The sequence below is a fragment of the Pantoea septica genome, from assembly GCF_002095575.1.
In the GTDB taxonomy this organism is placed as follows: domain Bacteria; phylum Pseudomonadota; class Gammaproteobacteria; order Enterobacterales; family Enterobacteriaceae; genus Pantoea; species Pantoea septica.
This window is the reverse complement of sequence record NZ_MLJJ01000001.1, coordinates 1-115,343: the sequence shown is the minus strand read 5'-3', so window position 1 is coordinate 115,343 and position 115,343 is coordinate 1. Positions and strand designations below refer to the sequence as shown.

Sequence of the window (115,343 nt, the reverse complement as noted above, 5' to 3'; positions counted from 1 at the left end):
CCGCGATGCTATCGGCCGCGAGAATGCTGCGCTCGGCCATATCGGTGGCGGTTTGCACCGTATTGGTGGCCACGTCGCGAATGCGTGAAATGGTGCTCACCGCATCGTCGATATTGCTCGCCGTGGCTTCCGCCTGCTCTTTAGACGAGTGGGCCAGACGACGCACCTCTCCCGCCACCACGGCGAATCCCCTGCCCGCTTCGCCCGCGCGCGCCGCCTCCACCGCCGCGTTAAGCGCCAGAATATTGGTCTGGAAAGCGATATTGCTGATGCCATGCGTAATGACATTGATGCCGTTTGATATCTCCTCCAGATCGTCCAGCCCCTCGCCTAAACGGCTCTGCGCCTGCTGGCTTTCTCTGGCGATATCGCTGATGCCGCGGATAGCGCTTTCAGCCATCGTAAGCGCTTCGCTCTGGCTCTGGGTCGCCGCTTCCAGCACCGGCAGCGCCTGCACGATAGGAGCCAGCTCCTGCTGATAATTCACCACGCGCGCCAGCACGCCCGACTGCACGCGGTTCAGCGCCTCCCAGCGGCGCAGCGCGCGCTGGGCGTAATGCGCCGCATAGCTGGCATACTCCACGGGAAATTGCGCCATCGCATTGGCGTCGTGATTGAAAAACACCAGCGCAGAGAGCGTCTGGTTAATCGGCACGCCCAGGATTTCGCCGAAGCTGGAGAAGCCGGCGGCGGGAATGCCTTTGAAAAAGTGGGCGTCGTGCAGCCGATCGGCGTTGCCTGCGCGGCGCAGTATGCAGTCGTTCATCAGGATCGCCGCCGGTTTGCCGTGGCGCCCGGTAAACGCCTGCCAGTCGCGCAGCGTCGCCTGTTTAAAATCGGTTTCGCGCATCAGATAGAGCCGGTCGCCGAACTCCAGGTCGCAAAAAAATTGCACGCTGCGGCTCTCCATTTTCGCCACGGAGCGAATAAAGAACGCCTCGCCCACCTTAACGGCGAAGGTCAACCCTTTCAGCCGCTCGGTAAGCTGCTGTTCATTGCACGCCAGATGCTCCGCCAGCGCCTGGGTAAAGGGCTGCTGCTGCCCCTGCTGATTGAACACCGAAGTCAGGGTGCGCGTAACGGGATCCGCTTCCGCGATTAACCAGCTCTTATTCAACGGCTCAAAGTTCTGGCTTTTAAAAGGAGCAAAAGATTTGCCCGCCGCCATGCGGCAGAAAACGATCACCGCTTTCCCCTGCAGCACGCGACCGCCTACGCCGATCCAGGTGCCGTCGAAGGTGACGCGCCCGCCCGCCGAGCCGCCGATCGCCAGGCAGGGAAAACGGCCGCTGTTGTACCAGGCCTGCATCAAAAATCCCTCCGACGCCGACAGCCCGTCGCAGTAGATCATGGCAAAGGTGCGATCGGCAGAGAGCGGCATGCGCAGCTTGAGCGCGGCCAGCTCCTGCTCGATCGCGCTGATGCGATCGGTCGCCGTGTGGGTGTCGCTGAGATGGAGGTCAACGATATGGGTTTCATGTTCCGCAACCAGGCTACGGGGCAGCCAGAGCCAGCTCCCCTCCTGGCCGTCTCCTTTGCAGTAGGTCGTCTGCCTGCCGCTGGCGCTGAGCGCGCCGTTAGAGGAGAGCGTAATCACGGTTAAATCCGCCGAGGAAAAGCGCTGCCAGGCCTGGCTGACCTTCTGGAAATCGGCCTCGGGCGGCACGAACGTCAGCAATACCCCCGCCGCGCGCGGTCTGAGACCTGCCGCAGAGAGCGAGGCCGGCAGGCTCTCGCAGTTGAAAATGCCGTTGGCGGGCTGAGACGCGCCTGCGAAACCTGAACCGAAAAGGCGTTTACCCATTGTCTTGAGAGCAGACATATTATTATTTCCACTGTAATTAAAAGGCGTGCATAGGCTGGTGTTGTAAAAAAAAGGAGGGCTAAAAGCAGGTCCGTTCGCAATCAGTACTCATGATCCCTACTCAGCGTTAAAAGAGGCGCTGAGCATGGGTTATCGACTCGTATTGTCAGAGCTTCAGCGATTACTGTGACTGGCATCACTGATAAGAGGAGTTAGGTATGTATTGAAAAGCGCCGGCCACAGGTTATTTCAGTACTTACTTCCGCATTTAATTATCTGTTTCGCGCTTTACCTTATATTTCTCTGCTACCACCCGCCTTCACATCATAAGCTGACGAATTAAACAGTTTAATAACATTTATCTTGCCGCAGCCTGATAATAATCTTATTAATATTTAATTAGTTATATTCATCAGCATTCCAGCGTGTTAATAAAAACCATTACAGGGATAAAGTATGCCGACGAAACACGCCGCTGCCGCGAGCGCGGAACCGGGTCTGTTCCAGACGTTAAAATCCTTCCCGGCGACTGTCCATGCGCTGCTCTTTTTTACGCTCGTTATACGGTTTAGCTATTTTATGGCGTGGCCATTTATCGCCGTCATCATGACGCAAAATTATCACCTGTCGCCGATCGCCATTGGCATGGCGATGACCAGCAGCGCGCTGTTCTCAGTGGCGCTGGGTATGTACGGCGGACAACTATCGGACCGACTGGGCAGACGCGTGATCCTGCTGCTGGGCTGCGCCTTTTCCGCGCTGGGATATGTCACCCTGGCGCAGGCCACCGGGCTGGGGCTGTTTATCGTCGGCCTGATGATTATTGGCGTCTCCTTCGCGTGGGTCGATCCCCCTTTGCGCGCGCTGATGAGCGATTTGCTGGGCGATCGTCGTCGCCGTGCGCTTGCGCTGCAAATGCGCTACTACCTGATTAACGTCGCGGCGGTGTTTGGCCCGCTGGTGGGGATCGTTTTTGGCCTGACCTCTCAAAAGGGAACCTTTCTGATAACCGGACTGAGCTATCTGCCTTTTTTCGCTTACGTGCTGCTGTTTATCCCGGCGGGTAAACTGCTGAGCGAGCCGCAGACTGGCAGCGAGCCGCCGGTGAAGCTGAACCAGATGGTGGGTATTATCGCCAGGGATAAAACCTATATTGCGGCGCTGCTGTGCAGCATTTTATGCAGCGTGGTGTTTATCCATTACGAAGCCATACTGCCCCAGTACCTGCTGTCGCTTGACGGCGGCGCGGCAGTGAAGTTGATCACCCTGATACTGGTCACCAATGCCTGTACCGTGCTGCTGTTTCAGACATTTATTGTGCGGTTTATGGCGCAGATAAACCTGCCGAAACGCATTCTGCTGGGCGGACTCATTTTCGCCCTGTCGCAGATATGCTTTTTTTCCGTGCGCTCAACGGAAATCTGGCTGTGGCTGGCGGTCACCGGCGTCTTTAGCCTGGGAGAAGCGATTCTTATGCCGAACCTGAACATCCTGCTCGATCAGCTGGCGCCGGCAAAGCATCGCGGTGCCTACCTGGGCGCCTCTATGTTGTCGACGCTGGGGATCGCTGCCGGCCCCTTGATCGGCGGCGTCATGCTGGCGCTGACCGGTGCCGGCGTTTTTATCTGCACCGCCTTGCTCAGCCTGATGCTGTGCGCCCTTATTTACCTCTTCAGGATCCGCATCCTGACCCGGCTGCAGGATGCATAATAAGGCGCTGATCACAGCGACGCGGCACCCCCGGGCGGCCAGAAAATAACGGCGATCCCAACGCATCGCCGTGCAATCAACCCTCGCTATGGCGCGCAACGACCGGGCGATCGCCACTTTTGAGCAGTCGAGGAGTCAGGGTGACAGCGGAATGAAGCGACTGTACGCAGGGGTGTTAGTCGCGGCTATGAAGACGGCGGGCGTGATTAAAGGACGCGAGCAGCCTGGCGACGTTAAAAAGCAAAGCAGGCCTGAACGAAAGATAAATTTGCGACTCATTCACCTGCATTTTGCGCGGCAAACAAGCTGACTAAAAGCTGAAACGATTTACCTAAAACACCTTTCCCTTGCTCTTTGCTTCTGTTTATCGCTCTGATCGCTTGTTCTGCGAGCAAAAACCTGTGACGCAGATCTGAATTATCTCATCCTTTCGACGGAAAATCGTGTCAGGTGAACCTCATCACGTTTTCCTGGGGCAGCTATTTATACTCTGACCCGACTTAAGCTAAATCAATTCAGCAACGGGATGCGGAAAAATGAAAAAGGCACTTTTAGCAGGCATGGTTATGGCAGCAATCAGTGGTCAGGCAGCAGCACAGACGTGGGTGCTGACGGATGCTGAAGCCGGCACGGACAAGGGAAACTGGCAGGTTGACAGTAAAGAGCTGAAGCTCTCCGGCGACGCTTTCAGCTTACAGCAGAAAGTCCTGCACGGCGGCAAGCAGGAAGGTTCTAAGGTGCTGACCATCACCAGTAAAAATGGCCTGACTATCGCCCTGAGCCCGACGCGCGGCATGGATTTGCTGCATGTAAATGGCGATGGCGTCCGGCTGGGCTGGGATTCGCCGGTCAACGAGGTGGTGAATCCAGCCTATATCAATCTCGAAAGCCGCAACGGGTTAGGCTGGCTGGAAGGATTCAACGAAATGATGGTGCGCTGCGGCTACGAGTGGACCGGGCATCCGGTGACCAAAGACGGCAGGATTTATACCCTGCACGGTAAAGCGGGCAATACGCCAGCGTCCCGCGTTGAGGTCACGGTCGATGAGAAGGCGCCGCATGAAATTCGCGTGCGCGGTCTGCTAAAAGAGAACACCTTTAAAAAGGCGAATCTGGAGACCTGGACCGAGCTGCGTTACGTGCCCGGCGCTAAATCCTTTACCCTGCATGACGTGCTGACCAACCGCGGCGACTATCCGCACGACTATCAAATTATTTATCACAGCAACTTCGGCACGCCGATTCTGGAAAAAGATGCGCGCTTTATCGCCCCGCTGAAGTCGGTTTCGCCTTTTAACGACTATGCGAAAACCGGCCTGAAAGCGTGGAACACCTACGACGCGCCGACCAAAGACTTTGATGAGATGGTGTTTAACCTGGTGCCAAAAGCGGACAGCAGCGGCAAAACGCTGGCGGCGGTGATCAACAGCAAAGGCGACAAAGGCGCATCTATTGAGTTCGACACCCACCAGCTGCCCCTGCTGACGATGTGGAAGAACACGGACACGCTGAAACAGGGCTATGTTACCGGCATTGAGCCGGGCACCAACTACGCCTATCCGGTCACCATTGAAAAAGAGCAGGGTCGCGTGAAGCAGTTAGCGCCCGGTCAAAGCACCACCTTTGAGCTGACCTACACCCTGCTGAGCAGCGCCAGCGCGGTTAACGCAACCGAACAGCGCATTAAGCAGATTCAGGGCGATGAACAGCCCACGGTGAATGAGAAACCCATCGCCGTAGAGTAATGTCGGCGGGCAGATCGCCACTGCTGCGGTTTGCCCTTTCTCGAACCTGCGGAACATTGAGGTCATGCTCATCCGGTATGTTGTTTAGCCTGGTCGCTTTTTTTCGCTTTCTCTGCCCCCGCCTGTGTAACAAAAAGGTCCCCTGCTCAATAAAGTCCTCCTATTATTAGGTTAATTAACCGGTTATTTGATAAACCCACGCTTTTACAGGAGATCACGATGAAAGCAGTTACGCTCAAGGCGCCCGGCGGTCTGGAAAACATCACCCTGACTGATATTGCCGACCCCGGCAGGCCCGGCAAAGGCGAAATTCGGGTGGCGATTAAAGCCAGCTCGCTAAACTTTCATGATTTGGTCGTGGCCAGCGGACAGTTCCCTACCCAGGATGGGCGTGTCTTACTGTCAGACGGCGCAGGCATTGTGGAAGAAGTGGGAGAAGGCGTTGAAGCATTCAAAGCCGGCGATCGCGTCGTCTCTACCTTTTTCCCCATCTGGCCGGCAGGCAAGCCGGTGCCCGCGGCAGGCAACTTTGCCCATACCCCCGGCGACGGCATCGATGGCATGGCGAGCGAATATGTCGTCCGCCCGGAAAGCGCCTTTACCCATGCGCCGCAAGGCTGGAGCCATGCCGAGTCTGCCACCATCACCACTTCAGCCCTGACGGCCTGGCGCGCGCTGGTTACAGATGGTCAGCTTAAAGCGGGTGAAACGGTGCTGGTGCAGGGAACCGGCGGCGTCTCTGTCGCGGCGCTGCAAATCGCTAAAGCGATGGGCGCCAGGGTGATTGCCACCTCCTCCTCCGATGAAAAGCTCGCCGCCGTACGAGCGATGGGCGCCGATGAAACCATCAACTACAAAACCACGCCGCAATGGGGCGACAAAGCGCTCGAGCTGACGCAGGGGTTCGGCGTCGACCACGTTGTGGAGGTAGGCGGTCCGGCCACCCTCAATGAATCCCTGAAGGCGGTCAAAGTCGGCGGCCATATTGCGCAGATCGGCATTCTCTCCGGCGATAAAGCAGACATCTCCGTGCTCTCCCTGCTGGCGAAGCAGGTGCAGCTGAAAGGCCTGATTGTGGCCAGCCGACAGGACCAGGTCGATTTTGTGAAGGCGCTGGAGACCATGGGCAAGAAGCCGGTGATTGACCGCACCTTCAAATACGCCGAGCTCGGCGACGCTTTTCGTTACCAGCAGAGCGGCGCCCATCTGGGTAAAATTTGCGTCGAGTGGTGATGGCGTGGGCGATAAGGGCGCCCTCCCTTATCGCCCTCCCGTCATGGCGCCAGCACGCGGCTCTTGTCGGACCGTGCCGGCGCCTGAAGATATCCGCCTTATCCCGCAGCATTAACCCGCTTTGCCATGATCCACGTCAGTTGGCAGATCGTCAGCGCCGAGAAAAGCCGGAATAGTAAACAGGACATAAGATGACCGACTTCGATTTTCATAAGTTTCTTATTAACGACCTGCCTTATACCTTTCTTTTTGAAGTCGTCATTCGCGTTTTTATTGCCTACAGCGTGGTTTTTATTTTTCTTAAAATTTCGGGCAGGCGAGGCGTTCAGCAGCTGTCGCTTTTCGAGGTGGTGATTATATTGACGCTGGGTTCAGCCTCCGGCGACGTGACCTTTTATGACGATGTGCCGGTGCTGCCCGTCATCATGGTTTTTATCGTTCTGCTTGCTCTTTACCGTCTGACGACCTGGGCTATGTCGCGATCGACCACGCTGTCGACCTTAATTGAAGGAGAAGTCGTTACCCTTATTTCGCAAGGAAAGTACGTATCCAGTAATCTCGACAAACTCAATATTTCTGAAGATGAGTTTTTAATGGAGCTGCGGCATGCGGGCGCAGAGCATCTTGGTCAGATTCGCCTGGGACTGGTTGAAGTCGATGGTCAGCTCAGCCTCTATTTTTATAAAGATGAAGATGTCGTTCCCGGCCTCTCCGTTCTGCCCGCTGAGCATCGCCCCTGCTTCACCCTCATCCCCCAGGACGGCTTATATGCCTGTAAGCGCTGCGGTCTGACACAAGAGATGCGTACCGGCGACAAAGGCAGCTGCCCCGAATGTGGTCGTGATATATGGTCGCTGGCGCTGCATTCGCATCGAACATAAATAGCGGGCCGGTTACTCTCCGCCGCCTCGTTTGCCCGCCGGCTATTCACCCGCCACGCTTTTAGCCGCTCTTTTTTTAGCCAAAAGAAGCCTGTGAAACAGCTGGTAATGATTTTTTTACTCGGGCTCGGCGCGTGCGCCGTTACGGCCTGCGCGCCGCGTCCGTACGACGCGCCAGCGCCGCCACATGCGCCCGGCGGGCAACACCCCCCTGGCGCGCCGGGCGGCAGCGGCCCCGTCGGTCAGCCTCAGTCATAGGATGAAAAAAGCGTAAGCATCCAGCATAACCGCCGGGCTTTGCTACGCTTTTAGTGAACGCCAACTCAAAGGAGACGAACTATGTCAGGAAAAATCGAAGATACCGTTAAAGAAGTTGCTGGTGCCGCTGAGCAGCAATGGGGCGAAGCCACTGATTCACCGCGTCATCGCGTTCGCGGTGCAGCGCGTCGTTATTCCAATCAGGCGACCTACGCTGCGCGTGACGCAGCAGACACCATCAAAGACCAGGTTCAGTCCAACCCGCTGGCCGGTCTGGCGGTCGCTGCTGGCGTTGGCGTCTTTATCGGCTTCCTGCTGGGTCGTAAATAATCCAGCGCGCCTTCCCGCATAATGCGGGAAGAACGGGAAGGGACGCCTGTCCCTTCCCGTCAGTTACTTCTGCCGCGACACGCCGTTCTTCTCTTCCACGCTGCTGCCAGCGCCAACCCGCTCTATGCGGGTGCCACCCCGGATTTTTAGCACGCCCGGCTACAGCCGCTGCTGAGCATCACTGCTTTTCAGCGTCATCAGCGCCGGAATAGAGACCAGCGCGGTGGCCATCACGTACCAGGCCGGGATATCAAGATTGCCGGTCTGCTTCATCAGGCCAGTGATAATCAGGCCAGCGCAGCCGGAAAAGATGGCGTTCGACAGCGAATAGGCGAGGCCCAGCCCGGTGTAGCGCACATGGGTGGGAAACATCTCCGCCAGCATCGCCGGACCTGGCCCCGCCAGCATGCCGACAATGCCGCCGGCGATAAACACCACCAGCGCGCGCAGCGCGGTCGAGGTGCTGTCAGCCTGCAACAGGTTGAGCAGCGGAAACACGAGCAGCAGCAGCAAGACGCTGGCCGTAACCATCACGCGGCGGCGGCCGATTTTATCGCTGAGCCAGCCGGCCGGCAAAATGGCGGCCGCAAAGCCCAGGTTAGAAACCACCGCGCTCAGCAGCGCCTGATTGAAGCCAGCGTGCAGCGCCGCCTGCAGATAGCTGGGCATAATCACCAGCCAGGTATAGCCCGCCGCCGACCAGAGCATCACCCGCGCAATCGCCAGCAGGGTAATTTTCAGCGTCTGCGCGGCGCTCGCCTGCGGACGGGGCTGCTGGTGCTGGCGAATAAAGCTCGGCGTCTCCTCCATGCTCAGCCGCAGCCACAGCGCAATCAGCCCGAGCGGCAGCGCCAGCAGGAAAGGCACGCGCCAGCCCCAGGCCAGCATCGCATCGCTGCTGAGCAGCCCCGAAAGCAGCGCTACGACCCCCGCGCCCGCCAGCAGGCCCAGCGCCACGGTAAAAGATTGCCACGCGCCGTAGAGCCCGCGCTTGCCCGGCGGCGCAAATTCGGTCATCAGCGCCACCGCGCCGCCATACTCGCCGCCCGCGAACAGCCCCTGCAGGATACGCAATCCGGTGAGGATCAGCGGCGCGGCGATGCCCAGCGTGGCGCTGGTTGGCGCCAGGCCAATCAGCGTGGTCGCCAGCGTCATCAGCAGCAGCACCGCGATCAGCGTTGGCTTACGGCCGATCCGGTCACCGATGCGGCCGAAGATGACCGCGCCCAGCGGACGAAAGAAAAAGGCGATGGCGAAGGAGGCGTAGGTCAGGATCAGGCTGCTGAGCGCCGATGCGCCGTGCAGCTGAAAGAAATTCTGCGCGATGAGCGTCGCGAGAAAGCCGTAAACGGCGAACTCATACCATTCGATAAAGTTGCCGACCGAACCGGCTATCAACGCGCGTCGCTGACGCTGCGCCAGCAGTTGAGGGTTTTCCACAGGCGTATCCTGGTGACGGACCTTTTAATGGGTCAAGTATAGGATTGCGACGCGCGTTCGGCCTCAGCGCGCCGCAAAGCGGCGCGGTTTTTCCATGCGAAACCCCATGCCGAGCAGCCGTCCAAAGACAAAGCGCAGGAACGGCCATTTGCGCAGCATGCCCGGCATCGGGTTTTTCCCGCCGCCGCCCGGCCGTTTACGGCTCATTTTGATCTGCAAAAACTGGGTGGCGACGGTGGGAAACTGGCGGCGTTTCTGCACCCGGGCCAGATCGCGCAGCGTGACCCTGCCGCGCTGCAGCGGCCGGGTCAGCAGGTTGGCGGCGGCCACCGCATCCTGGATCGCCAGGTTGACGCCGACCCCGCCGATAGGCGACATGGCGTGCGCCGCATCGCCGATGCAGAGCAGTCCCGGCCTCATCCACTTATCCAGCCGGTCGATACGAATCGACAGCAGCCGGACCTGCGACCAGTCGTCGAGGGTCTCCAGCCGGCCGGCGTGGAACGGCGACACCGCGGCGATGCGCTGCTTCAGCGCCGCCAGCCCGTCGCGCTGCAGCGCCTCAAACTCCCCTTTCTCGATAGTGAAGCCGCACTGCCAGTAGTCGCCGCGATCGATAACGATAAAGTTGTTGCGCGGGCCGCTGTGGCCGGTGCCCATCTCAGGATCTTCAGGCTGCTTGTCGAGCCGAAACCAGATCACGTCGCGCGGCGTGCCGAAGGCGCGGCTGGTCAGCCCCGCCTGCGCCCTGACCGCCGAATGCCGCCCGTCGGCGCCGATTACCAGCTGCGCGCGGATGGTCAGCGGCTGGCCGTCGCGCAGCGCGGTGACGCCGCACACCCGCTCCTGCTCGACGATCAGCTCGCTGAGCCTGGTCGAGGTCAACAGCCTGAAGCCGGGAAAGGCGGCGCACTGGTCGGCGAGAAAGTTAAGAAAATCCCACTGCGGCATAAAGGCGATAAAGCGGCAGCGCACCGGCAGGCGCGAGAAATCGGCCATCGTCACCTCCTCTCCGCCCATTTCCGCCTGCAGCTTTTCGGCGCGCTGATGCGGCAGCGCCAGCAGCTTATCCAGCAGGCCCAGATGGTGCATCACCTCCAGCGTGGAGGGATGAATGGTGTCGCCGCGAAAATCACGCAGAAAATCGGCGTGTTTTTCAATAACGACGACCTGCAGGCCCGCGCGCGCCAGCAGGTAGCCGGTCATCAGGCCCGCCGGACCGCCGCCGACGATGCAGCAGTCAGCGGAAAGCGTCTGTGATGGCATGGTCACTCCTCGGTTAGTGCCTGACAGTGTAGGCCAGCTGTCAGCCATAAAATACAGACTTATTGCAGGGATATTGCCGTCTGGCTTGAACGATCCCATCTGGCTGCCAGGCTTAAAGGTAATGTCTGTCATCCCACCATAAGGAGAAAACATGTCGAGATTTACAGGAAAAGTAGTCGTTGTCACCGGGGCGGGATCGGGTATTGGTCAGGCTACGGCGAAACAGTTTTCCCGTGAAGGCGCCGCCGTGGTGCTGGTCGGCCGAACCGAAGAGAAGCTGCAGAAGACGCTGGCGATGCTGACGTCAGGCGATCATCTGGTGGCGCCGTGCGACGTCGCGGAGGTCGATCAGGTCAAAGCGCTGCGCGATCGCGTGGCGGAGAAGTACGGGCGCGTCGACGTGCTCGTCAACAACGCGGGCAGCGTGGTGCAGGGCCGCATTCACGAAGTGCAGCCGGACGACTGGCATAAGCTGATGAAGGTCGATCTTGACGGCGTTTACTACTGTATTCACCACTTTATGCCCGACCTGCTGAAAACCCAGGGCAACGTGGTCAATATCTCTTCGGTTTCCGGCCTTGGCGGCGACTGGGGCATGAGCGTCTATAACGCGGCGAAAGGCGCGGTGACCAACTTTACCCGTTCGCTGGCGATGGATTACGGCGCCGACGGCGTGCGCGTCAACGCCATCTGTCCCGGCCTGACCTTCACCGACCTGACTGAAGAGATGAAAGACGACGAGGCGCTGATGGAACGCTTCTATGACCGCATCGCGCTGCGTCGCGCCGGCGAGCCGGACGATATCGCCAGCGCGGTGCTGTTTATCGCCAGCGACGACGCGCGCTATATCACCGGCGTCAACCTGCCGGTCGACGGCGGCATTACCGCCTCGAACGGACAGCCGAAACAGGCATAACGCGCCACCGACGGCATCGCGCTGTGCGATGCCGCTCACCCTCAGGAGAGACTATGAACCAGGATTATCTGATTTTCGGCGCCGGCTATCACGGCGAAGTCAAAAGCTTTGCAGCGGGCCAGGTAGAGGTCGAGGTTGAGATCAAAGCGCCTGAAGAGACCGAGAGCAGCACTTCGCCGAATCGCGAGGAGCTGCAGCGCTATGTGCTGCCGGTCACGGTGGTCGCGGTGGACGGCAAACGCTACAACGTGGCGACGGAAGAGAACCCCAGCGAGGATGAGGTCAAACAGGCGGTCGAGCGCTGGCATGCGCAGCCGATTCAGGCCGACGAACTGCTGTAACCGCCCGAGGCGCGGCGTCAGTGTCGATTAGACGCCTGCCTCGGCCTTTTGCATCTCCACCAGCACCAGCGGACATTTCCTCACTTTGCAGGCGTGGCTATAGGCCAGCGCGCACACCGAACAGAGATCGCCCTCCGACTCATATTCATACTCCGTGAAATAACGGACGCCGGCGCGCTGTGACTGCGCGGCGCGGAATGACGCTTCAGCCAGAATCACATCCAGCTCCCGGAAGGTCAGCGCGGAGGGATTATGAAATCCCACTTTGATTCGATAAGTAGCCATGCTGAGATTATTCCCGGACGGCGCATCGGCCGCCAGACGGTAATAGTATTTGGTGTGATAGCTGCGGATTATCAGCGGGATAATCCGCAGCCTGCGCTTATGCAGCGTCGCTGGCGGCGGCTTTATCCGTTTCGCCGAAACGCTCGCGCATCAGGGTTTCGATCTGCTCCAGCGATTTGCCGCGCGTCTCCGGCAGCATCAGCGCCACAAACGCCAGCGACGCTACGTTAATCGCCGCGAAAATAAAGAAGGTGCTGTTGCCCGCCAGCGCCAGCAGCGGCGGAAAGGCGAAGGCGACGGCCGCGTTGCAGATCCACTGGAAAGAGACGGCGGTGCCGGTCAGCACGCCGCGCACTTTCATCGGGAACAGCTCCGACATCAGCAGCCAGTAGACTGGCGAGATGCACATCTGCATAAAGAACAGGAACAGCATGATGCAGGCGAGCGCCAGCAGGCTCTGCGTCATGTTCTGCGGCATAAAGACCAGCACCGCGCCCAGCGCCAGCTGCGCCGCGATCACCACGCACAGCCCGGTCATCAGCATCGGACGGCGGCCGAAGCGCCCTACCGCGCGGATCCCGGCCATTACCGCCAGCACCGACACCACGCCGTTGCCGATGGTGGCAGCGATAGAGGCGCTGGTGCCCATGCCGGTGGTTTTCAGAATAATCGGCGTGTAGTACATAAAGGCGTTAACGCCGGTGAACTGAATAACGATGCCCATGCCGGCGCCGAGCAGCAGCAGACGCACCACCCATTTCTCGCGCAGCAGCTCGCCAGCCGACGGGCCGCGCTCCGCTGCGCGCGCCTGTTTGCGCATCTCCGCCATCTCTTTGCGCACCTCGCGCGGCGTTTCGCGCAGCTTCTTCATCACGCGCATCGCCTCTTTGATGCGCCCTTCCGCCACCAGCCAGTGCGGCGAGGCGGGAACGAAGAAGGTGCCGATAAACAGCAGCGTGCCGGGGATCATCGCCAGCGCCAGCATATAGCGCCACATTTTCGGATCGTGCAGCAGGTAGCTCATCAGCGCGCTGACCACATAGGCGAGCAGCTGGCCGGAGACGATCATGAGCTCGTTGCGGCTCACCAGCGGCGCGCGATGGCGCGGCCCCGCGATCTCGGCGATAAACACCGGTACGGTAGAGGAGCCGCCGCCGACTGCGATGCCGAGCAGCAGTCGCATCGCGACCATGATCTCGACGTTAGGCGCAATGGCGGTGCCGATAGCGCCGGCGACGAAGACCAGCGCCAGGCTGCGCAGGGTGATGCGGCGGCCGAAGCGATCCGAGACATAGCCGCTGAGAAACGCGCCGGCCGCGGCGCCGAAAATCAAAGAGGAAGTCACCAGCCCTTCGGTGAACGGGGTGAGGTCGAGACCGCCCTGCGCGGGCGGCAGCGTCATATAGGGCAGCGCGCCGGAAATAATGCCGGTGTCGTAGCCAAAGGCGAGCGCGCCCATGGTCGCCACCAGCACCACAAAAAAGAGCCGCTGGCGCACGGTATCGGCCGACGGCGCGCTGCTGTCGTTTGATTCAGGTTTATTCTGCTCCACATTCACTCCATGAGTTTTAACACCCTGAATTTGCGTATAATTTCACCAACCCAGGCAAGATTAACAAGTATAGATGCACTTTTTGATTTGTGACGGACATCACCTAATTTTCCCGCCATGCGCCGCCATAGCCGCTTCCGCGCTGCGCCCCGCTCCGGCAACTCTTCCAGCGTGGACTATGATTGATTTTCGTATGGCGTCGTAGAGAGCCGGTTGCGCCACCCCCCGCATCCCGTGGCGGCTGGCGCGCGCTCTCCGCCAACGACGTGTCAGATACGTTTCCGTCTTACCTTTTGTTGCCTGCATCGCCGGACCTGGGCCGCGCGGTGTGGTTTATCGATCACATTTGATTCAGACGAGGTTATTGAATGGAGTCAGCATCATTTACCAAAAGCTGGGGCGCTGAATATGTCGCCAACGATGCGGTCCGCTTTCGTCTCTGGGCCCCCGGTCAACACAGCGTAAGCCTGCGCCTTGACGGCAAAGATACGCCAATGCGCCCCGCCGAAGATGGCTGGTTTGAACTGCGCTCGACCGGCGTCGCGCCCGGCAGCGAATATAATTTTGTGCTGGCCGACGGCACCGTCGTGCCCGATCCCGCCTCGCGCGCGCAAAAAGATGAGGTTAACGGCCCGTCGCTGGTGGTGGATCCCACGCGCTACGCCTGGCAGCATCAGGCGTGGCAAGGTCGCCCCTGGGAAGAGAGCGTGGTCTATGAGTTGCATATCGGCACCTTTACCCCGGAAGGCACCTTCCAGGCGGCGATTGAAAAGCTGCCCTGGCTGGCGGAGCTCGGCATTACCATGATTGAGGTGCTGCCGGTATCGCAGTTCGGCGGCAACCGCGGCTGGGGCTACGACGGCGTGCTGCTCTATGCGCCGCACGCCGCCTACGGCACGCCTGACGACTTTAAAGCCTTTATCGACGCCGCGCACGGTCACGGCCTTTCGGTGGTGCTGGATATCGTGCTGAACCACTTCGGTCCGGAAGGCAACTACCTGCCGCTGCTGGCGCCGGACTTTTTCCACAAAGAGCGCGTGACGCCCTGGGGCGCAGGCATCGCCTACGACGTCGACGCGGCGCGCCGCTATATCGTCGAGGCGCCGCTCTACTGGCTGCAGGAGTACCGCCTCGACGGCCTGCGCTTCGACGCCATCGACCAGATCGAAGATACGTCGGAGAAGCATGCGCTGATCGAGATCGCCGAGCGCATCCGCGCGGAGATTTCCGACCGCCCGATCCATCTCACCACCGAAGACAGCCGCAACGTGGTGTTCCTGCATCCGCGCGATGAGCAAGGCAACGCGCCGCTGTTCAGCGGCGAATGGAACGACGACTTCCACAACGCGGTTCACGTCTTCGCCACTGGCGAAACCCATGCCTATTACCAGGACTTCACGCCGCATCCGGAAAAATATGTCGCCCGCGTGCTGGCGGAAGGTTTCGCTTATCAGGGCGAAGTCTCGCCCCACAGCGGCGAGGCGCGCGGCGTCGACAGCCGCGGCCAGCCGCCTGCGGCTTTCGTCGATTTTATCCAGAACCATGACCAGGTCGGCAACCGCGCGCTGGGAGAAAGGCTAATTAGCCTTATCGGCGCCGATCGCAATAAAGTGCTGCTCGCCACGCTGCTGCTCTCGCCGCATATTCCGCTGCTGTTTATGGGCGAAGAGTATGGCGAAACTAACCCCTTCCTCTTCTTTACCGATTTTCACGGCGATCTGGCCAAAGCGGTGCGCGAAGGCCGCGCGAAGGAGTTCGCCGGTCACGCCGGACATGAAGGCGAAAGCGTGCCCGATCCCAACGCCGAAGAGACCTTTACCCGCTCGAAGCTCGACTGGCGCAAGCCGCAGAGCGACGAGGGCAAGGCCTGGCTGACGCTGTCGCGCCGCCTGCTGGCGCTGCGCCAGCAGCATATCGTGCCGCTGCTCGCCACCGCAGGCGGCCACGCCGGCCGCGTGGAGCACAGCGAGGAAGGCTTTATTCAGGTGAGCTGGCGCTTCCCTGCCGGCACGCTGTCGCTGGCGCTGAATATCGGCGAGAGCAGACAGCCGCTGCCTGAGCAGCCAGGCGAAACGATTTTCGCCTGGCCGGAGAACAGCCGCGACCTGCCGCAAAACGCCATCGTCGTGCGCCTGGCCAAAGGAGACGCCCAATGACCATTCCAGCCTCCACCTACCGTATTCAGTTTCGCAACGGCATGACCTTCGATCGCGCGGCGGCGCTGGTGCCCTATATTAAACGGCTCGGCATCACCCACCTCTACGCCTCGCCGATCTTTACCGCCACCAGCGGCTCGACCCACGGCTACGACGTGACCGACGCCAACGCCATCGATCCCGCCATCGGCGGCCGCGCCGGTTTCGACCGGCTGGTGGAGACGCTGAAGCAGGCGGGCCTCGAGCTGATCATCGATATCGTGCCGAACCATATGGCCGCCTCGCTGGAGAACGCCTGGTGGCGCGATGTGATTGAGCACGGCGAGCAGAGCCGCTATGCGCGCTATTTCGACATCGACTGGTCGCGCCGCCTGACGCTGCCCTTCCTGGGCGACAGCTTCGAAGCGGCGCTGGAAAACGGCGACATCGCGATAAAAGCCGATCCTGACAGCGGCAAACCCGCGTTCGCCTATTACGAAAGCTTTTATCCGCTCTCGCCGGCGAGCTGGCAGGGGCGCGAAGCCGACGTGCTGGCGCTGACCGATAAGGCGCAGATCGCTGCGCTGCACGACAGCCAGCCCTACCGGCTGATGTCGTGGCGCGACGCGCCGCGCGACCTCTCCTACCGCCGCTTTTTCGAAATCACCGGGCTGGCGGGCGTCCGGGTGGAAGATCCGCAGGTGTTCGACGACAGCCACCGGCTGATTCTGGAGCTGGTACATTCGGGCGCGGTCAGCGGGCTGCGCGTCGATCACGTCGACGGGCTGGCCGATCCCAAAGGCTATCTGGAGCAGCTGCGCCAGCATGCGGGAGCGGAGTGCTATATCACGGTGGAGAAAATCCTCGGCGAAGGCGAGCAGCTTCCGGCGGACTGGCCGGTTTCCGGCACCACCGGCTATGAGTTTATCGCCTCGCTCTCCGACGCGCTGGTGGATGGCCGCCAGATCGCCGCGCTGCGCCAGGCCTACGATCAGGCGGTGGGCGAGCCAGTAGATATGCGCGCCCAGCTGCGCGCCGCCAAGCTGCTGATGGCGGATAAAAACTTCGAAGGCGAATTCACTACCCTGCTGAAGCTGGCGGGCGCCATCGCCAGCGCCTCCGGCGTCACGCTGCCGGAGAGCGATCTGCGCGCCGCGCTGCGCGAGCTGCTGGTGGCCTTTCCGGTCTATCGCAGCTACGGTACGCCGGAAGGCATGCCGCCGGAAGGCGCGGCGCTGCTGCGGCGCGTGGCGGAAACGGTGCGCCGCGATGCGCCCGGCCTCTCGCCTGCGGCGCTTGACCACCTGCTGCGCATTATGAACAACGAACTCGACGCCGCCGTCGCGCAGGACGCCGCCACCTTCCGCACCCGCTTCCAGCAGCTGACCGGCCCGCTGATGGCGAAGTCGGTCGAGGATACGCTCTTTTTCCGCCAGCATATGGCGCTGGCGCTTAACGAAGTCGGCGCAGAGCCGCTGCCGCGCGCCTTCTCGCTGGCGCGCTTTCACGACGAGATGCAGATCCGCCGCGAGCGCCAGCCGGACGGTCTGACCGGCACCTCGACGCACGATACCAAGCGCGGCGAAGACGCGCGCGCGCGCCTCTATACCCTCACGGAGTCGCCGCAGCGCTGGGCGCAGCATGTGGCGCGCTGGCGCCAGATGAACCGCAGCGCGGTGGTGGCGCTCGACGGCGGACCGGCGCCGGAACCGGCGGTGGAGTGGATGCTTTACCAGGCGCTGGCGGGCGTCTGGCCCGCCTCCGGCGCGGCGGACGCCGAGCAGCTCGCGGCTATCGAACCGCGCTTTACCGCCTTTGTCGAAAAAGCGCTGCGCGAAGCCAAGCTGCGCACCAACTGGGCGGACGGCGATGAGGCTTATGAAACGGCGGTGCTGGACTATGCCCGCCGCCTGCTTTCGCCGGATAACGCCGAGTTCCTCGCCGACTTCAGCCAGGCGCTGCTGCCCTTTATCGCCGCCGGCCTGATCAACTCTCTCAGCCAGACGGTGATTAAGCTTACCGCGCCCGGCGTGCCCGATATCTATCAGGGCAGTGAAGCGCTTAACTTCAGCCTGGTCGATCCCGATAACCGCCTGGAGCCCGACTTCGAGGCGCTGCAGCGTATGCTGGGCGAACGTGGCGATTTCTCCGCGCCGGAGGGGTGGCAAAGCGGCCAGCTCAAACAGCAGACCATCGCCACGCTGCTGCCGCTGCGTCAGCAGTATCACGCGCTGTTCCGCCACGGCGACTATTTGCCGCTGGTGGTCAACGGCACCGAAGCTTCGCATGCGGTCGCCTTCGCCCGCGCCGACGATCAGCACGCGCTGATCGTCGTGGTGCCGCGCCTGGCTTTCGCCCGTCAGCGCTACAGCGACGCCACCTCGATTACCCTGAAGGAGCCCCTGGCGCTGCGCCGTTACCGCAACATTTTTACTGGAGAAGAGTGTGAGCTGACCGACCGGCTTAGCCTTGACGCGCTCAACAGCGGTGCGCCGCTGGTGCTGATCGGCGTCTGACCGGATGAAAAAAACAGGTGATTCAACGCGGTTGTTGTGGATAGCATTTTACTGAATGGAGAGGGATAAATGTCTGAAGCTACAGAATTTACTATTACATCGGGATCGGGCCAGCAGCTAGGCGCCAACTACGACGGCGAAGGGGTGAATTTCGCCATTTTTTCCGCCCACGCCGAGCGTATCGAGCTCTGCCTGTTTGATGAGAGCGGCAAGAATGAGATCGCCCGCCTGGCGCTGCCGGAGTACACCCACGAGGTGTGGCACGGCTATGTGCCGGGCCTGAAGCCCGGCGCGCTTTACGGCTATCGCGTTTACGGTCCTTACGATCCAGAGAACGGACATCGCTTTAACCCCAATAAGCTGCTGATCGATCCCTACGCGCGCGAACTGGCGGGCGACATCGAGTGGAACGAGGCGCACTTCGCCTACGAGCTGCTGCATGAAGATAAGGATCTGACGTTCGACACGCGCGACAGCGCCCCTTTTATGCCCAAGTGCCGGGTCATCGATCCCAACGAGTTCGACTGGCAGGACGATAACCGTCCGAGCATCGCCTGGCCGAACACGGTGATCTACGAGACGCACGTGAAGGGCTTCACCCAGCTTAATCCAGCGCTGCCGGAGGTGCTGCGCGGCACCTATGAGGGCATGGGACATCAGGCCACGGTCGACTATATCAAAAGCCTGGGCATCACTTCGGTCGAGCTGTTGCCGGTGCACTGGTTCCCGGACGATCAGCATCTGCTGGACCGCGGACTGAAAAACTTCTGGGGCTATAACTCCATCGGCTTTTTCGCCCCCGCGCCGCGCTACTACGGCCCGCGCGGCATTCAGGGCTTCCGCGACATGGTGCGCGCCTTCCATGACGCCGGCGTCGAAGTGATCCTCGACGTGGTCTACAACCACACGGCGGAAGGCAACGAGCTTGGGCCGACGCTCTCCTTTAAGGGCATCGACAACTTCTCCTACTACCGCACCCTGCCTGACCAGCATCGCTACTACATTAACGATACCGGCACCGGCAACACGGTGAATACCTCTCATCCGCGCGTGCTGCAGATGGTGATGGATTCGCTGCGCTACTGGGCGGAGTCGATGCATATCGACGGTTTTCGTTTCGACCTTGGCACTATTCTCGGACGCGAGCCGGAAGGCTTCGACCAGCGCGGCGGCTTCTTCGACGCCATTATGCAGGATCCTGTGCTGTCGAAGCTGAAGCTGATCGGCGAGCCCTGGGATATCGGCCCCGGCGGTTATCAGGTCGGCGGCTTCCCGCCCGGCTGGGCTGAGTGGAACGATAAATACCGCGATACGGTGCGCGAATACTGGAAAGGCGATAACGTCTCGACCGACTTCGCCGCCCGCCTGCTCGGCTCCGGCGATCTCTACGATCAGCGCGGCCGCCGTCCCTGGGCGAGCGTCAACTTTATCACTGCCCACGACGGTTTCACGCTGAACGACCTGGTGTCCTACAACGAGAAGCACAACGACGAGAACGGCGAGGATAACAACGACGGCCACAACGACAACCGCTCCTACAACTACGGCGCGGAAGGCGCGACCGAAGATGAAGGCATTAACGCGGTGCGCGAGCGCCAGAAGCGCAACTTCCTCGCTACGCTCTTCTTCTCTCACGGCACGCCGATGCTGCTGGCAGGCGACGAGTTTGGCCGCAGCCAGCTGGGCAACAACAACGGCTACTGCCAGGACAGCGAGATCTCCTGGGTGCACTGGGAAAACCTCCCCGCCAGTGCGGAGGCGCTGCGCGAGTTTACGCGCCACGTTATCCGCCTGCGCGCCGAGCAGCCGCTGCTGCGCCGCGAGAACTGGCGCGACGGCATGGAGATCAAGTGGTTCAACGCTGGCGGCGGCTTCCAGCAGGCGGAACAGTGGGAAGAAGGCTCGACGCTGGGCGTCTATATCGGCCGCCCCGATCTGCAAACCGAGGAAGGCATCTGGCACGACGTGCTGATGCTCATTAACCCGTTTGAGGGCGCGGTGCCGTTCCGCATTCCGCAGTTTGGCGAAGGCGGCTGGGTGCTGGAGCTGACCACCTCCGATAACGATAACCGCGGACTGGTGATTACCAAAGAGAAGGATTTCGAGCTGGAGGGTCGCAGCCTGGCGCTATTCCGTCGGCCCTAAACCGAGATGATGAATGCACGCAGCGTCCCGCCCGTCGGGCCGCTGCGCTTTATCCCGTCCGCACGCAAACCCGCAAAATTAAAAGTGATCATCATCACAAATTAGCACTAACGGTTAAACTGTACAGCTATATTAATAGTTGTACAAATTTAGCTTTTTTTTCTTTACCTGGTATGTAATTAGGCTTCGCTTTTTCCTTGTCGATTATTTCCGCCGTTGAAAACGGCAAATATTCATCTCAAATGTCACATTGCTAAATTGCCATTCTGCTTACATAGTTAAAGCGCATTGAAACTCTTTTAATTATTATTATTTTATACAGAGAGGAATTGATATGACTCAGCGACGTGGCGGAGCAGGTAATTTTGCCGAAAATCCCGACAGAGCACGTGAAGCGGGTAAAAAAGGCGGGCAGATGAGCAGCGGTAACTTTAAATATAACCGCGAGCGCGCGGTCGAGGCAGGACGCGTCGGCGGCAAGCTCAGCCGCCGCTCTGCCGCAGATAAAAGCGCCAGTTAAAAATAAAGTTTCGCCGGGAAACTTTTTCCCGGCTTTTATTCAATTTATATTTTTAAAAGCCCCTTTTATTCTGCGCAACCCCTTCTCCCTTAAATAACACCGGCCTCACCCGCCAGATAATTAACCGCGCGCTGTGTAACAGCCGCTGTTATTTTTCTGCGCGTTCGGGAAATAAGTATTTGCTGCCGCAGCCGTTCGGCTGCAATGCCAGCACCCGGCGCAGCACCTGCACGTAATCCATTACCAAACCCGGCGTCCAGGTCATGCCCTCCGCCCGGCTGCGGATCAGGCTCAACAGCCAGAAGTCGGGATCGAGCAGCGCCGCGTAGCCGCGCACGCCGCGCAGCCCCAACAGCCCCTCGGTGGCGACGTCCAGCGCCTGCATCACGCTGGTAGAGCAGTTGCGCGACGTCAGGTTGTAGCGGCAATCCTGGCCGTGGCGCGCCCAGTAGTTGATCAGCGCCTGCTGGTTGTAATGGGGCAGCGAGAGGCGCTTGTCGGGCAGGCACCACTCTTTAATCTCCCGCTCAAGGGAGCGCTGGTGAAAGCCGGCGACGTCATTCTCTTCGCGCGCGTGCAGCATTTGCAGCACGCCGCTCAGGGTGCCGGTCATATCCTCGACAGGATAGAGGCTGACGTAGAGGGCGTCGCCCATCGCCAGCGAGGTGTGGCCGGTGGAAACCTGTCCGCGGTGATCGATAGCGGCCACCCAGCGGTCGAACCAGGGACGCCGTCCGGCGACGCTGCCCGACCCCAGCGGCGTCCAGATATAGATGGTAAGCGGCTCGCTGGCGGGTGCGGCGTCGCAGGCAACGTGGCGATAATCGAGCCCGTGCGGTTTACGCACCCCTTTGCGGGTAAAGAGCGGCAGCGCCGCGACGCTGGTCTCCGGCGGCAGCGCGCGGATTTGCCAGACCATCTGCAACAGCGAGAAGGCCCAGCCCAGCAGCACCAGGGCAAATCCCATCGGGATCAGCACGCGATGGGGCAGCGGCCAGTCGGTGACGATCATCAGGCTGAGCAGCCATTCGCCGCCGCCGATCGCCAGCTTGCTGTGCCAGCGGCGACAGCGCATCAGCGCGCAGGCGATGACGCGAAATCCGCCGTCCAGCAAAAAGGCGAGCGCGAACAGCCAGGCGACGCAGCTGCCCTTCTCGTGCGGCGCGGCCAGCAAAGCCGTGCCGAGCAGCAGCAGCGTCAGCGCTTTGCTCTGCGCCGCCCAGCCGCTGTCGAACCCGGTTCGCGCGCGCCAGGCCTGTATCACGCCTTCGGAGAGGAGGAAAACGCTCAGCAAACAGAGCGGAACGGAGAGCGTGCCGTGGTAAAGGCTCTCCAGCACGATGCCTGCGCTGGCAGCGAGGCAGAGCGTGCCGGCCATCAGCAGACCTGGCCAGCTGGCGCGCAGCATTGGCCCGCCCATTAATAAAAAAAGCAATCGCAGCAAAGAGGGTGGCTCCCGTCAAAACAATCAACGTCTGGTTTGCCGGATGAAATGCGCGACGGCATCGGGCGTTCCTTCTCCCCTGGGCGGGATCCTGACCTGGCGTTAGCAGTGGGTGCAGCCTACGGTATAAAGATTAGTTTTCGCTTAATTTCGCCGCGCCGTTTCGCGACTCGCCTTTGCGCGAGCTAAAAAAGGCCTGAGGCGGCATTGCGCGTCAGGCCTGGGTATTTATATTTCGCCGCTTAGTTGCCGCGATAGGTGGAGTAGCCGTAAGGGCTAAGCAGCAGCGGAATATGGTAGTGCTGGCTGGTGTTCTCGATCGTGAAGATCACCGGGATCTCCGGGAAGAAGGTCTTTTGCTTCACGCCGGCATAGTAGTCGCCGGTTTTGAACACCACTTTATAGGTGCCCTGCTCCGCCTGTTTGCCCTCAGGATAGAGCGCGCTGATGCGGCCGTTGGCGTCGGTGACGCCGGTAGCGAGCTTGACCCAGTCGCCGTTGCGGTTTTGATCCAGCTCTACCGTTACGCCAGCGGTAGGAATGCCGGTTTGTAAATTGAGCACGTGAACGCTGATCGGGTTTTTCATCGCGGCAGGTTCCGCAGCCGTGGCGGAGAACGCGAAAGCCGCCAGCGCTGCGGCACCAAACATTGAGAGAGATTTCATAAGTCGTCCTTTTTTATGTTGAGGAGCACAGGTTAAGCCAGCATGCGGCGCGACGTACCGCTTTTCGTTGCATATCTGAAATTTCCGAGAAGCGCAGTGCGGCATATTCCTCTCTTGTTGTGGTTAATAAAAATTATTATTTAGCCTGCTTATTTCCCGGCTCGCGCTTTTCTGGCCTGTTTGATTTCAGACGGCCGCTGCGCCGCTGACGTTTTTATTTTTCCTGCCGTTCGCCGTTATGGTAATTTGGTAGCAAATATTCCCTTAAGTTGAGCGATGACCACATCCCGCATTCCCCCCGCGCCCCCCAGGGAGCGTGGCAGGCCAAGAGCTTTCGATACCGATACCGCGCTGGATAACGCCATGATCGTCTTCCGTCAAAAAGGTTTTCACGCCTCGTCGGTAGCCGATCTCAGCGAAGCCATGAATCTGACGGCGGGCAGTATCTACAAGGCTTTTAAAGACAAGCGCACCCTTTTTCTGCGCGTATTCGAACGCTATATCAGCGTGCGCGGCGCCGACCTGCGTGCGCGCCTGCAGCAGTATCCTACCGGCAGAGCGCGCATCGCTGAGCTGCTGCAGTTTTATCTCGACTCCGCCCGTGAAATCGAGGGGCGGCGCGGCTGCCTGGTCGTCGGCAGCACCGTCGAGCTGCAGAGCCTGGACGAGGAGCTTTCCGAGCTGGTGCGTCAGGCGGTACTGCGCAACCGTCATTTTCTGATCGCGCTGGTTCGCGAAGGCCAGGAGGACGGATCGATCTCTGCGTCGCTGGATGCGGAGACGGCGGCGGGCCTGCTGCTGTGCGTGGCGTTCGGCATGCGCGTGGTGGGTAAAGTCCAGGATGTGACTAATGGCGCAGAAACGATTAATATGCTGCTTGGCATTCTGGATTAATTGATTCGCCCTATTAGGAAATAAGCATTTCCTAAATATATTCCGTACAGCGCTTTTCTCAGGCGATCGTTCTTGCTGTGCTTTTTCCGTTTAAACAGTAAAAGAGATAATGCATTCAAAATTACCCGTTCGTCGTTACCTTTCAGGAGACAGAGTGAACCACAATGAAACTGCTGATAATCAGGAAGTTTACGCTCTGCTAGGTCGCGTTGTGGCGCAGCTCCTGCAGCCTGGCGAAGCCCTTCCCATACAGGAAATCATTGGCGCGCTCTATCGCGCTGGCGCATGCGCGGACGATCCGGAAATCGAGGCCGCCTGCGAGCGCGCCATTCGGCTGCTGGCCAGTAAATTAAACTGACGCACGACCGTTGTCCGCTTGTCCTGGCTTTAGGCTAACGCGTTGTTAAGGCTGATAATGTGGTAAAGTTCAAAAAATAAACGCCAGCCTGTACAGGTAATCCTGTACAACCTCGTGGAAATTGTATAAGTTTAGGCCTGACTTAACTGATTATGTTTTAATCACACGGACTTTAAGGGTTGTTTATGCGTCAAATCGGAGACAGGCCAACCACAGGCAGTGATATCGCCCACTATTTCAAGAAGGCGACGCTGCCGTGCGAGCAGGAAACCTTAGGTCAGATTGTGGTCGAGATCCTGCGCGCCGGTAAACAGCTCAACAGGAAAGCGCTCTGCACCAAACTGCTTGCCCGCCTGGAGCTGGCAGCCAGCCCGGAAGAAGAGCAACATTATCAAAAACTTATCGGCTTGCTATTTAAGCGTTGATGATAATTTGCAGGCTGACCATTGCGTTCACCCCCTGCCCGCAGCATGATTCACAGTGGAACGTGTCAGGAAGAGTATTTTGACGGACATAGGCCGTGAAAGGAACGTCTCTCACAGCCGGCTTGCTTCCAGTCACTCTGTCCAGTCAACGGGCAAACACTGTAATAAGAGATGCTGGTATGCAAAGAAGTAAGATTGAAAAACTCACCGATTACCTGATTGGCGAAGCCGTCGCCGCGCTGCTTGAGCAAAATGCGTCGATTTCGGGCGCCTCGCTGGCGAATCGCCTGAAGGCGATGGCGATGACGGAGCGCGACAGCGAAAGGAAACAGGCGCTGGCGCTGGCGCTGGCGGAGATACGCCAGGAGTTTCCTTCGGCACGCGCCGTCAACGATCCGCCGCGCGGCTATAGCGAACCGCTTTCGTCCAGCGCAAAGAAACACTGAGGCCCCAGGCCGATCGCTTATCTGACGATCGGCAAATCTGAAAAGCGGGTGGTATAAGCTGGCGACAGCATATCGCGCTTCATCGCCCAGCTCTTTTCAATACCCTGTCCGGCAAACCAGAGCGTTCCCCTGCCCGCCTTATTGATCTTATCCACTACCTGCATCAGCGCTTCGCTGTTGGCTCGCGGCCCACAGGCGTCAAACAGATGCAGCTGCGCCACGCCCTGGCTGAAAAAATCTCCCAGCATGACGCCCGCCTTCATATAGCGGTAGCCGTCCAGCCAGATGCGGTCCAGCGCCTCTGTGGCGATGCGGACGATATCGCGCGTGTCGTTTGAAGGAGTCAGCAGCTGCCCCATCGCCTGATTGCCATAGTAGGCTTCGTTTGCCGCGTGCGGGCTGGTTTTCAAAAACACCGCGACTTGCCGACAATACTGATTCTCCTGCCGCAGCTTTTCCGCCGCCCGCTCGGCATACTGACAAACCGCCTGCCGCACCGCCCCGTAATCGGTGAGACGCGTGCCAAACGAGCGCGAGCAGACGATTTGCTGCTTCGTCGGCACCATCTCTTCCAGATCCAGGCAGGCTTCGCCGCGCAGTTCGCGCACCGTGCGCTCCAGCACCACGTTAAAGTGCTTGCGGATGACCCAGGTAGAGCTCTCTGCCAGCTGCAGCGCGCTCTCAATGCCCATCTGTTGCAGCTTCTTAGCGATGCGCGCGCCGACGCCCCACACCTCTTCTACCGGCACCAGCGCCATCAGCTTACGCTGCCGCTCGGCGTGTGACAGGTCGACCACCCCTTGCGTACCACGATATTTTTTCGCGGCGAAGTTGGCCAGCTTCGCCAGCGTCTTGGTGGGCGCAATCCCGACGCCCACCTGCAGATGCAGTTCCTGCTTCACGCGCGCCTGCACGGCGCGGCCAAACGCCTCAAGCGGCTGGCAGAAGCTGACGCCGCTCAGATCCAGGAAGGCCTCATCAATGCTGTACATTTCCACCGCTGGCGCCATCTCCTCCAGCGTGGTCATGACCCGCAGGCTCATATCGGCATAGAGCGCATAGTTAGAGCTAAAAACCTGCACCCTGTGCTGGCGCAGCGTCTCTTTCAGCTTAAAAAAAGGTGCGCCCATCTTAATGCCGAGCGCCTTAGCCTCTGCGCTGCGGGCGATTACGCAGCCGTCGTTATTAGAGAGCACCACGACGGGCACCCCGCGTAAGTCGGGGCGAAAGACGATTTCACAGCTGGCGTAGAAGCTGTTCACGTCGACCAGCGCGTACATATCAGTGCGTCGATTTAATAACGTAGGTTACGACGCCGAAGACCTGGAGTCCTTCGGGGGCATTGACGGGAATTGGGCTGTGTTTGCTGTTGGCCGGCATCAGTAGCACCGAGGGGTGAATGCGAAGCTGCTTAATAGTAAATTCGCCATCAATGGCGGCGACGATAATATCGCCATGCTTCGCAGTAAGAGAGGAGTCGACGACAATCATATCCCCTTCGCATATGCCCGCGTCGATCATCGAATCGCCGCTGACGCGAAGAAAATAGGTTGCGCTGGGGTGCTGCACCATCAGGTCATTCAGGTCGATGCGTTTTTCGATGTAATCCTGTGCCGGCGACGGAAAACCGCAGGGCACGCGCTCAATGTAAAGCGGCAAAGGCAGCAGATCGCGGACTTCTGCGGGGCGATATAACTTCATGAGAAAGACTCCTTCTTCTGGACACTGTATATAAATACAGTAATATCAAACTCATGATTTAATCAAGGCGCAGCGGTGGTAAAAGTGGTGAAACCACTGACGCTGAAGGGATTATTTTTTGTAAGGCCGGGCGGTTCATCTGTCTTATGAACAAAATATCGACTTAATTCAAACTGATATGGTGATAATGTGAGCGCTGAAGCCTGGATGAAACGGGTTTTCGCCCGACCTGTATTTTTCACCGTCTCGACGACTTTTCACCTTGTCATTTGCTTTACCTGCAGTGACGCCGCGAGGCGGTTTCTCCCTTATTTGCCGCATCGCTTTCCATGCCCTGATAGTTAAATTTTCATCGCCCGGTCAAAACTGATTCGGGCTTTTTTTGCCCTGAAGAGTCGCAGGACCTCTCTTTGAGAAAGATAAATCAGCGTATCTCTTTCTTAAAAAAGAATGATTAAGAAACGCTATATTAACAGCGATTAAATAACAGAGAATGCGTAAAAGGTAGAGATCTAACCGTTAGGGATTAAGGTATTTATTTATTTTTAAATGAGTGGCGCCGCTTATTAACTATGTTATGCTTAAAATGAATTCTGAGCCCAAGCCTCCACCAGAGATATTGCTCTACGAGTCCGTTTTATATCTAATATGACTCTCCCCTGCACTGCGGGGGAATTTTTTATTTCGCTTTGTCAGGTATCAATGCCACTCTTCCTTGCCTCTGTTCCCTGGCCGCGCGCGGCATGACCGCTGCAGGCGCCGCTCAACAGGAAATAACGGCCCATCCAGAGCAGCTTAGTTATCGCGCCCGTCAGATATGAGTTGCAGACCATTCTTAGTAATCGGTTTCAGAAATAAAAAACCGCTATAATTCAATCACTCCGCCTCCTAAGAAATCTAATAATTAGAACTCTAAATGTATAATATTGCCCTTCAGACAGGTATTAATCGCTGGCGTTAGCTATATTTAAGCGGCTCGGTAATGAAATCCACAATGCTTACTGAGCGGCTGTTACTCCAACCCCTTGCCCCCTTTTGGGGGCTTTTTTTCGCCGCAGCAAGGCCATGACGCGATCGGGCATGCCGGCTACTGCGTCGGCATGTGTCTGAGGGGCGCAGCCAGCTCAGGGCTGGCTGCGCAGAGAGGCGGCATCGGCGTCTGGCGATCTGCTTTCACGCATAGCGAAGCCGTCGCCGCTACTCTTGCTGCAGCAGCGCGCCCCTCATTGCCTGTTCGCTGCTGAGACGTTTACGCGCAAGACTGTTGAACTTCGCCAGCCATACGGAATACTGGTCAACCTTTTTTTGCGCGTCCGCTTCATTTTCGGCATAGCAGAGAAAAATGCGGCTTTTAGTATTGCTGTGTTCATCAATGGCATACACTTCAAAATCCGCGCCATATTGGCTGTATATAATGGCGGTAAAAGAGATTTTCTCCCAGGACTCAAGTTTGCTTTCAAACTGCTTATAGTTCACGTTATTCACCTGATAATAATTAATACTGATGCCCGGCTATTAGCCGGCCACCAGCATTTTAACGCCAGCAGATAAATAATGAGTGTTAAAAAAAGTCATTTCGCACTTCGTCCCTCATAAGAGATGCGTGACTTTGTTTTAAATCAAATAACGCAAATTTATTGAAGACATTTACATTATCTCCGCTGCAATGTGACAGACGCAGCGGCCTGTTTACCGCTTCGTTTTTACCGCTTCGCTTTAGAAGATCACGACATCGTATTTATCGCGTCCAGAGGTGAAGGCGGCAATAATCGGTTGCCGATTATTTCGAATTCCATTTGGCGAAAATAAATCGCCGTCATCGGAATGGCGCTTTGTGGCCGGTACCAGCCGAACTGAGATAAGTAGTACCAGACCTGCAGCGGTTCGTTCCTCGATTTAATCCAGTAGAAACCCTCTTTCATAAGTGACTCGCTCAGCGAATGCTGTTTTAAAGACACTCATGCATGTCTAATCGTGAGCGACGCATCCGGCGTTGCAGCGGGTTTTCCTTCGTTCATGACAACGTACCCAGAACCTAAGAGTAGCAGCCTTTATGCTGGATTACCGATTAATATGGCAAGGATAATATTTTCTGCCGCGAACCTGCCGTTTATTCTGCTAATCAACGGCGCTTAATTATTGCATTTATCTCGCTTTTCATCAGACATCATTGGTGCCCCGCCTGGCTTAATTTACCTGATAATAACCTCGCCAGATAGCGAGTTTTGACTGACCGCAAGGCCGAAAATAATTAATTTTTACTCTGCAACGCAGCAGGAAGCGGTAAATAAGCCCGCCGATACAGCCGCCGGCAATCGGCCCCCGCCAGAACAGCCAGAGCTGCTGCAGCGCCCAGGTTCCCTGAAAAAACGCAACCGCCGTACTGCGCGTCGGGTTGACCGACGCATTAGTTACCGGAATAGTGATGAGATGGATTAGCGTCAGCGCCAGACCAATAGCGACTGGCGCAAAGCCCGCGGGCGCTTTTTTTGTCAACTGCGCCCTGACTAACGATCAGCAAGAATGCGGTCGGCACCCGTTCGATCATAACGGCTGACTGCAGAGAATAGCCGCCTGGCGAATGCTCGCCAATGCCATTTGAGGCGAAGCCGCTGGTGATAAGATAAAGCACCCCGGTCGCCGCCATTACCCCTGGTTTCTTGCAACCTTGTCGCGGACGTAAATAGCCAGCCTGCCGCCATAAACAAAAAGGATTAACAATCGCCGGCCCTGGCGTTTAAATAACGTATTTCGGTCTGCGCTCATCCGCGCTTTCTCGCCAGGCTAAAAATCGGCAAAAAAATACCCTGAATAAACAGGGTAAGTTTTAAAAAGCCAAAAACACAAAGACTACATTTTGAAGAGGTTGTTTGAGCCGGGTCACTTAACAACACACGCCGCTAATAATAATCATTCCTGCGTTTTATTTTATGATCCTGGTCAATTTTAACCGGCCAGGCCTTTCGTCATCTTTCTCAAATGAGAAGATTTGTTGCGAGTGCATAATTAATTATTCCTTACGCGGTAAGAAAGCGAGTTAACGCTGACAATAAAGCGAGCTATTCCACGATTAACCGGCCATGCAAAGGCTGCAGCGGTCGGTTATTACTCGACTTCAGCGCCTGGCGGAAAGCGTCCAGCTGCGCCTGCGACAGGGTAACGGGCTGTTTCATTACCAGCCAGCGCAGCCCTTCGCTGCACGGCGGCGTCGTCAGGGAGCCGCTAAAGCGATAATAGTGCAGGTCGTCGGGAAAGAGCGGACGGAGATCTACCCGCTTGTCGACGGCCACGGGGTGATTAAGCTGCGTCGGAATCACGGCCAGAATCGGGTTAAGCGCCGGGTTCTCTTCCCCGACCTCAAACATGACGGCCACTACCGCCAGCTCGCCCGCCGCATTGCTGTGGACGAAATGCGCCTCCAGCGGAAAGCTGCGTCCCTCTATCTGGTTCTCGCTTGGGGTATGGAAGTGATACTGCTTCAGCTGAAAGATTTCGCCGTCGAGCCTGAAATCATCTTCATCATCCACGCTGACCTGAATAGTGTGTCCATTGTTCACCAGCGTTTCGGCAGAGGTGTGGAACTCCAGACCCAGCGGCGGCAGCTTGCCGTCGATGGCGTTTTTAATATCGATCGGCGACTGGAACTGACCATTGTGGCAGGTCTGATAATCCGCCGCCAGCTCGCCCCAGTGCGCCGGTCCCGCTTTGCCCTCGTAGCTCCAGTGCGGCGTCGACGCGCAGGCGGCGCCGATAGCGCTCAGCACCATTAGCAGCGCCGCCAGTCTGGTTATTTTCATCGATTGTCTCCCTTTATCATTAAATATCATTGTCGCCCGGCTATTTTATTCCCCTCCGGTTTGCCGCAACAAGGCGCTTATATACGCGGCCGCGTTAAAGAGAGTCCAGAATGACGATAGCGCGGCGGCATATTAATCAGCATAAAAAAGGCTCACGTCAGTGAGCCTGTCTCGATGACGACTGATTATTAATTGAGGCGCGCCGCATCAGCCTGCGCCTGGGACAACTCTCTTTTTGCCGACTCCACCTTTAATTTTTTCTCTTCTACCTTGTGCGTTTTTTTAGAAATCTTATCCAGCCGCCCGTCTGCTTTCGCCTCTTCCAGCTCCTGCTGCGCTTCCTGCAGTTCAAGCTCCGCCTTTTTCACCTTTAGCTGCTGTTTGCCGACATCCTGATTCGCTCGCCGCGCCTGACGATCCTCGGTGCAATAAGTTTTCACCTTATCTCTGGCGATATTAAGTCGGGAGAGTTCTGCTCTGTTGTCATATTTTTTAGCCTGCTCAATTTTAGCGTTCAGCGCGGAAAGTTGATCGCTGCAGGAATCAGCAGCCGCAAAAGCGAACAGCGGCGCGGCCGCAAGAAATAATACAGCCATTTCCTTTTTCATATATAGGTTAACTCCTTGTTAAAAAAGCATATATGGATTTATCCGCCGCCACTATAACCTGGTTTTGATGGTAAAAAGCAGAGTCGGACGTGAATAAAAAAGAGGGGAAAGTAAAAAAGATTCATTTCTGGCTGACGCTATTTATTCCCGGCGCGCAGGAAATCGCGCATGGCTTTACAGAGCGGCAGACGCAAGAAAAAGAGAGGTTTAGTTAACAGCAGGGAAAGGCATCGGGGAAAAGCGCGGTGGGGAAAAACTCCGATCGCCACAGGGGCGATCGGAGAGAGGCAGATTACATATTTTCGATGATAGCGTCGCCAAACTCTGAACATTTCAGCAGTTTAGCGCCTTCCATCAGACGTTCGAAGTCATAGGTCACGGTTTTGTTAGCGATTGCGCCTTCCACACCTTTAACAATCAGGTCGGCCGCTTCGAACCACTGCAGGTGACGCAGCATCATCTCTGCGGAAAGAATAACGGAACCTGGGTTCACTTTATCCTGACCGGCATATTTCGGCGCGGTGCCGTGGGTCGCTTCGAACAGCGCGCATTCGTCGCCGATGTTCGCGCCCGGTGCGATACCGATGCCGCCAACCTGCGCTGCCAGGGCGTCGGAGATGTAGTCGCCGTTCAGGTTCATACAGGCGATAACGTCATACTCCGCCGGACGCAGCAGGATCTGCTGCAGGAACGCATCGGCAATCACATCTTTCACGATGATATCTTTACCGGTGTTCGGGTTCTTAATCTTCATCCACGGGCCGCCGTCCACCAGCTCAGCGCCGAACTCTTCTTTCGCCAGCTGGTAGCCCCAGTCTTTGAACGCGCCTTCGGTGAACTTCATGATGTTGCCTTTGTGCACCAGCGTCAGCGAGTCGCGGTCGTTAGTGATCGCATACTCAATCGCTGCGCGCACCAGACGTTTGGTGCCCTCTTCCGAACACGGCTTCACGCCGATGCCGCAATCCTGCGGGAAGCGGATTTTCTTCACGCCCATTTCGTCGCGCAGGAACTTGATCACTTTGTCCGCTTCGGCAGAACCGGCTTTCCACTCGATACCGGCGTAGATATCTTCTGAGTTCTCACGGAAGATCACCATGTCGGTATCTTCAGGACGTTTAACCGGGCTCGGCGTGCCTTTGTAGTAGCGAACCGGACGCAGGCAAACGTAGAGGTCGAGCTCCTGACGCAGCGCCACGTTCAGAGAACGGATGCCGCCGCCGACCGGCGTCGTCAGTGGGCCTTTAATGGCGACGCGATACTCTTTGATCAGGTCGAGGGTTTCCTGCGGCAGCCAGACGTCCTGGCCGTAAAGCTCTACCGATTTCTCGCCGGTGTAGATCTCCATCCAGGAGATTTTGCGCTCGCCGTTGTAGGCTTTTTTCACCGCAGCGTCGACGACCTTCAGCATCACCGGAGAAACGTCAACGCCGATGCCGTCACCTTCAATGTAAGGAATGATCGGGTTATTCGGCACATTGAGCTTGCCCTGATCCAGGGTGATTTTCTGACCTTCCGCCGGAACAACTACTTTGCTTTCCATTAACCTCTCCTGGGCGTTTTGTTAATAAATTGTAAGATGTGTAGCCATGATACTTGAATATTTACGCCGCGCCAATCGTCACTGTTTCGCGTTATAATGCGCCGATTGTCACCGACTGCAAAGCTCATGCGAAAAAGTTCTCAGCAAATTCACCAGCATAAACGCCCTGACCGCGCGCCACGCGGCGCTCAGCGCAAACCGCCGCGCGCGCGCGGACCGCGACGCGTCATATTATTTAACAAACCATTCGATGTTCTGCCACAGTTTAGCGACGAAGCCGGCCGCCAGACGCTGAAGGATTTTATCCCGGTCGCCGACGTCTATGCCGCCGGTCGTCTGGACCGCGACAGCGAAGGCCTGATGGTGCTGACCAACGACGGCGCGCTGCAGGCCGCGCTCACCCAGCCCGGCAAGCGCACCGGCAAAATTTACTATGTTCAGGTCGAAGGCGAGCCGCAGGAAGCGGATCTGGCGGCGCTGCGCAGTGGCGTTAATCTGAAAGATGGCCCTACGCTGCCTGCAGGCGTCGAAAAGGTCGACGCGCCCCTCTGGCTATGGCCGCGCCAGCCGCCGATCCGCGAACGTAAAGCGATTCCCACCAGCTGGCTGAAGGTGACGCTCTACGAGGGCCGCAACCGCCAGGTACGCCGTATGACGGCGCATATCGGCTTTCCGACTCTGCGCCTGATCCGCTATGCGATGGGCGACTATCGGCTCGACGCCTTAGCGCCGGGCGAGTGGCGTGAAATCACCGATACGGCGTAGGCATCGACGCGCTTTTCGATAACGTCAGGTTAACAATCCCGGAGGATCGATGTTTAAACCTCATGTCACCGTCGCCTGCATCGTGCAGGCCGAAGGCGAACTGTTAGTGGTGGAGGAGCGGGTGCAAGGCCGCGCCACCTGGAACCAGCCCGCCGGTCATCTTGAAGCGGACGAAACGCTGCTGGAGGCGGCGCGGCGCGAACTGCGCGAAGAGACCGGCCTTGAGTGCGCGCTCGGCTATTTCCTCGGCGTCCAGCAGTGGATCGCGCCGGACAATACGCCTTTCGTGCGTTTTCTGTTTGGCGTCGACCTGCCGGAAAAGCGCGCGACCGCGCCGCAGGACAGCGATATCGACCGCTGCTGGTGGCTTACGCCCGAGCAGATTATCGCTGCAGATAACCTGCGTTCGCCGCTGGTCGCCGAAAGCGTCAGGCTGTGGCAACAGGGCGCGCGCTATCCGCTGCATCTGATCGCGCCGTTCCAGTGGCCGTTTCGCGAGGGTGCGCGCCACGCCGACGCGTGATAGAATATGCCGCCTGTTTTTTTATCGTAATCAAGAGTGCGTCATGTCTGACAACAGCCAGAAAAAAGTGATCGTCGGTATGTCCGGCGGCGTCGATTCTTCCGTTTCCGCCTGGCTCCTGCAGCAGCAGGGCTATCAGGTAGAAGGCCTGTTCATGAAGAACTGGGAGGAAGACGACGGCGAGGAGTATTGCACTGCCGCGGACGATCTGGCGGACGCGCAGGCGGTATGCGACAAACTCGGCATCAAGCTGCATAAAATCAACTTTGCCGCAGAGTACTGGGACAACGTCTTCGAGCACTTCCTCGAAGAGTACAAAGCGGGCCGCACGCCCAATCCCGACATTCTCTGCAACAAAGAGATCAAATTCAAAGCCTTCCTTGAGTTCGCTGCGGACGATCTTGGCGCGGACTACATCGCCACCGGCCACTACGTGCGCCGCGCGGACGTCGACGGCAAAAGCCAGCTGCTGCGCGGCCTCGACGGCAACAAAGATCAGAGCTACTTCCTCTATACGCTGAGCCACGAACAGATCGCCCAGAGCCTGTTCCCGGTAGGCGAGCTGGAGAAGCCGGAGGTGCGCCGCATCGCCGAAGAGCTCGATCTCGTCACCGCGAAGAAAAAAGACTCCACTGGCATCTGCTTTATCGGCGAACGCAAGTTCCGCGGCTTCCTCGGCCGCTATCTGCCGGCGCAGCCGGGCGCGATTGAAACCGTAGACGGCCAGGTGGTCGGCGAGCATCAGGGGCTGATGTATCACACGCTGGGCCAGCGCAAAGGGCTGGGCATCGGCGGGCTGAAAGAGAGCAACGACGATCCCTGGTACGTGGTGGATAAAGACGTGGCGCGCAACCGCCTGATCGTGGCGCAGGGTGCCGACCATCCGCGTCTGATGTCGGTGGGCCTTATTGCCCAGCAGCTGCACTGGGTCGATCGCCAGCCGATCGCCGCTCCGCTGCGCTGCACGGTGAAAACCCGCTATCGCCAGACGGATATTCCCTGCGAAATCGTGCCGCGCGGCGACGATCGCATCGAAGTGCGCTTCGACGCGCCGGTCGCGGCGGTGACCCCCGGCCAGTCCGCCGTGTTCTATCTCGGCGACGTATGCCTCGGCGGCGGCATTATCGAAGAGCGCCTGCCGCTTAGCGCTGACTAAGTCGGCGTGGCTGACGCGTAGACAGGAGTAACCGTGGCTAAAAATTATTACGATATTACGCTGGCGCTGGCGGGCATCTGCCAGGCGGCGCATCTGGTTCAGCAGCTGGCGCATCAGGGCCAGTGCCAGCCGGACGCGCTTAACGTCTCGCTGCGCAGCGTAATCGATCTCAACCCCGGCTCGACGCTGGCGGTGTTCGGCAATGACGAAGCTAACCTGCGCCTCGGGCTGGAAACGCTGATGGCGGTGCTCAACAGCAGCAGCCGTCAGGGCATGGGCGCGGAGCTGACGCGCTACACGCTGAGCCTGATGGTGCTGGAGCGTAAGCTGAGCGGCAACAAAAGCGCGCTTGACACCCTGGCGCAGCGCATCGGCCAGCTCGATCGCCAGCTGGCGCACTATGAACTCGGCTCGGAAACCATCACCAGCGCCATGGCGGCGATCTACGTCGACGTCGTCAGCCCGCTCGGCCCACGCATTCAGGTTACCGGCTCGCCCGCCGTGCTGCAGAATCCGCTGCTGCAGAGCAAAGTGCGCGCCACGCTGCTGGCGGGCATTCGCGCCGCCGTGCTGTGGCAGCAGGTCGGCGGCGGCCGCTTTCAGCTGATGTTGTCGCGCCAGCGTTTGCTGCGCGAGGCGAAAACCATTTTATCCCGGCTCTCTCCGGCTTATTAAGCCGGCGAAGTCCATACTGTTAACGATTCAGGAGTTGCACTGATGGAATTATCCTCTCTGACCGCCGTCTCACCCGTCGATGGTCGTTACGGCGATAAAGTCAGCCCGCTGCGCGCGATTTTCAGCGAATACGGTTTGCTGAAGTTCCGCGTCGAGGTTGAAGTACGCTGGTTACAGAAACTGGCGTCCACCGCAGAGATCAAGGAAGTTCCTGCATTTGACGCTGACGCAAACGCTTTCCTCGATGCAATCGTCGCTAATTTTAGCGAAGAGGATGCGGCGCGCATCAAAACCATTGAGCGCACGACCAACCATGACGTAAAAGCGGTCGAATATTTTCTCAAAGAGAAAGTCGAAAGCATACCGGCGCTGCACGCGGTGTCGGAATTCATCCACTTCGCCTGCACCTCCGAAGATATCAACAACCTGTCGCACGCGCTGATGCTGGAAAGCGCGCGCCGGGACGTGATCCTGCCCTACTGGCAGCAGATTATCGACGCGGTTAAGCGCCTGGCGCACGAATACCGCGATATTCCCCTGCTGTCGCGCACGCACGGCCAGCCGGCTACGCCCTCTACCATGGGCAAAGAGATGGCGAACGTCGCCTACCGCATGGAGCGTCAGCAGCGCCAGCTGAGCAAAATCGAGATTCTGGGCAAGATCAACGGCGCGGTGGGCAACTACAACGCCCATATCGCCGCCTATCCGGAAGTGGACTGGCACCAGCTGAGCGAGCAGTTCGTCACCTCGCTGGGCATAACCTGGAACCCCTACACCACCCAGATCGAGCCGCACGACTATATCGCCGAGCTGTTCGACTGCATGGCGCGCTTCAACACCATCCTGATCGACTTCGATCGCGATATCTGGGGCTACGTCGCGCTCAACCACTTCAAACAAAAAACCATCGCGGGCGAAATCGGCTCCTCCACCATGCCGCACAAGGTCAACCCGATCGATTTCGAAAACTCCGAAGGCAATCTGGGCCTGGCGAACGCGGTGATGCAGCATCTGGCGAGCAAGCTGCCGGTTTCGCGCTGGCAGCGCGACCTCACCGACTCAACGGTGCTGCGCAATCTCGGCGTCGGCGTCGGCTACGCGCTGATCGCCTATCAGGCGACGCTGAAAGGCATTTCCAAGCTGGAAGTGAACCGCGAGCGTCTGCTGGACGAGCTGGATCATAACTGGGAAGTGCTGGCGGAGCCGATCCAGACCGTGATGCGCCGCTACGGCATCGAGAAGCCTTACGAGAAGCTGAAAGAGCTGACGCGCGGCAAACGCGTCGACGCGGCGGGCATGCAGACCTTTATCGACAGCCTCGCGCTGCCGGAAGAGGAAAAGACGCGCCTGAAGCAGATGACGCCGGCTAACTATCTCGGCCGCGCCGTGCAGATGGTCGACGACCTGAAATAAGCGCAGACGCAGGCGGGCCGGATCCGCCTGCGTTAAGCTGTTGTTTAAATGTTTTTGCGTATACTTTATCTTTACTTAAATGCTCTGGGAGTAAGGAAAATCCATGCGTGTTTTGGTTGTGGAAGATAATGCTCTGCTGCGCCATCATCTTGCGGTTCAGCTGCGCGAGATGGGCCATCAGGTAGACGCCGCAGAGGACGCTAAGGAAGCCGACTATTTTTTACAGGAGCATCTGCCCGATATTGCGCTGGTCGATCTGGGCCTGCCGGATGAAGACGGCATGTCGCTGATCCGCCGCTGGCGCGGTCAGTCGGTGCGGCAGCCGATTCTGGTGCTTACCGCGCGCGAAGGCTGGCAGGCCAAAGTCGAAGCGCTGGAAGCAGGCGCCGACGACTACGTTACCAAACCTTTCCATATTGAAGAAGTGGCCGCGCGCCTGCAGGCGCTGATGCGCCGCAACAGCGGACACGCCTCGCAAATCATCGATATGGCGCCCTTTCAAATCGATCTCTCGAGTCGCGAGCTGACTATCCACGGCCAGCCGGTGAAGCTGACCGCCTTTGAATACACCATCGTCGAAACGCTGATCCGTAACGCGGGCAAAGTGGTGAGCAAAGACTCCCTGATGCTGCAGCTCTATCCCGATGCCGAACTGCGCGAAAGCCATACCATCGACGTGCTGATGGGCCGCCTGCGTAAAAAAATTCAGGCGCTGCATGCGGATGAAGTGATCACTACCGTACGCGGCCAAGGATACCGCTTCGATCTCTGATGAGCTGGTTTCAACGTTACCGTCCTCTGTCGCTGCGCGCCCGCTTTTTGCTGGCCTGTTCCGCTATCGTGCTGTTTCTCTCGCTCTCCTACGGTATGGTGGCGGTGCTCGGCTACGTGGTCAGCTTCGATAAGAATACCTATCGCGTGATGCGGGGCGAAAGCAATCTCTTCTTTACCCTGGCGCAGTGGCAAAATAACCGCCTGACCATCGCGCAGCCGGAGCGCATGACGCTTAACTTCCCGACGCTGGTGTTCATCTACGACGAACAGGGCAAGCTGCTGTGGCAGCAGCGCGACGTGCCGGAGATCCGCGCCAAAATCCAGCACCAGTGGCTGCTGAAGCCCGACTTCTACGAAATCGACACCAGCAATCGCACCAGCGCCATGGCGATTGGCAACGATCTGTCGGCGCAGAAGCGGCTGCACGCCATCGATAACGACAGTAACGACACCTTTACCCACTCCGTCGCGGTCAACCGCTATGACGCCACCACTAACCTGCCTGCGCTGACCATCGTGGTGGTGGACTCGATTCCGCAGGAGCTGCAGCATTCGGACGTGGTCTGGTCCTGGTTCAGCTACGTGCTGGCCGCCAACCTGATTCTGGTAATCCCGCTGCTGTGGCTGGCCGCGCACTGGAGCCTGCGCCCGATCGGTCATCTCGCCACGCAGATACGAGAACTGGAAACCAGCCAGCGCGAGAATCTCGACGATGCGCCGCCGCAGGAGCTGCGCAGTCTGGTGCGCAATCTCAATCTGCTGCTGAGCAACGAGCGCCAGCGCTATACGCGCTACCGCACCACCCTTTCCGATCTGACGCACAGCCTGAAAACGCCGCTGGCGGTGCTGCAAAGCACGCTGCGCTCGCTGCGTAACGGCAAGGATCTCACCATCGAGCAGGCCGAGCCGGTGATGCTGGAGCAGATCAGCCGTATTTCGCAGCAGATCGGCTACTACCTGCACCGCGCCAGCATGCAGGCGGACCACAACCCGCTGCTGCGCGACCTGCATCCGGTGTCGGCGCTGCTCGACAGCCTCTGTTCGGCGCTCAATAAAGTCTATCAGCACAAAGGCGTGGAGATTACGCTGGACGTGTCGCCCGAGGTGACCTTTATCGGCGATAAAAACGATTTTATGGAAGTGCTGGGCAACGTGCTGGACAACGCCTGCAAGTATTGCCTGGAGTTTATCGAGGTGAGCGCGCGGCAGACCGACCAGGCGCTGCATCTGTTTATCGACGACGATGGCCCCGGCATTCCCGAAAGCAAGCGCGATCTCGTCTTCGTGCGCGGCCAGCGCGCCGATACGCTGCGCCCCGGCCAGGGGCTGGGCCTGGCGGTAGCGCTCGATATTCTGGAGCAGTATAAGGGCCAGATTATCGCCACATCCAGCTCGCTGGGCGGCGCGCGTATGGAAGTGATCTTCCGCCAACAGGAAGTCGAACATCGCCGCGAGTAGAAAGGCGCGCAGGCTGTTATACTTGGCTGCATTTACAGCCCTGCATGGAACGACCCTATGGACTATCAGCTCGATCTTAACTGGCCCGACTTTATTCAGCGCTACTGGCAAAAACGCCCGGTGCTGCTTAAGCGCGGTTTTAAAAACTTTGTCGATCCCATCTCTCCTGACGAGCTGGCCGGACTGGCGATGGAAAATGAGGTGGACAGCCGTCTGGTCAGCCATAACGACGGCAAGTGGCAGGTGAGCCACGGTCCTTTCGAAAGCTACGATCACCTGGGCGAAAACAACTGGTCGCTGCTGGTGCAGGCGGTGAACCACTGGCATGAGCCCTCTGCGGCGCTGATGCGCCCGTTCCGCTTTTTGCCTGACTGGCGCATCGACGATCTGATGATTTCGTTCGCCGTGCCGGGCGGCGGCGTCGGCCCGCACTTCGATCAGTACGACGTGTTTATTATTCAGGGCACCGGCCGTCGGCGCTGGCGCGTCGGCGAGAAAGTGCCGATGAAGCAGCACTGCCCGCATCCCGATTTGCTGCAGGTGGAGCCGTTCGACGCCATTATCGATGAAGAGATGGAGCCTGGCGATATTCTCTATATTCCGCCGGGATTCCCGCATGAAGGCTATTCGCTGGAGAACGCCATCAACTACTCTGTCGGCTTCCGCGCACCGAGCGGCCGCGAGCTGATCAGCGGCTTCGCCGACTACGTGCTGGCGCGCGAGCTGGGCAGCTATCGCTACAGCGATCCTGACGTGCCGGCGCGCGACTGCCCGTCGCAGATTCTGCCGCAGGAGATCGAAGGCATTCGCAAGGTGATGCTCGACGTGATCGACCAGCCGGAGCATTTCGCCAGCTGGTTCGGGGAGTTCATCTCCCAGTCGCGTCATGAGCTGGACGTCGCGCCGCCGGAGCCGCCCTATCAGCCCGATGAGATTTACGATGCGCTGCAGCAGGGCGATACGCTGTCGCGTCTTGGCGGCCTGCGCGTGCTGACTATTGGCGACGCGGTATTTGTCAACGGCGAGCGCGTCGAGTGTTCGCAGCCGGAAGTGCTGAAGGCGCTGGCGCGTCGTCAGACGCTGAGCCTGGAGGATTTCGGCGAGACGCTGGATGACCCGTCGCTGCTGGCGCAGCTTGCCGCGCTGGTTAACGCCGGGTACTGGTACTTTGGCGACGCTGAGTAGAACCACCAGACGACTCAAAAGCTAAAACGCGGGTGGCGTGGAGCGAAGAGCAAAGCGTCCCGCGCCAGGGATAAAAACGCCGGGAGCGTTTTTAAACAACGCAGCGCGTTGGCCCGGTAACGGGCGCACCTCAGGGATGAGGTGCGTCGCTACGCGGGCCGAGCGAGCAGGGATGCGTTTAGCGACTTTGCGAGCGCTCCACGCCACCCGCGTAAGCGCTGCGCCTACTGACGGAGACGTTTTTTACCCTTTTCTCTCCGCCGCCAGCTCCGCCAGCCGTACAATCACATCCACCGACTGCGCCATAATATTGAGCGAGGCGAACTCGTGCTTGCCGTGGTAGTTATAGCCGCCGGTAAAGATATTCGGGCACGGCAGTCCTTTCCACGACAGCGCGGAACCGTCGGTGCCGCCGCGAATCGGCTTCACCTTCGGCTCGATGCCGCAGTCGCGCATCGCCTGCAGCGCCAGCTCGATAATATGCGGGTGCGGCTCCACCTTCTCGCGCATGTTGCGGTAGCTGTTGGTGATCTCCACCGTGACGGTGCAGTCTTTATGCAGCCCGGCGTTAATGCGCTCGGCAATCGCCGTCAGCACCTGTTTGCGCTGTTCAAACGCGTCGGTGTCGAAATCGCGGATAATGTACTGCAGCTCGGCGTGCTCTACCGTGCCCTTGATCTGATGCAGATGGTAAAAGCCCTCGTAGCCGTCGGTAAACTGCGGGCGCTCTTTCGCCGGCACTTCGGCATGAAACGCCGTCGCCACATCGAGCGCGTTCACCATCACCCCTTTCGCCGAGCCGGGGTGCACGTTATTGCCGACGATCTTCACCACCGCTGAGGCCGCGTTGAAGTTCTCATATTCGAACTCGCCGAGATCGCTGCCGTCGATGGTATAGGCCCAGTCGGCGGCGAAACCCTCGACGTCGAAGTGCGAAGTGCCGCGGCCAATCTCTTCATCCGGAGTAAAGGCGACGCGAATGGCGCCGTGCGGAATATCGCTTTTAGCGAGGCGCGCCATCGCCGTCATGATCTCGGCGATGCCCGCCTTATCGTCGGCGCCAAGCAGCGTCTTACCGTCGGTGGTGATCAGGGTATGGCCGATCAGCTTATGCAGGATCGGGAACATCACCGGCGACAGCACCTCTTCGCCCGTGCCGAGCGCGATATCGCCGCCGCGATAGTTCTCAATAATCTGCGGGTTCACATTCTTCGCGGTAAAATCGGGCGACGTATCCATATGCGAGATAAACCCGATCACCGGCGTCGGCCAGTCGACGTTGGCAGGCAGCGTGCCCATCACGCAGCAGTGATCGCTGAGCGAGACGTCGATAAAACCAAGCGCAATCAGCTCTTCCTGCAGCTTGCGCGCCAGCGTCCACTGCCCTTCGCTGCTGGGCACCTGACGCGCCTGCGGTTTTGCCTGCGTCTCTATCGCCACGTAACTTAAAAAACGTTCAAGTAACTGATCCATATGCCATCCTTCAAGAGAAGCCGACCATCATTATCAATAGTCGCGTCCGACGCATGTTGCGTCATATCATTATCTGACAGGTTAACCCGCCCCGCGCGTTTGCAGAAGAAACTTTTAACACAGCTGGTAACATCAGTGGTCAGGTTGGCGGATAACGGCCCGATCGCCTCTTTTCACCGCTAAAACATGGCATTGCCCTGTTTTTCAGGTATCATCGCGCCCTCTCGCTGGCTGGCCGACGTAAACGGCTATGCTGTAACCTGTTCGACCCTATTACCGACTGAGTGACTAAAATGACGCAAACACGCGCGCAGCAGGCGCTGGTTACGCTTTCTGGCATCAGTAAAGCTTTCGACGGCAAGTCGATTATCAGCGACTTCAACCTGACCATCGACCACGGCGAATTCATCACCCTGCTCGGTCCGTCGGGCTGCGGCAAAACCACTATTCTGCGGCTGATCGCCGGGCTGGAAGAGGTCGACAGCGGCCGCGTGATGCTGGATGACAGCGATATCACCGATACGCCCGCCGAGCATCGCCACGTCAACACCGTCTTTCAGAGCTATGCGCTCTTCCCGCACATGTCGGTCTTTGAAAACGTCGCCTTCGGCCTGCGCATGCAGAAAACGCCGAATGCGGAGATCGCCGCGCGCGTCAGCGAAGCGCTGGCGATGGTACAGCTGGAAAGCTTCGCCGATCGCCGTCCGCATCAGCTTTCCGGCGGCCAGCAGCAGCGCGTCGCCATCGCGCGCGCGGTGGTGAATCGCCCCAAAGTGCTGCTGCTCGACGAGTCGCTCTCGGCGCTCGACTACAAGCTGCGCAAGCAGATGCAGAACGAGCTGAAGGCGCTGCAGCGCAAGCTCGGCATCACCTTCGTGTTCGTGACGCACGACCAGGAAGAGGCGCTGACCATGTCCGATCGCATCGTGGTGATGCGCGACGGCAAGATCGAGCAGGACGGCACGCCGCGCGAAATCTACGAAGAGCCGAAGAATCTGTTCGTGGCGCGCTTTATCGGCGAGATCAACGTGTTTGACGCCGACGTCCTCGACGCCAGCGCCGCGCCGCGCGTGCGCGCCCGCGTGGAAGGCCGCGAATGCGATATTCACTGCGCCTTCCCGGTCAGCGTCGGCGATCGCCTGCATGTGCTGCTGCGTCCGGAGGATCTGCGCGTCGACGAGGTGCACAGCGACCAGGCGGTGGAAGGCCTGATCGGCTACGTGCGCGAGCGCAACTACAAAGGCATGACGCTGGAATCGACCGTCGAGCTGGAAAACGGCAAGCTGGTGACCGTCAGCGAATTCTTTAACGAGGACGATCCCGACTTCGATCACTCTCTGAATCAAAAGATGGCGGTGAACTGGGTTCCCAGCTGGGAGGTGGTGCTGCCCTATGAAGCTGATGCGTAACCGTTTCCAGAAAGGCGTCACGGCGCTGATCGTCGGCTGGCTGGCGCTGTTCGTGCTGCTGCCGAACCTGATGATCTTCGTCACCAGCTTTCTGACGCGCGACGACGCGCACTTCGTTCGCATGGCGTTTACCCTCAGCAACTATACGCGGCTGCTCGATCCGCTCTATGCCGAGGTGCTGCTCCACTCGCTCAATATGGCGGTTATCGCCACGCTCTGCTGCCTGCTGCTGGGCTATCCCTTTGCATGGTGCCTGACGAAGCTGCCGGCGCGCCTGCGGCCGCTGATGCTGTTCCTGCTGATTGTGCCCTTCTGGACCAATTCCCTGATCCGCATTTACGGGCTGAAAATCTTTCTCAGCACGCGCGGCTGGCTGAACGACTTTCTGCTGTGGCTCGGCGTTATCGAGACGCCGTTTCGCATCATGTATACGCCGCAGGCGGTGGTCCTCGGCCTGATCTACATTCTGCTGCCCTTTATGGTGCTGCCGCTCTACTCCAGCCTGGAAAAGCTGGATCGTACCTGCCTGGAAGCCGCGCGCGACCTCGGCGCCAGCAAAACGCAGACCTTTTTCCGCATTATTCTGCCGCTGACCATGCCGGGCATCGTCGCGGGCTGTTTGCTGGTGCTTATCCCGGCGATGGGGCTGTTCTACGTGGCGGACCTGATGGGCGGCGCGAAAAATCTGCTGATCGGCAACGTCATCAAGAGCCAGTTCCTCAACATCCGCGACTGGCCGTTCGGCGCGGCGACCAGCATCGTGATGACGCTGCTGATGGGGCTAATGCTGCTGTTTTACTGGCGCGCCGCGCGCCTGCTGAATAAAAAGGTGGAGCTGGAATGATCGCACGCCTGCTACGCGGCGGCTTTATGGCCGCGATTTACGCCTGGTTTTATATCCCTATCGCTATTCTGATCGTTAACTCGTTCAACGCCTCGCGCTTCGGCATCAACTGGCAGGGCTTCAGCACTCAGTGGTACAGCCTGCTGGTGAATAACGATAGCCTGATTCAGGCGGCGCAGCATTCGCTGATGATGGGGGTGCTTTCTGCCAGCTGCGCGACGCTGATCGGCTCGCTCACCGCCGTGGCGCTCTACCGCTATCGCTTTCGCGGCAAGCCCTTTGTCAGCGGCATGCTGTTCGTGGTGATGATGTCGCCGGATATCGTGATGGCGATCTCCCTGCTGGTGCTGTTTATGCTGCTCGGCATTTCGCTCGGCTTCTGGTCGCTGCTCTTTTCGCACATTACTTTCTGTCTGCCTTTCGTGGTGATTACCGTCTACTCGCGGCTGAAGGGTTTTGACGTGCGCATGCTGGAAGCGGCGAAGGATCTGGGTGCCAGCGAAACCACGATTCTGCGTAAAATTATTCTGCCGCTGGCGATGCCGGCGGTGGCGGCGGGCTGGCTGCTGAGCTTTACCCTGTCGATGGACGACGTGGTGGTCTCCTCGTTCGTCACCGGGCCGACCTTTGAGATCCTGCCGCTGAAGATCTATTCGATGGTGAAAGTCGGCGTCTCGCCAGAGGTGAATGCGCTGGCGACGATTTTGCTGCTGCTGTCGCTGCTGCTGGTCGGCGTCAGCCAGCTGTTGCTCCGAGATAAAACCAAATAGAGGATTGATGATGAAGAGATGGTCTCACTGGCTGGCGGCTGGGGCGCTGGCGTTGGGCATGCAGGGCGCGCAGGCGGACGACGGCAACACGCTCTACTTCTATAACTGGACTGAATATGTGCCGCCGGGGCTGCTGGAGCAGTTCACCAAAGAGACCGGCATCAAGGTGATTTACTCGACCTACGAGTCCAACGAGAGCATGTACGCCAAGCTGAAGACCTGGAAAGACGGCGCCTACGATCTGGTGGTGCCCTCGACCTACTTCGTGGCGAAGATGCGCAATGAAGGCATGCTGCAGAAGATTGACAAGGCGCAGCTCAGCAACTTTAAAAACCTCGATCCAAACCTGCTGAACAAGCCGTTCGATCCCAATAACGACTATTCGATCCCCTATATCTGGGGCGCAACGGCGATCGGCGTCAATACCGACGCGGTCGACGCGAAGTCGGTGCAGAGCTGGGCCGACCTGTGGAAGCCGGAGTATAAGCAGAGCCTGCTGCTGACCGACGACGCGCGCGAGGTGTTCCAGATGGCGCTGCGCAAGCTGGGTCTCTCCGGCAACACGCGCGATCCAAAAGAGATCAACGCCGCCTATGAAGAGCTGAAGAAGCTGATGCCGAACGTGCTCGCCTTTAACTCCGACAATCCCGGCAACCCCTATATGGAAGGGGAAGTGAATCTCGGCATGATCTGGAACGGTTCCGCTTACGTGGCGCGTCAGGCGGGCACGCCGCTGGAGGTGGTCTGGCCGAAAGAGGGCGGGATTTTCTGGATGGATAACCTGGCCATCCCGGCCAACGCGAAAAACAAGGCGGGCGCGCTGAAGCTGATTAACTTCCTGCTGCGTCCCGACGTGGCGGCGAAGGTGGCGGAAACCATCGGCTACCCGACGCCGAACCTCGCTGCGAAGGCGCTGCTGCCGAAAGCGGTGGCAGGCGATCCGTCGCTCTACCCTTCCGCCGAGGTGATCCAGAATGGCGAATGGCAGAACGATGTTGGCGACGCCAGCGTACAGTATGAGACGCTGTTCCAGAAGCTAAAGGCGGGTCGATAACAAAAAGGCAGGGAGCAGGGATTGTCGCCTGACAGCCACGCCAGAGCTTAACAGCGGGTGACTGGGACCGAAGAGCAAAGCGTCCCGCGACAAGGACAAAAACGCCGGGAGCGTTTTTGAACAACGCAGCGCGTTGGCCCGTTTACGGGCGCCCCTCAAGGATGAGGGGCGTAACCGCGCGGGCCGAGCCGGCAGGGATGCCGCTTTTGCGTCTTTGCGATCGGGCCCAGTCACCCGTAGTGAGCGCCTGTCCCACAGCAGCTTTTTACTGCACTTACTTATACAAACTCCGCAAAAAACCATCCACAAACTGCGGCACTTCCTGGCTCGCCAGCCCATAGTGACGCTCGGCGAACTCATTGCCCACCAGGCTCGGCTCCAGGTTCAGCTCCACGGTATGCGCGCCCTGCAATTTGGCTTCATGCACGAAGCCCGCCGCCGGATAGACATGCCCGGAGGTGCCGATAGCGATAAAAAGATCCGCCTGCTCCAGCGCATGATAAATCTCCTCCATGCCGATGGGCATCTCCCCAAACCACACCACATGCGGGCGCAGCGCCGCAGGAAACTGGCAGCAGGTGCAGCGATCGTCGGTGGTGAGATCGCCGCTCCACTCAATCACCTGCCCGCTGCCGGTGCAGCGCGCCTTCAGCAGCTCACCGTGCATATGCAGCACGCGACTGTTGCCTGCGCGCTCGTGCAGATTGTCGATATTCTGCGTGACCAGCAAAAAGTTATCGCCCAGCACCTGCTCCAGCTCGGCCAGCGCCTTGTGCGCGGCGTTGGGCTGGATCTCGCTGGACTGCAGCGCGCGACGGCGCGCGTTATAAAAACGCTGCACCAGCTCAGGATCGCGGCGATAGCCCTCCGGCGTCGCCACATCCTCTACGCGATGCTCTTCCCACAGGCCGTCGGCGGCGCGAAACGTCTGGATGCCCGACTCGGCCGAAATGCCCGCGCCGGTCAAAACCACCACGAACGGCTGCGGATGGGACGCCAGCTCCGCCTGGCGATCGCGCTCGAAAATACGCTGGCGAAAACGCTGGTGCACCTTGCGGCGGGTCTTCTTATAGCGGGCGAGGCGCAAGCGTCGACGCGGTGTGCGCATAAAAACTCCTTATGGGCGGCGTCGGGTCGCCGCCAGAAACCTCAAGTGTAGCGGCCGCGTATGACAGCGCGATGCCGCCGTTTTCGCCGGGTTACTGCCCGCTCAGCACGCGCGCCGGATCGATGCGGCTGGCGCGCCGCGCCGGATACCAGCTCGCCAGCAGGCTCAGCACGATGGCCGTCAGCAGCACGGAGCCGACGTCGAGCCAGTGCAGCTCCGATGGCAGAAAATCGATAAAGTAGATATCCCCCGCCAGCAAATGATGGCCGGTCAGCGATTCCAGCCCGCGCACCAGGGGGGTAAGATTAAGCGCCACCAGCACGCCGATGACCACGCCGCTGACGCTGCCGAGCAGCCCGGCCAGCAGGCCGTACCAGATAAAGATGGCGCGGATCAGCCCATCTTTCGCGCCCAGGGTGCGCAGCACCGCAATATCGCTGCTTTTATCCTTCACCGCCATGACCAGCGTCGAAACGATATTAAAACAGGCTACGCCAATCACCAGCACCATCGCCAGATACATAATGGCGCGGATCATCTGAATATCGCGGTACATATAGCCGAAGGTGCCGATCCAGCTGCGAATATAGACGTAGCCGTGGGTCGCCTCGCCCGCATCGCGCACCAGCTTCACCGCCTGGAAGGGATCCTGCATCTTCAGGGCGATGCCCGTGACACTGTCACCCATATCGAGGTAATTTTGCGCGTCCGCCAGCGGCACCAGCGCCAGACTGTGGTCCAGCATGCCGCTCAGCTGCAGAATGCCGCTCACCTGAAGACGAATGCGCTTCGGCTGCAGCAGCTTCGTGCCGCCGTCATTGTTGGGGATCAGGATAGTAATCCAGCTGCCCTGCTTGACGTTCAGCGTACGGGCGATGCCGCCGCCTAAAATAATCTGCTGTTTGCCGGCGGCGAAGGTTTTCCAGCCGTCGCCCTCAACGAACTGCGGCAGCGCGCTAAGGCGCGGCTCCTGCGCCGGATCGACTCCTTTCACCTGCAACGCCTGCAGCTTTGCGCCGCTCTCGATCAGCCCGGTGAAGTTAACATAGGGCGCGGCAGCGGCGATGCCGGGCACCTGTTCTACGGGCGCAATCAGCGACTGCCAGTTGCGGAACGGCTGATTAACCGCTTCGATCTCGCCGTGCGGCACTACCGCCAGAATGCGGTTGTTCAGCTCGCGCTCGAAGCCGTTCATGGCGCTCAGGCCGATGATCAGCACCGCCACGCCCAGCGCGATGCCGAGGGTGGAAATGATCGAAATCAGCGACACCATGCCGCCGCCGCGGCGGCCGCGGCTAAAACGCAGCCCTAACAGCAGGGATAACGACGAACCCATCAGAGCGCTCCTGCTAAGGTCACCTGCTCGCTTAACTGACCGTCGCGCATCTCCATCTGGCGCGACAGGCGTTTCGCCAGATGCAGATCGTGCGTCACCACCAGAAAGGCGGTGCCCTGACGGACATTCAGCTCGCCCAGCAGCTCAAAAATGGCGTCGGCGTTGCGCGCGTCGAGGTTGCCGGTCGGCTCATCCGCCATCACCAGGCGCGGGCGGTTCACCAGCGCGCGGGCGATAGAGACGCGCTGACGCTCGCCGCCCGACAGCTCTGACGGACGATGATGCGCGCGCTTCTCCAGCCCCACCGCCGCCAGCATTTCGCGCGCGCGCTGCTGCGCCTCCGCCTTGCCGGTTTTGCCGATCAGCAGCGGCATCGCCACGTTCTCCAGCGCGTTGAAGTCGGGCAGCAGATGATGGAACTGGTAGATAAAGCCCAGCTCGCGGTTGCGCAGCGACGCTTTGGCGGAAGAGGACATGGCGTTCAGCGACTGGCCGTCAAACACCACATCGCCGGCGGTCGGCGCGTCCAGGCCGCCCAGCAGATGCAGCAGCGTACTTTTGCCGGAGCCGGAGCTGCCGACAATCGCCACCAGCTCGCCGGGCTGCAGGCTAAAGGTGACGTTGCGCAGCACGTCAGTCTGCACGCTGCCTTCCTGATAGCGTTTGCACAGCTCGCGGCACTGCAACAAAGGGGTGTTACTCATAACGTAAAGCCTCAGCGGGTTGAACGGCGGCGGCGCGCCAGGAGGGATAGAGCGTCGACAGCAGCGCGACGGCCATCGCCGTGACGGCGATGGTCACGACCTGCCAGAAATTGATGTCGACCGGCAGCGCCGCGCCATCTAAAAACAGGCCGATGACCGGCATCAGATTATTGAGCTGGCTGGCCAGCAGCACGCCCAGCAGCGTGCCGAGCAGCGCGCCGATAATCCCGGCGCTGGCGCCCTGCACCATAAAGACCGCGACAATCTGCCGGCGCGTCAGCCCCTGGGTTTGCAGGATCGCCACCTCGCCCTGCTTCTCCATGATCAGCAGGCCGAGCGAGGTAATAATATTAAAGGCGGCGACGGCGACGATCAGGCTCAGCAGCAGGCCCATCATGTTCTTCTCCATGCGCACCGCCTGGAAAAGATCGCCTTTGCGCTCGCGCCAGTCTTTCCACACCAGTCCGGCAGGCAGCGCCTGCTGGCTCAGCGCATCCACCGCCAGCGGTTTATCCAGCCACAGTCGCCAGCCGGTGACGTTGCCTGCCGGATAGCGCATCAGGCGCGAGGCGTCCTGCTGGTTGACCAGAATCTGGTAGCCGTCCACCTCGCTGTTGGCGGCGTAAGTGCCCGCCACGGTGAAGAGACGCTGGCTCGGCACGCGCCCCATCGGGGTAAACTGGCTGACGGACGGCACCATCAGGCGCAGCTCGTCGCCGCGCTTGACGCCAAGCTGCGTCGCCAGCTGTTCGCCGAGGATAACGTTGTACTGGCCCGACTGCAGCACGCTTTGCGGCGTGTTGACCAGATAGGGCGTAAGCGGATCTTTTTCGTCGGGCTGAATGCCGAGCATGACGCCGACCGAGACGTTATGCGCGCTCTGTAACACCACGTCGGCGGTGGTGAGCGGCGCCATGCGGCTGACGCCCGCCAGCTTAAGGCTCTCTGCGGGCTGCTGCTGCGGGTTGATGCTGCCCTTCTCGCTGGTGACCAGCGCCTGCGGCATCAGGCCGAGAATATTGCCCTCCAGCTCGCGCTCAAAGCCGTTCATCACCGACAGCACGGTGACCAGGGCCAGCACGCCGAGCGTGATGCCGATAGTGGAGAGCCAGGAAACGAAGCGACCAAAGCGATCCGATGCTCGCCCGCGCATATAGCGCAGGCCGATAAATAGCGCGACAGGTTGATACATGTATTCCGTCTTGGCAGTTGCCTGAAAGTAGACCAGTGATGATAAAGGAGGCGTTCGGTTTATGAAACCTCTAACCCTCTGAGTACGCGGCAAAGTGTGGCCGATTTTCGTCAAAAAGAAATCCCGGCGCGCCCGTCTGTACGTTTAATCGCCTGCCGCCCGGTTAGGCTACACTATAAGATGGAGTCAGCAACGTGCTCCTGAGGCGCTGGAGGAAACACCATGTTCAAATATCCCAAAGGCAGCATTGTGAAACACAAATCGGGAGAGATAAAAGGCGAGATTGTTAACGTTTTTGAACAGGGAGACGCGCCCACCGGCTACTACGTCAAGTGGGACGACGGCAACCACAGCTACCATCTGGAAATGGAGTTGAGCTGGGCGAACGTCGATCGTCCGCGCATGCACTATGCCCAACCATCCGCTAAATAACTCGGCCACCGCGCAAAGGAAAAACCGTCGCAGCAGGTGATCGCCAGGGCGTAATGTGGAATCATGACGCCCTGGAAAAAATGGAGAGAACCACAAGATCCCATGTCCGAACAGACCCGCTATGCCCTGCCCGTAAAACCCGGCGATCGTCGCCAGCTCGGTCAGCTGATCGGCGCCGCGCACGCGGTGGAGTGCGCCAGCATTACCGAGCGCCACGCCGGTCCGGTGCTGATGATTACCCCCGATATGCAAACCGCGCTGCGCCTGCTGGACGAGATCCGCCAGTTCACCGATCTCCCCGTCAGCCATCTCGCCGACTGGGAAACGCTGCCCTACGACAGCTTCTCGCCTCATCAGGACATTATTTCGGCGCGTCTGTCGACGCTTTACCAGCTGCCGACCATGACGCGCGGCATGCTGATTATGCCGGTGAACACCCTGATGCAGCGCGTCTGTCCGCACCCTTTTTTACACGGCCACGCGCTGGTGATGAAACAGGGACAGAAGCTGTCGCGCGATCGCCTGCGCGACCAGCTGGAACAGGCGGGCTATCGCCACGTCGACCAGGTGATGGAGCATGGTGAATACGCTACGCGCGGCGCGCTGCTCGATCTCTTTCCAATGGGCAGCGAGCAGCCCTACCGCATCGACTTTTTCGACGACGAGATCGACAGCCTGCGGCTGTTCGACGTCGACAGCCAGCGCACGCTGGAAGCGGTGCCGGCGATTAATCTGCTGCCGGCTCACGAGTTCCCTACCGACAAAGCGGCGATCGAGCTGTTCCGCACTCGCTGGCGCGAGCTGTTCGACGTGCGCCGCGAGCCGGAGCATATCTATCAGCAGGTGAGCAAAGGGACCCTGCCCGCCGGCATTGAATACTGGCAGCCGCTCTTCTTCGAGCAGGAGCTGCCGACGCTGTTCAGCTATCTGCCCGACAATACGCTGGTGGTGAACTGCGGCGATCTTAACGGCAGCGCGGAGCGCTTCTGGCAGGACGTAGAGGCGCGCTATGAAAACCGCCGCGTCGATCCCATGCGGCCGCTGCTGACGCCGACCGCGCTCTGGCTGCGGCCGGATGCGCTGCTGGGCGAGCTGAACCGCTGGCCGCGCATGCAGATGACCAACGAGGCGCTGCCTGAGAAAGCGGGCAACACCAGTCTCGGCTACCAGCCGCTGCCCGATATCGCCGTGCAGGCGCAGGCCAAAGCGCCGCTCGATCCGCTCCGCCAGTTCCTCGACGACTTCAGCGGTCAGGTGACCTTCTCGGTCGAGAGCGAAGGCCGCCGCGAAAGCCTGCAGGAGCTGCTGGCGCGCATTAAGCTGCGTCCGCAGACGGTAAGGCGCTTCGATGAGACGAACGGCGAGCGCTATACCCTGATGATCGGCGCCAGCGAGCGCGGCTTTATCGATACGCAGCGCGACCGCGCCCTGATCTGCGAAAGCGATCTGCTGGGCGAACGCGTCAGCCGCCGCCGCCAGGATACGCGCCGCACCATCAACCCCGATATTCTGATCCGCAACCTGGCCGAGCTGACGCCCGGACAGCCGGTGGTGCATCTGGAGCACGGTGTCGGACGCTATATCGGCCTGACCACGCTGGAAGCGGGCGGCATCATGGCGGAGTATCTGATGCTCTCTTACGCTAACGACGCCAAACTCTACGTGCCGGTCTCCTCGCTGCATCTCATCAGCCGCTACGCCGGCGGCGCGGATGAAAACGCCCCGCTGCACAAGCTGGGCAGCGACGCCTGGACGCGCGCGCGGCAGAAAGCGGCGGAGAAAGTGCGCGACGTCGCCGCCGAACTGCTGGATATCTACGCCCAGCGCGCGGCGAAAGCGGGCTACGCCTTTAAGCACGATCGCGAGCAGTATCAGCTTTTCTGCGAGAGCTTCCCGTTTGAAACCACGCCGGATCAGGCGCAGGCGATCAACGCGGTGCTGAGCGACATGTGCCAGCCGCTGGCAATGGATCGTCTGGTGTGTGGCGACGTCGGCTTCGGCAAAACCGAAGTGGCGATGCGCGCCGCTTTCCTGGCGGTAGAGAACCATAAACAGGTGGCGGTGCTGGTGCCGACCACGCTGCTGGCGCAGCAGCACTACGACAACTTCCGCGACCGCTTCGCCAACTGGCCGGTGCGCATCGAAATGCTGTCGCGCTTCCGCAGCGCCAAAGAGCAGACGCAGGTGCTGCAGGCAGCGAGCGAAGGCAAGATCGATATCCTGATCGGCACCCACAAGCTGCTGATGAGCGATCTGAAGTGGCACGACTTAGGGCTGCTGATCGTCGATGAAGAGCACCGCTTCGGCGTGCGCCATAAAGAGCGCATCAAGGCGATGCGCGCCGACGTCGATATTCTGACGCTCACCGCGACGCCGATCCCGCGCACCCTGAACATGGCGATGAGCGGCATGCGCGACCTGTCAATTATCGCCACACCGCCGGCGCGCCGCCTGGCGGTGAAGACTTTCGTGCGCGAGTACGACGCGCTGGTGGTGCGCGAGGCGATCCTGCGCGAAGTGCTGCGCGGCGGTCAGGTTTACTACCTCTATAACGACGTCGAGAATATCGAAAAGGCGGCGCAGCGACTGACGGAACTGGTGCCGGAGGCGCGTGTCGCCATCGGCCACGGCCAGATGCGCGAGCGCGACCTTGAGCGGGTGATGAACGACTTCCACCATCAGCGTTTCAACGTGCTGGTCTGCACCACCATTATTGAGACCGGCATCGATATTCCGACCGCCAACACCATCATCATCGAGCGCGCCGACCACTTCGGCCTGGCGCAGCTGCATCAGCTGCGCGGCCGCGTCGGGCGGTCGCACCATCAGGCCTACGCCTGGCTGCTAACGCCGCATCCCAAGGCGATGACCAGCGACGCGCAGAAGCGCCTGGAGGCGATCGCCTCACTGGAGGATCTCGGCGCGGGCTTCGCGCTGGCCACGCACGATCTAGAGATCCGCGGTGCGGGCGAGCTGCTGGGCGAAGAGCAGAGCGGCCAGATGGAAACGCTGGGCTTTTCGCTCTATATGGAGCTGCTGGAGAATGCGGTAGAGGCGCTGAAGGCGGGGCGCGAGCCGTCGCTGGAGGATCTCACCAGCAATCAGACCGAAATCGAGCTGCGCATGCCCGCGCTGCTGCCGGAGGAGTTTATCCCCGACGTTAATACCCGATTGTCGCTCTACAAGCGCATCGCCAGCGCCGACAGCGAAGAGGAGCTGCAGGAGCTGAAGGTGGAGATGATCGACCGCTTCGGCGTGCTGCCGGACGCGGCGCGCAATCTGCTGGATATCGCCACGCTGCGGCTGGTGGCGCGCACCCTCGGCATTCGCAAGATAGAGGTCAGCGACAAAGGCGGCTTCTTCGACTTTGCGCCGCAGAACAGCGTCGATCCCGGCTGGTTGATTAGCCTGTTACAGAAAGATCCGCAGCAGTGGAAGCTCGATGGCCCGACCCGACTGCGCTTTACGCGCGATCTGGCCGAGCGCAAGTTGCGTATGGAGTGGGTGCAGAACTTTATGGCGCAGCTGCGAGAAAACCGCATTTAACGATGCGACAACGTCTCCCGCGAGCGGGAGACGTTCCTTTTCTTACTTCAGCGCCATCGCATCGCGCAGCGTAAAGAAGAGATCGGTCTGATCGGTCAGCCCCACCACGTTAGCCGCCCAGGGGCCGTAGGCCGCGACGCGCAGCTGCGTGCCGGTGTGGCCCTGCGAATCGGTATCGGAGTTGCCGTAGCTGATGGTCATCACCGCGCCGTCTTTGGTGTTTAGCGCCTGCGTCAGGCCGGGCGCCTTCGTCCCATTGGCGATGATCTGGCTGCTGTGCGCATGATCTGCCGTCACTACCACCAGCGTATTGCCCTCTGCACGCGCAAACGCGAGCGCCTGCTGCACCGCTTCGTCGAGATCCACGGTTTCACCGATTTGGCCGCACGGGTTCGCCGCGTGATCCTCTTTATCTATCGACGCGCCTTCGACCTGCAGGAAGAATCCGTTCGGATTGCTCTTGAGCAGATCGATCGCTTTGGCGGTCATCTGCGACAGCGTCGGGGTGGCGACCGGGCGATCTTTATTCACCTCGCAGGTCACCGCCGCTTGATCAATATTGCCATAGTGACTCGCCTTCGGCCCTTTCCAGCGCACCGGCATATTGCCCTCAGCAAACAGGCCGAGCAGCGGTTTGTCCTGGTCGGCTACGGTAACGGCGCTCAGTCCCTGCCAGTCGCTCACCAGCTGATACCCCAGCGCCTGCGCCTGCTCGCGCAGGGTTTTCCCCTGATAGTCGCCCGCTTTCGCCACCTCGTTAAAGGATTTCGCGCCGCCGCCCAGTACCACGTCGGCGCGGGTTTTCAGTATCTGTTCGCTAATCGAGCCTTTACCGCCCTGCTCCAGCGCGTTGCCGGCGCATAGCTCGCTGGTTTTTTCCGGGCCGTAGCATTTACGGCTGGTGACGTGCGCCATCAGCGCGGCGGGCGTGGCGTCCTGCAGCTCTGCGGTGGAGACGTTGCCGGTCGCTTTGCCTGCCGCTTTGGCGATCTCAAGCAGGGTTTGCTGATCCTTGCCGTTGACGTCAACGCCGATGGCGCCGTTATAGCTTTTGGTGCCGGTGGCCCAGGCGGTGGCGGATGCGGCGGAATCGGTCACGTAATCCGGCTTATGGGTTTTCTTGTCCAGCGAGTAATGGGTGTACTGGCCGGTAAGCGGCAGCGCATCAATGCCTTTAAAGAAGCCGCCTGCGCCCTCCGCCAGGTTACGCGCCGCGGTGATTTCCGAGTCGCCCATGCCGTCGCCAATCAGCAGAATGACGTTTTTCGCCGTAGTGTTGCGCAGCGACGCTTTCAGCGCCTCGGTCTGATCGCCGGTCAGGCGACGCGCCCCGCCATGCTGGGTAATGTCGCCCGCGGCGGCACGCGAGTAGCCTGCGTCTGCAGGCGCGCCGGCGGTTTCAGCGTGCACGGATAAGCTAACCAGCGAGGCGAGCAGCGAAAAGGTAAAAAGGCGCATCGGTTTCATCTTGTATTCCTTTATGAGAAAAATTTACCAGAAGTTTCAGGGGTTAAGTCTGTGATGCTTTGGTGACATTTTTGTGGCTGCAAGATTTCTTTTTGATGACAATCTGGCCGTAATGCGCAGGGATAAATCGATTCGAACAGAGCTTAAGCGGATAGAAAAAAAGAGAAAAATAGTGCTTGACCCTTTTGGGCCGACTCCCTATAGTAGCGCCCCGTTGACCCAGCAAGGTCAGCGGAAAATGTGGTGAGGTGTCCGAGTGGCTGAAGGAGCACGCCTGGAAAGTGTGTATACGGCAACGTATCGGGGGTTCGAATCCCCCTCTCACCGCCACAAATTCAAGGAAATGCCTGAACTGATGTTCAGGCATTTTTTTGCATATTCCTCGATGAGAGGGGTATGAGCACCCCCGCCGGGGTTCGACAACGGGCGCAGCCCGTTGGACAGCGGAGCCTGCGACGCTGCCCGCAGGGCGAGCGCAGCGAGTCAATCCCCCTCTCACCGCCACAAATTCAAGAAAATGCCTGAACTGATGTTCAGGCATTTTTTTTTGCATATTCCTTGATGAGAGGGGTATGAGAACCCCCGCCGGGGTTCGACAACGGGCGCAGCCCGTTGGACAGCGGAGCCTGCGACGCTGCCCGCAGGGCGAGCGCAGCGAGTCAATCCCCCTCTCACCGCCATAAATAAAAAAATATGGGCACGAAATTTTATTGCTCATATTTTTTAATGAGTTTCACTTGCTCTCTTAAAACAGCATATCTTCTCAATTTTTTTGAAAAAGATACTGCCCAAAAAAGAGAAACGAAACTTTCAATAAAAATATAGGAAAACCATAATATCATAATGATAATGATGAACATTAAAATTATTGTGGATATATTTATGAAATTCACAGTGGAGTGATAAAGGGTAACAATTGAATTAAAAACACCAACACTATACCACGCCAAAAAAGCAAGAAACAGAGTATAAGAAACTATGTGAACCGTCAATTTTTTTAATGAACAAACAGGCATTTCCTCCCGGTTATAATTGAAAATTTGATTGCAGTCAAGGAAGGATAAAAAACCTGTACTGTTCATTCGAACATTATTATCATAAATATAGTCAAATACCACCCTCAATATAGGCAGCGGATAAAACAGCCCATACTGCTTAAGTTTTAGCTCCTTCATTAAAATATTATATTTTCCATCAGCATCATTAAATTCACTAATTATCTGCAGCGCACTCACTTTATCTTCTACAGGTAGACTAATAAAACCAGATGAAAGGTTTATTTTGAAAATGAAGAAAAAAGGAAAGCAAAGACGCTTTATTAAGCGAGCCAGCCATAAAGCAGCAGCAACAAGTAAAGGCCCCGTAATAGCTTTCAAGTGGTCATCGAACAACCAAAAATCTTTAATAGTATCTGTGATATTCATTATATTCATTTCTTTATGTTAAGGATTTCACCGCACAGACGTAGCTCTGGAGGCTCTGCCATTTTGATACGCCCAATACGTACAGGTAATGTCCCCTCGCGCTGGCATACATTCTTAATGGAGTGCCACTCTTCAGTTTCTGATTCTATATGCGTAGTAACCGAGTCGAAAGCACCCTCGGCAATAATGATGGCAGGCTCATTATCCGATTTGTTATCGACCATAGCTACGTCAGATTCTTTAGTCAGTTCGTATTCCAATCCAGCCAGGCTGGCTTTAAGTTCATTAAGACTGCTGGCGCCATCCTCAGGCGCATAAAAAAAGAGGCCGTTAATGAAAATAGCTTCCATGACTTCACTAAAACAAAAAGAGGTGTCGCCATAAACGAAGCTGCTATGCCCTGCATTTTTCACACCTGATACATTTTTGTTCAGCAATTTATCTTTTGCGAAATCAATTAACACCTGTTTGGTATAAAGGATGACAGGCAGATTTTTAACTTCATGAATGTCGCCGCTGATGCTCCAGCGCTCTTCATCCCCCTTAATGAAGCCGGAAGCATTACAACTCGTCTCTATCTCAAACTCCTCGGTCGGAATGCGCTCACGGTTGAAATAGCTTGTAAGATCCTCTTCTTCCCGGTCCTGATACTGGTAAGCGCGGTAAACTGAACTATGGCGGTCGATTCCAATCCATTCTATATCCCATGTAGCGGTTCCCGACGGTTTTCTGACTTCATCGATATAAGCGCCAATATTTCTATCAAGGAAAGCGGCTAACAATGCTTTCCAGGGCTCTATCGCCAGAAAAATGCTTGCCAGCGTTGTTCCTTCTTCTATCAGAACATCGTGGCGGAAAAAACGAAGAAGAAAGAAAGGATCAGCGCTGGCTACTGCGTTCTGTATGGAGAGCAAGGGAACCGCCGATGTTTCATCGTAAGTAGACTGAAACCGCAGTATGGCATCTGAACAGAAAATTAAGTTTCCTTCCATCAATCTCTTTCTCCAGGCGTTATCAGACTGGGGATTTTACCAAACCAGAAAGCGTTATCGCATTCTGCTTTTGCCTGAGTGATACCCCTTGTAAAATAAAACAAAGCGTCATTTGGAAAGGTAACCATAAAAAAACCCGGCTTGCGCCGGGTTTTGCTTGCTACACAGACTTACTTAAATTAATCAACCATACGCATGCAGCGTGCGCTGACAAAGCGCCGAACGCACGCAGTCATCTTTGCCGAAGCGGACAATGCCGACCATCTCGTCCTCTTCGAATCGCGCCAGCGCGTCCGCGAGACCGGAAGAGACCCCAGCGGGCAAGTCGCACTGGGTAATATCGCCGTTAACAATCACCGTGACGTTTTCGCCAAGGCGCGTCAGGAACATCTTCATCTGGGCCGCGGTCACGTTTTGCGCCTCATCGAGGATCACCACCGCGTTTTCAAAGGTACGACCGCGCATATAGGCAAAAGGCGCGATTTCCACCTTGCCGATTTCGGGTCGCAGACAGTACTGCATAAAGGAAGCGCCAAGACGTTTAACCAGAACGTCGTAGACCGGCCGGAAGTACGGGGCGAATTTTTCTGAGATATCCCCTGGCAGGAATCCCAGATCTTCATCGGCCTGTAGCACCGGACGCGTGACGATAATCCTGTCGATATCCTTATGTATCAGGGCCTCTGCCGCTTTCGCGGCGCTGATCCAGGTTTTACCGCATCCAGCTTCGCCGGTTGCAAAGATCAGCTGCTTCGATTCTATGGCCTGGAGATAGTGCGCCTGAGCATCGTTCCTGGCGGCGATCGGCGAACGGTCGCGCACGTCGCGCGCCATACCGATTGCATCCAGCCCACTCATCTGCACCAGCGAAGTGACCGATTCTTCTTCGCGCTGACGATGACTGCGAGAGTCACTACGAAGCACCCTTCTGGCTTCGCGACGCGCTTTGATCACTGCTTTCTGTCTTCCCATAGTCGCACCTTACAGTTGGTTTCATTTTTCGCGTTGGGCCGCTGCCCGCCACGATTAACTGAACGCTTTAGAGGTTTGATTGGCTTCCTTTCGAGCCATGACGTACCGTTGATAAAGATGTGTCGCCGCGCCGAGGCGCAAAGGCACACCGGTAAAATCGAAGATAGAGAAACAATTTGATAAAGAAGAAGAGGCTGTCGAAGGCGCGCATGCCCTCGCTGAAGAGTGTGGAACCTGAGGTGAAACTGTCTGTCCTGTAAAGGACCTTCCCATGCGCGACTCCAGTCTGCGATACAACACGCTTATCCATTAAACTGCACTAATTTTAACAGAGTTGGCAACATTAATTTTACGACTAAGCCCAGAATTCAGAAATAACAGCAGCCGGCAGGCCGGTACAAAAAGCCTTTCTTATAACAATCAGGGGATTAGATTTTCAGGCGGGCAACAAATATTTTGCGCAGCGCGCAGAAACCGCGCCGCTGATGCGGCGGCGCAGAGGGCGTCAGGCTTCCAGCAGCGGCTGCGCCAGATAGTGCTTAGCGTCGGGAACGCCCGGCAAAACAAAGAAGTAGCCGCCGCCGATGGGACGTACATACTCCTCCAGCGCTTCGCCGTTAAGCCGCTTCTGTACCGTGATAAAGCCTTTTTCGAGGTCGTGCTGATAGCAAACGAACAGCAGTCCCATATCAAGCTGCCCCGATGCGGTGGTGCCCGCCGAATAGCTGTAGCCGCGGCGCAGCATCAGGCTGCTCTCCGTCTCGGGCGTACGGGGATTGGCAAGGCGGATATGGGCGTCCAGCGCGATAACCTCACCCTCCGGATCTTTCGTATAGTCCGGCACGTCACGCTCGTGCTGCATGCCCAGCGGCGCGCCGCTCAGCTTGTCGCGGCCGAAAATGGCCTGCTGTTCGCCGAGCGGGGTGCGGTCCCACATCTCTACGCGGAAACGGATAATCCGCGCCGCCTGATAGCAGCCGCTGCGCGTCCACGCCGGCTCGTCCTGATCCGCCGTTATCCACAGCAGCTTATCCATCAGCGGCTTATCCTGCGTGTCGGGATTGGCCGTGCCGTCCTTGAAGCCCAGCAGGTTGATGGGCGTCTCTTTCCCCTGGCTGCGCGCGGCGTGATCGGCGATAAAGCCTTCGCGCCGCCAGCGCACGCCCAGCAGATCGGGCGTGTATTTCACGATATCGCGCAGCGCGTGGATCACCGTGTCCTGGGTGTTGGCGCAGATCTGCAGCAGCAGATCGCCATGGCACTGGGCGGCATCCAGCGAATCGTTGGGAAAGCGCGTCATGCTTTGCAGCTTCTTCGGCTTCAGCGCCTGCAGGCCAAAACGCTCATCGAACAGCGACGCGCCTACCGAAACCGTGATCGTCAGATTGTCCGGCGCGATCTGCGCACCCAAAATACCTGAATCCATCGGCGGCAGCTTAGGATTGGTCACCGCCGGCGCCGGACCGCCGCTGGTCAAAAAGGCGATGCGCGCGGTGAGCAGCTGAAACAAGCGCACCAGATCGGCCTTATCGCTGGCCAGCACGTCAAAGGCGACCAGCATCATCGACGCCTGCTGCGGCGTGATAATGCCTGCCTGATGCTCTCCGTAGAAGGGGTGCACCTGGCGTCGCGCGTCGGGCGCAACCGTACCGGGAGAGAAGCTGTCGGCCGCCGCGTGGAACGGGCAGCCGCCGCTCAGGGCGGCCGCGCCGCCCAACAGTCCCAGCCCTTTTAACAGGCGCCGCCTTGCGGGCTGCGCCTCATCCTGTTGACGACTCATATCAATCGAGACCTAAGGTACCGCGCAGTAAAGAGAGATCTTCCGCCAGCGCGGTAACCGGACCTTTCAGCGCATTGCGATCCGCGCTGGTGAGTTTTTCGTAGGAGGAGAAGCCCTCTCCCTCGCGATACTTGCCCAGAATGGCGTCGACTTTTTTGAAGTTGCCGTCGACTTTCGCCAGCAGCTGCGGATTCGCCTGCTGCAGCTGCGGACGCAGCAGATCGACAATCTTTTGCGCGCCGTCGATGTTCGCCTGGAAATCCCACAGGTCGGTGCGGCTGTAGCGATCTTCTTCGCCGGAGATTTTACTGGAGGCGATCTCTTCGATAAGGCCGGCGGCGCCGCCGACCACTTTCACCGGCGGGAACGCCAGCTCGCTGATACGGGTCTGCAGATCCTGCACGTCGCGATTGAGCTGAGTGGCGTAGCCCTCCATGCCTTTTGTGCTGTTATCGCTGAACAGCGCTTTCTCCAGGCGATGGAAACCGGTGAATTTCGGATCTTCCGCTTTTTTCTCGTAGTCGTCTTCGCGCGCGTCGATGCTGCCGTCGAGATCGGAGAAAAGCTCGGCAATAGGCTCGATACGCTCATAGTGCTGACGGGTCGGCGCATAGAGCGCTCTCGCTTTCTCGATATCGCCCGCTTTCACCGCATGGGTAAATGCTTCGGTGCTCGCCGCCAGCTGCGCCACTTCCTGCGTCACCCAGGCTTTATAGGCGGTGATGGGACCGGCCAGCGCCAGCACGTCGGATTTGCCCGCTTTCGCAGCTGGCGACGCTTCGCCCTGCACGGTCAGCTTGCCTTTCGGATTGCTCAGCAGGCCGCAGGTCATCTCATACTCGCCTGGCTCAAGGTTAGCGGTGAGCTTCTGGCTGAAGCCCGGCGCGATATTTTCGCGCTCTTCCACCACCAGTACGCCTTTCAAAATCTCCCACTCCAGCGCTTTCTGGCTGTTGTTCTTGATCAGGAACTGGGTTTTGCCTGGCTTGACCGTCAACTGCATCGGTTCGCACTGGGTATCCGTTACGCTAACGGCGACCTGCGGAATATCGGCGGCCGCGGCGGTTCCCGTCAGCGCCAGCAGCGAAGCCAGCAGGGTTTTGCGGCGAAAGCGAATCATCATAGAGTTATCCCTGTTTAGTCGAGAGTTGGCGCGCCGGTCGCGCCGGCAGTAAAAACAGCAGCAGCGCCGGAATAAGATAGAGAAAATAGGCCGCCACTTCGCTGACGCTCGGCGTCTCCTGATAGCCCAGCACGCCCTCAAGCAGCGTGCCCGCCAGCGAGTGGGTGGAGAGCACGTTGCTCAGGTCGAAAGCGACCGTCTGAAAATGGTTCCACAGGCCCGCCTCATGAAAGGCGCGCACAGCGCCCGCCGCCAGCCCGGCGGCGACGAACAGAATAAACAGGCTGCTCCAGCGGAAGAAGTGCGCCATATTCAGGCGCACGCCGCCCCAGTAGAGCAGCATGCCCAGCACCACCGCCGTCGCCAGTCCAAGGACGGCGCCCACAGGCGGCGCGTAGCCGACATCCTGGGTAAAGGCCGCCAGCAGAAAGAACACCGACTCCAGCCCTTCACGCGCCACGGCGAGAAACACCATCAGCACCAGCGCCACTCCGCCGCGACCGCTCTGATTGAGCGCCTGATCGACCGCCTGCTCAAGCTGCACGCGCATATTGCGCGCCACTTTGCGCATCCAGAACACCATTGAGGTCAGGATGGCCACCGCGACCACGGCCACAATGCCCTCGAACAGCTCCTGCTGCTTCTGCGGGAATTCGCCGGTGGTCTGGTTAATGATAATGCCGAGCGCCAGGCAGAGCGCCGCCGCGATAAAGACGCCCGCCCAGAGCGCGGGAAACCAGCGGGTACGGCCGGTACGCTTCAGATAGCTGGCGATCAGGCTGACGATCAGCGCCGCTTCCAGGCCTTCGCGCAGCATGATAAGAAAGGGAACAAACATCGCCGACCTCTTGAATGTTAAGCAGCGTCAATCGCAGGTAAAGTTAGGTAAAATGCGAACGATACCGATTATCATTATCGCGGAGGAAAAAACAAGTAATGCGGCGAAATTATTTCCTGCCTGAAAATGCAAAAAAGCCCGCTCCCCTACGGGAAGCGGGCTTGTATGTTGTAATGAATTATTTGGTCAGGTATTCCGCCTCGGCGGCATCGAAGCGCTGCTGCGCAGCGGCGGAGGGCTCGCGTCCCAGCAGGCTGAAGAGCACGATCGCGATGCTGGAGAAGGCGAAGCCCGGAATGATTTCGTACAGGCCCAGCCAGCCATACTGTTTCCAGATCAGCACCGTCGCCGCGCCGATAACCATACCCGCCAGCGCGCCGTTGCGGGTCATGCGCTTCCAGCAGACGCCGAACAGCACCACCGGACCAAAAGCGGCGCCGAAACCGGCCCAGGCGTAGCTTACCAGCCCCAGCACGCGGTTATCCGGGTTCGAGGCGAGTGCGATGGCGATCAGCGCCACCAGCAGCACCATGGCGCGGCCAAACCACACCAGCTCTTTCTGGCTGGCGTTTTTGCGCAGGAAGCCTTTATAAAGATCTTCGGTCAGCGCGCTGGAGCAGACCAGCAGCTGACAGCTAAGGGTCGACATCACCGCCGCCAGAATGGCCGAGAGCAGAACGCCGGCGATCCACGGGTTGAACAGAATGCGCGCCAGCTCGATAAAGACGCGTTCGCCGTTGCCGCTGACGTTGACCGCCTGGTCCGGGTGATTCTGGAAGTAGGCGATGCCGAAGAAGCCGACCCCCACCGCGCCCGCCAGGCAGAGCACCATCCAGGCCATGCCGATACGGCGCGCGGTGCGGATCGAGCGATGCGAATCCGCCGCCATAAAGCGCGCCAGGATGTGCGGCTGGCCGAAGTAGCCGAGGCCCCAGCCCAGCAGCGAAATCACCGCGACGAAGTCCAGCCCCTTCAGCATATTGAGGTTTTTCAATGCTCTTCGCCTCGATGACCGCCAGCGAGTCGTCCAGGCCGCCTACCGCGACAATCACGATAATCGGCGTCAGGATCAGCGCGAAAATCATCAGGCTCGCCTGCACGGTATCGGTCCAGCTGACTGCCAGGAAGCCGCCCACCAGGGTATAGAGGATAGTTGCCGCCGCGCCGGCCCACAGCGCAGTTTCATAGCTCATGCCGAAGGTGCTTTCAAACAGGCGCGCGCCCGCCACTACACCCGAAGCGCAGTAGATGGTAAAGAAAATCAGGATTACCAGCGCGGAGATGACGCGCAGGATTTTGCTTTTATCTTCGAAGCGGCTGGTGAAAAAGTCGGGCAGCGTCAGGGCGTTATCATGATGCTCGGTCTGTACGCGCAGACGCCCCGCCACAATCTTCCAGTTCAGCCAGGCGCCGATCGTCAGCCCGATGGCGATCCAGCTTTCCGAAATGCCGGAGAGAAAAATCGCGCCCGGCAGCCCCATCAGCAGCCAGCCGCTCATGTCGGAGGCGCCCGCTGACAGCGCGGTAACCACGCTGCCGAGGCTGCGGCCGCCCAGAATGTAATCGTCGAAGTTTTTGGTGGAACGGTAGGCGATGAAGCCTATCAGCACCATCCCAAGGATATAAATTACAAAAGTCACCAGCATCGGTGTGCTTACACTCATTCGTCTCTCCACTTTATAGTTGATTTCCCGAGAGAAACCGCACGCTGTGGCCGCGTCGGAACGGGACGGGGCCGCAGGTTTTTTCCAGATTCAGGCGCCTGCTCTTTCCTGAGGCGCGGTATCCTGCCGGAAAGGCGCGATGCGCACAATGGATTTAACACAGGCATTACAGCGATTTCACCTGTTAAACGCTAAATTTTGCTAACAGGTTGCACTCGCTCACAGTTCAACAGTTGCACTCCGGTAAACCGTCGTTAATGCAGTAAGTTAGCGCCGCGCAATTGTGGCGAGATTCTTGCAGCAAGTTTCATGCCGCCTTTTATCGGGTTAACAAATTAATCATTAAAAAGGCTGTTAAGCAGGTCACACTTAACACGGTTGCACAAAGTTGCAACATCAGAGATAGTGCTGGCCACGCAGAATAGGCGTTAAAGACAGGAGCAGACAGGTCATGGGCACGACAACGATGGGGGTGAAGCTGGATGAAGCCACCCGCGAACGCATTAAACTGGCGGCGCAGAAGATCGACCGCACGCCGCACTGGCTGATTAAGCAGGCAATTTTCAACTACCTTGGCCAGCTGGAGAGCGGCGACGCCCTGCCGGAGATCCCCATGACGGCGGGCGCGCAGGTAGAGCAGGAAGAGATCGCCCCGGAAGAGACGCATCAGCCCTTCCTCGATTTCGCCGAGCATATTCTGCCGCAGTCGGTGGCGCGCGCCGCGATTACCGCCGCCTGGCGTCGTCCCGAGACCGACGTGGTGCCGATGCTGCTGGAGCAGGCGCGGCTGCCGGCGGCGCTGGCGGAAAAAACGCATCAGCTCGCCTACAGCCTCGCCGACAAGCTGCGGCACCAGAAAGGGGCAACCGGACGCGCCGGCATGGTGCAAAGCCTGCTGCAGGAGTTCTCGCTCTCCTCTCAGGAAGGCGTAGCGCTAATGTGCCTGGCGGAAGCGCTGCTGCGCATTCCCGATAAGCCGACGCGCGACGCGCTCATCCGCGACAAAATCAGCAACGGCAACTGGCAGTCGCATCTTGGCCGCAGCCCTTCGCTGTTCGTTAACGCCGCCACCTGGGGTCTGCTGTTTACCGGACGTCTGGTCTCTACGCACAACGAAGCCAATCTGTCGCGCTCGCTGAACCGCATTATCGGCAAAAGCGGCGAGCCGCTGGTGCGCAAAGGCGTCGATATGGCGATGCGCCTGATGGGCGAACAGTTCGTCACCGGCGAAACCATCGCCGAAGCGCTGGCGAACGCGCGCAAGCTGGAAGAGAAAGGCTTCCGCTACTCCTACGATATGCTGGGCGAAGCGGCGCTGACCGCCAGCGACGCCAAAGCCTACCTGGTCTCCTACCAGCAGGCGATCCACGCTATCGGCAAAGCCTCCAACGGGCGCGGCATTTATGAAGGACCGGGCATCTCTATCAAACTTTCCGCCCTGCACCCGCGCTACAGCCGCGCGCAGTACGATCGCGTGATGGAGGAGCTCTACCCTATCCTGAAATCCCTGACGCTGCTGGCGCGCTCTTACGACATCGGCATCAATATCGACGCCGAAGAGGCGGACCGCCTCGAGCTGTCGCTCGATCTGCTGGAAAAGCTCTGCTTTGAGCCGGAACTGGAGGGCTGGAACGGCATCGGCTTCGTGATCCAGGCCTATATGAAGCGTTGCCCGTTCGTGATCGACGCGCTAATCGATCTGGCGCAGCGCAGCCGTCGCCGCCTGATGATCCGTCTGGTGAAAGGCGCCTACTGGGACAGCGAAATCAAACGCGCTCAGGTGGAAGGCCTCGAAGGCTATCCGGTCTATACCCGCAAGGTCTACACCGACATCTCTTACCTCGCCTGCGCGCGCAAGCTGCTGGCGGTGCCTAATCTGATCTATCCGCAGTTCGCGACTCACAACGCCCATACGCTGGCGGCTATCTACCAGCTGGCGGGCAATAACTACTATCCTGGCCAGTATGAGTTCCAGTGTCTGCACGGCATGGGCGAACCGCTCTATGAGCAGGTGGTCGGCAAAGTGGCGGACGGCAAGCTCAATCGTCCGTGCCGCATCTATGCGCCGGTCGGCACCCATGAAACCCTGCTTGCCTATCTGGTGCGTCGCCTGCTGGAAAACGGCGCCAATACCTCTTTCGTTAACCGTATCGCCGATACCACGCTGCCGATTGACGAGCTGGTGGCCGATCCGGTGGCGGCAGTGGAAAAACTGGGCGCGAGCGAAGGGGCGATTGGCCTGCCGCATCCGAGGATCCCGCTGCCGCGCGATCTCTACGGCGCGGGACGCAGCAACTCGGCGGGCATCGATATGGCCAACGAACATCGTCTGGCGTCGCTCTCCAGCGCCCTGCTGAGCAGCGCCGCGCAGCCCTGGCTGGCGCAGCCGATTATCGACGGCGAGCTGGGCGACGGCGAAACCCGCCCGGTCATCAACCCGGCCGCGCCGGGCGATATCGTCGGTCAGGTGCGTGAAGCGAGCGAAGCGGAAGTGTCGCTGGCGCTGGATGCGGCGGTGAACGCCGGTCCAATCTGGTTCGCGACGCCGCCGGACGAGCGCGCGGCGATCCTCGATCGCGCCGCGCAGCATATGGAAGACGGCATGCAGCAGTTGATCGGCATCCTGGTGCGTGAAGCGGGCAAGACCTATAACAACGCCATCGCCGAAGTGCGTGAAGCGGTCGATTTCCTGCGCTACTACGCCGGCATGGTGCGTGACGATTTCGATAATGAAACGCATCGCCCGCTTGGCCCGGTGGTCTGTATCAGCCCCTGGAACTTCCCGCTGGCAATTTTTACCGGCCAGATCGCGGCCGCGCTGGCGGCAGGCAACAGCGTGTTGGCCAAGCCGGCGGAACAGACCCCGCTGATCGCCGCGCAGGCGGTGCGCATCCTGCTAGACGCTGGCGTGCCTGCGGGCGTGCTGCAGCTGCTCCCGGGCGACGGCGAAACCGTCGGCGCACAGCTGACGCGCGACGCGCGCGTGCGCGGCGTCATGTTTACCGGCTCTACCGCGGTAGCGACGCTGCTGCAGCGCAACCTGGCCGGCCGCCTCGATCCCCAGGGCCGTCCGACGCCGCTTATCGCCGAAACCGGCGGGCTTAACGCGATGATCGTCGACTCTTCCGCGCTCACCGAACAGGTAGTGGTCGATATTCTCGCTTCGGCGTTCGACAGCGCCGGACAGCGCTGTTCCGCCCTGCGTCTGCTCTGCATCCAGGAGGATGTGGCGGATCACACGCTGAAAATGCTGCGCGGCGCGATGGCCGAATGCCGCATGGGCAATCCGGAGCGCCTCTCTACCGATATCGGCCCGGTAATCGACGCCGAGGCGAAGGCCAATATCGAACGTCACATTCAGGCGATGCGCAACAAAGGCAATGCCGTTTATCAGGCGGTGCAGGAGCATCCGCAGGATCGCGCGGAGTGGCAAAGCGGCACCTTTATCAAGCCGACGCTGATCGAGCTCGATCAGGTCAGCGACCTCGACAAAGAGATCTTCGGTCCGGTGCTGCACGTGGTGCGCTTCGCGCGCAACGCGCTGCCGCAGCTGATCGACCAGATCAACGCTGGCGGCTACGGCCTGACGCTGGGCGTGCATACCCGCATCGATGAAACCATCGCGCAGGTCACCGCCAGCGCGAAAGTCGGCAACCTCTACGTTAACCGCAATATGGTGGGCGCCGTGGTCGGCGTGCAGCCGTTCGGCGGCGAAGGACTGTCCGGTACCGGTCCGAAAGCGGGCGGTCCGCTCTATCTCTACCGCCTGCTCTCCAGCCGTCCGGAAACGGCGCTGAGCGCCACTTTCGATCGCCAGGATGCCGAACGCCCGGCGGACGGCACGCTGCGCGAGGCGCTGCTGGAGCCGCATAAAGCCCTGACGGCCTGGGCGCAGCAGGACAAGCCGGAACTGGCCGCGATCTGTCAGCGCTACGCCACGCTGGCGCAGGCGGGCACCGTGCGGCTGCTGACCGGTCCGACCGGCGAGCGCAACACCTTCTCGCTGCTGCCGCGCGAACGCGTGCTCTGCCTCGCCGACAACGAGCAGGACGCGCTGGTGCAGCTGGCGGCGGTGACCAGCGTCGGCAGTCAGGCGCTCTGGCCGGACGATGAGCTGCACCGCAAGCTGCGCCAGGCGCTGCCGCAGGCGGTACAGGGGCGCATCGCGCTGGCGAAGGATCTGTTCGCCACCCACTTCGATGCGGTGATCTACCACGGCGACGCCGATCAGCTGCGCACGCTGTGCGAGCAGATCGCGGCGCGCGACGGCGCGATTGTGTCGGTGCAGGGCTTCGCCCGCGGCGATACTCAACTGCTGCTGGAGCGTCTGCTGATTGAGCGTTCGCTGAGCGTCAACACCGCGGCGGCCGGCGGCAACGCCAGCCTGATGACCATCGGCTGATCACCCTCGCCGAGGGATAAGACGCCTCAAAGAGCAAGGCTAAAAAAAAGGCACATCGCAAGATGTGCCTTTTTACTATGTGTGTGCTGTGTGGGAATCTTTGCCCAGTTAAGCCTGATTGCTGTTCAGGATGAGCTGGCCGTTACGGTCCAGCGGAATGCGGGTGCCAGGGTCGTTTTCCATGCGGATTTTGCCCTGCTGGTCGCCTATTTTATAGGTCACGTCATAACCCAGCATCTTTTCTTGCTTATCGTATACCGTTTTGCAGCGCTGCTCTGAGGTGGTGTAGGTGTCGCGATCCTGCAAACCGCCCTGCACCTGGTTGCCGGCATAGCCGCCCGCCAGCGCGCCTGCGACCGTCGCCACATCGCGTCCACGTCCGCCGCCGAACTGATGACCCAGCACGCCGCCTGCTACCGCGCCCAGCACCGAACCGGCGATGCGGTTCTCATCCTGTACCGCGCGACGATGGGTCAGCGTCACGTTGCGACATTCCTGACGCGGCTGCTTAATGCTCTCTTTGATTGGCGTCGCTGAAAGCACCTGCGCATACTGCGGACCACGGTCAAATACATCCATGCTGGCAACGGCGGCCACACCCAAAGCTGCTGCAACGCCGATACCGATACCCGCTAACATTGATTTATTCACAGGATTGTCCTCCTGAAGTTGTTACCGTGCATGCGTGCCGCGACGATGTCCCCTGTCGCTATGGCACAGAACGGCGTGCACGACCCGCCGTATCGTTGCAGGAAGTTTTGCAGATGGCCCGAAATTGCAACATCAGATTAATGGAGGAAAACGCACCGGAAGCGGATCAGGGCCAGCTTTTCGGAGAGTTCTGAGCAGGGCAGACGGCGGAAGTTTAATTAATTTGTGTTATGTGTCAGCGGCTTAACGAGCGCCTGAGAAAAGAAAAGGCGGCTTGCGCCGCCTGGGAATCATTAGTGCAGCTTGAGGCGCGGACGGATCACGCGGTTAAGGCTGCCTACCAGCATCATCAGGCCGGTCTTGAAATAGCCGTGGAGCGCAACCTGATGCATGCGATATAAAGAGATGTAGACAAAGCGCGCGATGCGGCCCTCTACCATCATGGAGCCGCGCATCAGGTTGCCCATCAGGCTGCCCACGGTACTGAAGCGCGACAGCGACACCAGCGAGCCGTGATCTTTATATACGTAGGCTTTCAGCGGCTTGCCGCTACGCTGGGCGAGGATATTCTCCATCGCGCGCGACGCCATCTGGTGCGCCGACTGGGCGCGCGGCGGCACGAAGCCCCCTGACGGCAGCGCGCAGGAGGCGCAGTCGCCGATGGCGTAGATATCATCGTCCAGCGTGGTTTGCAGCGTCTCTTTCACCACCAGCTGGTTAATGCGGTTGGTCTCCAGCCCGCCAATTTCTTTCAGGAAGTCCGGCGCTTTAATACCCGCCGCCCATACCATCAGATCCGCCTCGATAAATTCGCCGCCTTTGGTGTGCAGGCCGTTTTTATCGGCGCTGGTTACCATTGTTTGCGTTAGCACCCGTACGCCCAGCCTGGTCAGCTCGCTGTGCGCCGCGGCAGAGATGCGCGGCGGCAGCGCAGGCAGAATACGCTCGCCCGCCTCCACCAGCGTCACGTTGAGCGCCTGGCTGCTCAAACCTTTATAGCCGTAGCTGTGCAGCTGTTTGACCGCGTTGTGCAGCTCGGCTGACAGCTCGACGCCGGTCGCCCCGCCGCCGACGATAGCGATATTGACCTTCTCCAGCCGGCCTTCGCTGGCGGAGAATTTCAGGAACTGGTTCAGCATCTCATTGTGGAAACGCTGCGCCTGGTGTGGGTTGTCGAGGAAGATGCAGTGATCTTTTACGCCCGGCGTGCCGAAATCGTTCGAGGTGCTGCCAAGCGCCATCACCAGGGTGTCGTAGGCCACCTCGCGCTGCGGCACCAGCACTTCGCCGTTGTCGTCGCGCATCTCAGCCAGCTCGATGGTTTTGCGCTCGCGATTGATGTTGGTCAGCGAACCGAGCTGGAACTGAAAGCCATGATTGCGCGCATGCGCCAGATAGCTCAGCGCGTCGATGCCTTCGTCCATCGATCCGGTCGCCACTTCGTGCAGCAGCGGCTTCCACAGGTGGCTGTGGTTGCGATCCACAAGAATAATCTCGGCCTTTTTCCTGCGGCCCAGCTTGTGACCGAGCTGCGTTGCCATCTCCAGCCCGCCCGCGCCGCCACCGACAATAACGATTTTTTTCATGGATGTAGTCAACAAGACCCCCTCAAAATGTGAACCAATAGTTAATCAATGGTTAAATTAAACCTTAATAAACATAGGGTTGGCGAAGTTAAAATCGCTGCTAACGGCAGAATAGCATGGGCAGGGAAGATGGTCATACCAAAATTGATTTACATCAATTACTCGGCGGATAACTCGGATTATTACGTAAAGCATGCGGGCGCCTGGCTGGCGCCCCCATGCTTAACCTAATGTTTTAAAAGCGTTAATCCGTTGAAGATGCGGTGAGATGTTCCTGAACTTATGGCCTTCGCTCTCATCCCAGACAATTTCGTAGAACGGGTGCAGGATCTCTGCGCTGCGCTGGCTGTCCAGGGCCTCGTCGCGGCGCGACAGAAAAACCAGACAGCGATCGCGGTTCTTTTCGCGAAAGTCGCTGACGCATTTGGTGGCGATGTCGAGATACTCTTCCGGCCGGTCGATTTTTCCCTCCATATTTTCAGAGGGAAAGAGATTGGGATTGAAAATCGCCTGACGGATGCCGCAGAGAAAGCCGATGCGCTCCGCCCAGTAGCCGCCCAGCCCGACGCCGCATATCAGCGGCTGGACGCCGCCGCCGCGCGTCAGCAGCTTGTCGGTCTCTTTCAGCAGGAACTGCATATCGTGTTTAGGGTGGCGGGTGCTGTAGCCGATCATCCTGACGTCAGGATCGATAAACTGCAGCTGCAGCACCTTTTCATGGTTGCCCGGACTGTTGGAATCGAAACCGTGCAGATAGATAATCATGACACTCCTCAGCGCTGTGCGCGCCGGGAGGAGAGATTACATCCCTGACGCTTTGTGTTCCAGCCAGCGCGCCTGCAGGTTGCTGAGCTGCTGCGCGTTCTGCCTCCAGCGCGTGCTCTGCTGCAGGCTCTGACGGGTGAAGGTTCCCCGATGGTACAGCCGCGGCACGCGCTCGGCGCCGATCGCGATCAAATTATCCAGCACGCTGATCGCGCCTGCGCGGTGGTTGCAGACCAGGATCATGTCGCACCCGGCCGACAGCGACTGCTGCGCGCGCTCGGCATAGCTGCCCATAATCGCGGCGCCTTCCATCGACAGATCGTCAGAGAAGATGACGCCGTCAAAGCCCAGCTCTTCCCGCAGCACCCTCTTCAGCCAGTAAGGCGAACCGCTGGCGGGCAGCGGATCGACTTCAGTATAGATAACGTGCGCCGGCATAACCGCATCCAGCGCGCCTTCGTCGAAAAGCGCCTGGAAAATTGCCATGTCGTGACGACGCAGCGTCTCCAGATCGCGCGGGTCGCGCGGCGTCTCTTTGTGCGAGTCGGCGCTAACCGCGCCGTGGCCCGGGAAGTGCTTGCCGGTGGTTTTCATGCCGGCTTCATGCATGCCGGCGATAAAGCGGCGCGCCATCGCCAGCGCAATCTGCGGATCTTCATGGAAGGAGCGGTCGCCGATCGCCGCGCTGATATGGCCGAGGTCCAGCACCGGCGCGAAGCTGATGTCGATATCCATGGCGATCATCTCCGCTGCCATCTGCCAGCCTGCCTGCTGCGCCAGCTCGCCGCCGCTTTGCGCATCGTGCAGCGCCGCGAAAGACTGCATCGCGGGCAGCGTGGTAAAGCCGTCGCGGAAGCGCTGGACGCGTCCGCCCTCCTGGTCGACCGCGACCACCAGCCGCGAGCGCGACGCGCTGCGGATCTGGCGCACCAGTTCAGCCAGCTGCGCCGGATCGTGGTAGTTGCGCGCGAAAAGGATCACGCCGCCGACGGTAGGATGCCGCAGGATCTCGCGCTCTTCGGCGTCCAGTTCAAAACTTTCGACATCCAGCATCAGCGGGCCGGGAAGTTGTGTCGTCATAATCTGTTCCTGGCGCGGCGCTCTCGCCGCGCGAATTAAAGGGTTTGCCAGCTCTGCCGCGCCAGCTGGCGCAGTTCCGCCTCATCGCTCTGCTCGGCGCGCAGCTGATACCAGCTGGCCATCAGCAGCCGCAGCCAGGGCTGCCAGCGCGCAACCTGCCGCGTCAGCGCCGCTAATGGCAGGCGCGCCGCCTCGGCATAGGCCGCCAGCCAGCTCTCAGCCCGCTCGGGATCGGCGGCGCACAGCGCCGCCAGCTCCAGCGCCACGTCGCCATCGGCGGCATACTCCCAGTCGATCAGGTGCAGCCCTTCCGCGCCTGCAATCAGGTTGCCGGCATGGACATCCATATGCAGCGGCGCCAGCCGCAGCGGCGCGGGTTCGCCCGCACGCGCCAGCCGACGCAGGGCGCGCTGCCAGCCCGAATGCCGCTGTCGGCAAAGCTGCCAGTAGCGCTGCAGCAGCGGCAGCAGCTGCAGGCGATAGCCCGTCTGCGGCTGCCGATGCAGCCGCAGCAGCAGCGCCACCACCTCGTCGCGCCGCTGGTGAAACGTCTGTGGCGACAGCGGTTCGCCCGCGCGCCATGCCAGCAGCAGCAATTGCGCGTCGCCGAGCAACGGGCGCGGCGTCAGGCCGCTGGGATAGAGTTTGCGCAGCAGGCGGGCTTCGCGCTGGCGATCGACAAAGGGGATCGGCGGCTGCGGCGCAGGGCGCGCGATAAACGCGCCCTGCGCGCTTTCCAGTTTACAGCTGTGTCCGGTGAGCCCCTGAAGCGGCACAGCCCTCTCCAGCGCGACGCCCGGCAGCCGCTTTTCTATGCGCGCCAGCAGCGAGGGATCAATTCTGGGCGACACCTTTGCCTGACCAGACGATCTCGCCGGTCTGCACCAGCATCAGCTGCATTTGCAGCGTCGGGGTTTTCACGTCGCCCTGCGCCGTACTGTAAAGCACATACTGCGCGTTCAGGGTGCGGGCCAGGCCAATGGCCTTGCTGCGCGAGTTCAGGCTGTCGTCCGGCGACAGGCCCAGCGTCTGCTTAGCCTGCGCCAGCTGATCGTTGGTCACCAGCGTAAACTTGCCGTTGTTGGCCAGCGCGTTTTGAATCGCGTCGGTGGCTTTTTCGCTTTGCAACGCGCCGTTGGTGCTGTTTTTAATGCGATCGACCATCAGCACGCTGCCCGGCGCGACGCCGTTGGCGGAACGCAGCATCTGCGCCACCAGCGGCTGCACGCTGGCGTCCCAGTTAATGGTTTTCAGCTTCGGCGGCTGCGGCACAGGCTGCGTCGGCTCCGGCACCGGCTGCGGCTGCGGCACGGGCTGCGGCTGGGTGGGTTCGGCGGGCTGCGTCGGTTCAACGGGCGCAGGCTGCTGCTGTTTAATTACGCAGCCGGAAAGAATGAGCGCCATCAGGAGCGCTCCGGAACGAGGGAGTCGGCGAATCACTTAACAATCCTCAGAGATAAAGGTAGAGACGAACCTTGCTGGCCGTCAGGTTGCCCATTTGGGAAGCGGCGACAATGCTGCCGTGCGCCGGAACGGTGACCCGCTGCGCCGGTTCGCCCGGCATAATTTCCAGCCCTTTGTCGTCGTACCAGTAATAACGATAGTGGATCACTACCGGCGTCTCGCGCTGATTATAGAGCACGCTGCGCGCGCGCTGCTGCCCATCTTCCTCGTCCACCACCGGCTCGTCGGTGATGATGCCGGCAGAGAGCACAGAGGACTCCATCACCAGCGACTGCGACGTGTCGATCATTGGTTTATCGCTGCTGCAGCCTGCCAGAGTCAGCAGGAGCGGCAGGCCTGTCAGCCATTGACGCATAACTCGCTTCCGTATGGAGGATCAGTCGGCCAGCATTGGACCCAGCGGACGTCCGCCGAGTAAATGCATATGAATGTGATAAACCTCCTGACCGCCGTGACGATTGCAGTTAACGATCAGGCGATAGCCGTCTTGATCGATGCCTTCGGCACGCGCGATTTTCGCGGCGACGGTAAACAGACGGCCCAGCGCCTGCTCGTGGGCGGGCAGCGCGTCGTTAGCGGTGGGGATCAACACGTTGGGGACAATCAAAATATGCGTCGGCGCTTTGGGAGAGATATCGCGAAACGCAGTGACCAGTTCGTCCTGATACACCACGTCGGCAGGGATTTCGCGACGGATGATTTTACTGAAAATCGTTTCTTCAGCCATGGTGCATTTCCTTAAGCCTGATGGACAGTCAATCAGTATGCGTGAGGAATTTGTTTTCTTTCAAGCTCAGGACCACTTTTCGCCAATTAACTGCCTGCCTTTGCGCCATTTTCGCCGCTTCTTTTAACTGTGCGCCGCTTCGCAAACGCCCGCACTGCCTGAAGTTAAAATGAAACGCCGTTTCATAAATTAGAAACGCACCGCCCTTTTCTTTGCATGATTGCCAGCCAGGGGCGACGCCTGTCGAAATTGCGAAGGTTTGCCCCGCGCTGCGGCTCTACTTTCTATCTATTCCGAGTGTGTCGTCCGGATAACAAAGGATGTACTGACTATGGCTATAAAGGAGCATCCGTATGCGCTCACGTAAAATTGGTTTTGGCCACTATCTGGCTTACGGTTCTGGGGATTTCCTCGGCGCGGGCACCACGGCGCTTACCGCCGCCTGGCTGCTCTATTTTTATACTACCTTCTGCGGCCTGACGCCTATCGAAGCGACCTTTATCTTCGCCGCCGCGCGCGTGCTGGACGCGGTGGTTAGTCCGCTGATGGGCTTCCTGACCGATAACTTCGGCTCGACCTGGCTGGGCAAGCGCTTCGGCCGCCGCAAATTCTTTATTCTGCTCGGCATTCCCTGCGTCTTCAGCTACAGCCTGATGTGGCTGAGCGATATGGGTTTCTGGTGGTATCTCGCCACCTATCTGCTGTTCGATATGGTCTACACCATGATTCTGGTGCCCTATGAAACGCTGGTGCCGGAAATGACCGACGATTTCAAACAGAAGACCCGCTTCTCCGGCGCGCGCATCGCGCTGGCCCAGCTCTCGGCGATCCTTGCCGCCTTCCTGCCAGGCGTCTTAATTGGCGCGCTGGGCAAAGATAATCCGCTCTCTTTTTTCTACGCCAGCCTGGTGTTTTCGGTTATCTGCGCGCTGGTGCTGACGCTGGTCTGGCTTTTTACCTGGGAGCGCGATCCCGGCGATTTTTCCGAGGAGTCGCGCCGCGCCGAAGAGGAGAAGCGGCAGCTGTCGCTGATGCAGAGCCTGAAGCGCCTCTATGTCGAACTCGCCTCTACGCTGCGCATCCGCATTTTCCGTCAGCACCTCGGCATGTATCTGGGCGGCTATATCGCGCAGGATGTCTTTAACGCCGTCTTTACCTGGTATGTGGTGTTCGTACTGATGCAGAGCGCGCAGATCGCTTCCAATCTGATGGGCACCATGGCGGTGCTGCAGTTTATCGCCGTGATGGGCATGATCCCGCTCTGCATCCGCATGGGACCGGCGCCAGCCTACCGTCTGGTGGTCATGCTGTTCGGCCTCGCGGCCCTCTCCTACGCCGGCCTCTGGTATGCGGGCATGAATGACAGCTTCTCGCTGTTGCTGCTGATCTCCGCGCTGGCAGGTCTGGGACGCGGCGGGATCAACTATGTGCCCTGGAATATCTACACCTATATCGCCGACGTCGACGAGGTGATTACCGGCCAGCGCCGCGAGGGAATTTTCGCCGGTATTATGACCCTGACCCGCAAAGCCTCTCAGGCGGGCGCGGTCATGCTGGTCGGCATCGTGCTGCAGCTCTCCGGCTTCGTCTCCGGGCAGGCGACGCAGCCGCCGGGCGTCAGCCATACCATTCTCGGCATCCTTAGTCTCGGCACGCTGTGCGTGCTGGCCTGCGGCTTTCTGGTTTCGCTTCGCTTTAAGCTCAATTTGCAGACCCACACCGTGCTGCGCGAAGAGACGCTGAAAATGCGCGAAGCTGACCGCGTCCTGCCAGAGCGCCTCACGCCGGAAGCGCGCGACATCGTCGAAACCCTGGCCGGCATGCCGTATGAGAATCTCTGGGGCAACAACAATATCGGCTTCCTTAACCGTCATAAACCGGCCGCGCCGCCGCTCAAGACTGCGCGTCCGATCGCCTCTTCCCTTACTACGACCTTGAAACGATAGGAATGAACCATGACTGTATTTCCTGTGAAACAGAGTGCGCTTTTGTGCCAACCAGAATTTCTACTGCCGCGCCAGGAACTGTTGCAACTGATTCACAAGCTGACGCAAAACCTGGTGAATATCACCGACGAGACGGGAGAATTTTTGCTGCATCTCGATGACGGGCGGGTAATTGACACCAAAGGCTGGGCTGGCTGGGAGTGGACTCACGGCATCGGGCTCTACGGCATGCTGCACTATTACCAGCAAACCGGTGACCAGCAGACGCTGAGCATTATCGACCAGTGGTTTGCCGCGCGCCTTGCAGAAGGCACCCCAACCAAGAACGTGAATACCGTCGCGCCCTTCCTGACGCTCGCCTGGCGCTACGAAGAGACCGGCAACCCCGCCTGGCGGGCGGTGCTGGAGCGCTGGGCGGAATGGGTGATGTATGAGATGCCGCGCACCGAACAGGGCGGCCTGCAGCATATCGTCTACAACAATGAAAACCATCAGCAGCTCTGGGACGATACGCTGATGATGAGCGTAATGGCGCTGGCGAAAATCGGCCAGCTGCTGAATCGTCAGGAATTTATCGAAGAGGCGAGCTATCAGTTCCTGCTGCATACGCAATATCTGATGGATCGCCAGACCGGGCTCTGGTTCCACGGCTGGAACTTTGAAGGACGCCATAATTTCGCCAATGCGCGCTGGGCGCGTGGCAACAGCTGGCTCACCATCGTCATTCCCGACTTCCTGGAGATGATGAACTGGCCGGAACAGCATGCGACGCGTCGCTTTTTGCTGCAGGTGCTGGAGAGCCAGGTGAAAGCGCTACGCGCCTGCCAGCATCCGAGCGGCCTGTGGCATACGCTGCTGGACGATCCAGATAGCTATCTGGAAGCGTCGGCGACCGCAGGCTTCGCCTACGGCATTATCAAGGCGGTGCGCAAGCGCTACCTCAGCGCGGATTATCTGCCCACCGGCCTGAACGCGCTGCGCGGCGTGATCGCCAATATCGACGAGGACGGCGAACTGAAACAGGTTTCATTCGGCACCGCGATGGGCAGCGATCTCGACTACTACCGCAACGTGCCGCTGACCTCCATGCCCTACGGTCAGGCGATGGCGCTGCTGTGTCTGACGGAATACCTGCGGGCCTATCTCTGATCCCTTGATTGCGGTTGAACAATAGCCCCGGCTGGCGTCGGGCCCTCTCATCCGCGACGCCTCTGCGCCCAAAAAAAAGCCCCGCTTGTGCGGGGCTTTTTTCTTATCGCGCATTACATGCTGCGGATATATTCATCCATATCGGTTTTCAGGTTATCGGACCTGGTGCCGAAAATCGCCTGAACGCCAGAGCCTGCCACCACCACGCCACGGGCGCCGAGGTTTTTCAGCTCGTTCTGGTTAACCTTGCTGACGTCCGCCACGCTGACGCGCAGACGAGTAATACAGGCATCCAGGTTGGTGATGTTCTCTTTGCCGCCGAAGGCAGAAACCAGCTTGCCCGCCATTTCGCTGCCGGTGGCTGAAGAGGACTCGGTAGTCGTCTCTTCACGGCCTGGGGTTTTCAGGTTCAGCTTCACAATCAGCACGCGGAAAATGGTGTAGTAAACCAGACCGTAGATAATGCCGACGACCGGGAAGAGCCAGATTTTGCTGCTGTTGCCGCTCAGCACGATAAAGTCGATCAGGCCGTGCGAGAAGCTGGTGCCGTCGCGCATGCCGAGCAGGATACAGATCGGGAACGCCAGACCGGCCAGAATCGCGTGGATCACGTAGAGGATCGGCGCAACGAACATGAACGAGAACTCGATCGGCTCGGTAATACCGGTCAGGAACGCGGTGAGCGCGGCGGAGATCATGATGCCGCCCACTTTGGCGCGGTTTTCAGGCTTCGCCGAATGCCAGATGGCGATGGCTGCCGCCGGCAGGCCGTACATTTTGAACAGGAAGCCGCCAGAGAGTTTGCCCGCGGTCGGATCGCCCGCCATATAGCGCGGAATATCGCCGTGGAACACCTGACCCGCCGCGTTGGTGAACTCGCCGATCTGCATCTGGAAAGGTACGTTCCAGATATGGTGCAGGCCGAAAGGCACCAGCGCACGCTCAACCACGCCGTAAATGCCGAACGCCACAACCGGGTTCTGATAGGCAGCCCACTGCGAGAACTCCTGAATCGCCGAGCCAATCGGCGGCCAGATAAAGGAGAGCAGCACGCCCAGCACGATCGCCGCCAGGCCGGAGATAATCGGCACAAAGCGCTTACCGGCGAAGAAGCCGAGATATTCTGGCAGCTTGATACGGTAGAAGCGGTTGAACATATAGGCCGCTATCGCACCGGCGATAATGCCGCCCAGTACGCCGGTATCCGCCAGATGGTGCGCGGCAATCTCCTCAGCGGAGAGATGCAGCACCAGCGGCGCGACCACCGCCATGGTTTTCACCATGATGCCGTACGCCACCACTGACGCCAGCGCGGAGACGCCGTCGTTGTTGGTAAAGCCGAGCGCCACGCCGATAGCGAAGATAAGCGGCATATTAGCAAACACCGAACCGCCCGCTTCCGCCATCACGTGGGAAACGACGGCCGGCAGCCAGCTAAAGTTTGCCGAACCAACACCTAATAAAATGCCGGCGATCGGCAGAACCGATACCGGCAGCATGAGCGATTTACCGACCTTTTGCAGGTTCGCAAATGCGTTCTTGAACATAGCCTGAAGCTCCTGAGTATGAGTGCGATTTCGCGCAGTGCGCTGGGTCGCGGGGGAGGATCCGCAACCCGTTTGACGGTGACCGCCTTTTAATTATTACGAAGGGTAAAATAAATCATCCGGCGTTACTTTGACGACTATCACGTTTCCTGGATCGCCTCGCTCTTATATCAGTATATTCTGACTGACAGCGCTATTTTTACCCCATAAAACAGTAGCCCTGCGATAAAAAGCAGGGCAATCAGTCGGTATTACCGAATTATTACAGGCTTTGAAATAAAACCTTAACCGCCGAGCCGGCTCAACGGCACCTGGAAAAGCGTCGAGAAGTTTCGCGTGGTGGCGGCGGCCAGCGTCTCGATATCGACCCCTTTCAGCACGGCGAGGTATTCCGCCACGTCGCGCGTATAGGCTGGCTGGTTCTCTTTGCCGCGATACGGCACCGGCGCCAGATAGGGAGAGTCGGTCTCCACCAGCATGCGATCCAGCGGCACATAGCGCGCCGCTTCACGCAGCTGTTCGGCGTTGCGGAAGGTGACGATACCGGAAAACGAGATATAGAAGCCCATATCGAGCAGCTTCGCCGCCGTCGCCTGATCCTCGGTAAAACAGTGCAGCACGCCGCCGCAGCGCTCGACCTGCTCTTCGCGCAGAATCGCCAGCGTATCGTCGCGCGCGTCGCGGGTATGCACGATAATCGGCTTGTTCAGCGCGATGCCGGTGCGGATATGCTCGCGGAACGACGCCTGCTGCTGTGCTTTGGTTTCCTGTTGATAATAGTAGTCGAGTCCGGTTTCGCCCAGCGCCACTACGCGCGGATCGGCGGCCAGACGACGAAACTCCTCGACGTCGTACGGCTCTTCCTGATTCAGCGGGTGCACGCCGACCGAGAGCGCGATATTTTCACGGTCGCCCACCAGCGCCTTCAGGGTATGAAAACCCGGCAGCGTGGTGGCAATCGCCAGCATAAACTTCACGTCGCGCGCGGCGGCTTTGGCCAGCACATCGTCAAGATCGCGATGGTTCTTTTCATAATCCAGGCCATCAAGATGGCAGTGTGAATCCACAATAAACATAAGGTGTCTCGTTTTGTCGTTAAGCGACTACGCCGGGCTTGCGTTGATCGGCCCAGCTCAGAAGTCGGTCGGTTAACAGAAGTTCGCGGTTGACGGCGGCCACGTGGATCAGCTCTTCCCGGCACTGCATCCACGCGCGCGCGCTCTCATCCAGCGCACGGGCGGAAAAGGTCTCCGCCAGCAGCGCGACCACATCCTGACGGTCGGGGTTGCTTAACCAGCGCACGGCGCCCTGCTGCCATTTGATCGCATCCACCAGCAGCGCCATCAGCCAGCTGATGCGCGCGGCGACATCTTCGGCATTAAGCAGCGGCAGCAGCAGCAAAATATCCTGCCGCAGCGCGGCGGGCAGCCCGTCGCACAGGTTCTGGCGCGCCTGCCAGCGCGCCGGCTCCAGCAGCTGTAGCGCCGCCGCAGGCGCGCCCGCGCTGAGGCGCAGCGCGGTCTGCAGCGCGACAGACTCGTGCGGCAGCTGCTTGCCCAACCACTGCAGGCTCTGCGCCTCATCCGGCGGCGCCAGCGAGAGCGCCATACACCGGCTGCGCAGCGTGGCCAGCAGACGCGACGATTCGCGGCTGCCTAAGAAGAACCAGCTGTTGGCCGGCGGCTCTTCCAGGGTTTTCAGCAGCGCGTTAGCCGCCGATTCGCTCAGCTGCGCGGCATCAGGCAGCCAGACCACTTTCGCGCCGCCCTGCTGGGCGAAATGGTAGAGTTTCTCGGTCACCTGGCGCACCGCGTCAATACCCAGCGTGCTTTTGCCCTTCTCCGCCTCCAGGCGGTACCAGTCGGGATGCGTTTGCGCCTGCATCAGCTGACAGCCGTGGCACTGGCCGCAGCTCTTCAGTCCATCCTTCTGCTGGCACATCAGCCAGCGGCTGACGCCCCATACCAGCGCCTCTTCACCCATTCCGTCAATCGCCTGGATCAGCAGCGCGTGATGCGCGCGTCCTGCCTGATGCTGGCCGATAATGTAGCGGTAAGGCTGATTCAGCCATGGATACCAGTTCATGCCTGCCGATCCAGCCAGTCCGCCAGGGTCGCTTTGATCGCCTGCGTGACGCTCTCAAGCGGCTGCGTGGCATCCACGGTCAGGATGCGCGCGTCTTCGGCAGCCAGCGCCAGATAGCGCTCGCGAGTGCGCTCGAAAAAGCGTAGCGACTCCTGCTCAATGCGATCCAGCTCGCCGCGGGCGCGGGCGCGCTGCAGGCCGATTTCCGGCGTGACGTCGAGGTAGAGTTGAAGATCGGGGCGAAAATCGCCCAGCACGGCGTCGCGCAGCGTGCGCATCAGCGCGGCGTCCAGCCCGCGTCCGCCGCCCTGATAGGCCTGCGAAGAGAGGTCGTGCCGGTCGCCGATGACCCAGGCGCCGCGCGCCAGCGCGGGTTTAATCACGGTATCCACCAGCTGTACACGGGCGGCGTAGAGCATCAGCAGCTCCGCTTTGTCCGTGACCTGTTCGCCCTCAATGCCCTGCTTCACCAGTACGCGCAGCTGCTCCGCCAGCGGCGTGCCGCCCGGCTCGCGGGTGAAGACGATATCCTGAACGCCCCGCTCGCGCAGCGTTTCGACCACCGCCTCGCGCGCCGTGGTTTTTCCGGCGCCTTCCAGGCCTTCAATGACGATAAACTTACTTTTCATCTTTTTCCTTCAGCGTTTGCCGGTAGGCCTGTACCGCCTGGTTATGGCTGGCAAGGTTGGTGGTAAAGGTATGACCGCCCTTGCCGTCGGCAACAAAATAGAGGTAATCGGTTTTTTCGGGATGCGCGGCCGCTTCCAGAGAGGCTTTGCTCGGCGCGGCAATAGGGCCAGGCGGCAGGCCGTTTATGGTATAGGTATTGTAATCGGTCGGCGTCTCAAGGTCTTTACGCGTCAGCGTGCCCGTATACTTCTCGCCCATGCCGTAAATCACCGTCGGATCGGTTTGCAGCTTCATGCCGGTGCGCAGCCGGTTGATAAACACCGAGGCGACGCGCGCGCGCTCAGCGCTGACGGCGGTCTCTTTTTCAATCACCGAGGCCATGGTTACCATCTCCTGCGGATTTTTATAGGGCAGGTCCGGCATGCGATTTTTCCAGATCTGATCCACCAGCGCCGTCATACGGACGTGCGCGCGCTGCAGCAGCGCGATATCGCTGGTGTTGGCGGTATAAAGATAGGTATCGGGATAAAAACTGCCTTCCAGCGCCAGCGGGTCGATGTTCAGCGTCTTCGCCAGCGTGGCGAACTGGTCATCTTTCAGCTGGTGTTTGATATAGGGCGCGGCGCGCAGCTCAGCAAGCCAGTCGATCAGGCGTTGGCCCTCTACCAGCCGCAGCGGGAACTGCGCCTCTTTGCCGCTGGCGAGCAGCTGCAGCAGCGCGCGCACCGTCATCCCCTTCTCTAGCCGGTAGGTACCCGCTTTAAAGCGCGCCAGGTCCGGCTCGAGCTTCAGCAGCGCACCGAACCAGACGCTTTGCGGGATCAGATGCTGGCTCTCCAGCTGCGCCTCCAGCGCCACCCGGCCGGTGCCCGCTGGCAAGGTATAGATCGTTTCCTGGTCAATGGTTAAGGGCGTCGCGGCGAAGCGCTGGATTTGCCAGTAGCTGAAGGCCGCCGCCAGGGCCAGAATCGCCGCGACGACGGCGAAAAATTTTTTCGTTCGACTCATTTTGCTTCCATTAAATAGCAGCTGTGCTGAAACCGTTGGTAGAGCGCGCGCTCGCTGAACGTCCTGTCGTCCAGCTGTCGTACCGGCAAAACCGGCATCAGGGCATTGCAGATGACAATTTCGTCGGCCGCCTGCAGCTGCGTCGCTTCACAGCGCACCACATCGCAGTGCAGGCCTGCGGCGGCCATTTGCTCCATCAGATAGCGCCGCATTACGCCGTCGACGCCAGCGTGCGTCAAATCAGGCGTAAAAACGCGTTCGCCCTGCCGCCAGAATAAATTGGCCGCACAGCATTCCACCACGTAGCCCGAAGTGTCAAGCACCAGCGCCTCGTCGGCGTCGCTCTGGTCGAGATGCGCCCGGATCATCACCTGCTCCAGGCGATTCAGGTGTTTGATGCCCGCCAGCAACGGGCTCTGCGCCAGCCGCACCGGGCTGGTACGCAGCCTGACGCCCAGCGTTTGCAGCGGCTGATAGTGGTGCGGCCAGGGCGCAACCGAGACGATGCGCGTGGCGCCGCTGCCGCCTTTGCGGCTGTAGCCGCGCCCGCCAGCGCCGGCGCTGAGGATGACTTTCAGAACCGCCTGGGCGTGCGGCTGTGCGGCTGCGCGCATCTCTTTTTCCAGCTGCGACCAGTCGACGTCGGGCATCATCAGGCGTTCGCATCCCTCGCGCAGACGGCGCAGGTGCGCCGCCAGCAGCTGAATGCGGCCGTTATGCACCGCTGCCGTGGTAAAACAGCCGTCGCCGAACTGCGTCGCGCGATCGCTGACAGGCAGCGTGCGCTGCTCCGTTCCATTTATCCACATGGGGCTCTCCCGCAAGCAAAAGCGCTATGGTAGCGCGTTGTGGTGTGATAATCCGTTTCAGAGCCTTTCCAGATAGAAAAAAAGGCCCGCATGTGCGGGCCTTTTGCCAGAACGTGAATCGTCAGATCTTACGGAAAATCAATGAGCCGTTAGTGCCGCCGAAACCGAACGAGTTACACAGCGTGTACTCCAGACCGCTAACCTGACGCGCCGTGTGAGGCACGAAGTCGAGATCGCAGCCCTCATCCGGATTATCCAGGTTGATGGTCGGCGGAACGGCCTGGTCGCGCAGCGCCAGAATCGAGTAGATTGACTCTACCGCGCCTGCCGCGCCCAGCAGATGGCCGGTCATCGATTTGGTCGAGCTGACCATAACGGTTTTCGCCGAGGCGCCGAAAATGGTTTTCACCGCCTGCGCTTCCGCTTTGTCACCCGCCGGCGTAGAGGTACCGTGCGCGTTGACGTAGCCGATCTGCTCTGCCGACAGCTGCGCGTCACGCAGCGCGTTTTCCATCGCCAGCGCGGCGCCAGCGCCGTTTTCCGGCGGCGACGTCATGTGGTAAGCGTCGCTGCTCATGCCGAAGCCGACAATTTCCGCATAGATTTTCGCGCCGCGTTTTTTCGCGTGCTCATACTCTTCCAGCACGATAATGCCCGCGCCGTCGCCCAGCACGAAGCCGTCACGATCTTTATCCCACGGACGGCTTGCCGCCTGCGGGTTATCGTTGCGCGTAGAGAGCGCGCGCGCTGCGCCGAAGCCGCCCACGCCCAGCGGGGTGCTGGCTTTCTCTGCGCCGCCCGCCAGCATCACGTCAGCATCATTATAGGCGATGATACGCGCCGCATGACCGATGTTGTGCACGCCGGAAGTACAGGCAGTGGCGATAGAGATGCTGGGACCTTTCATGCCATACATAATCGTCAGATGGCCGGCGATCATGTTGACGATGGTCGAAGGTACAAAGAACGGACTGATTTTGCGCGGACCGCCATTGACCAGCGAGGTATGGTTCTCTTCGATCAGACCCAGTCCGCCGATGCCGGAACCAATGGCCGCACCGATGCGTCCAGCGTTTTCATCGGTCACGACCAGACCCGAATCCTGCATAGCCTGCACGCCGGCAACAATGCCGTATTGGATGAAATCATCCATCTTGCGCTGATCTTTGCGCGAGATGATTTCATCACAATTGAAATCTCTTACGATGCCAGCAAAACGGGTTGCGTAGGCACTCGTATCAAAATGGTCGATCAGGTTAATGCCGCTCTGACCGGCAAGGAGAGCACTCCAGGTAGACTCTACGGTTTTGCCGACAGGAGACAACATGCCAAGACCGGTCACAACTACACGACGCTTAGACACGTTCGTCCTCCAGGGAGGGGGAATAAAAACTCTAAGGAACTAGCATAAAACTCAGGCGGTCGAGCGACCGCCTGAAGATATTCATTAGCCTTGGTGGCTATTGATGTAGTCGATCGCTGCCTGAACGGTAGTGATTTTCTCAGCTTCTTCGTCTGGAATTTCAGTATCAAACTCTTCTTCCAGAGCCATTACCAGCTCAACGGTGTCAAGAGAATCAGCACCCAGGTCTTCAACGAAAGATGCAGAGTTTGTTACTTCGTCCTCTTTCACACCCAGCTGCTCAGCAATGATTTTCTTAACGCGTTGTTCGATATCGCTCATACTATTTAATTTCCTATCAAAACTCGCTTTCGCGATGGTTTTCGTAGTGTATAAAATGTTGAAAAAGATGCAACAAAATCCCGGCTGGTCGAACCACGATTTTACGCTATTTTGCGGTTTTTACCGCAAACAATGCAAATGATTTCGTGATTATCAGACCATGTACATGCCGCCATTGACGTGCAGCGTTTCACCCGTGATGTAGGCTGCTTCGTCAGAGGCTAAGAATGCAACAGCATTGGCAATTTCCTGCGCGTCGCCTAGACGACCTGCAGGAACCTGCGTCAAAATGCCGGAACGTTGATCTTCGCTCAGTGCACGCGTCATGTCCGTCTCGATAAAGCCCGGAGCCACGACGTTTACGGTAATGCCACGTGACGCAACTTCGCGCGCCAGTGATTTGCTAAAGCCAATCAAACCCGCCTTGGCTGCTGCGTAGTTTGCCTGGCCCGCGTTGCCCATGGTGCCAACAACGGAACCAATGGTAATGATACGACCCACGCGCTTTTTCATCATGGCGCGCAATACCGCCTTTGAAAGACGGAAGACCGACGTCAGGTTGGTATCAAGGATATCCGCCCACTCGTCGTCTTTCATGCGCATCAACAGATTGTCACGCGTAATGCCTGCATTATTGACCAAAATGTCTACTTCGCCAAATTCTGCGCGAACCTTCTCCAGCACGCTGTCGATCGATGCGGGATCGGTCACATTCAGCAGCAGACCTTTGCCGTTATCGCCGAGGTAAGCGCTGATGGCTTCTGCGCCGCTTTCGCTGGTCGCGGTGCCGATAACTTTAGCGCCGCGCGCGACCAGCGTTTCAGCGATCGCGCGGCCGATGCCGCGGCTCGCGCCTGTTACCAGCGCAACTTTACCTTCAAAGCTCATGTTTATCCTCTTATTCCTGTTCAAGTGCTGCAGAAAGCGACGTCGGGTCGTTTACCGCTGCCGCCGTCAGGCTGTCCACAATGCGTTTGGTCAGACCCGTCAGCACTTTGCCCGGCCCCATTTCCAGCAGCTGGGTAACGCCCTGCGACGCCATAAATTCTACGCTCTCGGTCCAGCGAACCGGGCTATAGAGCTGGCGCACCAGCGCGTGGCGGATCGCCGCCGCGTCGCTTTCGCATTTTACGTCAACGTTATTGACCACCGGAACAGACGGCGCATTGAACGCAATCTCTTCCAGCGCTACCGCCAGCTTGTCTGCGGCGGGCTTCATCAGCGCGCAGTGCGACGGCACGCTGACCGGCAGCGGCAGCGCGCGCTTGGCGCCCGCCGCTTTACAGGCTGCGCCCGCGCGTTCGACCGCTTCTTTATTTCCAGCGATGACCACCTGGCCCGGCGAGTTAAAGTTAACCGGCGAGACCACCTGGCCCTGCGCGCTCTCTTCGCAGGCTTTGCGAATCGACGCGTCGTCGAGGCCGATAATCGCCTGCATCGCGCCGGTGCCTTCCGGCACCGCTTCCTGCATCAGCTTGCCGCGCAGCTCCACCAGCTTGATGGCGTCGGCGAAATCAAGCACGCCGGCGCAAACCAGCGCGGAGTATTCGCCAAGACTATGGCCGGCCATCAGCGCCGGCTGCGCGCCGCCCTGCTGCTGCCAGACGCGATAGATCGCCACGGAGGCGGCCAGCAGCGCAGGCTGCGTCTGCCAGGTCTTGTTCAGTTCTTCAGCCGGGCCAGCGCTGACCAGCTGCCACAGATCGTATCCCAGCGCGTCAGACGCTTCGCGGAAGGTCGCTTCCACCAGCGGATAGGTCGCCGCCAGCTCTGAGAGCATGCCGACGGTCTGTGATCCCTGACCGGGAAAAACAAATGCAAATTGCGTCATCTTCCTTTCCTGTGAATCAAAAGCGAACCAGTGCGGAACCCCAGGTGAACCCGCCACCAAAGGCTTCCAGCAGAATCAGTTGTCCGGGTTTGATACGGCCGTCGCGCACGGCTTCATCCAGCGCGCTGGGCACCGACGCCGCCGAGGTATTGCCGTGACGGTCCAGCGTGACCACCACTTTATCCATGCCCATGCCGAGTTTTTTCGCCGTCGCGCTGATGATGCGCAGGTTAGCCTGATGCGGCACCAGCCAGTCGAGCATTTCGCGATCGAGATTATTAGCCTGGAGGGTTTCGTCAACGATATGCGCCAGCTCGGTTACCGCCACCTTGAACACTTCGTTACCGGCCATGGTGAGATAGGCTGGCTCGTCCTGGTTGGCGCGATCCTGGTAAGGCAGCGTCAACAACTGACCATAGCGGCCGTCGGCGTGCAGATGCGTAGAGATAATGCCCTGCTCCTCGCTCGCGCCTAATACCACCGCGCCCGCGCCGTCGCCGAACAGAATAATGGTGCCGCGATCGTTGGGATCGAGGGTGCGCGCCAGCACGTCGGAGCCAATCACCAGCGCATGCTTCACCGCGCCGTTTTTAATGTACTGGTCCGCGACGCTCAGCGCATAGGTAAAGCCTGCGCAGGCGGCCGCGAGGTCGAAGGCGGCGCAGTCGTTGATGCCCAGCATCTGCTGGATCATGCAGGCCGAGCTGGGAAAAGCGTGGCTGGACGACGTGGTAGCGACGATAATCAGTCCGATGTCGCCTGCCTCTACGCCCGCCATCTCCAGCGCGCGCTGCGCGGCCGCGAAGCCCATGCTGGCCACGGTTTCATCCGGCGCGGCAATGCGGCGCTCGCGGATGCCGGTGCGGGTCACGATCCACTCGTCCGACGTCTCCACCATTTTTTCCAGATCCGCATTCGAACGCACCTGGCTAGGCAAATAGCTGCCCGTACCGATAATTTTGGTAAACATCTAGGCTTTGTCACTCCTGGCTAATACAGCATCAAGACGCGCGGCGATTCGTTCGGGAACCTGCCGTCGCACCGCCTGCTCTGCCTGTTCTATCGCCACGGCAAAGGCGCGTTGGTTGGCCGCGCCATGGCTTTTGATCACTGTTCCGCGCAATCCTAACAGACAAGCGCCATTGTACTGGTCGGGGTTGAGATGTCCGAAGCGCTGCGCCAGACGTTTCTGAATCCAGCGCCCCAGCAGCTTGAGCCACCATGACCGTTTTTTTCCCTCCCCTGAAGACTTCAGCAGGGAAAGGAACATTCTTACCACGCCTTCCATGGTTTTCAGCGTGACGTTGCCGACGAAACCGTCACACACCAGCACATCTGTCTTGCCGGTAAGCAGGTCGTTGCCTTCCAGGTAACCAATATAGTTAATCTGCCCGGACGCTTTCAGCATGTTGGCGGCGCCGCGTATGCTCTCCAGCCCTTTGGTCTCTTCCTGACCAATATTGAGCAGCGCGACGCGGGGATTGGGGATCGCTAACACCTCTTCCGCCATCACCGCGCCCATTACGGCAAACTGCACCAGCATCTCGCTGTCGGAGTCCACGTTGGCGCCTAAATCGAGCACCACCGTTTTGCCGCGCTGCTGATGCGGCAGCACGGTCATTAACGCCGGGCGCTCAATGCCGTCCAGCGGTTTTATCATTAATTTCGCTAGCCCCATCAGGGCGCCGGTGTTGCCAGCGCTGACGCAGGCCTGCGCTCGTCCCTCTTTTACCAGCTCCAGCGCAATACGCATTGAGCTGCCGCGACTGGCGCGGATAGCCTGAGAGGGCCGCGCATCGCTTGCAATAACTGACTCCGCAGGAATGACCTGCACACGTTCTGTCAACGAGGAATCCGCTTTGGCAAGCAATGGAGTGATGTCGTCGGGAATGCCGACCAGAAGAAGATTGAGATGCGAATGAGAGGCCAGTGCCTGCAAAGCTGCAGGCACTGTCACGCAGGGACCGAAATCCCCGCCCATGGCATCAATAGCCAGGGTCAAACGTGTCAAAGTATCACCTTGCTAAGCGCAAGTCTTACTTGGTGATAACCTTGCGACCGCGGTAGTAACCGTCCGCAGTGATGTGGTGACGCAGATGCGTTTCGCCAGAAACTTTATCTACAGACAGAGTTGCAGTGGTCAGGGCATCGTGCGAACGACGCATGCCACGCTTAGAACGGGTGGGTTTATTCTGTTGTACGGCCATGGACCTTACTCCTATTACTTACGCTTTAAACTGGCTAATACGGCAAATGGGTTTGGTTTTTCCGCCTCTGCAGGCAATTTGCCAAAGACCATGTCCGCCTCGGACACTTCACAGTGTTCAGAATCATGCACCGGAACGACCGGCAGCGCGAGAATGATTTCATCCTCTATCACCGCCAGCAGATCGACTTCGCCAAAATCATCGACGTCGATCGGCTCGTAGGCTTCCGGCAGTGCCTCGGCCTGCTCATCGGTTGAGACAGGACTGAAGCAATAGCTTAAGTGGACAGCATGAGGGAATGTCTGGTTGCAGCGCTGACAGCGCAATGTAACCTGCACGTCCGCTGTACCTTGCAGTACGGCGAGGCGCTGGCTGTCAACCGCAAACGACATGGTACATTCCACGTCACTGTCCACACTAACAACTGATTCGGCTACGCGCTCCACCTGTTCAGGGGTGTAAACGCCCTGATAATCCAGGCGTTTTTGAGCGGCGCGGACCGGATCCAGCGTCAGGGGTAATTTTACCTTTTGCATAGGGCGCGCATATTAACTTTGTAACGTCATAGAGTCAAAGAAAAAGGCCGTTTCACAGCATCTTTCACCAGTTATTCGCATCCAGTGCGGCGCACAGTTTAAAATGAGTGTCACCAATTCGCCATTACTATTGTGAAAAAATGCCTGTCTCTCTTCTTTTAGCTTCAACCTCGCCGTTTCGTCAGGCGCTGCTGGGCAAACTCAGCCTTCCTTTTATTACCGCTGCGCCCGACGTTGACGAAACGCCGCATGCAGGCGAAGCTGCCGACGCCCTGGTGACGCGCCTCGCCGTCGCCAAAGCGCAGGCGCTGGCCGCCGACTATCCCGACAGCTGGATTATCGGCTCGGATCAGGTGTGCGTGCTCGACGGAGTCATCACCGGCAAGCCGCACACGCCCGAACGCGCCTTCGCGCAGCTGCGTCAGGCGAGCGGCAACGCCGTTACCTTTTATACCGGGCTGGCGCTTTACCAGCCGCGTAGCGGGACGCTGATGCAGTGCTGCGAACCCTTTGTGGTGCACTTCCGCTCTCTCAGCGATGCGGAGATCAACGCCTATATAGAGAAGGAGCAGCCTCTGCAGTGCGCCGGGAGCTTTAAGAGCGAGGGGCTTGGCATTTGCCTGTTCGAGCGGCTGGAGGGGCGCGATCCGAATACGCTGGTCGGGCTGCCGCTGATAGCGCTCAGCGGCATGTTGCGGGCGGTCGGCATCAATCCGCTGGAATGACGCCAAACGCGCGTCAGCTTTTTTGCTGACGCAGTGCCTGCAGGCAGCGCTTGAGCTCGTTATCGAGCGGCGCCTCTAAGCGCAGCGTTTCGCCGCTGCCGGGATGGGTAAAGGTCAGGGCGGCGGCGTGCAGGAACAGACGACGCAGTCCGGTTGGGGCCAGCTGGCTGTCGAACTCCCGCTCGCCGTAGCGATCGTCGAAGGCGATAGGATGACCGGCATGCAGGGTATGCACGCGGATCTGATGGGTTCGGCCCGTGACGGGGCTCGCCTTGACCAGCGTGGCGAAGGCGAAGCGCTCTTCCACTTTAAAGCGCGTTTCCGACGGTTTCCCTTCGCTGCTGACGCGCACCACGCGCTCGCCGCTCTGGAGGATATTCTTCAGCAGCGGCGCCTGTACGCTCTTGAGATGCGACGGCCAGCTGCCGCGCACCAGCGCCAGATAATCCTTCTGCATCCCCTTTTCGCGCAGCTGCTCATGCAGCGAGCGCAGCGCCGACCGCTTTTTGGCGACCAGCAGCAGGCCGGAGGTGTCGCGATCGAGGCGATGCACCAGTTCAAGGAAGCGCGCCTCAGGACGCAGCGCGCGCAGCCCTTCGATCACGCCGAAGCTCAGCCCGCTGCCGCCATGCACCGCCGTACCAGACGGCTTGTTGAGCACCAGAATATGATCGTCTTCAAAAATGATCGCCTCGGCCAGCGCCGCGACTTTCTCCAGCTTCGGCGACACCGCCTGCTCTTCGCGCTCGGCGACGCGCACCGGCGGGATGCGCACTTCGTCGCCCTCTTCCAGCTTATATTCCGGCTTAATGCGTTTTTTATTCACCCGCACCTCGCCTTTGCGCAGGATGCGATAAATCATGCTTTTCGGCACACCTTTAAGCTGGGTGCGTAAAAAGTTATCGATGCGTTGTCCGGCATTTTCAGCCGAAATGGCGACAAGCTGTACGCCAGGATTCTCTGTTTTCATGGCGGCGATTCTAAATAGTGTCCTGTGATAGCGCCACCCCTTTTTCTGTGCTTAACTCTCCTCTTGTCGCGCGAAAAAGCGCAGCGTGCGCTGGCTTTTTCAGCAGCCTGCTCATTCGTCCGACATATTAAGGTGTTATGCATCACTAATCTTCATCCGGCGGTAAAAGTCGCCTTGCTATATGAAGGTTAGCAATGGAATAATGCTTGAGTTTCTCGTCTGATGCATTTCAGGCCAGAAAAAGAGCTAATTAGTCATTTTGCCGAATGAAACGCACACGCAGCAATGGCGTAAGACGTGATGTTTATTCAGGCACTTAGCGGGCTGCGGGTTGCAGCCTGGACGGAAGTTTGAAATGCAGGAGTTATCAATTTCTCTCAGGCATTTCAGCGCAACGGCGCTGTTTTTCCTTATGAAAAACAGGCCACCGACGTTATTTGCGCCCCTCGCGCAGTCGACAACCGGGAGGTTGACGTAAGGCACTTAGTCACGGGGCCATCGGTCAGAACTCGTCCAGGGTAACTATGCCCGCAGCTTTATCACTCATGTGAGAATAACGAGTCAGAAACGATGAAAAGAATGTTAATTAATGCAACTCAGCAGGAGGAGTTGCGCGTTGCCCTGGTTGATGGACAACGTCTGTACGATCTGGATATTGAAAGCCCCGGACACGAACAGAAAAAAGCCAACATCTACAAAGGTAAGATCACCCGCATTGAACCCAGCCTCGAAGCTGCGTTTGTCGATTACGGCGCTGAGCGCCACGGTTTTCTCCCCCTGAAAGAAATCTCCCGCGAATACTTCCCCGCCAGCTACAACTCGCAAGGCCGTCCGAATATCAAAGAGGTGCTGCGCGAAGGTCAGGAAGTGATCGTTCAGATCGATAAAGAAGAGCGCGGCAACAAAGGCGCAGCGCTGACCACCTTTATCTCTCTGGCGGGCAGCTATCTGGTGCTAATGCCGAATAATCCGCGCGCGGGCGGCATCTCCCGCCGCATTGAAGGCGACGATCGCACCGAGCTGAAAGAGGCCCTCTCATCGCTGGAGCTGCCGGACGGCATGGGCCTGATCGTACGCACCGCAGGCGTAGGCAAATCCGCCGAGGCGCTGCAGTGGGACCTGAGCTTCCGTCTGAAACACTGGGGAGCGATCAAAAAAGCCGCTGAAAACCGCCCTGCTCCTTTCCTGATCCACCAGGAAAGCAACGTTATCGTGCGCGCCTTCCGCGACTATCTGCGCCAGGACATCGGCGAAATCCTGATCGACAACCCGAAAGTGCTCGAGCTGGCGCGCCAGCATATCGCCGCCCTCGGACGTCCCGATTTCAGCAGCAAAATCAAGCTCTACACCGGCGAGATCCCGCTGTTCAGCCACTATCAGATCGAATCGCAGATCGAGTCCGCCTTCCAGCGCGAAGTGCGCCTGCCGTCGGGCGGCTCGATCGTTATCGACAGCACCGAAGCGCTGACCGCTATCGACATTAACTCGGCGCGCGCCACGCGCGGCGGCGATATCGAAGAGACCGCATTCAACACCAACCTGGAAGCGGCCGATGAGATCGCGCGTCAGCTGCGCCTGCGCGACCTGGGCGGCCTGATCGTTATCGACTTTATCGATATGACGCCGGTGCGTCACCAGCGCGCGGTGGAAAATCGCCTGCGCGAAGCGGTGCGTCAGGATCGCGCGCGCATTCAGATCAGTCATATTTCGCGCTTCGGCCTGCTGGAGATGTCGCGTCAGCGCCTCAGCCCGTCGCTGGGTGAGTCGAGCCATCACGTTTGCCCGCGCTGTAGTGGCACCGGCACCATCCGCGACAATGAATCGCTGTCGCTGTCGATTCTTCGCCTGATTGAAGAAGAGGCGCTGAAAGACAATACCAAAGAGGTGCACGCCATTGTTCCGGTGCAGATCGCCTCTTACCTGCTGAACGAAAAACGTGAAGCGGTGAACGCCATTGAGAAGCGCCAGGGCGGCGTTCGCGCGATTATCGTGCCGGACGATCGCATGGAAACGCCGCACTACTCGGTGCTGCGCGTGCGCAAAGGCGAAGAGACGCAGACCCTCAGCTATCACCTGCCGAAGCTGCATGAAGCCGAAATGGCGATGCCGTCGGAAGAGGAACACGCCGAGCGCCGTCGTCCTGAGCAACCCGCGCTGGCCGCCTTCGTCATGCCTGACGCGCCGCCGGCGCCGGCCGAGACCCCAGCCGAGCAGCCTAAAGCCGTTGAGCCGCAGCCTGCAGCCAAACCGGCCGCCGCAGCGCCAGCCGCCGCCAGCGGTAGCGGCTTCTTTAGCCGTCTGCTGAAAAAACTGTTCGGCGGCGACGAGCCTACCCCAGCACCTGCCGCGGAAGCTACGCCGGCGCCGCAGGCCAGCAGCGAAGAGAGCGAAAACGACAGCGGCGCCAAAGAGCGCGGCGATCGTCGCAACAATCGCCGCAACAACAACCGTCGCGAGCGTACGCCGCGCAACGGCGACAGCCGCGAGCCGCGTGAAAACCGTGAACCGCGCGAAAGCCGCGAGCCGCGTGAGAATCGCGAACCGCGCGAAAGCCGCGAGCCGCGTGAAAGTCGCGAGAGCCGCGAGCCGCGCGACAACGCCGATTCGCGTCGCAACAAGCGCCAGTCGCCGCAGAACGAAGCGCGCGAAGAGCGTAGCCCGGTTCTGAGCGACGAAGCGCGCCAGCAGCGCGAAGAGCAACAGCAGCAGCGTCGCGAACAGCGCGCCGAGCGCCAGCGTCGTCGTCAGGAAGAGAAGCGCGCGCAGCAGGAAGCGAGCAAAGCCGTTGAAACCGCCGCCGCCGCTGACGTCGTCGAGACCCCGGAAGCGCAGGAAGATGAGCGCGTTCAGGTTATGCCGCGCCGCAAGCCGCGCCAGCTGACGCAGAAAGTGCGTATCGCCGGCGAGACTGAGCAGCCGACAGCGGAAGCGGTGGAAACGCAGCCAGCGACCGTACGCAACGCGCCGCAGATCGAAGAGCCAGCCCAGTTCGAACAGGATGAGACGGAAAACCGCGACAACGGCAATATGCCGCGCCGCTCGCGCCGTTCGCCGCGCCACCTGCGCGTCAGCGGGCAGCGTCGCCGTCGCTATCGCGACGAGCGTTATCCGACCGAGTCGGCAATGCCGCTGGCTGCCGCCGCCGCCTCGCCTGAAATGGCTTCCGGCAAGGTCTGGGTACGCTATCCGGTCGCTCAGCCGGTAGAGATGCAGGAGCCACAGCAGGAAGCGCCGGACTACAGCCAGCAAGAGACCGCAGGCGCTATCGCCCTGCCGGTTGCCGCTGTCGAAGCCGCGCCGCAGGCTGACGTCGCGCCGCAAACCAATGCCGCTGAAGCCCAACAGGCTGACGTCGCGCCGCAGGTCAATGCCGCTGAAGCGCAACAGGCTGATGACGTGCAGCCGGCTCAACCTCAGGCGGAAACGCCGGTCACGCTGGTGAATACGGATAACACCGCGCCGATCGAGGCTCCGGTAAACCATGAACCTGCCGTTATCCCGGCCGCCGACGAAGCCGTAGCGGAAGCGATCGCCGAGCAGGCTGTTCCAGCCGCGCCAGTTGTTGAAAAAGCGACGCCAGCCGCCGACGCCACCGAGATCGCCGCTGAATCAGCGCACGACGTGACGCCGGAAGCAGAAGCGCAGGTTGAGGAAGTGCTGAACGCGCCGGTTGCGGCAGCGAGCGCGCCTGAGCCGATTAGCGAGCCGCATGCGCCCGTTCCGGCTCGCGACGCCGCGCCGCAGGAAGCCGCCGTCCGCTTTACGCATCACGCCTCCGCGCCGATGACGAAAGCCCCGGCGCCAGCCTGGCAGCCGGAGCCAGCACGCCACAGCGACTGGGTGCGCGCGCCGTTCGACTTCGAAGGCAAAGGCGCAGCGGGCGGTCACAGCGCGACGCATCAGGCCACCGCTCCGGCGACCCGACCTGAAAGCGCGTAATCACCTGACGCGACCTACAAAAAACCCCGGCTTGCCGGGGTTTTTTATTTCCTAAGGATAAAAAAATCCCACGATGCCGGTCAGGGTCGTGGGACAAAAATGAGCATGTCCGGTTCAGGCATGCTCGAATCAGGTTTTGTCAGGCGTTGAGCTGGAACAGCGACATCTTGGACATGTCGGTAAAGGTTTTATAGGAGGCCTGAAGCGCCGTCTGCTGCATGGTATAGCTGGAAATCGCCGAGGTATAGTCGGTGTCGACCAGGTCGCTCATTTCGCTGCTCAGGATAACGTCGCGGTTGCCGCCCTGCCCATCCAGCGTGCTCAGTTCAGAGAGCTGAGTGCCGATCTCGGAGCGCACGGTCAGAACATTGTTCAGCGCGTTGCCAAGGCCGCGGTTAGTTTTATCCATCGCATCCTGAAACGTCTTTTTAGCGGCGTCGTCGGCGTCCGCCAGCGGCGTCTTCAGCGCGGCGATGGCGCTGTCGAGCATATTGAAGATATTGGTTTCGCTGGCGCTGCCGTCCGGCTCTTTTTTGGCGTTGCCGGTGATCGACATAAAGATGTCGTCGCCGGTGTGCCCCACGGTCATGGTGCGACTGGTATCAACCTTCTGCGTAATGGCGTCGCTGCCGCCTGCATAGGTGACCGCGCCGCTGCCGTTATCGACGAAAGGCGCGCTGTCGGTTTTATAGCCGGCGAAAATATAGCGGCCGTTGCCATCTTTGCTGTTCGCCAGGTTCAGCAGCTGCGAGCGCAGGCCCTCCAGCTGGGTGGCGATAGAGCCACGGTCGTCGTCGCTCAGCGTGCCGGTCGAGCCGTTTACGATCAGCGTCTGCGCATCCTGGATGGTGCTGGTCACGCCGGTGAGCGTGTTCTCTTCCATCGACAATCCCTGAGTCGCAAAGGTGCGCGCCAGTGAGTACTGGCTGCTCTGTGCCTGAGTCTGCGCCAGCACCACCGAGCGCGACGCGGCGATAGGATCGTCAGAGGGATTGTTGACGCGGCGGCCGCTGGAGAGCTGCTCGCCCACTTTCAGCCAGGAGGCTTGCGAATCGCTGATGCCGCGCACCTGCTGGTTGAAAATCATATTGGTACTGAGTCGCATAGTTCTTTTCCTTAGCGGATATTGAGCAGCGCGTCGAAAATCGAGCTGGCGGTTTGCAGCACCTGCGCGTTCGCCATGTAGTACTGCTGATACTTGGTCAGGTTGGCGTACTCTTCATCGAGGTTGACGCCAGAGACCGACTGCTGGCGATCGGTCAGCTGCGTCACGACGTTTTTCTGCGTGGTGCTGGCGGTTTCCAGCGTGCTGGTTTTGTTGCCGACGGTGCTGACGATGCTGGCGTAAGCCTGCGACAGCGTCGCGTTGCCGTTTACCAGCTTCGCATCCTGCAGCGCCAGCAGCTTCTGGGCGTTGCGGTTGTCGCTCTCGCCGCCCGTCGCGCCCGCCGCAGCGATCTGCGACTCCTTGGTAATGGCGACCGACATGCCGCTGATGACGTTCTGCACCGGCTTCACCAGGAAGCTGTCCTGCGCGTTCGGCGTGCCGTTCACGGTCAGCTGCACGCCGTCGAAGCTCAGCGTGGCGTTGCCCGAGGCGTCGGTGCCGGCGGTGGCGGTAATTTTCACATTGTCGGACGCGCGCGTGACGTTCCAGTTCGCGCCGTCATAGCTGACGGTATAGTTAGAAGCTTTCAGCGCGCTGGTATCGGTCCAGCTCGCCGTCACGGTCGTGGCGGAGCTGTTTTTACTGTTGCTCTGCACCGTTGGGCTGCCGATGGTGAAAAAGTCCGTGCCCTGATCGCCGTTGCTGTCGTAGCCCTGCTTATGCACCGCGTTGAAGCTGGTGGTAAAGGCGGCTGCCAGCTGGCCGAGCTGGTTTTGCGCGCTGTCCAGGTCCTGCGAGCGGAAAGCCAGCAGGCCGCCCAGCGAGCCGGTGCTGATGTTCTTTTCAGCAATCTCGACGTTGCCGGCGCTGTTATCCACATAGCCGACAGCGGTACGCGTCGGATCGCTGCTGGAGGGCATCGCGACCAGGCTGGTGGATTTGTTGCCGTTGACCAGCGTTACGCTGCCCATGGAGACGATATAGTTGCCGTCCTGCTTAGAGACGCTGACGCCGACGATATTATTCAGGTTATTGACCAGCTGATCGCGCTGATCCAGCAGATCGTTCGGCTGCGCGCCGCTTGCGGTGCTCAGCTTGCCGATCTGCTTGTTGAGATCGGCGATCTGGCTGGTAAAGGTGTTGATCTGGTCAATGTTTGAGGCAACATCGGTATTGACGCTGCTCTGCATATTGGTCAGATACTGCGCGGTGGTCTGGAACTGGTTCACCAGCCCCTGAGCGTTGCTCAGCATCGACTGACGCGCAGAGGGATCGTTCGCGTTGCTCACCACGTTCTGCAGGTTGGTAAAGAAGCCCTGAATCGACGTCGAGAGACTGGTCGTTGAGGTTGAAAGCAGATCGTCGATGTTGGAGATTTGCGAGTACTGGGTATTGGCCGCGCTGTAGGTGGCGCTGGAGCTGCGCAGCTGGGCTGTGATGAACTCATCATACTCGCGCTGCACGCCGGTAACGTTCACGCCGTTGCCGTAATAGCTGCTGCCCTGCAGGGTGCTGTTCGCCTGAGACAGCAGAATCGTCTGCCGCGAGTAGCCTGCGACCGTATAGTTGGTGATGTTGTTGCTGGTGGTGCTGAGCGCCGCCTGTGCGGCGCTCAGCCCACTCATCGCAGAGTTTATTATGCTGGACATTTCGGTTCCTTTCTTTCCCGTTAAGCGGGCTCGCACTCATCAATGCTCGCCCGTGCGCGAAAACGCGTCTGGCATCTGCTGATATTATCGGCGCGCCTGAGTGAAACTTGAGGCTGGGCCGCTAGAAGAGATCGTTTAAATCTTTGCTGTACGCCTTCACCACTTTCTCGCCCATGTTTTTGAATTGCTGGATCATTCCCACCAGCTTCTGCGCATATTTTGGGTCGGTGGCGTAACCGGCGGCCTGCAGCGCATGCGCGCCCTGCTCGGCGGTCTGCGCGCTGGTGACGGCGGCGTAGCGCGGGTTGTTCGAGAGGAGTTTGACGTAATCGTTTAGCGCTTCGAAATAGGAGTGGTAGACGCGGAAGCTGGCGCGCACCTTCTTCGCCTCGCCCTGGTCATACTCCGTGGTCATGATATCGGTGGTTTCGCCCTTCCAGTTGCCGCTCGCCTTGATGCCGAAGACGTTGTAGCTCGGCTTGCCGTCGCGGGTCAGGATCTGGCGCTGGCCCCAGCCCGACTCCAGCGCCGCCTGCGCCAGAATCAGGTGGTGCGGAATGCCGCTTTCGGCGCTGGCGGCCTGCGCAGGCTGCGCCAGCTGGGCGATAAATTCGCTGCTGTCGGCAGGCAGGTTGGTCGGCGAGACCGGCAGGCGCGGCACCGCCTTGCGCACCATCTGCTCCAGCTGGCTGGAGGCCGCCGCGCTGTAGATAAAGCTGTCGTCGAGCGGCATCGGCACGGTACCGGCGCGCTCGTCGGGCTCCTGCGCCGGCTGCATCTGCCTGACGATAAGGTCGGCCATGCCCAGACCGCGCTTGCCGATCTCCTGCGCAATCTGCTGATCGTACATCGAGGTAAACATTTTGGTCGATTCGTTGCTGAAGATGCCGTCCTGCGGCAGCGCTTCGCGCATGCTCTTCATCATCATCTGCACAAACATTCCCTCGACCTGCTTCGCCACCTGCAGCGCCTTGCCTTTCGGATCGGTACTGGCTTCGCGCTTCAGGTCGTTCAGCGAGCGGCTGTCAAAAGCCGCTTTCATCAGCGATTGCGTATCCATCGTCAGATAATTTCCAGTTTGGCGCGCAGGCAGCCCGCGCTCTCCATCGATTGCAGAATCGACATCAGCTCGATCGGCGAGGCGCCTAAGGCGTTGAGCGCTCGCACCACGTTGTTCAGGTTGGCGCTGGCGCTGACGCGCTGCAGCGCGCCGCCGCTCTGGCGCAGATCGATCTGCGTCTGCGGCGTCACCACCGTCTGGCCGCCGCCAAACGGCGTATTCGGCTGGCTGACGTTCTGCGACTGGTTGACCGTGACCGACAGGTTGCCCTGCGCCACCGCACAGGTGCTCAGCGTCACTTCGCGGTTCATCACCACCGACCCGGTGCGCGAGTTGATGATCACTTTGGCGTCTTCAATCGGAATCGAGACGTCGATGTTGAGGATCTCCGCCAGCAGGCGCACCTGAGAGCTGTTGTTCGGCGAAACGCGCACCTGTACGGTGCGGGCGTCAAGCGCCGTCGCCTGGCCGTAGCCGCCGCGTCCGTTGATGGCGTCGGCGATACGCTGCGCCATCGAGAAATCTTCATTGTTCAGCTGCAGGTTGAGGGTGTTCTGGCTGCCGAAGTTGCTTTGCAGTTCGCGCTCGACGGTGGCGCCGCCGGTGATGCGGCCGCCGTTAAGCTGGTTGACCTGCACGCTGCTGCCGCCTGCCGACGCGCCCGCGCCGCCGACCAGAATGTTGCCCTGCGCCAGCGCGTAGACCTGATTGTCGACGCCTTTCATCGGCGTCATCACCAGGGTGCCGCCGCGCAGGCTTTTGGCATTGCCCAGCGAGGAGACCACGACGTCGATGGTCTGCCCCTGACGGGCGAAGGCAGGCAGCTGCGCCGTCACCATGACCGCCGCGACGTTTTTCAGCTGCATGTTGGTGCCCTGCGGCACGGTAATGCCGAGCTGGGAGAGCATGTTGCTGACGGTTTGCGTGGTAAACGGCGTCTGGGTGGTCTGGTCGCCGGTGCCGTCGAGGCCCACGACCAGGCCGTAGCCGATCAGCTGGTTGTCGCGCACGCCCTGCACGCTGGCCAGATCGCGAATGCGATCCGCGTGGGCGCTCAGGCAGAGGCCGAGCGTCAGGCTCAGGCCGAGCAGTAAACTTTTCACACTTTTCATCATGACCTCATTACATCGGCGAGATGTTCAGGAAGAAACGCTGGAACCAGCCCATGGTCTGCGCTTCATTAATATATCCATTGCCGACATATTCGATGCGGGCGTCGGCCACCGCCGTCGACAGTACCGAGTTGCTGGCGCTGATGGTGCGCGGGTTCACGACGCCGGAGAAGCGAATAAACTCGGTGCCCTGGTTGATCTCGATCTGCTTCTCGCCGACCACGCGCAGGTTGCCGTTCGACAGAACCTGATTCACGGTGACGGTAATGGTGCCGGTGAAGGTGTTGTTGGCGGTTGCGCCGCCTTTGCCAGCGAAATCGTTTTTGCCGTTGGCGCCCACATTGGCCTTCGAGCCGTCTGCGCCCACCAGGCCGTTCAGGCCGGTCGGAATAGCGTCGAGGCCGAAGCTGGCGCTGCCGTCGCGCGTCGCGTTGGCTGAAGAGCTCTTGCTGGCGCTGACGTTTTCCTGCAGGACGATAGTGAGCGTATCGCCGATATTGCGCGGGCGGCGATCCTCAAACAGCGGCTGGTAGCCGTAGTTGAGCGGCGCGACGCCCTGAAAAATAGAGCCGTTGACCACCGGCGGCGCGGAAGGCAGCGGCTGCGCCGTCGTTGCCCCTTCCACCAGCGGCGTGCGCGGCACTAACGCACAACCGTTAAGGGTCAGCAGCATTGTCGCCACCAACCAATGTCCAGGCTTTATGTTCAGTTGCTTCGCCACGGAGTCACGACCTTATAGATGTGTTGACTTCAGGCCAGCCAGCGCTGGCCCTGATAACCGAAATTAAATCTGCGTTAACTTCTGCAGCATTTGATCGGAGGTGCTGATCGCCTTGCTGTTGATTTCATAGGCGCGCTGCGTCTGGATCATGGTGACCAGCTCTTCCGCCACGTTGACGTTAGAGGTTTCCACATAGCCCTGGTAGAGCAGGCCCGCGCCGTTCTGGCCCGGCGTGCTCTGGGTCGGCGCGCCTGATGCCTGGGTTTCCTGGTAGAGGTTTTCGCCCATGCTGTCGAGACCGGCATCGTTAATAAAGGTGCTGATAGTGAGCTGTCCGACCTGCGCCGGATTGGTCTGGCCCTGCTGCGTCACGCTCACCACGCCGTCGCGCGAGATGGTGATGCTGGTGGCGTTGGCCGGGATCGTGATGCCCGGCTGCACCGGATAGCCGGCGTTGTTGACCAGCTGACCGTTCTGGTCCACCTGGAACGAGCCGTCGCGGGTGTAGGCGGAAGTGCCGTCCGGCAGCTGCACTTCAAAATAACCCTGGCCGTTGATCGCCACATCTTTGGAGTTGCTGGTCTGCGACAGGTTGCCCTGGGTATGCAGGCGCTCGGTGGTGACCGGACGCACGCCGGTACCGATCTGCAGGCCCGACGGCAGCGTAGTCTGTTCGGAAGACTGGGTGCCCGGCTGACGCAGGGTCTGGTACATCAAATCTTCAAACACCGCGCGCGAACGTTTAAAGCCGTTGGTGCTGACGTTCGCCAGGTTGTTGGAGATGACGTCCATATTGGTTTGCTGGGCGTCAAGACCGGTTTTGGCGATCCATAAGGAACGAATCATCTGTTTTCCTCTGCCTTAGCTGCTCATGTTCAGCAGCTGGTTGGCTTTTTGTTCGTTTTCGTCGACGTTGGTGATGACTTTCATCTGCATCTCGAAACGTCGGGCGTTGGCGATCATATCGACCATGGTCTCTACCGGCTTGACGTTGCTGCCCTCCAGCACGCCCGGCATCACCTGCACCGTGGCGTCGGCGGCCAGCGCCGCGCCGCGCGTCGCCTGGGTCTGCTGGTTCGGACGGAACATGCCGTCGTCGCCGCGCTGCATCTCTTTGCCGGTGGCTTTCACCAGCTTCAGACGGCCGATCTGCACCGTGGCGTTTGGCGCATCGCCCGCGTTGCGCGAGGTGATGGTGCCGTCCGCCGCGATGGTCAGCTCGGCGCCCTGCGGCACCGCGATAGGGCCGCCATCGCCCATGACGGGATTGCCCTGGACGGTCAGAATGCCGGTCGAGCTGATCTGCATATTGCCGTTGCGGGTATAGGCTTCGCTGCCGTCAGCGGTGCGCACCGCCAGCCAGCCGTCCTGCCCCATCGCCACGTCCAGCGTGCGTCCGGTATTGTCCATTGCGCCCTGGCTCATATCGGCGCCGGGCGTCGAGGCGGCGACCAGGGTGCGCGTCGGCAGCGACCAGCCGCTGACCGGCACCGCGCGCAGCGCATTGAGCTGCGCGCGAAAGCCCGGCGTTGAGGCGTTGGCGAGGTTGCTGGCCGTGACGGCCTGCTGATCCAGCGTCTGGCTGGCCGCGCCCATTGCGGTATATATCGCGTGATCCATAAAGCAATCCCGTTAGTGAATTAACGCAAGTTAACCAGGGTGTTGAGAATCTGGTCCTGAGTTTTGATGGTCTGGGCGTTCGCCTGATAGTTGCGCTGCGCCACGATCATGTTCACCAGCTCTTTGCTCATATCGACGTTCGACGCTTCCAGCGCGCCGGAGGTCAGCGAACCGTAGGTGCCGGTGTTCGCCAGACCGATCGCCGCCTGACCAGAGGAGCTGGTAGCGGACCAGACGTTGTCGCCCTGCGACTGCAACCCTTCCGGGTTAGAGAAGCTGGCCAGCACGATCTGGCCCAGCAGCTGGGTCTTTTTGTTGGAGTAGCTGCCGGTAATGGTGCCGTCGTCGTTAATCGCGTAGCTGGTCAGATCGCCCGGCGCGTAGCCGTCCTGCGCCGGGTTGCCGAAGGTGGTGGTGCCGGTGTTCTGCTGCAGGCTGCCCAGCATGCTCAGCGAAAAGACCTGACCCGCCGCCGCGCCGTTAGAACCGTTGATGGTCAGGTTGACGGTTGACGCCGTGCCGCCGTTAAGGCCAGTCAGGTTGCCGCTCGCGTCGAACGCCGCGGTGAAAGTCCCTGCGCTGGTGCCGGTGGTGGAGTCAATCGCGTGCACCGTCCAGTTGTTGTCGGCGGTTTTGACGTAATACATGTCGAGGTTGTGGTCGTTACCTTGAGAGTCATAGACCGTCATGGTGCTTTTCGCGTTGTAGCTGCCGACGTCGCTGGCGTTGAACGGCGTTACGGTCGGAATGGCGTCGGTGGAGTTGAGGTTCGCCACCTGGGTCGCGGTGGTGGTGGCGCGCGCCGACATCTGCGTGGTTGGAATGCTCAGCGCGACCGGGTTGGCACCCGTCTGCACCGTCGGCGGCGTACCGCTTACCGGATAGCCGGTGACTTTAAGCCCCTGCGTGTTCACCAGGTTGCGGTTCTCATCCAGCGTCAGCTGGCCGTTGCGCGAGTAGTAAACCGCGCCGCTGGCGTCCGCCATACGAAAGAAGCCGTTGCCGCTCAGCGCGACGTCGAGTCCGCGGCTGGTGGTGGTGGTGGCGCCGTCGTTAAAGTTCTGGATCACCGCCGCCACCTTGGTGCCGAGGCCGACGTTGGAACCGGCGAACATATCGGCGAAGGCGATGGTGCTGGACTTAAAGCCCGCCGTCGCGGAGTTGGCGATGTTGTTGCCGATAACGTCCAGGTTGCTGGAGGCAGCGCCCAGGCCGCTCACCGCTTGGGAAAATGACATGTTTATTTCTCCTGTTTAGAGATGAATCAGAGAATCTGACGTACTTCATCAAGGGTTGCGGAGCCCATGGTGCCGAGATCCAGTTTGGTGGTGTTATTTGCCGTCGAGACGCCGTTGATGTAGGCGTAGTTGAGCGGCTGGGCCACCAGTTGCGTGCTGCCATTGCTGGCGGCGATTGAAACCGTATATTTGCCGTCCGGCGCGGTGGAGCTGTCCGCCAGGGTGCCGTCCCACGAGAAGGTATGCACGCCGGCCGAGAGCGCCCCCAGATCGATGGTGCGCACCACGTTGCCGCCGGCGTCTTTCACCGTGGCGGTGGTGGCGGTCGACGCGGTAGCCAGCTCGACGCCAAACGGCGTGGTGGTGCCTTTGCCGACCAGCACCTGCGTGCCGTTTACCATGACGCCGTGGCCGATCAGCGTCGAACTCTGCAGCGACTGGCTGGTGCTGATCTGGCCGGAGATCGAACCCAGCGTAGTATTGAGTTTTTCAATGCCGCTCAGGGTGTTGATCTGCGCCAGCTGCGTGGTGAGCTGGCTGTTGTCCATCGGATTAGTGGGATCCTGATTCTGCAACTGCGTAACCAGCATGGTCAGAAACTGGTTCTGCAGATCCTGCGCGCTGTTGCTGGTGCCGCTGCTGGATGAGCTGAGGACCGTGGGGTCCAGTTTCTCGTTGACGCCTACTGCGATGCCCATGTCGTTTCTCCGTTAGGAACCCATGGTCAGGGTTTTCATCATCATTGATTTCACGGTGTTCAGCACCTCGACGTTGGCCTGGTAGCTGCGCGACGCCGACATGGTGTTGACGCTTTCGGCCACCACGTCCACGTTCGGCATCTTCACGTAGCCCTTGTCATCCGCCAGCGGATTGCCTGGGTCGTACACCAGCTTCGCCGGAGAGGGATCGTCCAGCACCTGCGCCACTTTGACGCCGCCGGTCGCCGCGCCGGGCGCCGCATCGGTCTGGAACACCACCTGCTTCGCCACGTAAGGCTTGCCGTCGGGGCCGGTGACGCTGTCGGCGTTCGCCAGGTTGCTGGCGCTGACGTTGAGTCGCTGGGATTGCGCGGTCATCGCTGAACCGGCAATGTCAAAAATATTCAGCAATGCCATGTTTATTGCCCCTGTAACACGCTCATCATGCCCTTGATCTGGCTGCTGATGAGGGTGAGGTCGGTCTGGTACTTCAGACTGTTGTCCGCGAACTGCGTACGCTCGCGGTCCATATCGACGGTGTTGCCGTCCGCTGCAGGCTGATCGGGAATGCGATAGAGCAGGTTGGCCGACGCCGCCGAGTTGACCTGCGCTTCGATATGGCGTGGCGAGGTGACTTTCAGCGACATGCCGCTGCCTTCGGCGCGCCCGTTTTTCATTACCCGACTGAGCTCGCTGGCAAAGTCGATATCCCGCGCCTGATAGCCAGGGGTATCGGCGTTGGCAATATTTGACGCCAGGATCTCCTGACGTTGAGCACGCAGATTGAGAGCTTCAGTGCCGAACTGCAGCGCAGCATCCAGTTTGTCGAGCATGCTTCCTCCGCAAATGAGAATTTCGAGAGAACAGCTTATGGGGGAAAAGCAATAGCCATCGTCTGAATAACGGCAAAAATCACGGCTATTTTTCGCCTTGATTTTGTCGCGGCGCGAGTACACTCGTCGCCATTAGCAGCAAGGAGTGATTTGATGCGTAACCTTACCGCCCTGTTGGCCGGCCTGCTGGCGCTGTTCGCCCTGCCCGCCAGCGCCGCCGATCTTCCCGCCCAGCTAACGGGCTTTTTCCAGGCTCGCGACGCGCAGCACGCGGCGGGCATGACGGTGGAGATTAAGACGCCGCAGGCGCAGTGGCCGACCTGCGACGCGCCGCAGTTCAGCCTGCCTGGCAATAGCCGCCTGTGGGGGCCCATGAGCGTGGCCGCGACCTGCGGCGATACGCGACGTTTTCTTCAGGTGCAGGTGCAGGTTACCGGCCAGTATCTGGTGGCGACGCGTCTGCTGGCGCGCGGCTCAACCGTCAGCGCCGACGATTTTCGCCTGCAGAGTGGCCGCCTCGATACTCTGCCGGCGCGCACCATGCTTGACGTCGGTTCGGTGGCGGATGCGGTGGTGCTGCGCGATATTCAGCCGGGCCAGCCGGTAACGCTGTCGATGATGCGCCAGCCGTGGCGCGTGAAGGCGGGTCAGAGCGTGATGGTAATCGCCAGCGGCGAAGGCTTTAACGCCAGCGGCGAAGGCAAAGCGTTGAACAATGCGATTCTGGCGCAGTCGGTGCGCGTGCGCATGGGCAACGGTCAGGTGGTGAGCGGGAAAGTGGATGCGGATGGGAATATTCTGATATCGCTATAAGGCGCTAAAGAACGCTGTTTTTCTGCCGATAGAGAAATCAATTAAGCGATTACGCTATTCTGATTCAGGTGGCAGTTTCCCCTGACCGTACAGGAGCCCGAATATGAGCATCGACAGAACGCAACCTCTGAAGCCCGTCGCGACCGTGCAAACCCGTGAAAGCAACGAGTCCACGACCGGTAAAACGCGCCAGGCGTCGAACGCTACCGCAACCACGCCCGCCGCAGCCCAGGTCAGCCTGAGCAATGCGCAGTCGCAGCTGACCCAGCCGGGCAGCCAGGACATCAACGTGGCGCGCGTCGAACAACTGAAAACCGCCATTCGCAATGGCGAACTGAAAATGGATACCGGCAAGATCGCCGATGCGCTGATTGCCGACACTAAGGCGTATTTAGAGGGTAAATAATCCCCATGAGCAACCTGTTGACCACACTAGATAAGATGCAGGAAGTGCTTTCCTCGCTTTCGAACGTTCTCGAAGAGGAGCAGCACCAACTGGCCGCAGGCAGGATTAATAATAATCTGCTGCAGCGCATTACCGAAGATAAAGGCGCGCTGCTGGCGACGCTAAGCTATCTTGACGAGATGCGCCGCAGCACCGAGCGGCAGCTCGGCACCCATGCGCCTTATGCTGGTCACAGTGATATGACGCGCCGCTGGCAGAGTATCGGCCTGATGACGCGTCGCTTAAACGACGCCAATACCCATAACGGCTTGCTGCTCAATCAGCAGATCCGCTTTACTGAAGAGGCGCTGACCGTGCTTAAGCCGCATCAGACGCAGGCGTTTTTATGGCCCGGACGGGCTGGGTAAAGGTCAGGCGACGCTAAGCCGGAAGGCATAAAAAAATCCCGCCAGAAGGCGGGATTTTTTTACCGACAACGCGGAAGTGGAAACGCGAGTGGTATGGACCGAAGAGCAAAGCGTCCCGCGCAAGGGACAAAAACGCCGGGAGCGTTTTTGAACAACGCAGCGCGTTGGCCCGTTAACGGGCGCACCTCAGGGATGAGGTGCGTAGCACGCGGGCCGAGCTGGCATGGATGCCGCTTTTGCGTCTTTGCGATCGGGCCATACCATCCGCGTCTGCACCCAGTCCGCAGACAAAAAAAAATCCCGCCTTCAGAGCGGGATTTTGCTGTTTTACGCGTGCGCCCGGCGCGCATAGTCGCGCAGCCGGAAGCCGAGCAGCCCTAGCGTCAGGAAGTAGGCGCCGCCGCCCACCGCGCAGACCGCCGCCAGACGTAGCAGACGCCAGACCATCGCGCCCTCTTCCCACGCCGGCATCACATAAAGGATGCCCACCAGCGCCGCCGCCATTACGCTTACCGCGATCGCCAGACGCAGCAGAAAGCTCGCCCAGCCCGGCTGCGGCTGAAAAATCTTCTTCTTACGCAGCTGCCAGTAGAGCAGCGCGGCGTTAAGGCAGGCTGCCAGGCCGATAGAGAGCGACAGCCCGGCATGCTTCAGCGGGCCGATAAAGGCCAGGTTCATTAACTGCGTCATCACCAGGGTAATCATGGCGATCTTCACGGGCGTTTTGATGTCCTGACGCGAGTAGAACCCCGGCGCCAGCACCTTCACCACGATCAGCCCCATCAGCCCCACTGAATAGGCAATCAGCGCGCGCTGCGTCATCAGAGCGTCGAAGGCGGTGAACTTGCCGTACTGAAACAGCGCGACGGTGAGCGGGCCGGAAAGAATGCCCAGCGCCACCGCGCTCGGCAGCGCCAGTAGAAAGCAGAGGCGCAGGCCCCAGTCCATCAGGCGGGAATATTCATCGTGATTGCCGCTGGAAAAGCTCTTCGCCAGCGACGGCAGCAAAATGGTGCCGAGCGCCACGCCCAGCACGCCCGACGGGAACTCCATCAGGCGATCGGCGTAATACATCCATGAGACCGAGCCGGAGACGAGAAACGAGGCGAAAATAGTATTGATGATCAGCGAAATCTGGCTGACGGAAACGCCGAGGATCGCCGGCCCCATCTGCCGCATCACGCGCCAGACGCCCGCATCTTTCAGGTTAATGCGCGGCAGCACCAGCATGCCGATCTTCTTCAGGTGCGGCAGCTGGTAGAAAAGCTGCAGCACGCCGCCTGCGACCACCGCCCACGCCAGCGCCATCACCGGCGGATGAAAGTGCGGCGCGGCAAAGAGCGCAAAGCCGATCATGCTGATATTCAGCAGCGTGGGCGCGAAGGCGGGAACGGAAAAGCGGTTCCAGGTATTGAGGATGGCGCCCGCCAGCGAAGCCAGCGAAATCAGCAAAATATAGGGAAAGGTCACGCGCAGCAGCGCACTGGTGAGCGCGAACTTATCGGCGGTATCGGCAAAGCCGGGCGCAGTGACCAGAATCACCCAGGGCGCGGCGAACATCCCCGCGATGGTCACCAGCGCCAGCGCCAGCGTCAGCAGGCCTGAGACATAGGCGATAAAGAGCCGCGTCGCCTCTTCGCCCTGCTTGCTTTTATACTCGGCGAGGATCGGTACGAACGCTTGCGAAAAGGCGCCTTCGGCGAAGATGCGCCGCAGCAGGTTAGGCAGCTTAAAGGCGACGAAAAAGGCGTCCGTGGCCATCCCGGCGCCGAACACCCGCGCCACAATGGCGTCACGGGCAAAACCCAATACGCGGGAAAACAGGGTCATGGAACTGACCGCTGCCAGCGATTTCAACAGATTCATAATTGGCGCACGTCCTGAAAAGAGTCGGCAAAATGAGCTACTTAGCGCGGGCGCCCAGCGGCGCCCGGCGATAGTCTACTGCCACGGCGGGAAATGACCAGCACGGAGTGTTACAAGGCGTTATTCCTTCTCCGCCTCGCGCCACATTTTTTCCACCACGCGCTGCGCCAGCAGCGCCTGTTCGCCGCCTGTTTCAGGCATCGTCTGATTTTGCACGCACTGGATAAAATGGTGCGCCGCGCCGCTGAAGCCGCGCTGGGTCAGATGGCTTTGCCACGCGGGCGGCGGATCGATACGCACGCCGTCGCCGCGCTCCTCCTGCCAGTCGCGCATCTCCAGCACGTCGATGCAGCGGCCGTCGCCGACCAGGCTGGCGCGCTCGCGCTGGCTGCCCGCGCGGCGATGCATGCTGGTGGCGATCTGCACGGTGCCGGCGGCGAAGTGGTGCTCGGCATAGAGCATTTCGCCACGCTCGTTGGTATGGATGTAGCCATGACGCTGGACGGCGCGATCGCCCGCCAGCCAGAGCGCGGTATCCACCACGTGCAGATAGTCGTCAAGCAGCGTAAAGCGCAGATCGTTCGGTCCGACGCTGTCGCTGCGGTGTTTCTCCACGCGCAGGCTGGCAGCCTGCGGCATCGCCAGCCGCAGCTGCTGATAGCGCGGCGCAAAGCGGCGGTTAAAGCCCACCATCAGTTTGCGCCCGCGCTTTTCCGCCAGCGCCACCAGCGCCTCGGCCTGACTGAAATTATCGGCCAGCGGCTTATCCACCAGCACATCTTTTCCCGCCAGCAGCAGCGCTTTGACAATCTCGTAGTGGGTGACGGTGCTGGTGTGAACGAACACCGCGTCGCAGGCGTCCGCCAGCGCGTTCAGCGAGGAGAAACAGGTCATGCGGTAGCTGTCGCACACCGTCTGCGCCTTCTGCTGATTCGGCGAGAAGCCGCCGACCAGCGTCCAGCTTTCCGCCTGTGCCAGCACCGGCAGCCATGCTTTTTGCGCAATCGAACCCAGTCCGACAACGCCAATTCGCAGTTTCATCTCAGCCTCCTTTATGCAGCAGCGTTTGCACCAGCGCCTGTAAGACGGCGAGCGACTGCTCAAGCACGGCGACGCGCGCGCTGAGATCGCCGTTATCTTCCTGCGGCGTTTCCGCCTGGCTGGCGGATTGCTCGTCGCCGAACAGATGCAGGTAGCGGCTTTCGCGTTTGCCCGGCTCGCGCGGCAGGCGCGTCACCATCTCGCGCGCGGTTAAATCAGCCAGCACGCTTTCCACTTCTTCAACGTCGGCAAACTCGTGCAGTCTGCCGCTGCGCGTGCGCAGCTCGCCCGGCGTTTGCGCGCCGCGCAGGAACAGCAGCGTCAGAATCGCCACCTCGGCGCTGCTGAGCTGCAGGTTGCCGAAGGTCGAATTGCAAAAGCGCTGCTCATACTTCGCCACGCGCTGGCCAAAGCCGCTGTTGGCGGTCGCCAGATGCTTTTTCGTCAGCCGATCCAGCTCCTCCTGCACTTCGCTTTCGGTCAGGTTCATCACCGGCTCGCGGTTCGACTTCTGGTTGCAGGCGGTCACCACCGCATTCAGCGACAGCGGATACTGCTCCGGCGTGGTGACCTGCTTCTCCAGCAGGCAACCCAAAACACGCAACGCCAGCGGCGAAAGCGCCATTTTCATTCCGATCTCCTTATTAGCCGCGCCGATCCGGCGTCCACTCATGACGAGTCAGCGCGGTCAACACATGATCCTGCCAGCGGCCGTCGATTAACAGATAGTCTTTCGCATAACCCTCTTTCTCAAAGCCGAGACGCGCCAGCAGCGCGCCGCTGCGCTGATTATGCGGCATGTAGTTCGCCATAATGCGGTGGATATTCTGCTGGCGTTGCATATAGCGGATGGCGGCCTGAAGCGCCTCGAACATCAGTCCTTGTCCTTGCCACTTTTCGCCCAGCGAATAGCCGAGGTAGCAGGCGTGGAACGAGCCGCGCAGCACGTTGCTGAAGTTGGCGACGCCACGCACTTCGGACTCTTCGGGATCCATCAAAATGAAATAGTAGGCGGAGCCGCTCTTATGCATATCGGTGATCAGGCCCAGGCGCGCCTGCCAGCCGGAGGGGTAACAGTGGCTCTCGTCGCGCACCGGCTCCCAGGGTTTTAAGAAGGCGCGGTTTTCGGCGTAGTAATCCGCCAGTCGCCAGGCGTCGCGCTCGTGAACCAGACGCACCACCAGTCGGTCGGTGGTCAATCGCACCCTGGGCGCGGCAGAACGATAGCCAAACATCATGACTCCTGAAATCTGAGGCTTAAGAAAAGCGGTGCCAACAACATTGCTTTCACTATAACCGCCGCCCCTGCCGCGGTAAAATATTCGTTAACGACCGGCGTGAAACGCCTTGATTTTATTTTGCAAATCCCGGCCCGCTCGCAGCGTCGGTTTGCCCTCGCACCGAATCTCTTCCATACTTCCGACACGCCCTCAATCAGGGTGACGCCCGTCGCCCTGACTATCCAAAGGAGACCGGGATGAAACTCTACATCTATGACCACTGCCCCTTTTGCGTCAAAGCGCGCATGATTTTCGGCCTGAAAAACCTGCCGGTAGAGCTCATCGTGATGCTTAACGACGATGAAGCGACGCCGAAAAAGCTGGTGGGCCAGAAGGTGGCGCCCATCCTGCAAAAAGATGACGGCAGCGCAATGCCGGAAAGCCTCGATATTGTGCGCTTTATCGATAAAAGCGACCGGGAGCCGCTGCTGAACGGCAAAATCAATCCGGCGATCGGCGACTGGCTGCGCAGCGTCAACGGCTACGTTAATAAGCTGCTGCTGCCGCGCATCGCGGACGCCGCCTTCGCCGAATTCGCCACGCCGGAGGCGCGCGACTATTTCCGCCAGAAGAAAGAGGCGGCGATCGGCGATTTCGCCGAGCTAAAGAGCCATGCGCCGGGCCTGATCAAAAAGATCGGCGACGATCTGCGCCAGCTCGACAAGCTGATCGTGAAGCCCAACGCGGTCAACGGCGAGCTGTCGGAGGATGATATCCACCTCTTTCCGCTGCTGCGTTCGCTGACGCTGGTGGCCGGCATCGACTGGCCGAGCCGCGTGGCCGACTATCGCGACAACATGGCGAAGCAGACGCAGGTCAATCTGCTCTCCTCTATCGCCCTCTGACGCGGTTCGATGAGAGACGCGCCGGCGTTTCTCATCGCCTTCTTAATGACACCTCATCCGCATTCAGGCACCCTATGCGCTGCATGAGCATCAATCCGGATGAGGACACAATGAAAAAGGCATTTCTGGGGCTAACGGCCCTGTTTTTCGCCGTGCTGGTTAGCGGCTGCAATCAGCTTACGCAGTACACCGTCAGCGAGCAGGAAGTGAATCAGGCGCTGGCGAAGCACAACAATTATGAGAAAGATATCGGCGTCGCCGGCCTGGTGAACGCCCATATTCTGCTGAGCGACCTCAACAGCCAGATTGGCCGCGAGGAGCCGGACCGCGTCACGCTGACCGGCAGGGCGAAAATCAACGTCACTTCGCTGTTTGGCCCGCAGGAAGCGGATATGCAGCTGAAGATGAAGGCGCAGCCGGTATTCGACGCGCAGCAGGGCGCCGTCTATCTGCGCAATCTGGAGATCGTCGACGCGCAGGTGCAGCCGGAGAAGATGGCGGCGGTGATGAAAAGCCTGACGCCCTATCTGAATCAGTCGCTTAAAAGCTACTTTGATCAGAAGCCGGCCTATGTATTGAGCGTCGATCGCAGCAAAGGCGAGGCGCTGGCGAAGAAATTCGCTAAGGGCCTCAAGGTCGAGCCTGGCCAGCTGGTGATTCCGTTTACGCAGTAAAAGCTGAATCTTGCCCTGGCAACGTTAAAGAAGCTGAAAAGCTCACAACGCGGGTGACATGGCCCCAAGAGCAAAGCGTCCCGCGCAAGGGACAAAAACGCCGGGAGCGTTTTTGAACAACGCAGCGCGTTGGCCCGTTAACGGGCGCACCCAGGGATGAGGTGCGTAGCGCGCGGGACGAGCCGCCAGGGATGGCGATTTTTGCGTCTTTGCGATCGGGCCATGTCACCCAGCGACTGCACGTTATCCCAAACTCAACCACGCCTCATGTCGTTTTGCCTTTCTTGCAAGAAAAGAAGTGCAAACGGTTGCCCGACGCCTTATGCTTTGTACCCGGCCAAAACGCGCCTCTACGTTTCCTGACTAGCCGGAGCTTCACTGATGACTGCACACCCTCAGCAACTTACTATCCGCCGCCCTGACGACTGGCATATTCACCTGCGCGACGACGCGATGCTGAATACGGTTCTGCCTTATACCAGCGCGGTTAACGGACGTGCCATCGTGATGCCCAATCTGGTGCCGCCGGTCACCAGCGTCGCTGCCGCCGTCGCCTACCGCGACCGCATTCTGGCCGCACTGCCGGCGGACCATCGCTTCACCCCGCTGATGACCTGCTACCTTACCGACTCGCTCGATCCCGATGAGATCGAACAGGGCTTTAACGCGGGCGTGTTTACCGCCGCCAAACTCTATCCGGCGCATGCCACCACCAACTCCAGCCACGGCGTCACCCATATCGCCGCCATCAGCAGCGTGCTGGAGCGCATGCAGAAGATCGGCATGCCGCTGCTGATTCACGGCGAGGTCACCCACGCCGACATCGATATTTTCGATCGCGAGGCGCGCTTTATCGACAGCGTTATGGAGCCGCTGCGCAAAACGTACCCGGAACTCAAAGTCGTTTTCGAGCACATCACGACGCGCGAAGCCGCGCAGTACGTCGAGGCGGGCAATGACAAGCTGGGCGCCACCATTACGCCGCAGCATCTGATGTTCAACCGCAACCATATGCTGGTAGGCGGCGTGCGCCCGCACCTCTACTGCCTGCCGATCCTCAAGCGCAACGCGCATCAGGAAGCGCTGCGCAAGGTGGTCGCCAGCGGCCATCCGCGCTTCTTCCTCGGCACCGACACCGCGCCGCACCTGCGCCACCTCAAAGAGGCGAGGTGCGGCTGCGCAGGCGTTTTCAACGC

At 59.6% G+C, this 115,343-nt stretch carries 103 protein-coding genes, 1 tRNA gene, 1 other RNA gene and 3 pseudogenes (1 of these 108 running past the window's edge); 43 read left to right on the top strand and 65 right to left on the bottom strand.

What is annotated here, in order from left to right; translation table 11 throughout:
* Positions 1-1,822, bottom strand: the 5' portion of a protein-coding gene (locus tag HA46_RS00550) for a methyl-accepting chemotaxis protein (RefSeq protein ID WP_084881871.1). Its footprint begins 143 nt before the window's first position; only the first 1,822 of its 1,965 coding nucleotides appear in the window; it begins with the start codon at positions 1,820-1,822; the stop codon falls past the left edge of the window.
* A gap of 438 nt (positions 1,823-2,260) precedes the next feature.
* Here HA46_RS00550 and HA46_RS00545 point away from each other — a divergent pair, with 438 nt between their 5' ends.
* From HA46_RS00545 to HA46_RS00520, 5 genes are all read left to right on the top strand, one after another.
* A complete protein-coding gene (locus HA46_RS00545) occupies positions 2,261-3,514 on the top strand; it encodes an MFS transporter (RefSeq protein WP_033789652.1) in 1,254 nt (417 codons plus the stop codon).
* Positions 3,515-4,050: 536 nt separating this feature from the next.
* Positions 4,051-5,259, top strand: coding sequence for an aldose 1-epimerase family protein (locus HA46_RS00535; RefSeq protein ID WP_084881869.1), 1,209 nt, complete (start codon positions 4,051-4,053; stop codon positions 5,257-5,259).
* Positions 5,260-5,478: 219 nt separating this feature from the next.
* Positions 5,479-6,492, top strand: coding sequence for a zinc-dependent alcohol dehydrogenase family protein (locus tag HA46_RS00530; RefSeq protein WP_084881868.1), 1,014 nt, complete (start codon positions 5,479-5,481; stop codon positions 6,490-6,492).
* Between the two features lie 191 nt (positions 6,493-6,683).
* On the top strand, positions 6,684-7,373 hold the full coding sequence (locus tag HA46_RS00525) for a DUF421 domain-containing protein (protein WP_084881867.1): 690 nt from the start codon (positions 6,684-6,686) through the stop codon (positions 7,371-7,373).
* A gap of 339 nt (positions 7,374-7,712) precedes the next feature.
* Positions 7,713-7,961: an ElaB/YgaM/YqjD family protein gene (locus tag HA46_RS00520; protein ID WP_033747813.1), complete on the top strand. Its 249-nt coding sequence runs from the start codon at positions 7,713-7,715 to the stop codon at positions 7,959-7,961.
* A 159-nt stretch (positions 7,962-8,120) separates the two neighbouring features.
* On the opposite strand, the gene HA46_RS00515 is transcribed toward HA46_RS00520, so the two are convergent.
* Entirely contained in the window at positions 8,121-9,401 is a 1,281-nt protein-coding gene (locus tag HA46_RS00515; RefSeq protein WP_084881866.1) for an MFS transporter, read from the bottom strand.
* Between the two features lie 63 nt (positions 9,402-9,464).
* Entirely contained in the window at positions 9,465-10,667 is a 1,203-nt protein-coding gene (locus tag HA46_RS00510; protein ID WP_084881865.1) for an FAD-dependent oxidoreductase, read from the bottom strand.
* 151 nt (positions 10,668-10,818) lie between these two features.
* Between HA46_RS00510 and budC the strand changes: the two genes are divergently transcribed.
* Positions 10,819-11,583: a meso-2,3-butanediol dehydrogenase gene (gene budC / locus HA46_RS00505; protein WP_084881864.1), complete on the top strand. Its 765-nt coding sequence runs from the start codon at positions 10,819-10,821 to the stop codon at positions 11,581-11,583.
* 53 nt (positions 11,584-11,636) lie between these two features.
* On the top strand, positions 11,637-11,924 hold the full coding sequence (locus HA46_RS00500; protein ID WP_033789636.1) for a hypothetical protein: 288 nt from the start codon (positions 11,637-11,639) through the stop codon (positions 11,922-11,924).
* 27 nt (positions 11,925-11,951) lie between these two features.
* Here the strand turns inward: HA46_RS00500 and HA46_RS00495 are convergent, their stop codons facing one another.
* Both HA46_RS00495 and HA46_RS00490 read right to left on the bottom strand, forming a co-directional pair.
* Positions 11,952-12,209 (bottom strand): hypothetical protein, encoded by a 258-nt coding sequence (locus HA46_RS00495; protein WP_033748045.1) that lies wholly within the window; start codon positions 12,207-12,209, stop codon positions 11,952-11,954.
* Positions 12,210-12,306: 97 nt separating this feature from the next.
* Positions 12,307-13,761 (bottom strand): sugar porter family MFS transporter, encoded by a 1,455-nt coding sequence (locus HA46_RS00490; protein WP_084881863.1) that lies wholly within the window; start codon positions 13,759-13,761, stop codon positions 12,307-12,309.
* 368 nt (positions 13,762-14,129) lie between these two features.
* Here HA46_RS00490 and treZ point away from each other — a divergent pair, with 368 nt between their 5' ends.
* The 4 genes from treZ to HA46_RS00470 all read left to right on the top strand — a co-directional run bounded on the left by treZ (position 14,130) and on the right by HA46_RS00470 (position 21,077).
* Positions 14,130-15,917, top strand: a complete 1,788-nt coding sequence (treZ, locus tag HA46_RS00485) for a malto-oligosyltrehalose trehalohydrolase (protein WP_033789631.1) — start codon at positions 14,130-14,132, stop codon at positions 15,915-15,917.
* Positions 15,914-18,412, top strand: coding sequence for a malto-oligosyltrehalose synthase (gene treY / locus HA46_RS00480; RefSeq protein WP_084881862.1), 2,499 nt, complete (start codon positions 15,914-15,916; stop codon positions 18,410-18,412). Before treZ ends, treY begins: the two co-directional genes overlap by 4 nt.
* A gap of 69 nt (positions 18,413-18,481) precedes the next feature.
* The gene (gene glgX / locus HA46_RS00475; RefSeq protein WP_084881861.1) at positions 18,482-20,557 is read left to right on the top strand and encodes a glycogen debranching protein GlgX; all 2,076 of its coding nucleotides are present in this window, start codon (positions 18,482-18,484) and stop codon (positions 20,555-20,557) included.
* Between the two features lie 334 nt (positions 20,558-20,891).
* On the top strand, positions 20,892-21,077 hold the full coding sequence (locus HA46_RS00470; protein ID WP_033747833.1) for a con-10 family general stress protein: 186 nt from the start codon (positions 20,892-20,894) through the stop codon (positions 21,075-21,077).
* A 148-nt stretch (positions 21,078-21,225) separates the two neighbouring features.
* Here HA46_RS00470 and HA46_RS00465 read toward each other — a convergent pair whose 3' ends face one another.
* Positions 21,226-22,521 (bottom strand): DUF4105 domain-containing protein, encoded by a 1,296-nt coding sequence (locus tag HA46_RS00465; protein WP_143807562.1) that lies wholly within the window; start codon positions 22,519-22,521, stop codon positions 21,226-21,228.
* 242 nt (positions 22,522-22,763) lie between these two features.
* The gene (gene uraH, locus HA46_RS00460; RefSeq protein ID WP_033789626.1) at positions 22,764-23,186 is read right to left on the bottom strand and encodes a hydroxyisourate hydrolase; all 423 of its coding nucleotides are present in this window, start codon (positions 23,184-23,186) and stop codon (positions 22,764-22,766) included.
* A 276-nt stretch (positions 23,187-23,462) separates the two neighbouring features.
* Between uraH and HA46_RS00455 the strand changes: the two genes are divergently transcribed.
* The 4 genes from HA46_RS00455 (at position 23,463) to HA46_RS00440 (ending at position 25,309) form a co-directional block, all read left to right on the top strand.
* Positions 23,463-24,080: a TetR/AcrR family transcriptional regulator gene (locus HA46_RS00455; RefSeq protein WP_033789623.1), complete on the top strand. Its 618-nt coding sequence runs from the start codon at positions 23,463-23,465 to the stop codon at positions 24,078-24,080.
* A 109-nt stretch (positions 24,081-24,189) separates the two neighbouring features.
* Positions 24,190-24,438 (top strand): hypothetical protein, encoded by a 249-nt coding sequence (locus HA46_RS00450; protein ID WP_244277484.1) that lies wholly within the window; start codon positions 24,190-24,192, stop codon positions 24,436-24,438.
* Between the two features lie 185 nt (positions 24,439-24,623).
* Positions 24,624-24,863, top strand: a complete 240-nt coding sequence (gene ycgZ, locus HA46_RS00445; RefSeq protein WP_084881859.1) for a regulatory protein YcgZ — start codon at positions 24,624-24,626, stop codon at positions 24,861-24,863.
* A 179-nt stretch (positions 24,864-25,042) separates the two neighbouring features.
* Entirely contained in the window at positions 25,043-25,309 is a 267-nt protein-coding gene (locus HA46_RS00440) for a hypothetical protein (RefSeq protein WP_033789619.1), read from the top strand.
* Between the two features lie 17 nt (positions 25,310-25,326).
* On the opposite strand, the gene umuC is transcribed toward HA46_RS00440, so the two are convergent.
* From umuC to HA46_RS00405, 6 genes and pseudogenes are all read right to left on the bottom strand, one after another.
* Positions 25,327-26,589 (bottom strand): translesion error-prone DNA polymerase V subunit UmuC, encoded by a 1,263-nt coding sequence (gene umuC / locus HA46_RS00435; RefSeq protein ID WP_084881858.1) that lies wholly within the window; start codon positions 26,587-26,589, stop codon positions 25,327-25,329.
* Position 26,590: 1 nt separating this feature from the next.
* Positions 26,591-27,010, bottom strand: a complete 420-nt coding sequence (gene umuD / locus HA46_RS00430; protein ID WP_033789617.1) for a translesion error-prone DNA polymerase V autoproteolytic subunit — start codon at positions 27,008-27,010, stop codon at positions 26,591-26,593.
* Between the two features lie 1,197 nt (positions 27,011-28,207).
* Positions 28,208-28,486: a hypothetical protein gene (locus tag HA46_RS00425; protein WP_051563558.1), complete on the bottom strand. Its 279-nt coding sequence runs from the start codon at positions 28,484-28,486 to the stop codon at positions 28,208-28,210.
* A gap of 792 nt (positions 28,487-29,278) precedes the next feature.
* Positions 29,279-29,663, bottom strand: a pseudogene (locus tag HA46_RS00415) (aquaporin); the annotation flags it as partial.
* Between the two features lie 406 nt (positions 29,664-30,069).
* Entirely contained in the window at positions 30,070-30,807 is a 738-nt protein-coding gene (locus tag HA46_RS00410; RefSeq protein ID WP_084881856.1) for a carbonic anhydrase, read from the bottom strand.
* A 188-nt stretch (positions 30,808-30,995) separates the two neighbouring features.
* Positions 30,996-31,415, bottom strand: coding sequence for a DUF1090 family protein (locus tag HA46_RS00405; RefSeq protein ID WP_033789613.1), 420 nt, complete (start codon positions 31,413-31,415; stop codon positions 30,996-30,998).
* A gap of 89 nt (positions 31,416-31,504) precedes the next feature.
* Between HA46_RS00405 and HA46_RS21410 the strand changes: the two genes are divergently transcribed.
* The gene (locus HA46_RS21410) at positions 31,505-31,630 is read left to right on the top strand and encodes a hypothetical protein (RefSeq protein ID WP_275452029.1); all 126 of its coding nucleotides are present in this window, start codon (positions 31,505-31,507) and stop codon (positions 31,628-31,630) included.
* A gap of 77 nt (positions 31,631-31,707) precedes the next feature.
* On the opposite strand, the gene icd is transcribed toward HA46_RS21410, so the two are convergent.
* Positions 31,708-32,958 carry an NADP-dependent isocitrate dehydrogenase gene (icd, locus tag HA46_RS00400; RefSeq protein WP_033789611.1) on the bottom strand — a complete coding sequence of 417 codons (1,251 nt, stop codon included), beginning with the start codon at positions 32,956-32,958 and terminating at the stop codon, positions 31,708-31,710.
* 96 nt (positions 32,959-33,054) lie between these two features.
* On the opposite strand from icd, the gene rluE reads away from it, so the two are divergent.
* The 8 genes from rluE to HA46_RS00360 all read left to right on the top strand — a co-directional run bounded on the left by rluE (position 33,055) and on the right by HA46_RS00360 (position 40,907).
* Positions 33,055-33,723, top strand: coding sequence for a 23S rRNA pseudouridine(2457) synthase RluE (gene rluE / locus HA46_RS00395; RefSeq protein ID WP_033789608.1), 669 nt, complete (start codon positions 33,055-33,057; stop codon positions 33,721-33,723).
* A 49-nt stretch (positions 33,724-33,772) separates the two neighbouring features.
* Positions 33,773-34,246: an NUDIX domain-containing protein gene (locus HA46_RS00390; protein ID WP_033789606.1), complete on the top strand. Its 474-nt coding sequence runs from the start codon at positions 33,773-33,775 to the stop codon at positions 34,244-34,246.
* Between the two features lie 43 nt (positions 34,247-34,289).
* Positions 34,290-35,402, top strand: a complete 1,113-nt coding sequence (gene mnmA, locus HA46_RS00385; RefSeq protein ID WP_084881855.1) for a tRNA 2-thiouridine(34) synthase MnmA — start codon at positions 34,290-34,292, stop codon at positions 35,400-35,402.
* Positions 35,403-35,435: 33 nt separating this feature from the next.
* Entirely contained in the window at positions 35,436-36,077 is a 642-nt protein-coding gene (hflD, locus tag HA46_RS00380) for a high frequency lysogenization protein HflD (protein WP_033789604.1), read from the top strand.
* Between the two features lie 42 nt (positions 36,078-36,119).
* The gene (gene purB / locus HA46_RS00375) at positions 36,120-37,490 is read left to right on the top strand and encodes an adenylosuccinate lyase (protein ID WP_033789603.1); all 1,371 of its coding nucleotides are present in this window, start codon (positions 36,120-36,122) and stop codon (positions 37,488-37,490) included.
* Positions 37,491-37,593: 103 nt separating this feature from the next.
* Positions 37,594-38,262 carry a two-component system response regulator PhoP gene (gene phoP / locus HA46_RS00370; RefSeq protein ID WP_033789602.1) on the top strand — a complete coding sequence of 223 codons (669 nt, stop codon included), beginning with the start codon at positions 37,594-37,596 and terminating at the stop codon, positions 38,260-38,262.
* A complete protein-coding gene (gene phoQ, locus HA46_RS00365; RefSeq protein WP_084881854.1) occupies positions 38,262-39,722 on the top strand; it encodes a two-component system sensor histidine kinase PhoQ in 1,461 nt (486 codons plus the stop codon). The genes phoP and phoQ overlap by 1 nt, the downstream gene beginning before the upstream one ends.
* 57 nt (positions 39,723-39,779) lie before the next feature.
* On the top strand, positions 39,780-40,907 hold the full coding sequence (locus HA46_RS00360) for a ribosomal protein uL16 3-hydroxylase (protein WP_084881853.1): 1,128 nt from the start codon (positions 39,780-39,782) through the stop codon (positions 40,905-40,907).
* A 243-nt stretch (positions 40,908-41,150) separates the two neighbouring features.
* Here HA46_RS00360 and pepT read toward each other — a convergent pair whose 3' ends face one another.
* Positions 41,151-42,380, bottom strand: coding sequence for a peptidase T (pepT, locus tag HA46_RS00350; RefSeq protein ID WP_033789598.1), 1,230 nt, complete (start codon positions 42,378-42,380; stop codon positions 41,151-41,153).
* A 293-nt stretch (positions 42,381-42,673) separates the two neighbouring features.
* On the opposite strand from pepT, the gene potA reads away from it, so the two are divergent.
* The 4 genes from potA to potD are packed head-to-tail and all read left to right on the top strand — an operon-like array spanning position 42,674 to position 46,457.
* Entirely contained in the window at positions 42,674-43,789 is a 1,116-nt protein-coding gene (gene potA, locus HA46_RS00345; protein WP_033789596.1) for a spermidine/putrescine ABC transporter ATP-binding protein PotA, read from the top strand.
* Entirely contained in the window at positions 43,773-44,633 is an 861-nt protein-coding gene (potB, locus tag HA46_RS00340; protein WP_033789594.1) for a spermidine/putrescine ABC transporter permease PotB, read from the top strand. The genes potA and potB overlap by 17 nt, the downstream gene beginning before the upstream one ends.
* Entirely contained in the window at positions 44,630-45,403 is a 774-nt protein-coding gene (gene potC / locus HA46_RS00335) for a spermidine/putrescine ABC transporter permease PotC (RefSeq protein ID WP_033789592.1), read from the top strand. The genes potB and potC overlap by 4 nt, the downstream gene beginning before the upstream one ends.
* 10 nt (positions 45,404-45,413) lie before the next feature.
* A complete protein-coding gene (gene potD / locus HA46_RS00330) occupies positions 45,414-46,457 on the top strand; it encodes a spermidine/putrescine ABC transporter substrate-binding protein PotD (RefSeq protein WP_084881852.1) in 1,044 nt (347 codons plus the stop codon).
* 274 nt (positions 46,458-46,731) lie between these two features.
* Here potD and cobB read toward each other — a convergent pair whose 3' ends face one another.
* The 4 genes from cobB to lolC form a co-directional block, all read right to left on the bottom strand.
* On the bottom strand, positions 46,732-47,565 hold the full coding sequence (gene cobB / locus HA46_RS00325) for a Sir2 family NAD+-dependent deacetylase (protein ID WP_033789588.1): 834 nt from the start codon (positions 47,563-47,565) through the stop codon (positions 46,732-46,734).
* Between the two features lie 91 nt (positions 47,566-47,656).
* Positions 47,657-48,901, bottom strand: coding sequence for a lipoprotein-releasing ABC transporter permease subunit LolE (lolE, locus tag HA46_RS00320; protein WP_033789586.1), 1,245 nt, complete (start codon positions 48,899-48,901; stop codon positions 47,657-47,659).
* Complete coding sequence (gene lolD / locus HA46_RS00315; protein WP_033789585.1) at positions 48,901-49,605, bottom strand: lipoprotein-releasing ABC transporter ATP-binding protein LolD; 705 nt, start codon at positions 49,603-49,605, stop codon at positions 48,901-48,903. The genes lolE and lolD overlap by 1 nt, the downstream gene beginning before the upstream one ends.
* Complete coding sequence (lolC, locus tag HA46_RS00310; RefSeq protein WP_033789583.1) at positions 49,598-50,797, bottom strand: lipoprotein-releasing ABC transporter permease subunit LolC; 1,200 nt, start codon at positions 50,795-50,797, stop codon at positions 49,598-49,600. The genes lolD and lolC overlap by 8 nt, the downstream gene beginning before the upstream one ends.
* 222 nt (positions 50,798-51,019) lie before the next feature.
* Here lolC and HA46_RS00305 point away from each other — a divergent pair, with 222 nt between their 5' ends.
* Positions 51,020-51,229 carry a hypothetical protein gene (locus HA46_RS00305; RefSeq protein WP_084881851.1) on the top strand — a complete coding sequence of 70 codons (210 nt, stop codon included), beginning with the start codon at positions 51,020-51,022 and terminating at the stop codon, positions 51,227-51,229.
* 102 nt (positions 51,230-51,331) lie between these two features.
* Complete coding sequence (gene mfd, locus HA46_RS00300) at positions 51,332-54,775, top strand: transcription-repair coupling factor (RefSeq protein ID WP_084881850.1); 3,444 nt, start codon at positions 51,332-51,334, stop codon at positions 54,773-54,775.
* A gap of 42 nt (positions 54,776-54,817) precedes the next feature.
* Here mfd and phoA read toward each other — a convergent pair whose 3' ends face one another.
* Positions 54,818-56,242, bottom strand: coding sequence for an alkaline phosphatase (phoA, locus tag HA46_RS00295; protein WP_084881849.1), 1,425 nt, complete (start codon positions 56,240-56,242; stop codon positions 54,818-54,820).
* A 242-nt stretch (positions 56,243-56,484) separates the two neighbouring features.
* Between phoA and HA46_RS00290 the strand changes: the two genes are divergently transcribed.
* Together HA46_RS00290 and HA46_RS00285 are read left to right on the top strand one after the other, a co-directional pair.
* Positions 56,485-56,572, top strand: a tRNA-Ser gene (locus tag HA46_RS00290).
* Between the two features lie 221 nt (positions 56,573-56,793).
* Positions 56,794-56,922, top strand: a non-coding RNA gene (locus HA46_RS00285) — RtT sRNA.
* 27 nt (positions 56,923-56,949) lie between these two features.
* Here the strand turns inward: HA46_RS00285 and HA46_RS00280 are convergent.
* From HA46_RS00280 to putP, 7 genes and pseudogenes are all read right to left on the bottom strand, one after another.
* Positions 56,950-57,666 carry a hypothetical protein gene (locus HA46_RS00280; protein ID WP_084881848.1) on the bottom strand — a complete coding sequence of 239 codons (717 nt, stop codon included), beginning with the start codon at positions 57,664-57,666 and terminating at the stop codon, positions 56,950-56,952.
* A 5-nt stretch (positions 57,667-57,671) separates the two neighbouring features.
* On the bottom strand, positions 57,672-58,658 hold the full coding sequence (locus HA46_RS00275) for a hypothetical protein (protein ID WP_084881847.1): 987 nt from the start codon (positions 58,656-58,658) through the stop codon (positions 57,672-57,674).
* Between the two features lie 183 nt (positions 58,659-58,841).
* Entirely contained in the window at positions 58,842-59,630 is a 789-nt protein-coding gene (phoH, locus tag HA46_RS00270) for a phosphate starvation-inducible protein PhoH (protein WP_033789541.1), read from the bottom strand.
* 505 nt (positions 59,631-60,135) lie between these two features.
* Positions 60,136-61,410, bottom strand: a complete 1,275-nt coding sequence (gene efeB, locus HA46_RS00265; RefSeq protein ID WP_084881846.1) for an iron uptake transporter deferrochelatase/peroxidase subunit — start codon at positions 61,408-61,410, stop codon at positions 60,136-60,138.
* A gap of 1 nt (position 61,411) precedes the next feature.
* A complete protein-coding gene (gene efeO / locus HA46_RS00260; protein WP_084881845.1) occupies positions 61,412-62,533 on the bottom strand; it encodes an iron uptake system protein EfeO in 1,122 nt (373 codons plus the stop codon).
* A gap of 4 nt (positions 62,534-62,537) precedes the next feature.
* Positions 62,538-63,371 carry an iron uptake transporter permease EfeU gene (efeU, locus tag HA46_RS00255; RefSeq protein WP_033789535.1) on the bottom strand — a complete coding sequence of 278 codons (834 nt, stop codon included), beginning with the start codon at positions 63,369-63,371 and terminating at the stop codon, positions 62,538-62,540.
* 178 nt (positions 63,372-63,549) lie between these two features.
* Positions 63,550-65,035, bottom strand: a pseudogene (putP, locus tag HA46_RS00250) (sodium/proline symporter PutP).
* A gap of 451 nt (positions 65,036-65,486) precedes the next feature.
* Here putP and putA point away from each other — a divergent pair.
* A complete protein-coding gene (putA, locus tag HA46_RS00245; protein WP_084881844.1) occupies positions 65,487-69,437 on the top strand; it encodes a trifunctional transcriptional regulator/proline dehydrogenase/L-glutamate gamma-semialdehyde dehydrogenase in 3,951 nt (1,316 codons plus the stop codon).
* A gap of 108 nt (positions 69,438-69,545) precedes the next feature.
* Here putA and HA46_RS00240 read toward each other — a convergent pair whose 3' ends face one another.
* The 8 genes from HA46_RS00240 to hinT form a co-directional block, all read right to left on the bottom strand.
* The gene (locus HA46_RS00240; protein ID WP_033750889.1) at positions 69,546-70,088 is read right to left on the bottom strand and encodes a glycine zipper 2TM domain-containing protein; all 543 of its coding nucleotides are present in this window, start codon (positions 70,086-70,088) and stop codon (positions 69,546-69,548) included.
* A 293-nt stretch (positions 70,089-70,381) separates the two neighbouring features.
* Complete coding sequence (locus HA46_RS00235) at positions 70,382-71,686, bottom strand: NAD(P)/FAD-dependent oxidoreductase (protein WP_143807561.1); 1,305 nt, start codon at positions 71,684-71,686, stop codon at positions 70,382-70,384.
* A gap of 210 nt (positions 71,687-71,896) precedes the next feature.
* A complete protein-coding gene (gene ycfP, locus HA46_RS00230) occupies positions 71,897-72,439 on the bottom strand; it encodes an alpha/beta hydrolase YcfP (RefSeq protein ID WP_084881842.1) in 543 nt (180 codons plus the stop codon).
* A gap of 36 nt (positions 72,440-72,475) precedes the next feature.
* Positions 72,476-73,519, bottom strand: a complete 1,044-nt coding sequence (nagZ, locus tag HA46_RS00225) for a beta-N-acetylhexosaminidase (protein ID WP_084881841.1) — start codon at positions 73,517-73,519, stop codon at positions 72,476-72,478.
* A 35-nt stretch (positions 73,520-73,554) separates the two neighbouring features.
* Positions 73,555-74,370 (bottom strand): thiamine kinase, encoded by an 816-nt coding sequence (thiK, locus tag HA46_RS00220; RefSeq protein WP_033789528.1) that lies wholly within the window; start codon positions 74,368-74,370, stop codon positions 73,555-73,557.
* Positions 74,354-74,959, bottom strand: coding sequence for a penicillin-binding protein activator LpoB (gene lpoB / locus HA46_RS00215; RefSeq protein ID WP_033789526.1), 606 nt, complete (start codon positions 74,957-74,959; stop codon positions 74,354-74,356). The genes thiK and lpoB overlap by 17 nt, the downstream gene beginning before the upstream one ends.
* A 10-nt stretch (positions 74,960-74,969) precedes the next feature.
* Positions 74,970-75,338 (bottom strand): YcfL family putative periplasmic lipoprotein, encoded by a 369-nt coding sequence (locus tag HA46_RS00210; protein WP_033789524.1) that lies wholly within the window; start codon positions 75,336-75,338, stop codon positions 74,970-74,972.
* A 21-nt stretch (positions 75,339-75,359) separates the two neighbouring features.
* Positions 75,360-75,710 (bottom strand): purine nucleoside phosphoramidase, encoded by a 351-nt coding sequence (hinT, locus tag HA46_RS00205; protein WP_033750906.1) that lies wholly within the window; start codon positions 75,708-75,710, stop codon positions 75,360-75,362.
* A 353-nt stretch (positions 75,711-76,063) separates the two neighbouring features.
* Between hinT and HA46_RS00200 the strand changes: the two genes are divergently transcribed.
* Positions 76,064-77,656 (top strand): MFS transporter, encoded by a 1,593-nt coding sequence (locus HA46_RS00200; protein ID WP_084881840.1) that lies wholly within the window; start codon positions 76,064-76,066, stop codon positions 77,654-77,656.
* A 9-nt stretch (positions 77,657-77,665) separates the two neighbouring features.
* Positions 77,666-78,805 (top strand): beta-galactosidase BglB, encoded by a 1,140-nt coding sequence (bglB, locus tag HA46_RS00195; protein ID WP_084881839.1) that lies wholly within the window; start codon positions 77,666-77,668, stop codon positions 78,803-78,805.
* Between the two features lie 113 nt (positions 78,806-78,918).
* Here the strand turns inward: bglB and ptsG are convergent, their stop codons facing one another.
* From ptsG to yceD, 14 genes are all read right to left on the bottom strand, one after another.
* Positions 78,919-80,352 (bottom strand): PTS glucose transporter subunit IIBC, encoded by a 1,434-nt coding sequence (gene ptsG, locus HA46_RS00190; protein WP_084881838.1) that lies wholly within the window; start codon positions 80,350-80,352, stop codon positions 78,919-78,921.
* Positions 80,353-80,636: 284 nt separating this feature from the next.
* A complete protein-coding gene (locus HA46_RS00185; protein WP_084881837.1) occupies positions 80,637-81,428 on the bottom strand; it encodes a metal-dependent hydrolase in 792 nt (263 codons plus the stop codon).
* A 19-nt stretch (positions 81,429-81,447) separates the two neighbouring features.
* Complete coding sequence (gene holB, locus HA46_RS00180; protein ID WP_033789514.1) at positions 81,448-82,437, bottom strand: DNA polymerase III subunit delta'; 990 nt, start codon at positions 82,435-82,437, stop codon at positions 81,448-81,450.
* Positions 82,434-83,066, bottom strand: coding sequence for a dTMP kinase (gene tmk / locus HA46_RS00175; protein ID WP_084881836.1), 633 nt, complete (start codon positions 83,064-83,066; stop codon positions 82,434-82,436). The genes holB and tmk overlap by 4 nt, the downstream gene beginning before the upstream one ends.
* The gene (gene mltG / locus HA46_RS00170; protein ID WP_084881835.1) at positions 83,056-84,075 is read right to left on the bottom strand and encodes an endolytic transglycosylase MltG; all 1,020 of its coding nucleotides are present in this window, start codon (positions 84,073-84,075) and stop codon (positions 83,056-83,058) included. The genes tmk and mltG overlap by 11 nt, the downstream gene beginning before the upstream one ends.
* Positions 84,072-84,884 carry an aminodeoxychorismate lyase gene (pabC, locus tag HA46_RS00165; protein ID WP_084881834.1) on the bottom strand — a complete coding sequence of 271 codons (813 nt, stop codon included), beginning with the start codon at positions 84,882-84,884 and terminating at the stop codon, positions 84,072-84,074. Before pabC ends, mltG begins: the two co-directional genes overlap by 4 nt.
* Positions 84,885-85,005: 121 nt before the next feature.
* Complete coding sequence (gene fabF / locus HA46_RS00160; RefSeq protein WP_033750934.1) at positions 85,006-86,247, bottom strand: beta-ketoacyl-ACP synthase II; 1,242 nt, start codon at positions 86,245-86,247, stop codon at positions 85,006-85,008.
* Between the two features lie 84 nt (positions 86,248-86,331).
* Positions 86,332-86,568, bottom strand: a complete 237-nt coding sequence (acpP, locus tag HA46_RS00155) for an acyl carrier protein (RefSeq protein ID WP_025901771.1) — start codon at positions 86,566-86,568, stop codon at positions 86,332-86,334.
* A 153-nt stretch (positions 86,569-86,721) separates the two neighbouring features.
* Entirely contained in the window at positions 86,722-87,456 is a 735-nt protein-coding gene (fabG, locus tag HA46_RS00150) for a 3-oxoacyl-ACP reductase FabG (RefSeq protein WP_033750943.1), read from the bottom strand.
* 10 nt (positions 87,457-87,466) lie between these two features.
* On the bottom strand, positions 87,467-88,399 hold the full coding sequence (gene fabD / locus HA46_RS00145; protein ID WP_084881833.1) for an ACP S-malonyltransferase: 933 nt from the start codon (positions 88,397-88,399) through the stop codon (positions 87,467-87,469).
* A 16-nt stretch (positions 88,400-88,415) separates the two neighbouring features.
* Entirely contained in the window at positions 88,416-89,369 is a 954-nt protein-coding gene (locus HA46_RS00140) for a beta-ketoacyl-ACP synthase III (protein ID WP_084881832.1), read from the bottom strand.
* Positions 89,370-90,410: a phosphate acyltransferase PlsX gene (gene plsX, locus HA46_RS00135; protein WP_033789502.1), complete on the bottom strand. Its 1,041-nt coding sequence runs from the start codon at positions 90,408-90,410 to the stop codon at positions 89,370-89,372.
* Positions 90,411-90,435: 25 nt separating this feature from the next.
* Positions 90,436-90,606, bottom strand: a complete 171-nt coding sequence (gene rpmF, locus HA46_RS00130; protein ID WP_017348070.1) for a 50S ribosomal protein L32 — start codon at positions 90,604-90,606, stop codon at positions 90,436-90,438.
* A gap of 14 nt (positions 90,607-90,620) precedes the next feature.
* Positions 90,621-91,142: a 23S rRNA accumulation protein YceD gene (gene yceD, locus HA46_RS00125; RefSeq protein WP_033789501.1), complete on the bottom strand. Its 522-nt coding sequence runs from the start codon at positions 91,140-91,142 to the stop codon at positions 90,621-90,623.
* Positions 91,143-91,282: 140 nt separating this feature from the next.
* Here yceD and HA46_RS00120 point away from each other — a divergent pair, with 140 nt between their 5' ends.
* The gene (locus HA46_RS00120; protein ID WP_084881831.1) at positions 91,283-91,867 is read left to right on the top strand and encodes a Maf family protein; all 585 of its coding nucleotides are present in this window, start codon (positions 91,283-91,285) and stop codon (positions 91,865-91,867) included.
* 13 nt (positions 91,868-91,880) lie between these two features.
* On the opposite strand, the gene rluC is transcribed toward HA46_RS00120, so the two are convergent.
* The gene (gene rluC, locus HA46_RS00115) at positions 91,881-92,837 is read right to left on the bottom strand and encodes a 23S rRNA pseudouridine(955/2504/2580) synthase RluC (protein WP_033789498.1); all 957 of its coding nucleotides are present in this window, start codon (positions 92,835-92,837) and stop codon (positions 91,881-91,883) included.
* Positions 92,838-93,407: 570 nt separating this feature from the next.
* Here rluC and rne point away from each other — a divergent pair.
* Complete coding sequence (rne, locus tag HA46_RS00110; RefSeq protein ID WP_084881830.1) at positions 93,408-96,776, top strand: ribonuclease E; 3,369 nt, start codon at positions 93,408-93,410, stop codon at positions 96,774-96,776.
* A gap of 139 nt (positions 96,777-96,915) precedes the next feature.
* Here the strand turns inward: rne and flgL are convergent, their stop codons facing one another.
* From flgL to flgB, 11 genes are all read right to left on the bottom strand, one after another.
* Entirely contained in the window at positions 96,916-97,881 is a 966-nt protein-coding gene (flgL, locus tag HA46_RS00105) for a flagellar hook-associated protein FlgL (RefSeq protein WP_033789495.1), read from the bottom strand.
* An 11-nt stretch (positions 97,882-97,892) separates the two neighbouring features.
* Entirely contained in the window at positions 97,893-99,533 is a 1,641-nt protein-coding gene (gene flgK, locus HA46_RS00100) for a flagellar hook-associated protein FlgK (RefSeq protein ID WP_033789493.1), read from the bottom strand.
* Positions 99,534-99,654: 121 nt separating this feature from the next.
* Entirely contained in the window at positions 99,655-100,593 is a 939-nt protein-coding gene (flgJ, locus tag HA46_RS00095) for a flagellar assembly peptidoglycan hydrolase FlgJ (protein ID WP_033789492.1), read from the bottom strand.
* 2 nt (positions 100,594-100,595) lie between these two features.
* Positions 100,596-101,696 (bottom strand): flagellar basal body P-ring protein FlgI, encoded by a 1,101-nt coding sequence (locus HA46_RS00090; protein WP_376746360.1) that lies wholly within the window; start codon positions 101,694-101,696, stop codon positions 100,596-100,598.
* Positions 101,697-101,715: 19 nt separating this feature from the next.
* Positions 101,716-102,378, bottom strand: coding sequence for a flagellar basal body L-ring protein FlgH (locus HA46_RS00085; RefSeq protein WP_253296959.1), 663 nt, complete (start codon positions 102,376-102,378; stop codon positions 101,716-101,718).
* Positions 102,379-102,489: 111 nt separating this feature from the next.
* A complete protein-coding gene (gene flgG, locus HA46_RS00080) occupies positions 102,490-103,272 on the bottom strand; it encodes a flagellar basal-body rod protein FlgG (RefSeq protein ID WP_033750971.1) in 783 nt (260 codons plus the stop codon).
* A 15-nt stretch (positions 103,273-103,287) separates the two neighbouring features.
* Positions 103,288-104,046, bottom strand: a complete 759-nt coding sequence (locus HA46_RS00075; RefSeq protein ID WP_033750975.1) for a flagellar basal body rod protein FlgF — start codon at positions 104,044-104,046, stop codon at positions 103,288-103,290.
* Positions 104,047-104,066: 20 nt separating this feature from the next.
* Positions 104,067-105,284, bottom strand: a complete 1,218-nt coding sequence (gene flgE / locus HA46_RS00070; RefSeq protein ID WP_033789489.1) for a flagellar hook protein FlgE — start codon at positions 105,282-105,284, stop codon at positions 104,067-104,069.
* 26 nt (positions 105,285-105,310) lie between these two features.
* Positions 105,311-105,982, bottom strand: a complete 672-nt coding sequence (flgD, locus tag HA46_RS00065; protein WP_033789488.1) for a flagellar hook assembly protein FlgD — start codon at positions 105,980-105,982, stop codon at positions 105,311-105,313.
* A 12-nt stretch (positions 105,983-105,994) separates the two neighbouring features.
* Positions 105,995-106,399 carry a flagellar basal body rod protein FlgC gene (gene flgC / locus HA46_RS00060; protein WP_033789486.1) on the bottom strand — a complete coding sequence of 135 codons (405 nt, stop codon included), beginning with the start codon at positions 106,397-106,399 and terminating at the stop codon, positions 105,995-105,997.
* Positions 106,400-106,401: 2 nt separating this feature from the next.
* Positions 106,402-106,815, bottom strand: coding sequence for a flagellar basal body rod protein FlgB (gene flgB / locus HA46_RS00055; protein WP_033750987.1), 414 nt, complete (start codon positions 106,813-106,815; stop codon positions 106,402-106,404).
* Positions 106,816-106,968: 153 nt separating this feature from the next.
* On the opposite strand from flgB, the gene flgA reads away from it, so the two are divergent.
* From flgA to flgN, 3 genes and pseudogenes are all read left to right on the top strand, one after another.
* On the top strand, positions 106,969-107,628 hold the full coding sequence (gene flgA / locus HA46_RS00050; RefSeq protein WP_033789483.1) for a flagellar basal body P-ring formation chaperone FlgA: 660 nt from the start codon (positions 106,969-106,971) through the stop codon (positions 107,626-107,628).
* Positions 107,629-107,731: 103 nt separating this feature from the next.
* Complete coding sequence (gene flgM / locus HA46_RS00045) at positions 107,732-108,034, top strand: flagellar biosynthesis anti-sigma factor FlgM (RefSeq protein WP_033789480.1); 303 nt, start codon at positions 107,732-107,734, stop codon at positions 108,032-108,034.
* A 5-nt stretch (positions 108,035-108,039) separates the two neighbouring features.
* A pseudogene (flgN, locus tag HA46_RS00040) lies at positions 108,040-108,472 on the top strand (flagellar export chaperone FlgN).
* Positions 108,473-108,768: 296 nt separating this feature from the next.
* Here flgN and murJ read toward each other — a convergent pair.
* The 4 genes from murJ to rimJ form a co-directional block, all read right to left on the bottom strand.
* Positions 108,769-110,307 carry a murein biosynthesis integral membrane protein MurJ gene (murJ, locus tag HA46_RS00035; protein ID WP_084881829.1) on the bottom strand — a complete coding sequence of 513 codons (1,539 nt, stop codon included), beginning with the start codon at positions 110,305-110,307 and terminating at the stop codon, positions 108,769-108,771.
* 120 nt (positions 110,308-110,427) lie between these two features.
* The gene (locus HA46_RS00030; protein ID WP_033789477.1) at positions 110,428-111,348 is read right to left on the bottom strand and encodes a Gfo/Idh/MocA family protein; all 921 of its coding nucleotides are present in this window, start codon (positions 111,346-111,348) and stop codon (positions 110,428-110,430) included.
* A 1-nt stretch (position 111,349) separates the two neighbouring features.
* Positions 111,350-111,979, bottom strand: a complete 630-nt coding sequence (locus HA46_RS00025; RefSeq protein WP_084881828.1) for a YceH family protein — start codon at positions 111,977-111,979, stop codon at positions 111,350-111,352.
* 13 nt (positions 111,980-111,992) lie between these two features.
* Positions 111,993-112,583, bottom strand: a complete 591-nt coding sequence (gene rimJ, locus HA46_RS00020) for a ribosomal protein S5-alanine N-acetyltransferase (RefSeq protein WP_033789472.1) — start codon at positions 112,581-112,583, stop codon at positions 111,993-111,995.
* Between the two features lie 242 nt (positions 112,584-112,825).
* On the opposite strand from rimJ, the gene grxB reads away from it, so the two are divergent.
* The 3 genes from grxB to pyrC form a co-directional block, all read left to right on the top strand.
* Entirely contained in the window at positions 112,826-113,473 is a 648-nt protein-coding gene (gene grxB, locus HA46_RS00015; RefSeq protein ID WP_033789470.1) for a glutaredoxin 2, read from the top strand.
* A gap of 110 nt (positions 113,474-113,583) precedes the next feature.
* A complete protein-coding gene (locus HA46_RS00010; RefSeq protein WP_084881931.1) occupies positions 113,584-114,147 on the top strand; it encodes a lipoprotein in 564 nt (187 codons plus the stop codon).
* Between the two features lie 381 nt (positions 114,148-114,528).
* The coding region (gene pyrC / locus HA46_RS00005; RefSeq protein WP_084881827.1) for a dihydroorotase at positions 114,529-115,343 on the top strand (815 nt) is incomplete at its 3' end.

Coding starts and splice junctions, on each gene's coding strand:
- HA46_RS00545 (WP_033789652.1), top strand. CDS start 2,261: ATGCCGACGAAACACGCCGCTGCCGCGAGCGCGGAACCGGGTCTGTTC.
- HA46_RS00535 (WP_084881869.1), top strand. CDS start 4,051: ATGAAAAAGGCACTTTTAGCAGGCATGGTTATGGCAGCAATCAGTGGT.
- HA46_RS00530 (WP_084881868.1), top strand. CDS start 5,479: ATGAAAGCAGTTACGCTCAAGGCGCCCGGCGGTCTGGAAAACATCACC.
- HA46_RS00525 (WP_084881867.1), top strand. CDS start 6,684: ATGACCGACTTCGATTTTCATAAGTTTCTTATTAACGACCTGCCTTAT.
- HA46_RS00520 (WP_033747813.1), top strand. CDS start 7,713: ATGTCAGGAAAAATCGAAGATACCGTTAAAGAAGTTGCTGGTGCCGCT.
- HA46_RS00510 (WP_084881865.1), bottom strand. CDS start 10,667: ATGCCATCACAGACGCTTTCCGCTGACTGCTGCATCGTCGGCGGCGGT.
- budC (WP_084881864.1), top strand. CDS start 10,819: ATGTCGAGATTTACAGGAAAAGTAGTCGTTGTCACCGGGGCGGGATCG.
- HA46_RS00500 (WP_033789636.1), top strand. CDS start 11,637: ATGAACCAGGATTATCTGATTTTCGGCGCCGGCTATCACGGCGAAGTC.
- HA46_RS00495 (WP_033748045.1), bottom strand. CDS start 12,209: ATGGCTACTTATCGAATCAAAGTGGGATTTCATAATCCCTCCGCGCTG.
- treZ (WP_033789631.1), top strand. CDS start 14,130: ATGGAGTCAGCATCATTTACCAAAAGCTGGGGCGCTGAATATGTCGCC.
- treY (WP_084881862.1), top strand. CDS start 15,914: ATGACCATTCCAGCCTCCACCTACCGTATTCAGTTTCGCAACGGCATG.
- glgX (WP_084881861.1), top strand. CDS start 18,482: ATGTCTGAAGCTACAGAATTTACTATTACATCGGGATCGGGCCAGCAG.
- HA46_RS00470 (WP_033747833.1), top strand. CDS start 20,892: ATGACTCAGCGACGTGGCGGAGCAGGTAATTTTGCCGAAAATCCCGAC.
- uraH (WP_033789626.1), bottom strand. CDS start 23,186: ATGAAATCTCTCTCAATGTTTGGTGCCGCAGCGCTGGCGGCTTTCGCG.
- HA46_RS00455 (WP_033789623.1), top strand. CDS start 23,463: ATGACCACATCCCGCATTCCCCCCGCGCCCCCCAGGGAGCGTGGCAGG.
- HA46_RS00450 (WP_244277484.1), top strand. CDS start 24,190: ATGCATTCAAAATTACCCGTTCGTCGTTACCTTTCAGGAGACAGAGTG.
- ycgZ (WP_084881859.1), top strand. CDS start 24,624: ATGCGTCAAATCGGAGACAGGCCAACCACAGGCAGTGATATCGCCCAC.
- HA46_RS00440 (WP_033789619.1), top strand. CDS start 25,043: ATGCAAAGAAGTAAGATTGAAAAACTCACCGATTACCTGATTGGCGAA.
- umuC (WP_084881858.1), bottom strand. CDS start 26,589: ATGTACGCGCTGGTCGACGTGAACAGCTTCTACGCCAGCTGTGAAATC.
- umuD (WP_033789617.1), bottom strand. CDS start 27,010: ATGAAGTTATATCGCCCCGCAGAAGTCCGCGATCTGCTGCCTTTGCCG.
- HA46_RS00410 (WP_084881856.1), bottom strand. CDS start 30,807: ATGAAAATAACCAGACTGGCGGCGCTGCTAATGGTGCTGAGCGCTATC.
- HA46_RS00405 (WP_033789613.1), bottom strand. CDS start 31,415: ATGAAAAAGGAAATGGCTGTATTATTTCTTGCGGCCGCGCCGCTGTTC.
- icd (WP_033789611.1), bottom strand. CDS start 32,958: ATGGAAAGCAAAGTAGTTGTTCCGGCGGAAGGTCAGAAAATCACCCTG.
- rluE (WP_033789608.1), top strand. CDS start 33,055: ATGCGCCGATTGTCACCGACTGCAAAGCTCATGCGAAAAAGTTCTCAG.
- HA46_RS00390 (WP_033789606.1), top strand. CDS start 33,773: ATGTTTAAACCTCATGTCACCGTCGCCTGCATCGTGCAGGCCGAAGGC.
- mnmA (WP_084881855.1), top strand. CDS start 34,290: ATGTCTGACAACAGCCAGAAAAAAGTGATCGTCGGTATGTCCGGCGGC.
- purB (WP_033789603.1), top strand. CDS start 36,120: ATGGAATTATCCTCTCTGACCGCCGTCTCACCCGTCGATGGTCGTTAC.
- phoP (WP_033789602.1), top strand. CDS start 37,594: ATGCGTGTTTTGGTTGTGGAAGATAATGCTCTGCTGCGCCATCATCTT.
- phoQ (WP_084881854.1), top strand. CDS start 38,262: ATGAGCTGGTTTCAACGTTACCGTCCTCTGTCGCTGCGCGCCCGCTTT.
- HA46_RS00360 (WP_084881853.1), top strand. CDS start 39,780: ATGGACTATCAGCTCGATCTTAACTGGCCCGACTTTATTCAGCGCTAC.
- pepT (WP_033789598.1), bottom strand. CDS start 42,380: ATGGATCAGTTACTTGAACGTTTTTTAAGTTACGTGGCGATAGAGACG.
- potA (WP_033789596.1), top strand. CDS start 42,674: ATGACGCAAACACGCGCGCAGCAGGCGCTGGTTACGCTTTCTGGCATC.
- potB (WP_033789594.1), top strand. CDS start 43,773: ATGAAGCTGATGCGTAACCGTTTCCAGAAAGGCGTCACGGCGCTGATC.
- potC (WP_033789592.1), top strand. CDS start 44,630: ATGATCGCACGCCTGCTACGCGGCGGCTTTATGGCCGCGATTTACGCC.
- potD (WP_084881852.1), top strand. CDS start 45,414: ATGAAGAGATGGTCTCACTGGCTGGCGGCTGGGGCGCTGGCGTTGGGC.
- cobB (WP_033789588.1), bottom strand. CDS start 47,565: ATGCGCACACCGCGTCGACGCTTGCGCCTCGCCCGCTATAAGAAGACC.
- lolE (WP_033789586.1), bottom strand. CDS start 48,901: ATGGGTTCGTCGTTATCCCTGCTGTTAGGGCTGCGTTTTAGCCGCGGC.
- lolD (WP_033789585.1), bottom strand. CDS start 49,605: ATGAGTAACACCCCTTTGTTGCAGTGCCGCGAGCTGTGCAAACGCTAT.
- lolC (WP_033789583.1), bottom strand. CDS start 50,797: ATGTATCAACCTGTCGCGCTATTTATCGGCCTGCGCTATATGCGCGGG.
- HA46_RS00305 (WP_084881851.1), top strand. CDS start 51,020: ATGTTCAAATATCCCAAAGGCAGCATTGTGAAACACAAATCGGGAGAG.
- mfd (WP_084881850.1), top strand. CDS start 51,332: ATGTCCGAACAGACCCGCTATGCCCTGCCCGTAAAACCCGGCGATCGT.
- phoA (WP_084881849.1), bottom strand. CDS start 56,242: ATGAAACCGATGCGCCTTTTTACCTTTTCGCTGCTCGCCTCGCTGGTT.
- HA46_RS00280 (WP_084881848.1), bottom strand. CDS start 57,666: ATGAATATCACAGATACTATTAAAGATTTTTGGTTGTTCGATGACCAC.
- HA46_RS00275 (WP_084881847.1), bottom strand. CDS start 58,658: ATGGAAGGAAACTTAATTTTCTGTTCAGATGCCATACTGCGGTTTCAG.
- phoH (WP_033789541.1), bottom strand. CDS start 59,630: ATGGGAAGACAGAAAGCAGTGATCAAAGCGCGTCGCGAAGCCAGAAGG.
- efeB (WP_084881846.1), bottom strand. CDS start 61,410: ATGAGTCGTCAACAGGATGAGGCGCAGCCCGCAAGGCGGCGCCTGTTA.
- efeO (WP_084881845.1), bottom strand. CDS start 62,533: ATGATGATTCGCTTTCGCCGCAAAACCCTGCTGGCTTCGCTGCTGGCG.
- efeU (WP_033789535.1), bottom strand. CDS start 63,371: ATGTTTGTTCCCTTTCTTATCATGCTGCGCGAAGGCCTGGAAGCGGCG.
- putA (WP_084881844.1), top strand. CDS start 65,487: ATGGGCACGACAACGATGGGGGTGAAGCTGGATGAAGCCACCCGCGAA.
- ycfP (WP_084881842.1), bottom strand. CDS start 72,439: ATGATTATCTATCTGCACGGTTTCGATTCCAACAGTCCGGGCAACCAT.
- nagZ (WP_084881841.1), bottom strand. CDS start 73,519: ATGACGACACAACTTCCCGGCCCGCTGATGCTGGATGTCGAAAGTTTT.
- HA46_RS00210 (WP_033789524.1), bottom strand. CDS start 75,338: ATGCGTCAATGGCTGACAGGCCTGCCGCTCCTGCTGACTCTGGCAGGC.
- hinT (WP_033750906.1), bottom strand. CDS start 75,710: ATGGCTGAAGAAACGATTTTCAGTAAAATCATCCGTCGCGAAATCCCT.
- HA46_RS00200 (WP_084881840.1), top strand. CDS start 76,064: ATGCGCTCACGTAAAATTGGTTTTGGCCACTATCTGGCTTACGGTTCT.
- bglB (WP_084881839.1), top strand. CDS start 77,666: ATGACTGTATTTCCTGTGAAACAGAGTGCGCTTTTGTGCCAACCAGAA.
- ptsG (WP_084881838.1), bottom strand. CDS start 80,352: ATGTTCAAGAACGCATTTGCGAACCTGCAAAAGGTCGGTAAATCGCTC.
- HA46_RS00185 (WP_084881837.1), bottom strand. CDS start 81,428: ATGTTTATTGTGGATTCACACTGCCATCTTGATGGCCTGGATTATGAA.
- holB (WP_033789514.1), bottom strand. CDS start 82,437: ATGAACTGGTATCCATGGCTGAATCAGCCTTACCGCTACATTATCGGC.
- tmk (WP_084881836.1), bottom strand. CDS start 83,066: ATGAAAAGTAAGTTTATCGTCATTGAAGGCCTGGAAGGCGCCGGAAAA.
- mltG (WP_084881835.1), bottom strand. CDS start 84,075: ATGAGTCGAACGAAAAAATTTTTCGCCGTCGTCGCGGCGATTCTGGCC.
- pabC (WP_084881834.1), bottom strand. CDS start 84,884: ATGTGGATAAATGGAACGGAGCAGCGCACGCTGCCTGTCAGCGATCGC.
- acpP (WP_025901771.1), bottom strand. CDS start 86,568: ATGAGCGATATCGAACAACGCGTTAAGAAAATCATTGCTGAGCAGCTG.
- fabG (WP_033750943.1), bottom strand. CDS start 87,456: ATGAGCTTTGAAGGTAAAGTTGCGCTGGTAACAGGCGCGAGCCGCGGC.
- fabD (WP_084881833.1), bottom strand. CDS start 88,399: ATGACGCAATTTGCATTTGTTTTTCCCGGTCAGGGATCACAGACCGTC.
- HA46_RS00140 (WP_084881832.1), bottom strand. CDS start 89,369: ATGTTTACCAAAATTATCGGTACGGGCAGCTATTTGCCTAGCCAGGTG.
- rpmF (WP_017348070.1), bottom strand. CDS start 90,606: ATGGCCGTACAACAGAATAAACCCACCCGTTCTAAGCGTGGCATGCGT.
- yceD (WP_033789501.1), bottom strand. CDS start 91,142: ATGCAAAAGGTAAAATTACCCCTGACGCTGGATCCGGTCCGCGCCGCT.
- HA46_RS00120 (WP_084881831.1), top strand. CDS start 91,283: ATGCCTGTCTCTCTTCTTTTAGCTTCAACCTCGCCGTTTCGTCAGGCG.
- rluC (WP_033789498.1), bottom strand. CDS start 92,837: ATGAAAACAGAGAATCCTGGCGTACAGCTTGTCGCCATTTCGGCTGAA.
- rne (WP_084881830.1), top strand. CDS start 93,408: ATGAAAAGAATGTTAATTAATGCAACTCAGCAGGAGGAGTTGCGCGTT.
- flgL (WP_033789495.1), bottom strand. CDS start 97,881: ATGCGACTCAGTACCAATATGATTTTCAACCAGCAGGTGCGCGGCATC.
- flgK (WP_033789493.1), bottom strand. CDS start 99,533: ATGTCCAGCATAATAAACTCTGCGATGAGTGGGCTGAGCGCCGCACAG.
- flgJ (WP_033789492.1), bottom strand. CDS start 100,593: ATGGATACGCAATCGCTGATGAAAGCGGCTTTTGACAGCCGCTCGCTG.
- HA46_RS00085 (WP_253296959.1), bottom strand. CDS start 102,378: ATGCTGCTGACCCTTAACGGTTGTGCGTTAGTGCCGCGCACGCCGCTG.
- flgG (WP_033750971.1), bottom strand. CDS start 103,272: ATGATTCGTTCCTTATGGATCGCCAAAACCGGTCTTGACGCCCAGCAA.
- HA46_RS00075 (WP_033750975.1), bottom strand. CDS start 104,046: ATGGATCACGCGATATATACCGCAATGGGCGCGGCCAGCCAGACGCTG.
- flgE (WP_033789489.1), bottom strand. CDS start 105,284: ATGTCATTTTCCCAAGCGGTGAGCGGCCTGGGCGCTGCCTCCAGCAAC.
- flgD (WP_033789488.1), bottom strand. CDS start 105,982: ATGGGCATCGCAGTAGGCGTCAACGAGAAACTGGACCCCACGGTCCTC.
- flgC (WP_033789486.1), bottom strand. CDS start 106,399: ATGGCATTGCTGAATATTTTTGACATTGCCGGTTCAGCGATGACCGCG.
- flgB (WP_033750987.1), bottom strand. CDS start 106,815: ATGCTCGACAAACTGGATGCTGCGCTGCAGTTCGGCACTGAAGCTCTC.
- flgA (WP_033789483.1), top strand. CDS start 106,969: ATGCGTAACCTTACCGCCCTGTTGGCCGGCCTGCTGGCGCTGTTCGCC.
- flgM (WP_033789480.1), top strand. CDS start 107,732: ATGAGCATCGACAGAACGCAACCTCTGAAGCCCGTCGCGACCGTGCAA.
- murJ (WP_084881829.1), bottom strand. CDS start 110,307: ATGAATCTGTTGAAATCGCTGGCAGCGGTCAGTTCCATGACCCTGTTT.
- HA46_RS00030 (WP_033789477.1), bottom strand. CDS start 111,348: ATGAAACTGCGAATTGGCGTTGTCGGACTGGGTTCGATTGCGCAAAAA.
- HA46_RS00025 (WP_084881828.1), bottom strand. CDS start 111,979: ATGAAAATGGCGCTTTCGCCGCTGGCGTTGCGTGTTTTGGGTTGCCTG.
- rimJ (WP_033789472.1), bottom strand. CDS start 112,583: ATGTTTGGCTATCGTTCTGCCGCGCCCAGGGTGCGATTGACCACCGAC.
- grxB (WP_033789470.1), top strand. CDS start 112,826: ATGAAACTCTACATCTATGACCACTGCCCCTTTTGCGTCAAAGCGCGC.
- HA46_RS00010 (WP_084881931.1), top strand. CDS start 113,584: ATGAAAAAGGCATTTCTGGGGCTAACGGCCCTGTTTTTCGCCGTGCTG.